This window comes from Streptomyces lanatus (genome assembly GCF_014655715.1).
GTDB lineage: Bacteria > Actinomycetota > Actinomycetes > Streptomycetales > Streptomycetaceae > Streptomyces > Streptomyces lanatus.
In genome coordinates, this window is sequence record NZ_BNBM01000006.1 from 339955 (window position 1) to 453913 (window position 113959).

Annotated in this window: 106 protein-coding genes, 12 tRNA genes, 1 other RNA gene and 1 pseudogene (2 of these 120 running past the window's edge); 65 read left to right on the forward strand and 55 right to left on the reverse strand. The window is 69.9% G+C overall.

The annotated features are described in order from the left end of the window. On the reverse strand, positions 1-490 hold the 5' portion of the coding sequence (locus IE325_RS18975; protein WP_190071125.1) for an SSI family serine proteinase inhibitor. Its footprint begins 20 nt before the window's first position; the window shows 490 of its 510 coding nt (coding positions 1-490); its start codon is at positions 488-490; its stop codon lies beyond the left edge, outside the window. 170 nt (positions 491-660) lie between these two features. Between IE325_RS18975 and IE325_RS18980 the strand changes: the two genes are divergently transcribed. From IE325_RS18980 to IE325_RS18990, 3 genes are all read left to right on the forward strand, one after another. Further along, positions 661-751: transfer RNA gene (locus IE325_RS18980), tRNA-Ser, on the forward strand. 205 nt (positions 752-956) lie between these two features. Beyond that, positions 957-1029 (forward strand) — tRNA-Arg (locus IE325_RS18985). 132 nt (positions 1030-1161) lie between these two features. Then, positions 1162-2400: a hypothetical protein gene (locus tag IE325_RS18990; protein ID WP_190071126.1), complete on the forward strand. Its 1239-nt coding sequence runs from the start codon at positions 1162-1164 to the stop codon at positions 2398-2400. Here the strand turns inward: IE325_RS18990 and IE325_RS18995 are convergent. The 5 genes from IE325_RS18995 to IE325_RS19015 all read right to left on the reverse strand — a co-directional run bounded on the left by IE325_RS18995 (position 2393) and on the right by IE325_RS19015 (position 9076). Next, positions 2393-3226: a serine/threonine protein kinase gene (locus IE325_RS18995; protein WP_190071127.1), complete on the reverse strand. Its 834-nt coding sequence runs from the start codon at positions 3224-3226 to the stop codon at positions 2393-2395. The two genes, IE325_RS18990 and IE325_RS18995, sit on opposite strands and share 8 nt — an antisense overlap. 124 nt (positions 3227-3350) lie before the next feature. After that, complete coding sequence (locus IE325_RS19000) at positions 3351-4034, reverse strand: HNH endonuclease family protein (RefSeq protein ID WP_190071256.1); 684 nt, start codon at positions 4032-4034, stop codon at positions 3351-3353. Between the two features lie 105 nt (positions 4035-4139). Then, the gene (locus IE325_RS19005) at positions 4140-5186 is read right to left on the reverse strand and encodes an MASE1 domain-containing protein (RefSeq protein WP_190071128.1); all 1047 of its coding nucleotides are present in this window, start codon (positions 5184-5186) and stop codon (positions 4140-4142) included. A gap of 5 nt (positions 5187-5191) precedes the next feature. Continuing rightward, positions 5192-6007: a PP2C family protein-serine/threonine phosphatase gene (locus IE325_RS19010; protein ID WP_190071129.1), complete on the reverse strand. Its 816-nt coding sequence runs from the start codon at positions 6005-6007 to the stop codon at positions 5192-5194. Positions 6008-6118: 111 nt separating this feature from the next. Beyond that, a complete protein-coding gene (locus IE325_RS19015) occupies positions 6119-9076 on the reverse strand; it encodes a SpoIIE family protein phosphatase (RefSeq protein WP_190071130.1) in 2958 nt (985 codons plus the stop codon). Between the two features lie 182 nt (positions 9077-9258). On the opposite strand from IE325_RS19015, the gene rutA reads away from it, so the two are divergent. From rutA to IE325_RS19030, 3 genes are read left to right on the forward strand one after another with little or no spacing between them, the layout of a single operon-like run. Beyond that, positions 9259-10326, forward strand: coding sequence for a pyrimidine utilization protein A (rutA, locus tag IE325_RS19020; protein WP_190071131.1), 1068 nt, complete (start codon positions 9259-9261; stop codon positions 10324-10326). Next, a complete protein-coding gene (locus IE325_RS19025) occupies positions 10323-10994 on the forward strand; it encodes an isochorismatase family protein (protein ID WP_190071132.1) in 672 nt (223 codons plus the stop codon). Before rutA ends, IE325_RS19025 begins: the two co-directional genes overlap by 4 nt. After that, positions 10991-11485 carry an NADPH-dependent FMN reductase gene (locus IE325_RS19030; protein WP_190071133.1) on the forward strand — a complete coding sequence of 165 codons (495 nt, stop codon included), beginning with the start codon at positions 10991-10993 and terminating at the stop codon, positions 11483-11485. Before IE325_RS19025 ends, IE325_RS19030 begins: the two co-directional genes overlap by 4 nt. On the opposite strand, the gene IE325_RS19035 is transcribed toward IE325_RS19030, so the two are convergent. Beyond that, positions 11410-11946, reverse strand: coding sequence for a GtrA family protein (locus IE325_RS19035; protein WP_190071134.1), 537 nt, complete (start codon positions 11944-11946; stop codon positions 11410-11412). The genes IE325_RS19030 and IE325_RS19035 overlap by 76 nt on opposite strands. Before the next feature lie 225 nt (positions 11947-12171). Then, the gene (locus IE325_RS19040) at positions 12172-13005 is read right to left on the reverse strand and encodes an NAD(P)H-binding protein (protein ID WP_190071135.1); all 834 of its coding nucleotides are present in this window, start codon (positions 13003-13005) and stop codon (positions 12172-12174) included. Between the two features lie 145 nt (positions 13006-13150). On the opposite strand from IE325_RS19040, the gene IE325_RS19045 reads away from it, so the two are divergent. Continuing rightward, positions 13151-13519: a winged helix-turn-helix transcriptional regulator gene (locus IE325_RS19045; RefSeq protein WP_190071136.1), complete on the forward strand. Its 369-nt coding sequence runs from the start codon at positions 13151-13153 to the stop codon at positions 13517-13519. 24 nt (positions 13520-13543) lie between these two features. On the opposite strand, the gene IE325_RS19050 is transcribed toward IE325_RS19045, so the two are convergent. Further along, positions 13544-14020 (reverse strand): MarR family transcriptional regulator, encoded by a 477-nt coding sequence (locus IE325_RS19050; RefSeq protein ID WP_190071137.1) that lies wholly within the window; start codon positions 14018-14020, stop codon positions 13544-13546. A 78-nt stretch (positions 14021-14098) separates the two neighbouring features. On the opposite strand from IE325_RS19050, the gene IE325_RS19055 reads away from it, so the two are divergent. The 3 genes from IE325_RS19055 to IE325_RS19065 all read left to right on the forward strand — a co-directional run bounded on the left by IE325_RS19055 (position 14099) and on the right by IE325_RS19065 (position 16282). Further along, positions 14099-14458, forward strand: coding sequence for an HGxxPAAW family protein (locus IE325_RS19055; protein ID WP_190071138.1), 360 nt, complete (start codon positions 14099-14101; stop codon positions 14456-14458). A gap of 38 nt (positions 14459-14496) precedes the next feature. Further along, on the forward strand, positions 14497-15378 hold the full coding sequence (locus IE325_RS19060; RefSeq protein ID WP_190071139.1) for a DUF2797 domain-containing protein: 882 nt from the start codon (positions 14497-14499) through the stop codon (positions 15376-15378). Positions 15379-15604: 226 nt separating this feature from the next. Further along, on the forward strand, positions 15605-16282 hold the full coding sequence (locus tag IE325_RS19065) for an RNA polymerase sigma factor (RefSeq protein ID WP_308437664.1): 678 nt from the start codon (positions 15605-15607) through the stop codon (positions 16280-16282). Positions 16283-16503: 221 nt separating this feature from the next. Here the strand turns inward: IE325_RS19065 and IE325_RS19070 are convergent, their stop codons facing one another. After that, a complete protein-coding gene (locus IE325_RS19070) occupies positions 16504-17157 on the reverse strand; it encodes a signal protein (RefSeq protein ID WP_190071140.1) in 654 nt (217 codons plus the stop codon). A 186-nt stretch (positions 17158-17343) separates the two neighbouring features. Between IE325_RS19070 and IE325_RS19075 the strand changes: the two genes are divergently transcribed. The 9 genes from IE325_RS19075 (at position 17344) to IE325_RS19115 (ending at position 27809) form a co-directional block, all read left to right on the forward strand. Next, the gene (locus IE325_RS19075; protein WP_190071141.1) at positions 17344-17685 is read left to right on the forward strand and encodes a hypothetical protein; all 342 of its coding nucleotides are present in this window, start codon (positions 17344-17346) and stop codon (positions 17683-17685) included. A 7-nt stretch (positions 17686-17692) separates the two neighbouring features. After that, positions 17693-19042 (forward strand): lysozyme family protein, encoded by a 1350-nt coding sequence (locus IE325_RS19080; RefSeq protein WP_190071142.1) that lies wholly within the window; start codon positions 17693-17695, stop codon positions 19040-19042. Next, a complete protein-coding gene (locus tag IE325_RS19085; RefSeq protein WP_190071143.1) occupies positions 19039-19347 on the forward strand; it encodes a hypothetical protein in 309 nt (102 codons plus the stop codon). Before IE325_RS19080 ends, IE325_RS19085 begins: the two co-directional genes overlap by 4 nt. Before the next feature lie 116 nt (positions 19348-19463). Continuing rightward, the gene (locus tag IE325_RS19090; protein WP_190071144.1) at positions 19464-20204 is read left to right on the forward strand and encodes a response regulator transcription factor; all 741 of its coding nucleotides are present in this window, start codon (positions 19464-19466) and stop codon (positions 20202-20204) included. Further along, the gene (locus IE325_RS19095) at positions 20201-21790 is read left to right on the forward strand and encodes a sensor histidine kinase (protein WP_190071145.1); all 1590 of its coding nucleotides are present in this window, start codon (positions 20201-20203) and stop codon (positions 21788-21790) included. Before IE325_RS19090 ends, IE325_RS19095 begins: the two co-directional genes overlap by 4 nt. A 14-nt stretch (positions 21791-21804) precedes the next feature. Further along, positions 21805-23235, forward strand: coding sequence for a bifunctional glycosyltransferase family 2/GtrA family protein (locus IE325_RS19100; RefSeq protein WP_190071146.1), 1431 nt, complete (start codon positions 21805-21807; stop codon positions 23233-23235). Continuing rightward, a complete protein-coding gene (locus IE325_RS19105) occupies positions 23232-25394 on the forward strand; it encodes an ArnT family glycosyltransferase (RefSeq protein WP_190071147.1) in 2163 nt (720 codons plus the stop codon). The genes IE325_RS19100 and IE325_RS19105 overlap by 4 nt, the downstream gene beginning before the upstream one ends. A 113-nt stretch (positions 25395-25507) precedes the next feature. Continuing rightward, positions 25508-27007 (forward strand): MFS transporter, encoded by a 1500-nt coding sequence (locus IE325_RS19110; protein ID WP_190071148.1) that lies wholly within the window; start codon positions 25508-25510, stop codon positions 27005-27007. A 46-nt stretch (positions 27008-27053) separates the two neighbouring features. Then, positions 27054-27809 (forward strand): TetR/AcrR family transcriptional regulator, encoded by a 756-nt coding sequence (locus IE325_RS19115; RefSeq protein WP_190071149.1) that lies wholly within the window; start codon positions 27054-27056, stop codon positions 27807-27809. Between the two features lie 157 nt (positions 27810-27966). Here IE325_RS19115 and IE325_RS19120 read toward each other — a convergent pair whose 3' ends face one another. The 4 genes from IE325_RS19120 to IE325_RS19135 all read right to left on the reverse strand — a co-directional run bounded on the left by IE325_RS19120 (position 27967) and on the right by IE325_RS19135 (position 32361). Next, positions 27967-28437 carry a PPOX class F420-dependent oxidoreductase gene (locus IE325_RS19120; protein WP_190071150.1) on the reverse strand — a complete coding sequence of 157 codons (471 nt, stop codon included), beginning with the start codon at positions 28435-28437 and terminating at the stop codon, positions 27967-27969. 48 nt (positions 28438-28485) lie between these two features. Continuing rightward, positions 28486-29310 carry a YceI family protein gene (locus IE325_RS19125; RefSeq protein WP_190071151.1) on the reverse strand — a complete coding sequence of 275 codons (825 nt, stop codon included), beginning with the start codon at positions 29308-29310 and terminating at the stop codon, positions 28486-28488. A gap of 98 nt (positions 29311-29408) precedes the next feature. Then, the gene (locus IE325_RS19130; RefSeq protein WP_491590969.1) at positions 29409-31826 is read right to left on the reverse strand and encodes an MFS transporter; all 2418 of its coding nucleotides are present in this window, start codon (positions 31824-31826) and stop codon (positions 29409-29411) included. A gap of 85 nt (positions 31827-31911) precedes the next feature. Further along, positions 31912-32361: a MarR family winged helix-turn-helix transcriptional regulator gene (locus tag IE325_RS19135; RefSeq protein ID WP_190071153.1), complete on the reverse strand. Its 450-nt coding sequence runs from the start codon at positions 32359-32361 to the stop codon at positions 31912-31914. Between the two features lie 207 nt (positions 32362-32568). Here IE325_RS19135 and IE325_RS19140 point away from each other — a divergent pair, with 207 nt between their 5' ends. Then, positions 32569-32766, forward strand: a complete 198-nt coding sequence (locus IE325_RS19140) for a hypothetical protein (protein WP_190071154.1) — start codon at positions 32569-32571, stop codon at positions 32764-32766. Between the two features lie 9 nt (positions 32767-32775). On the opposite strand, the gene IE325_RS19145 is transcribed toward IE325_RS19140, so the two are convergent. From IE325_RS19145 to IE325_RS19185, 9 genes are all read right to left on the reverse strand, one after another. Next, positions 32776-33546: a hypothetical protein gene (locus IE325_RS19145; RefSeq protein ID WP_190071155.1), complete on the reverse strand. Its 771-nt coding sequence runs from the start codon at positions 33544-33546 to the stop codon at positions 32776-32778. A 49-nt stretch (positions 33547-33595) separates the two neighbouring features. Beyond that, entirely contained in the window at positions 33596-34474 is an 879-nt protein-coding gene (locus IE325_RS19150; protein WP_190071156.1) for an RNA polymerase sigma factor SigF, read from the reverse strand. Positions 34475-34742: 268 nt separating this feature from the next. Next, positions 34743-35606, reverse strand: coding sequence for an RNA polymerase sigma factor SigF (locus IE325_RS19155; RefSeq protein ID WP_190071157.1), 864 nt, complete (start codon positions 35604-35606; stop codon positions 34743-34745). Positions 35607-35773: 167 nt separating this feature from the next. Further along, a complete protein-coding gene (locus IE325_RS19160; RefSeq protein WP_190071158.1) occupies positions 35774-36067 on the reverse strand; it encodes a Dabb family protein in 294 nt (97 codons plus the stop codon). A 9-nt stretch (positions 36068-36076) separates the two neighbouring features. Continuing rightward, positions 36077-36256, reverse strand: coding sequence for a hypothetical protein (locus IE325_RS19165; RefSeq protein WP_190071159.1), 180 nt, complete (start codon positions 36254-36256; stop codon positions 36077-36079). Between the two features lie 161 nt (positions 36257-36417). Continuing rightward, a tRNA-Ser gene (locus tag IE325_RS19170) sits at positions 36418-36502 on the reverse strand. A gap of 45 nt (positions 36503-36547) precedes the next feature. Next, positions 36548-36979: a tRNA adenosine(34) deaminase TadA gene (tadA, locus tag IE325_RS19175; protein ID WP_190071160.1), complete on the reverse strand. Its 432-nt coding sequence runs from the start codon at positions 36977-36979 to the stop codon at positions 36548-36550. Positions 36980-37038: 59 nt separating this feature from the next. After that, a complete protein-coding gene (locus IE325_RS19180; protein ID WP_190071258.1) occupies positions 37039-37566 on the reverse strand; it encodes a tRNA adenosine deaminase-associated protein in 528 nt (175 codons plus the stop codon). A 254-nt stretch (positions 37567-37820) separates the two neighbouring features. Next, positions 37821-38030, reverse strand: coding sequence for a hypothetical protein (locus tag IE325_RS19185; RefSeq protein ID WP_190071161.1), 210 nt, complete (start codon positions 38028-38030; stop codon positions 37821-37823). 95 nt (positions 38031-38125) lie between these two features. On the opposite strand from IE325_RS19185, the gene upp reads away from it, so the two are divergent. After that, positions 38126-38761, forward strand: coding sequence for a uracil phosphoribosyltransferase (gene upp / locus IE325_RS19190; protein WP_190071162.1), 636 nt, complete (start codon positions 38126-38128; stop codon positions 38759-38761). A gap of 126 nt (positions 38762-38887) precedes the next feature. Here upp and IE325_RS19195 read toward each other — a convergent pair whose 3' ends face one another. Continuing rightward, positions 38888-39526, reverse strand: coding sequence for a LytR C-terminal domain-containing protein (locus IE325_RS19195; protein ID WP_229911872.1), 639 nt, complete (start codon positions 39524-39526; stop codon positions 38888-38890). A 111-nt stretch (positions 39527-39637) separates the two neighbouring features. Continuing rightward, positions 39638-39934 (reverse strand): type II toxin-antitoxin system VapB family antitoxin, encoded by a 297-nt coding sequence (locus tag IE325_RS19200; protein ID WP_003999914.1) that lies wholly within the window; start codon positions 39932-39934, stop codon positions 39638-39640. A gap of 247 nt (positions 39935-40181) precedes the next feature. On the opposite strand from IE325_RS19200, the gene IE325_RS19205 reads away from it, so the two are divergent. Beyond that, the gene (locus tag IE325_RS19205; RefSeq protein WP_190071163.1) at positions 40182-41801 is read left to right on the forward strand and encodes a helicase HerA-like domain-containing protein; all 1620 of its coding nucleotides are present in this window, start codon (positions 40182-40184) and stop codon (positions 41799-41801) included. Positions 41802-41868: 67 nt separating this feature from the next. Here IE325_RS19205 and IE325_RS46660 read toward each other — a convergent pair whose 3' ends face one another. From IE325_RS46660 to IE325_RS19225, 5 genes are all read right to left on the reverse strand, one after another. Continuing rightward, positions 41869-41994 carry a hypothetical protein gene (locus tag IE325_RS46660; protein ID WP_268256359.1) on the reverse strand — a complete coding sequence of 42 codons (126 nt, stop codon included), beginning with the start codon at positions 41992-41994 and terminating at the stop codon, positions 41869-41871. A 54-nt stretch (positions 41995-42048) separates the two neighbouring features. Next, positions 42049-42363, reverse strand: a complete 315-nt coding sequence (locus IE325_RS19210; RefSeq protein ID WP_190071164.1) for a hypothetical protein — start codon at positions 42361-42363, stop codon at positions 42049-42051. Positions 42364-42449: 86 nt separating this feature from the next. Beyond that, the gene (locus tag IE325_RS19215) at positions 42450-43127 is read right to left on the reverse strand and encodes an HdeD family acid-resistance protein (RefSeq protein ID WP_190071165.1); all 678 of its coding nucleotides are present in this window, start codon (positions 43125-43127) and stop codon (positions 42450-42452) included. 145 nt (positions 43128-43272) lie between these two features. Next, the gene (locus tag IE325_RS19220) at positions 43273-43866 is read right to left on the reverse strand and encodes an HhH-GPD-type base excision DNA repair protein (protein WP_190071166.1); all 594 of its coding nucleotides are present in this window, start codon (positions 43864-43866) and stop codon (positions 43273-43275) included. A gap of 86 nt (positions 43867-43952) precedes the next feature. After that, positions 43953-44672 carry a siderophore-interacting protein gene (locus IE325_RS19225; protein WP_190071167.1) on the reverse strand — a complete coding sequence of 240 codons (720 nt, stop codon included), beginning with the start codon at positions 44670-44672 and terminating at the stop codon, positions 43953-43955. Positions 44673-44749: 77 nt separating this feature from the next. Between IE325_RS19225 and IE325_RS19230 the strand changes: the two genes are divergently transcribed. From IE325_RS19230 to IE325_RS19255, 6 genes are all read left to right on the forward strand, one after another. Then, positions 44750-46900 carry a penicillin acylase family protein gene (locus IE325_RS19230; protein ID WP_190071168.1) on the forward strand — a complete coding sequence of 717 codons (2151 nt, stop codon included), beginning with the start codon at positions 44750-44752 and terminating at the stop codon, positions 46898-46900. Beyond that, entirely contained in the window at positions 46893-47546 is a 654-nt protein-coding gene (locus IE325_RS19235) for a GNAT family N-acetyltransferase (RefSeq protein WP_190071169.1), read from the forward strand. The genes IE325_RS19230 and IE325_RS19235 overlap by 8 nt, the downstream gene beginning before the upstream one ends. A gap of 10 nt (positions 47547-47556) precedes the next feature. Further along, on the forward strand, positions 47557-48030 hold the full coding sequence (locus IE325_RS19240) for a cupin domain-containing protein (RefSeq protein WP_190071170.1): 474 nt from the start codon (positions 47557-47559) through the stop codon (positions 48028-48030). After that, entirely contained in the window at positions 48027-48794 is a 768-nt protein-coding gene (locus IE325_RS19245) for an SDR family NAD(P)-dependent oxidoreductase (RefSeq protein ID WP_190071171.1), read from the forward strand. The genes IE325_RS19240 and IE325_RS19245 overlap by 4 nt, the downstream gene beginning before the upstream one ends. 147 nt (positions 48795-48941) lie before the next feature. Beyond that, positions 48942-49691: a hypothetical protein gene (locus tag IE325_RS19250; RefSeq protein WP_190071172.1), complete on the forward strand. Its 750-nt coding sequence runs from the start codon at positions 48942-48944 to the stop codon at positions 49689-49691. Next, positions 49688-50071 carry a GntR family transcriptional regulator gene (locus IE325_RS19255; protein WP_190071173.1) on the forward strand — a complete coding sequence of 128 codons (384 nt, stop codon included), beginning with the start codon at positions 49688-49690 and terminating at the stop codon, positions 50069-50071. The genes IE325_RS19250 and IE325_RS19255 overlap by 4 nt, the downstream gene beginning before the upstream one ends. 42 nt (positions 50072-50113) lie before the next feature. Here the strand turns inward: IE325_RS19255 and IE325_RS19260 are convergent, their stop codons facing one another. Both IE325_RS19260 and IE325_RS19265 read right to left on the reverse strand, forming a co-directional pair. After that, on the reverse strand, positions 50114-50554 hold the full coding sequence (locus tag IE325_RS19260) for a DUF6069 family protein (RefSeq protein ID WP_229911873.1): 441 nt from the start codon (positions 50552-50554) through the stop codon (positions 50114-50116). After that, entirely contained in the window at positions 50551-51090 is a 540-nt protein-coding gene (locus tag IE325_RS19265; RefSeq protein WP_229911886.1) for a TetR/AcrR family transcriptional regulator, read from the reverse strand. The genes IE325_RS19260 and IE325_RS19265 overlap by 4 nt, the downstream gene beginning before the upstream one ends. Positions 51091-51368: 278 nt before the next feature. Here IE325_RS19265 and IE325_RS19270 point away from each other — a divergent pair, with 278 nt between their 5' ends. The 7 genes from IE325_RS19270 (at position 51369) to IE325_RS19300 (ending at position 61182) form a co-directional block, all read left to right on the forward strand. Continuing rightward, positions 51369-52580, forward strand: coding sequence for an MFS transporter (locus IE325_RS19270; protein ID WP_190071174.1), 1212 nt, complete (start codon positions 51369-51371; stop codon positions 52578-52580). A gap of 141 nt (positions 52581-52721) precedes the next feature. Continuing rightward, entirely contained in the window at positions 52722-54449 is a 1728-nt protein-coding gene (locus tag IE325_RS19275; RefSeq protein ID WP_190071175.1) for a copper resistance CopC/CopD family protein, read from the forward strand. 189 nt (positions 54450-54638) lie between these two features. Then, entirely contained in the window at positions 54639-55976 is a 1338-nt protein-coding gene (locus tag IE325_RS19280; protein WP_190071176.1) for an ABC transporter substrate-binding protein, read from the forward strand. Between the two features lie 5 nt (positions 55977-55981). Further along, on the forward strand, positions 55982-56962 hold the full coding sequence (locus tag IE325_RS19285; RefSeq protein ID WP_190071177.1) for a carbohydrate ABC transporter permease: 981 nt from the start codon (positions 55982-55984) through the stop codon (positions 56960-56962). Beyond that, complete coding sequence (locus IE325_RS19290) at positions 56959-57849, forward strand: carbohydrate ABC transporter permease (RefSeq protein ID WP_190071178.1); 891 nt, start codon at positions 56959-56961, stop codon at positions 57847-57849. The genes IE325_RS19285 and IE325_RS19290 overlap by 4 nt, the downstream gene beginning before the upstream one ends. Positions 57850-57877: 28 nt before the next feature. Beyond that, positions 57878-59191 carry a glycoside hydrolase family 36 protein gene (locus IE325_RS19295; protein WP_190071179.1) on the forward strand — a complete coding sequence of 438 codons (1314 nt, stop codon included), beginning with the start codon at positions 57878-57880 and terminating at the stop codon, positions 59189-59191. Then, positions 59191-61182, forward strand: a complete 1992-nt coding sequence (locus tag IE325_RS19300) for a beta-galactosidase (RefSeq protein ID WP_190071180.1) — start codon at positions 59191-59193, stop codon at positions 61180-61182. The genes IE325_RS19295 and IE325_RS19300 overlap by 1 nt, the downstream gene beginning before the upstream one ends. A 44-nt stretch (positions 61183-61226) precedes the next feature. On the opposite strand, the gene IE325_RS19305 is transcribed toward IE325_RS19300, so the two are convergent. Continuing rightward, on the reverse strand, positions 61227-62465 hold the full coding sequence (locus IE325_RS19305) for an RNA-guided endonuclease InsQ/TnpB family protein (protein ID WP_190071181.1): 1239 nt from the start codon (positions 62463-62465) through the stop codon (positions 61227-61229). Positions 62466-62643: 178 nt separating this feature from the next. Here IE325_RS19305 and cpt point away from each other — a divergent pair, with 178 nt between their 5' ends. Next, entirely contained in the window at positions 62644-63183 is a 540-nt protein-coding gene (gene cpt, locus IE325_RS19310; RefSeq protein WP_190071182.1) for a chloramphenicol phosphotransferase CPT, read from the forward strand. A 251-nt stretch (positions 63184-63434) separates the two neighbouring features. Beyond that, a complete protein-coding gene (locus IE325_RS19315) occupies positions 63435-64760 on the forward strand; it encodes a phosphatase PAP2 family protein (RefSeq protein ID WP_373315186.1) in 1326 nt (441 codons plus the stop codon). Positions 64761-65044: 284 nt separating this feature from the next. Here the strand turns inward: IE325_RS19315 and IE325_RS19320 are convergent, their stop codons facing one another. Both IE325_RS19320 and IE325_RS19325 read right to left on the reverse strand, forming a co-directional pair. Further along, positions 65045-65266 carry a hypothetical protein gene (locus IE325_RS19320; RefSeq protein WP_190071183.1) on the reverse strand — a complete coding sequence of 74 codons (222 nt, stop codon included), beginning with the start codon at positions 65264-65266 and terminating at the stop codon, positions 65045-65047. A 277-nt stretch (positions 65267-65543) separates the two neighbouring features. Beyond that, positions 65544-65631: transfer RNA gene (locus IE325_RS19325), tRNA-Ser, on the reverse strand. 73 nt (positions 65632-65704) lie between these two features. Here IE325_RS19325 and ffs point away from each other — a divergent pair. The 6 genes from ffs (at position 65705) to IE325_RS19355 (ending at position 74593) form a co-directional block, all read left to right on the forward strand. After that, positions 65705-65799: signal recognition particle sRNA small type (ffs, locus tag IE325_RS19330), an RNA gene on the forward strand. A 60-nt stretch (positions 65800-65859) separates the two neighbouring features. After that, the gene (locus IE325_RS19335) at positions 65860-68202 is read left to right on the forward strand and encodes a DNA polymerase III subunit gamma and tau (RefSeq protein WP_190071184.1); all 2343 of its coding nucleotides are present in this window, start codon (positions 65860-65862) and stop codon (positions 68200-68202) included. Positions 68203-68301: 99 nt separating this feature from the next. After that, a complete protein-coding gene (purD, locus tag IE325_RS19340; RefSeq protein WP_190071185.1) occupies positions 68302-69552 on the forward strand; it encodes a phosphoribosylamine--glycine ligase in 1251 nt (416 codons plus the stop codon). A 358-nt stretch (positions 69553-69910) separates the two neighbouring features. Continuing rightward, on the forward strand, positions 69911-71893 hold the full coding sequence (locus IE325_RS19345; RefSeq protein WP_190071186.1) for a hypothetical protein: 1983 nt from the start codon (positions 69911-69913) through the stop codon (positions 71891-71893). Between the two features lie 226 nt (positions 71894-72119). Next, positions 72120-73610, forward strand: coding sequence for a N,N-dimethylformamidase beta subunit family domain-containing protein (locus IE325_RS19350; protein ID WP_190071187.1), 1491 nt, complete (start codon positions 72120-72122; stop codon positions 73608-73610). Positions 73611-73693: 83 nt separating this feature from the next. Then, positions 73694-74593, forward strand: a complete 900-nt coding sequence (locus IE325_RS19355) for a phosphoribosylaminoimidazolesuccinocarboxamide synthase (protein WP_190071188.1) — start codon at positions 73694-73696, stop codon at positions 74591-74593. Between the two features lie 41 nt (positions 74594-74634). On the opposite strand, the gene IE325_RS19360 is transcribed toward IE325_RS19355, so the two are convergent. From IE325_RS19360 to IE325_RS19395, 8 genes are all read right to left on the reverse strand, one after another. Further along, positions 74635-74710, reverse strand: a tRNA-Gly gene (locus IE325_RS19360). 22 nt (positions 74711-74732) lie between these two features. After that, complete coding sequence (locus IE325_RS19365) at positions 74733-75347, reverse strand: response regulator transcription factor (RefSeq protein WP_190071189.1); 615 nt, start codon at positions 75345-75347, stop codon at positions 74733-74735. Next, on the reverse strand, positions 75344-76570 hold the full coding sequence (locus tag IE325_RS19370; RefSeq protein WP_190071190.1) for a sensor histidine kinase: 1227 nt from the start codon (positions 76568-76570) through the stop codon (positions 75344-75346). Before IE325_RS19370 ends, IE325_RS19365 begins: the two co-directional genes overlap by 4 nt. 19 nt (positions 76571-76589) lie before the next feature. Further along, complete coding sequence (locus IE325_RS19375) at positions 76590-77366, reverse strand: ABC transporter permease (protein WP_190071191.1); 777 nt, start codon at positions 77364-77366, stop codon at positions 76590-76592. Next, positions 77363-78325 carry an ABC transporter ATP-binding protein gene (locus tag IE325_RS19380; protein ID WP_190071192.1) on the reverse strand — a complete coding sequence of 321 codons (963 nt, stop codon included), beginning with the start codon at positions 78323-78325 and terminating at the stop codon, positions 77363-77365. Before IE325_RS19380 ends, IE325_RS19375 begins: the two co-directional genes overlap by 4 nt. 134 nt (positions 78326-78459) lie before the next feature. After that, positions 78460-78532, reverse strand: a tRNA-Gly gene (locus IE325_RS19385). Between the two features lie 80 nt (positions 78533-78612). Then, a tRNA-Gly gene (locus IE325_RS19390) sits at positions 78613-78684 on the reverse strand. A gap of 158 nt (positions 78685-78842) precedes the next feature. Further along, positions 78843-79160 (reverse strand): histone-like nucleoid-structuring protein Lsr2, encoded by a 318-nt coding sequence (locus IE325_RS19395; protein WP_030947653.1) that lies wholly within the window; start codon positions 79158-79160, stop codon positions 78843-78845. Positions 79161-79452: 292 nt separating this feature from the next. Between IE325_RS19395 and purS the strand changes: the two genes are divergently transcribed. From purS to purM, 8 genes are all read left to right on the forward strand, one after another. After that, positions 79453-79716, forward strand: a complete 264-nt coding sequence (gene purS / locus IE325_RS19400; RefSeq protein ID WP_015659417.1) for a phosphoribosylformylglycinamidine synthase subunit PurS — start codon at positions 79453-79455, stop codon at positions 79714-79716. Beyond that, positions 79713-80393, forward strand: coding sequence for a phosphoribosylformylglycinamidine synthase subunit PurQ (gene purQ, locus IE325_RS19405; protein WP_190071193.1), 681 nt, complete (start codon positions 79713-79715; stop codon positions 80391-80393). The genes purS and purQ overlap by 4 nt, the downstream gene beginning before the upstream one ends. After that, a complete protein-coding gene (gene purL, locus IE325_RS19410; RefSeq protein ID WP_190071194.1) occupies positions 80390-82648 on the forward strand; it encodes a phosphoribosylformylglycinamidine synthase subunit PurL in 2259 nt (752 codons plus the stop codon). The genes purQ and purL overlap by 4 nt, the downstream gene beginning before the upstream one ends. A gap of 209 nt (positions 82649-82857) precedes the next feature. Then, positions 82858-83358 (forward strand): ArsR/SmtB family transcription factor, encoded by a 501-nt coding sequence (locus IE325_RS19415; RefSeq protein ID WP_190071195.1) that lies wholly within the window; start codon positions 82858-82860, stop codon positions 83356-83358. A 52-nt stretch (positions 83359-83410) separates the two neighbouring features. After that, on the forward strand, positions 83411-84208 hold the full coding sequence (locus IE325_RS19420) for a maleylpyruvate isomerase family mycothiol-dependent enzyme (RefSeq protein WP_190071196.1): 798 nt from the start codon (positions 83411-83413) through the stop codon (positions 84206-84208). Positions 84209-84290: 82 nt separating this feature from the next. Beyond that, complete coding sequence (locus IE325_RS19425; RefSeq protein WP_229911874.1) at positions 84291-85061, forward strand: META domain-containing protein; 771 nt, start codon at positions 84291-84293, stop codon at positions 85059-85061. A 61-nt stretch (positions 85062-85122) separates the two neighbouring features. Continuing rightward, positions 85123-86652 (forward strand): amidophosphoribosyltransferase, encoded by a 1530-nt coding sequence (purF, locus tag IE325_RS19430; protein ID WP_190071198.1) that lies wholly within the window; start codon positions 85123-85125, stop codon positions 86650-86652. A gap of 34 nt (positions 86653-86686) precedes the next feature. Next, entirely contained in the window at positions 86687-87763 is a 1077-nt protein-coding gene (gene purM / locus IE325_RS19435; RefSeq protein WP_190071199.1) for a phosphoribosylformylglycinamidine cyclo-ligase, read from the forward strand. 72 nt (positions 87764-87835) lie between these two features. Here purM and IE325_RS19440 read toward each other — a convergent pair whose 3' ends face one another. Both IE325_RS19440 and IE325_RS19445 read right to left on the reverse strand, forming a co-directional pair. After that, positions 87836-88096: a DUF3073 domain-containing protein gene (locus IE325_RS19440; RefSeq protein WP_190071200.1), complete on the reverse strand. Its 261-nt coding sequence runs from the start codon at positions 88094-88096 to the stop codon at positions 87836-87838. Positions 88097-88381: 285 nt separating this feature from the next. Then, on the reverse strand, positions 88382-89470 hold the full coding sequence (locus IE325_RS19445; RefSeq protein ID WP_190071201.1) for a Leu/Phe/Val dehydrogenase: 1089 nt from the start codon (positions 89468-89470) through the stop codon (positions 88382-88384). A gap of 222 nt (positions 89471-89692) precedes the next feature. Here IE325_RS19445 and IE325_RS19450 point away from each other — a divergent pair, with 222 nt between their 5' ends. Next, complete coding sequence (locus tag IE325_RS19450; protein WP_190071202.1) at positions 89693-90535, forward strand: DUF8083 family protein; 843 nt, start codon at positions 89693-89695, stop codon at positions 90533-90535. A gap of 538 nt (positions 90536-91073) precedes the next feature. Then, entirely contained in the window at positions 91074-91280 is a 207-nt protein-coding gene (bldC, locus tag IE325_RS19455; RefSeq protein WP_003949541.1) for a developmental transcriptional regulator BldC, read from the forward strand. A gap of 556 nt (positions 91281-91836) precedes the next feature. Here the strand turns inward: bldC and IE325_RS46120 are convergent. The 7 genes from IE325_RS46120 to IE325_RS19485 form a co-directional block, all read right to left on the reverse strand. Further along, entirely contained in the window at positions 91837-92031 is a 195-nt protein-coding gene (locus IE325_RS46120; RefSeq protein WP_229911875.1) for a DUF6274 family protein, read from the reverse strand. A 202-nt stretch (positions 92032-92233) separates the two neighbouring features. Then, positions 92234-92308: transfer RNA gene (locus IE325_RS19460), tRNA-Asp, on the reverse strand. Between the two features lie 94 nt (positions 92309-92402). After that, complete coding sequence (hrpA, locus tag IE325_RS19465) at positions 92403-96347, reverse strand: ATP-dependent RNA helicase HrpA (RefSeq protein WP_190071203.1); 3945 nt, start codon at positions 96345-96347, stop codon at positions 92403-92405. Between the two features lie 109 nt (positions 96348-96456). Then, positions 96457-96530 (reverse strand) — tRNA-Phe (locus IE325_RS19470). Positions 96531-96554: 24 nt separating this feature from the next. Next, positions 96555-96629: transfer RNA gene (locus IE325_RS19475), tRNA-Asp, on the reverse strand. Positions 96630-96666: 37 nt separating this feature from the next. Then, a tRNA-Glu gene (locus IE325_RS19480) sits at positions 96667-96739 on the reverse strand. Positions 96740-96819: 80 nt separating this feature from the next. After that, complete coding sequence (locus tag IE325_RS19485) at positions 96820-98382, reverse strand: metallophosphoesterase family protein (protein ID WP_190071204.1); 1563 nt, start codon at positions 98380-98382, stop codon at positions 96820-96822. An 85-nt stretch (positions 98383-98467) separates the two neighbouring features. Here IE325_RS19485 and IE325_RS19490 point away from each other — a divergent pair, with 85 nt between their 5' ends. The 8 genes and pseudogenes from IE325_RS19490 to IE325_RS19520 all read left to right on the forward strand — a co-directional run bounded on the left by IE325_RS19490 (position 98468) and on the right by IE325_RS19520 (position 105668). Next, positions 98468-98818, forward strand: a complete 351-nt coding sequence (locus tag IE325_RS19490; protein WP_190071205.1) for a metallopeptidase family protein — start codon at positions 98468-98470, stop codon at positions 98816-98818. A 122-nt stretch (positions 98819-98940) separates the two neighbouring features. Then, positions 98941-99489, forward strand: a complete 549-nt coding sequence (locus IE325_RS19495; RefSeq protein WP_190071206.1) for a hypothetical protein — start codon at positions 98941-98943, stop codon at positions 99487-99489. A 228-nt stretch (positions 99490-99717) separates the two neighbouring features. After that, a complete protein-coding gene (locus IE325_RS19500) occupies positions 99718-101808 on the forward strand; it encodes a DEAD/DEAH box helicase (RefSeq protein WP_190071207.1) in 2091 nt (696 codons plus the stop codon). A gap of 143 nt (positions 101809-101951) precedes the next feature. Continuing rightward, entirely contained in the window at positions 101952-103493 is a 1542-nt protein-coding gene (locus IE325_RS19505) for an amino acid permease (protein WP_190071208.1), read from the forward strand. A 133-nt stretch (positions 103494-103626) separates the two neighbouring features. After that, positions 103627-103699, forward strand: a tRNA-Lys gene (locus IE325_RS19510). Positions 103700-103796: 97 nt separating this feature from the next. After that, positions 103797-103954: pseudogene (locus IE325_RS46125) on the forward strand (tetratricopeptide repeat protein); the annotation flags it as partial. A 29-nt stretch (positions 103955-103983) separates the two neighbouring features. Next, complete coding sequence (locus tag IE325_RS47050) at positions 103984-104382, forward strand: NUDIX domain-containing protein (RefSeq protein ID WP_350895063.1); 399 nt, start codon at positions 103984-103986, stop codon at positions 104380-104382. Positions 104383-104609: 227 nt separating this feature from the next. Further along, positions 104610-105668 carry an STAS domain-containing protein gene (locus IE325_RS19520; RefSeq protein ID WP_229911876.1) on the forward strand — a complete coding sequence of 353 codons (1059 nt, stop codon included), beginning with the start codon at positions 104610-104612 and terminating at the stop codon, positions 105666-105668. A gap of 792 nt (positions 105669-106460) precedes the next feature. On the opposite strand, the gene IE325_RS19525 is transcribed toward IE325_RS19520, so the two are convergent. Beyond that, positions 106461-106931, reverse strand: coding sequence for a DUF5994 family protein (locus IE325_RS19525; protein ID WP_190071210.1), 471 nt, complete (start codon positions 106929-106931; stop codon positions 106461-106463). Positions 106932-107106: 175 nt separating this feature from the next. Here IE325_RS19525 and IE325_RS19530 point away from each other — a divergent pair, with 175 nt between their 5' ends. Both IE325_RS19530 and IE325_RS19535 read left to right on the forward strand, forming a co-directional pair. After that, positions 107107-107358: a hypothetical protein gene (locus IE325_RS19530; protein WP_190071211.1), complete on the forward strand. Its 252-nt coding sequence runs from the start codon at positions 107107-107109 to the stop codon at positions 107356-107358. Positions 107359-107514: 156 nt separating this feature from the next. Further along, positions 107515-108063, forward strand: a complete 549-nt coding sequence (locus IE325_RS19535; protein ID WP_190071212.1) for a DUF5994 family protein — start codon at positions 107515-107517, stop codon at positions 108061-108063. Between the two features lie 136 nt (positions 108064-108199). Here the strand turns inward: IE325_RS19535 and IE325_RS19540 are convergent, their stop codons facing one another. Next, entirely contained in the window at positions 108200-108598 is a 399-nt protein-coding gene (locus IE325_RS19540) for a DUF5994 family protein (RefSeq protein ID WP_190071213.1), read from the reverse strand. Positions 108599-108916: 318 nt separating this feature from the next. Between IE325_RS19540 and IE325_RS19545 the strand changes: the two genes are divergently transcribed. Next, complete coding sequence (locus IE325_RS19545; protein WP_190071214.1) at positions 108917-109261, forward strand: hypothetical protein; 345 nt, start codon at positions 108917-108919, stop codon at positions 109259-109261. Positions 109262-109418: 157 nt separating this feature from the next. Here IE325_RS19545 and IE325_RS19550 read toward each other — a convergent pair whose 3' ends face one another. After that, positions 109419-110504, reverse strand: a complete 1086-nt coding sequence (locus IE325_RS19550) for a hypothetical protein (protein WP_308437667.1) — start codon at positions 110502-110504, stop codon at positions 109419-109421. A gap of 204 nt (positions 110505-110708) precedes the next feature. On the opposite strand from IE325_RS19550, the gene IE325_RS19555 reads away from it, so the two are divergent. Beyond that, positions 110709-113959, forward strand: partial view of a S8 family serine peptidase gene (locus IE325_RS19555; RefSeq protein WP_190071215.1) — the 5' portion only. Its footprint extends 31 nt past the window's final position; only the first 3251 of its 3282 coding nucleotides appear in the window; it begins with the start codon at positions 110709-110711; its stop codon lies beyond the right edge, outside the window.

The following is a 113959-nucleotide window of genomic DNA, read 5'->3' on the forward strand; positions in this document are numbered from 1 at the left end:
CCCGCACGTCGGGAAGGAGCGGCACCAGCCGGTCCCAGCGCTCGATCTCGCAGCCGTTGCTGCGGTCGTAGCGGGCGTCGACGGGCCGCCCGGCCCAGGCCCCGGTGACCCGCGCGGTGGCCGCGCCGCCGTACTGCATCGTGCAGAGGGTGTCCTGCGGTACGGGAGCGAAGGCGTCCTTGCCCCATCGGGTGCCGCGGTCCACTACGGCACAGGCGCCGGCGGGGTCGGGATGGTCGCCGCCGGCCGGATGGCAGGTCAGCTCGTACGTCCCGTCGGCGTCGCCGCCGGCCTTGCGGACGGTGACGGTGAGGCGGTCACCGGCGCGGTCCGGGCCCTGGAGGGAGGGGGCCGCGAGGGCGGGTGCGGCCTGGGGGGACGCGGAGGCGGGCGCGACGGCGGTGAGGCCGACGGCGACGAGGGAGCCGGTGGCGCCGAGGAGGACCCGGCGCAGGCGGCCGGTCCGTGCGGAACGGTTGACCTGCAACATGACCTGACTAACGTCGCACGGCGCCGTACGTTGCGGCCCCTTCGAGCACGCCGGTAAGGGCTTTGCCCTGCGACGTGTCCGCCTAGTACCGTGGGAGTCGATTGGTGACAGCGCGCTCGACTGTGTCATCATCTGCACGCACCACTCGCGCTCGCGCGAGCGGCTGTGCTGGAGGCGTCGCCTAGTCCGGTCTATGGCGCCGCACTGCTAATGCGGTTTGGGCCTTAAAGCCCATCGAGGGTTCAAATCCCTCCGCCTCCGCGCTCGATCACGAAGCCCCGGTCCCCGGACCGGGGCTTCGTCGTTCCCGAGCCGGGCCACACAGATCGCCGATCAGGCCGTTTTCGCAGGTCACAAGGGGTGCGGCCAATGGATTTCACATGGCGGCGGCAGTCATGTAATGTTCTTCCTGTCGCCGCGAGCGGGCCGGAAGGGCCGGGAGCGGCGGGAAAACAGAACAGAACACGCACTCGTAGCTTAACGGATAGAGCATCTGACTACGGATCAGAAGGTTGCAGGTTCGAATCCTGCCGAGTGCACTTTGATCGAAGCCCCCTCGGGATCATCCCGAGGGGGCTTCGTCGTGAACTCATGTCTCTCGCTAAGCAAGTGACGCGGGTCCCGCCGCGATGCGGAACTGTTCCAGTAGTTGTTCGGGCAGGACGGATCCGGTGACCCTCAGGGTGGCGTCCTCGACGAGCTTTCGGTGTTCCTGTTCGAAGAGGGGAATGCCTACGTTTCCCTTGTACTGCGGAGCCATCGCGCCGGAGAAGGCCGAAGGCCACGATGATTTCATTCGCGTGTTCCAGCGTGGCGAACAGAGAGTTGGCGTAGTAGGAGGAGCGGGACGCGAGGTAGCAGACGAGGGAGCTGCTCTCGGCGGTCATGCCGACCCTTGCGTCCGGGACCCAGATCTCGTCGACGGCGCCGGAGTTCATCATTATCTCGGCGGTGACGTGCTGGGACTGGTCGTAGTCGACGGAGCCGAGGACCACGGCGGTGCGGGCCCTGCCTTTGCAGGGCTCGGTGAGGGCTCGGAAGCTCTCCCAGACGAGTCGGCCGCGGGCCTCCAGATATTTGATCAGGGCGATCGCCTCGTCCCTCCAGTCCTCTTCCGCCGACAGGAACTGCCGGGCTCGGGCGAGGGAGAGGAGCCGGTCGTGATCCCTTGTCTGGAGGGTCTCGTGGGTGGGATCGATGTGGTCCGTTCCGGTCGCCGTGTTGTGCAGGACGATACGCATCCTGTTGCGGGGGCCCATGAAGTCGTTCCACTTGACGCGGAACCCGCGCTCGCGGAGGCCGCTCACACAGTGGTCGCAGAAGCAGGAGACGGATATCTCGTTGTCGTCGAGATAGTTCGAGCCGGCGCTCGGCAGGATGTTCACCGCGTCCAGGACGATGCCGTCGACGCCGCGGTCCAGTACCTCGGTGACCATCTGGGCGACGACCTTCTGCGAGATCCGGTTCGCGATGCAGATCTGGTCGCCGGGGGTGTCGTACTGGTCCCTGATGAACAGATACTCCGCGGCCGTGAAACCGAAGTGCAGCAGCACCCGCCCCCAGACCACTCCGTCGGGGCCGAGTTCGTTCCGTGCGTCGGCGACCCACTGGGACAGCGGGTCGCTGCCGCCGAGGGACGCCTGTGGGGGCTGGACCACGGACTCGAAGGCCGGTCCCGACCGCACGATGGCCGGGAGGCAGATCTCCGACGGGGACCTGCGGGCGTACTGACGGTATCGGTCGACCCAGTAGCTCACGTTCGAGTCCTGCAGCATCACCGTGGAGGGGATGTCGAGGATATTGCGTTCGCTGGATTCGGCGTGGTTGATTTCTTCCCCCGGGGTGCCCTCATTGGTTTCGTTGTTCATGTCCCGCCCCCTTGCTCGATACTGCTGATCCGGATCACCTGACGGGAATGCGGTACAGGTAATCCATGAAATCCGAGACGCTGTCGTTCTTGGAGTGTCCGTCAATGAATCGAGCGATCATTGCCCGGACCTGGGGTGGAGCGTCGACCTGGTCGCGCATGACGCGGATGACCGGAGGCGCGCAGTCCTCATGCCGTAGGGCCTGAGGGTCCAGCAGGGACCAGAAGGTCACGGCCAGTGCGAAGACGTCGCTCGCGTACGAGACGCGGCCGATGTCGCGACGGGCATAGGCGGGGAGGAAGGCCAGTCTCCCGCCCTGCAGCAGACTCCTGGACGGTGTGGAGATGAGATGGGACTCCACCACCCGGACGAGACCGAAATCGGCGAGCAGATATGCGTCGGTCGATTTCCGGTACACGATGTTCCAGGGTGCGATGGCACTGTGGACGATCCCGTCGGCATGGGCCGCACTCACCGCGTCGCACACCTGCAGAAGGATCTTCTTCGCGCTCGCCACGGATGCGCGGCCCATCAGATGCGATACGTCCGGGCTGGTCCCGTCACCTGATTCGATCCAGTCCATGACCAGATAGAGAACGCTGTCGATGCGTCCGAGGTCGCGAACGGGAACAATGTTCTGGCATTTACGGCTCAATCGAGCGGTGACAATGGCTTCCGTAGCGAAAGAGGCCTGTACTTTTCGCAGGGCCTGTGCCGTGAGATCGCTGCGGATCGTCTTGATGGCGACCGATTCGCCGAACAGGCGGTCGTGCGCCTTCCAGAGATGGCCGCAGCCGCCCGAATGGAGCGGGCCGGGATCTTCAATTGTGTAGCGAAATAATTCCGACAGGACTCGCTCGGTGGCCACCCGTGCCTCCCCCACCCGGTACGGCGACCGGCCAGGCGTACCGAATGGGGGGCGTATGTCTCTAGAAACGTGAATAGATCAACTCTGCCGGTATTTCCGGTCAGATTTTCGAACCTTTGGGATTCTAGAGGGGAGCCGGCTCGTAGGTGACCGTCGTGGCAGGGCAGGCCTCGGCGATCTGGGTGAGGGCCTCCGACTCGGTGGCGTCGACGGACAGGCCCCAGCGGAGCTTGGTCGCGATCCACTCCGAGGTGTAGCGGCAGGTGACCTCGACGACCGACGGCAGCCACTCGGCGGGGTCCTGGTCGGCCTTGCTGCGGTTCGAGGCCGCGGAGACGGCGACCAGGGAGGTCGGGGTGCCGAGGTCGTTGGCGTAGGCCTCACGGCGCTGGGCGGTCCACTGCGACGCCCCCGAGTCCCAGGCCTCGGCGAGGGGCACCATGTGGTCGACGTCCAGCGCGGAGGCCGAGGTCAGCCACTTGGAGTCGTAGTACGACCACCAGCGCCCGCCGGAGAGCTTGCAGCCGGGGAGGATCGCGGGCGCGTCGACCGCCTCGGCGAGGAGCACCTCGGCCCGGGTGTTGCAGCCGTCGCTCGGATTCCGCCCGGCGTTCCAGTGCTTGAAGCTGGTGCGCTCATAGCCGTCGCGCACCTCCGCGGCCAGCGGGAGCAGGGGGACCGCGGCCGTGATCGGGAGGGTGTAGGCGGCTGCGGCGGAACGATCCTGCGCGTGGGCCGGGGCGGGGGCGGTGAGGGAGAGGAGGACGAGGGCGGCCGTGAGGACGGTGCGGGTGAGGGCTTTGACCAGGAGGTTCTTGGCCAGGAGGTTTTTGATCACGCGTCGCAGGATTGGACGCTTATCACTCTTTCCGACTGTTCGACTCGGGCGAGTGGGCCGTCTGGAGGCGTGGGTTCACCGGGCAGGCGGGTGAGGGGTGGCCCGATCGGGGCGGGGGCGTACCTGCCGCTGGTCGAGGGTGTGGTCCGGCAGAAGGCGGGAGAGGGCTTCCGTCAGGCGTTCGCAGGACTCCTCCAGTACCCGGAGGGTCTGGTTGCGTTCGGTCACCGCGGCCGAGAGCAGCAGGGCCGTGAGCGCCACGGTGCCGTTGAAGGCCTGGAGGGTGACCATCTTGGCGAGGAGGTCCTGGCCGGAGAACGGGCCCGTGCCGTCCGCGCCGGCGGAGATCGCGACCAACGAGGTGAGCAGCGCGCAGGGCGCGGCGCCCGGGAGCTGGAAGCGGAAGGCCGCCCAGATCAGGAAGGGGACGACGAGGAAGAGCAGGCTGAGCGAGCTGCGGGTGCCGATCAGGGAGGCGACCGCCGTGCCGGCCAGCAGGACCGCCGCCTCGACCCAGCGCAGCACGGGCACGTCATGTGGCCGGCGCAGGGTGCGCGCGGCCAGCAGCAGGGGCGCGATGACGAGGACGCCCATCGCGTCGCCCGTCCACCACACCGACCAGGTCGGCCAGAAGTCGTGGGCCGTCAGCGCCTCGGAGGCCACCAGCACACCGGTGCCGATCGTCGCGCTGATCACCATGCCGGCCAGGGCCCCGAGGAAGACCAGGGCGAGGGCGTCCTGGAGCCGGTCCAGGGCGACGCGGAATCCGACGCGCCGCAGGAGGAGACAGGCGCAGACCGGGGCGATGGTGTTGCCGGCCACGATGGCGAGCACGGGGAGGATCGACGGCCCCAGCGGCACGTTCACGATGAGCGCCCCGATCGCGATGCCCGGCCACATCCGCAGCCCCCACAGCAGCAGCGCGACCAAGGCGATGCCGGTCGGCGGCCAGAACGGCGTGACCTGGCCCCGTACCAGTTGCTGTTCCAGGCCGAGCTTGGCGCTGCCGTAGTAGGCGGCGATCACCACGGCGAGGCGGAGGGTGTCGGTGGCCTGCTGCCGCAGGCGTAGGCGCCGGGCGTCCGTCTTGCGCGGGGTCTGCGGGCCCACCAGGGCGTGCATCCGGCTCAGCCTCCGTAGCGAAGGACGAGCACCGCGGCGTCGTCGTTGTGGCCGGTGAGGTCGGCGACCTTGATGACCCGGGCGGCCAGGTCGTCGGGGGCGGCGGCGCAGGAGTCGCCGACCAGGTCGGCCACCTTCTTCAGCCCGTCGTCGATGGGATACTCCGGGCCTTCCACGACGCCGTCGGTGAGCAGCACGAACGCGCCCACGCCGGTCAGCAGACGGTGGGAGGACGGGTAGCGCTCGCCGGCGTGGATGCCCAGCGGCAGTCCGCCGTCGCTCAGGACGATCTCGCAGCGGCCGTCGGTCGTCGCCCACACGGCCGGCACATGCCCGGCGCGGGCGTCGCACAGCTCCTTGGTGACCGGGTCGAAGCGCAGGAAGGAGCAGGTCACGAACAGTTCGGAGGCCATGGCGACCAGCAGGTCGTTGGTGCGCCGCAACACCTCCGCCGGGTCGGTGGTGGCCGTCGCGACGGCGCGCAGACAGGTGCGCACCTGCCCCATGTGGGCCGCGGCCTCGACGTCGTGGCCCTGGACGTCGCCGATGGCGAACCCCACCGAGCCGTCCGGCATCGGGAAGCCGTCGTACCAGTCGCCGCCGATGTCCAGACCGACCCGTGCGGGCGTGTACCGGCCGGCCACCCGCAGACCGGGCAGGGCAGGCAGCTCGGCGGCGAGGACCTGGCGCTGGAGCGCCCCGGCCAGTTCGACGCGGTCCTGGTGCAGCTTGATCTGGTCCAGGATCCGGCCGGTGAGATCCCCGAGCTCCTGGAGCAGCTCTCTGGTGGCACCGGCCGAATCGGTGCGGCGACGGGCCATGGCATCACACCCCGGGTCCTGCGGAGCGCCATAGGCGGCGATCGAAACGTCGCATATGTGGCGCTTTCACGGTACCCCGCGCCGACGGGAGGGTCCTGTCCCGGACCCGATTCAGTCCTGATCCCCGAACGCCAGCGCGTCCAGGTCCCCGTCGAAGTCCTCCCCCAGTCCGGGCAGGTTCAGGAACATCGCTTCCAGCGGGTCGGGCGCCGGATCGGCTCCCCTCGTGTCGCGGACCGCGTCCGGTGCCGTCTGGAGTGCCTGTTCCGTCCAGATGCACTTGCCGGTCGGCGTGTACCGGGTGCCCCAGCGCTGCGACAGCGCGGAGATCAGCTGCAGCCCCCGGCCGCCCTCGTCGTGCTCCGTCGCCCGGCGTATCCGCGGCATCGTCAGGCTGCCGTCGAAGACCTCGCAGATCAGGGCGGCGTCGTGCAGCAGCCGTAGCCGCAGCGGGCCCTTGGCGTGCCGGATGACATTGCCGACGAGTTCGCTGGCCAGGAGTTCGGTGGTGGGGGTGAGGTCGGCCAGGTCCCAGGCCGACAGCTGCTCCCGGATCAGGGCGCGGGCCTGGCCGGCCGCCCGGGGGTCCTTGGGCAGCGGCCAGGAGGCGATGCGGGAGTCGGGCAGTGCGTGCAGACGGGCCAGGAGGAAGGCCGCGTCGTCGGCCGCCTGGAAATGCGGGGGGAGCAGGGCCGAGGTGACCTGTTCGCAGAGGTGCTCCAGGTCGCTCGCCGTGCCCTCGGCGTGCGCGGTGCGCAGGACGTCGGCCAGGGCGGCCATGCCCTCGTCCATCTCGCGCTTCGACGACTCGACCAGGCCGTCGGTGTACAGCGCCAGCACGCTGCCCTCGGGGACCTGGATCTCCGTCGTCTCGAAGGGGGGCTCGGCCGCGCCCAGGGGCGGGTCGGCGGACAGGGGCGGGAAGACGACCGTGCCGTCGGGGTGCAGCAGGGCCGGTGGCGGGTGGCCCGCCCTCGCTATGGAACAGACGCGGGTCGTGGAGTCGTACAACGCGTACAGACACGTCACATACGACTCCTCGCCCATCGCGACGACGATGTCGTTCAGGTGGCACATGATCTCGTCGGGCGGCAGTTCCAGGTCGGCCAGGGTGTGCACGGCCGTGCGCAGCCGGCCCATCGTGGCCGCCTCCGGCAGGCCGTGGCCCATCACGTCGCCCACGACGAGGGCCACCTGGCCGCCCGACAGCGGGATGATGTCGTACCAGTCGCCGCCTACGTCCATGCCCTGGCCGGCCGGCAGATAGCGGGCGGCGGCCGTGCAGGCGGGGAGGGCGGGCAGGTCCCTCGGGAGCAGGCTGCGCTGGAGTTCGCGGGACCGGGTGTGCTCGGCGTCGAAGAGACGGGCCCGCTCCAGGGCCTGGGCGACCAGGGCGCTGGTCGCGGTCAGCAGGGTGCGCTCCTCGTCGTTGAGGCGGCGCGGGTGGTCGAAGGTGATCGCGCAGATGCCGAAGGTGTGGCCCGAGGCGGTCAGCGGGAGCAGCGCCCAGGCCCGCTTGCCGGCGCGCGAGGGCAGGTCGGCCAGCTCGGGATAGCGGACCGCGAACTCCCGCGGGGAGGACAGGAACAGCGGGGTGCCGGCCAGGATCGAGTCCCACAGCGGGCTGGGTTCGGTGCGCTCGCGGCCGTCGAGGAGGGTGAGGATGTCGTCGGGGTAGCCGACGGAGCCGACGGTGTGCAGCCGGTCGGCCTCCACGGTCTGCACCACCAGACCGGTCGCCTCGAACGGCGGCAGCACCCGGCGCGCGACCGAGTCCACCACGTCCGCCGAGGTCGTCGCCTTGGCCAACGCCGCCGTCAACTCCCCTATCCGGGCGGCCCGTTCGGCGGCGGCCCGCTCGGCGTTCCGGCGCTCCTCCTCCAGCCTCCGCTTCTCGGTGACATCGGTGAAGTAGATGGTGCGCCCGTCGGGACCCGGCACCAGCCGCAGATGGCACAGCCGCCCATTGGGCAGCCGTACGTCGAAGCTGACCGACTTCTCCGCGGCGGCGGCCTGCCGGCAGCGGATCTCCAGGCCCGGCACCTGCTCGGCGGCCGGCAGGTCCCACAGCAGACAGCCGAAGAGCTCCTCCTCGGAGAAGCCCAGGGTGCGCTCCGCCTCCAGGTTGGCGAAGGTGATCCGCCAGTCGTCGTCCATGGCGAGGAAGCCGTCGCTCATGTGCCGCAGGGCCCGGCCGAGCGCGTCACGGGCGGACCTGGGTTCGTTGCTGTCCCAGCCGACGCCGATCATGCGGTGCGGCTCGCCGTTCCCGTCGTACGTCGGCCTGCCGCGGGCCTGGGTCCAGCCCCAGGTGCCGTCCAGTTTGCGGACGCGGTACTCGGCCTCGAAGACGCCGTGCTCCCGGATCGCCCGGTCCACCAGGGCCAGGGTCGGCGGGAGGTCGTCGGGGTGGACGCATCTCATCCAGTTCTCGACCTGGCCGACGTAGTCCTCGGGCCGCGTGCCGTACAGCTCCAGGGCCGCCTCGTCCCAGAGCAGTTCGCCGGTCTGGATGTTCCAGTCCCAGGAGCCGACGCTGACCTCCTTCAGGGCCTGACGCCGGCGTTCGCCGTTCGGCTCCGGCTGGACGGGGCCGGTGGGCGGGGGTGCCTGGACCATGCGGTCCTCGGTCCACGCGACGACGGCGCGCAGGAACTTCCAGTGCTCGGGGGTCGGTTCGCCGCCGTCGCCCATGAGGACGGTGAGGGCGCCGATGCCGCGGCCCGCGTGGCTGCCGCTGTGCAGCGGTAACGCGGCGAGGCCGGTGCCCGGCCAGGTGGCGTCGAGGGCGTCGGCCGGGCCCAGCGGGACCCAGACGCCATTGCCCTCGCCCAGCGCGCGGGCCGGGGCCAGCGGCGCGTCCTGGTCGAGGATCTCCCAGGAGCGGGTGAGCGCGTCGGGGAGCCCGGCCGCGGACACCAGACGCAGCGCGGACATCGGACCCCGCAGATGGATCATGCCGCCCAGCGCGCCCAGTTCGCCCACCGCATGCTGCAGGGCCAGCCGGAAGACCTCGCTTTCCGCGACACCTGGGGCCACCGTGCTGAGCAGCGTCAGCCGAGCGTTCATGTTGCGGACCTTACCGGTCCACGCACGGCCGAATCCTTGGTTCGCAAGATCCTCACGCCCCTCACCCAGCCGGATCGCCGGAACCTCAACAGCCAAGAATTACCGTTGAGTTGAGTCGACTGGGCCCACGACCGAGTATCACCCGGCATCACCCCGGCACCCCCCGACCGCTGAGGAGCGGAATGGACATCGGCGTATTCATCCCCATCGGCAACAACGGCTGGCTCATTTCGAAGAGTTCGCCCCAGTACATGCCCACCTTCGAGCTGAACAAGGCCATCGTGCGCAAGGCCGAGGAGCACGGGCTCGACTTCGCGCTGTCGATGATCAAGCTCAAAGGCTTCGGCGGCGAGACCGAGTTCTGGGACCACTGCCTGGAGTCGTTCACCCTGATGGCGGGCCTGGCCGCGGTCACGGAACGAATAAAGCTGTACGCCTCCACCCCCATCCTCGTCCTGCCCCCCGCGATCGTCGCCCGCATGGCCACGACGGTCGACTCGATCGCCCCCGGCCGCTTCGGCATCAACATCGTCACCGGCTGGGCCCCCGGCGAGTACTCCCAGATGGGCCTGTGGCCCGGCGACCAGCACTTCGGCAACCGCTACGACCGGGCCGTCGAGTACGTCACCGTGATGAAGGAGCTGTGGCGCGAGGGCGTCAGCGACTTCAAGGGCGACTTCTACGAGATGGACGACTGCGTGCTGTCGCCGCGCCCGGCGAACGGCCACATAGACATCGTCGCCGCCGGCCAGAGCAACACCGGCATGCGGTTCGCCGCCGAGCACGCCGACTACAACTTCATCCTCGGCAGCGGCGTCAACACCCCGCTCGCCTTCGCCGACACCACGGCCACACTGGTGGACGCGGCACGCGAGACCGGCCGGGACGTCGGGGCGCTCTCCCTCTTCATGGTCATCGCCGACGAGACGGACGAGGCCGCACAGGCCAAGTGGCGCGACTACCACGACAACGCCGACCGCGCGGCGCTGGCGTACATGGCGGGCGAATCGGCCTCCGACACCACCGCCGACGACTCCTCCACCGCCCGCACCATCGTGCTGCCCGAGGGCGCGGTGAACTTCAACATGGGCACGCTGGTGGGGTCGTACGAGAGTGTCGCGAGGATGCTCGACGAGGTCGCCGGGGTCGACGGCACCAAGGGGATCATGCTGGTCTTCGACGACTTCCTGGCGGGCATCGAGGACTTCGGCACGCGCATCCAGCCGCTGATGAAGTGCCGGCGCGCATGACGGTGGACGACTACGAGCGGGCCGGCCTCGACGGCCACCTGGTCCCCGGGTCCGCCCCGGCCCTGCTCCTGGTTGACCCGGCTCGCGCGTACGTGGACCGTGCCTGCCCCCTCTACGCCGGGGTCGAACCGGCCGTCACGGTGATGCGGACGCTGCTGGCGGCGGCGCGCGGGGCGGGGATCCGGCGGGTGCTCACCCGGGTGCGGTTCCGGCCCGACGGGGCGGACGGCGGGGTGTTCTTCCGCAAGGTGCCGGCGTTACGGGCGTTCGCCGAGGGCAGCCCGTACGGCGACTTCATCGACGGACTGGCCCCCATGGCGGATGAGTTGACGGTGACGAAGCAGTACCCGAGCGCCTTCTTCGGTACGCCACTGGCGGCCCACCTCACCGCGAACGGAGTCGACACGCTACTCATCGGCGGCCTCACCACGAGCGGTTGCGTACGCGCCACCGCCCTGGACGCGATGCAGCACGGGTTCGTGCCGGTAGTGGTGGCGGAGGCGGTGGGCGACCGTGACCCGGAGGTGCACGCGGCGAATCTCTTCGACATACGGCACAAGATCGGCGAGGTGTGGTCGATGGGGCGGGTCATGGAGTACCTCGACGGAATGGATGGACGCTCATACCGAATGGATGGACCCTCATACGGAATGGATGGACGCTCATGAGGACGGCGGTCGTAGCCGGGAACCCGAAACCCGCCTCACGCACCCTCGACGCGGCGACCCGACTGGCGACGGAACTCGGCGGAGGGCCACCGGACCGGGTGCTCGACGTGATCACCCTGGGGGCGGGGCTGCTGGGCTGGGGTGACGAGGCGGTGTCCGACGCGGTGCGGTCCGTCGCGGCGACGGACCTGGTGGTCGTGGCCAGCCCGACCTTCAAGGCGACGTATTCCGGTGTGCTCAAGCTGTTCCTGGACCAGTTCGAGACGGGAGAGGGACTGCGGGACGTGGTGGCGGTCCCCCTGATGCTGGGCGCGGGACCGGCCCATGCCCTCGCTCCTGACCTGCTGCTCAAGCCGGTGCTGGTGGAACTGGGCGCGATCACGCCGGCGCCTGGGCTGTATCTGCGGGACGGCGGTTATGCGACGGACGGGAGTATTGGGGAGTACGTGGGGCGGTGGGGAGGGGTGTTGAAAGGGGCGGCAGGGGCCTGAGTCGAGGGCGTCTTCTTCTCCTCGTTCCGCCCGGCGAACACGAACAGCCGCAGGACCAGGAAGCGGCCGATGCCGGCCAGGCCCGAGGCCGTGAGGTAGACGGCCTGCTCCCAGGCCAGGGTGGGCGTCGGCCGCAGGGCGTGCAGTACGAGCATCGCGGCGGTCGTGGCGAGGTAGGCGGCGACGGCCGAACCCGAGGACTGCAGGTGCTGCCGCAAGCCCGGGCGTCGTCCGGTGCCGAAGGTGAACAGGGCGTGCAACTCGGTGCACAGAAGCGTGCCGACGACGGTGACCAGGGCGTTCGCGACCGCCCAGGGCATCGCCGCGGTGAGCATCGGCACGGCCGCGCTGGAGAGGAGGCCTATGCCGCCTCCGCACACTATGAAGCGGGCGAAGGAGGAGAGGGGGCCCGGGGTCGGGGTCGCCGCGGGGGACGGTGAGGTCGGGCGCTGCGACTCCATGGCGGGTTCCTTCCGGGCGGGCGGCATCCTCTACGGGATTCAGCTCATCCCGGCGCGGCTTCAGCGGGGCCTCAGGCGGGCTTCAGCCGGTTTCGACGGCCGGCTTCAGCCGGGATCAACCGAGAGCAACGATGCCGTTGTCCGCGTGGCCGGACGATGGAGTGGGCTCCCGGACCGAGGGTGGGGCAGGCTCCACCATCAGCTCTACGGAAAGCCAGTCGCGGCCTATTTGAAGGCGGCGAGACTCCGCCCCACCCACTCCCAGAACGCACGCCCCGGCCGCCCGAGGACGTCCTCCACATCCGGGCTCACCCTCCGCAGCGCGGCCGGCGGAGCGCCGAGCATGTCGAGGGTGCTGTCGACGACCGGCTCGGGCATGGTGCGCAGCATGTGGTCGCGGGCCTGGGCGCGGGTGAGTTCGACGAACCCGACCGGCTCACCGAGGGCGTGCTCGATGGCCGCCGTCTGCTCGCGGGGCGAGACGGGTGCCGGGCCGGTCAGTTCGTAGGTCTCGCCCGCGTGGCCCGGTCCGCGCAGGGCAGCCGCCGCGACGTCCGCGAGGTCGGCGGGGTCGACGGTGGGCAGGGCGACGTCACCGAAGGGGGCCGCCACCTCCCGTCGCGTACGGATCATGTCGGCCCACTGGAGGGCGTTGGAGTGGAAGCCGCCCGCGCGGAGCATCGTCCACTCCAGGCCGGATGCCTTGACGGCGTCCTCCAGCACCGACGGGTGGGCTCCTGTGCCGACACCTTGGGAGGACAGCAGGACCACGCGCCGGACGCCCGTTCCCCGTACGGCGTCCAGGACGGCGCCGAGGTCGCCGCCCGCGGCCATGAAGTCGCCGGAGGTCAGCAGGAAGAGGGCCTCGGCCCCGTCGAGCGCGGGCTTGAGGAGGTCGGGGTCGGGTTCGGCGAGGTCGGCCTGGTGGTGGAGGACTCCCGCAGGTACGTCCGACGCGGAGATCCGGCGGGAGACCGCCGTCACCCGCTCGCCCGCCGCCACGAGGGCCCGCACAAGTGGCCGTCCCACATTGCCGGTTGCTCCGGTCACCACGATCATCTTGGTTCTCCGTCCCGAGTTCGGATTGGGTGGTTCTGAGGATCTGAGGTTCTGATCTCGTACGGCGACGCTACTGTCGTGGAGGTAGTAGGTACCTAGAGGAAAGTATTGGCGGACAGGGGTAGTTGTGACCGAGGACACACGAATGTCAGTCCCGCGCGGCGCCGACCCGGAGACCGCCTGTCCGATCGCCCCCGTGGTCGACATCGTCTTCAGCCGCTGGACCACCCCGATTCTGTGGTCCCTCCACGAGTACGGCCGTCAGCGCTTCGTCGAGCTGGAGCGCCGTATCGCCACCATCACGCCGAAAGTGCTGACGCAGCGGCTGCGGCAGTTGGAGCGCGACGGCCTGGTCATACGGACGTATCACCCCGAGGTCCCGCCGCGCGTGGAGTACGAGATCAGCGAACTGGGCCGCAGCCTGGCGCCGTTGTTCGCCGCGCTGTCGGAGTGGTCGGTGCGTCTGGGCGAGGTGGAACGGGCGAGGGTGGAGTACGACGCGCGGGAGCGCTGAGCCGGGGGGCTGAGGGGCTGGGGGCTACTTGTCGCCGCGGAGGTCGTCCAGGTGGGCGGCCGCGAGGGTGCTCGCGCGGGTGAACCAGTCGGTCAGGACGGCGATCTCCGCGGCGGAGTAGTCACCGAAGAGTTCCGCGAGCTTGGCGTAGTACGGCTCGTAGATTTCGCGGATACGGCCCTCCGCGTCCGGCCGCGCGGCCACGCGCACCCGGCGCCGGTCCGTCGGGTCAGGACGGCGGGTGACGTAGCCCGCACGCTCCAGTCGGTTGAGGATGCCGGTCACCGCGCCCGTGGTGACGTGGGCGCGCACCGCCAGGTCACCGGCCGTGAGCAGGTTCTCGCCGGCTTCGAGGACGTAGCCGAAGCAGGTCAGGTCCGTGACGTTGAGGCCGACCTTCGCGGCGATCTCCTGCTGCCCGACCATCGCGGTCGCGATGAGGTGGTCCATCGCCATCAGGGCCTGGGCCGGGGAGGCGGAGGGGCGCGGCTTGGCTTGCATCTTCCTGATTACCTTAGCTTGTGAGAGATTTAGCGCCTAAACTTCTTACGAAGTGAGAGATTCTCGGGAGGTGGGCACGTGAGCCAGTATGACGAGGGGCACACGGTCGCGGGGTGGACCGGAACCGCGATCGCGACGGTGGGCTCCGCGGTGGCGGGGGCCGGGATATGCGTGGTCTCGGCCGTACTGATCTGGGGCGGCATCGGCATCCTGGCGGCGAGCGTCCTCGTCACCTGGGTCCTGCACCTCACCGGTTGGGGCAAGCCGCCGGGGATACGGCCGCGAGGCGAATGGGGCATGGGGACGCGGGACCTGACCGCGCGGGGCGGGCATGCGGAGTGCTGGGGGTGCCGGTTGGCGGGGCGGGGCCGGAGTACGGCGGTGGTGGCGCCCGGGATGGGGGAGGCCGAGCCGATCGCTGTGGAGGCCGGCCGCTGAACGGCCGTTGTCAGTGGCGGCCCCTACGCTCTTGAGCGATGGCACAGGCATGGAGATGCAAGGGGCTGCGGTGGTCCCCGGACGGCCCCGAGCTGGCGTGGGGCGGCGGGCGGCGTTCGCCGCTGACCTGGGGGAAACGGGTGGCGTTCGGGGTCGCGGAAGGGGGAGTGCGGACATGCGTGGGAGCGCGGGGGCATGCGTGTCCGGTGCGAGCGGTCGTGCCGGGGCGGAGCACGGGGGCGCGGTGCGAGGAGTGCGCGCGGCTGGACCGGGCGCACTCGGTGGCCGCGGACACGATCGCGGACGATCCTCGCCCGTACCACGTATATCTGGCCTGGTTCGGCCCCGGCATGACCAAGGTCGGCATCACCGCCCTTGAACGCGGCTCGGCCCGGCTGCTGGAACAGGGAGCCATCTCCTTCAGCTGGCTGGGCACCGGCCCACTGATGGCGGCCCGACGCACGGAGGAACTGCTACGGGCGGCCCTGCGGGTACCGGACCGTATTCCGTACGCCGATAAGCGGGCGGTCCGATCGGAGCTGCCGACGTCGGCGGCGGAACGCGCGGCCGAGGTGCAGGACCTGCACGCGCGCGCGGTTGCGCTGCCGGCCTGGCCGGAGTCCCTGACCCGCGAGCCCTGCCAACCGGTCGACCACGCCGCGGTGTTCGGACTCACGGACCTCCCTGCGGCGGTCGGCGAGGTGAGCGACCTGGTCGCGGGCGGGGTGGTGAGCGGGCGGTTGGTGGCGGCTGCGGGGCCGGATCTGCACCTGGCCGTCGAAGGCGGCGTCGTCGTGGTCGATACGCGGTTGATGACGGGGTGGGAGCTGGTGCCGGTGGGCGGGGAGGGTGGGGAACTGAGCGTGCCGGTGCGGGAGTTCAAACGGCGGGATGTGAGTGTGCAGGACGGGCTGTTCTGAGGAGAAGGGCTCCTCGGGACGGCATGATGCGTCGCCCGGAACCCGTAACATTTCCGGTGATCTTCTACTAACCTTGCCTTTGGCCGAGCAGCGGCCGCGGCCCAGCCAACCGGCCCGTGACCGGTGATGGCGATGACGGCCCGAAGGTGCCTCGCATCCTGATGACTTCGCCGCCCTGCAGGCGTGCCGGATCACGGGACTGCCACGCCGGAATCAGGACGACCACGTGGTCAAGCACCACCGCCGCAAGCTCGAAACCAAGCAGCGTCAGGCCCGGACCGGCGAGAGCTACCAAGCCGCACTCGAAGCGATCCGTAACAAGCCGGCCTTCCCCGGCGTTCCGGATCACCCAACGAACCTCGGGCAGATGAGCAAGCTGCCTCTGGACTTCGAGGCATTCCACCGTATGCACCGCGCAGCCTTTGTGACCTGGGCGACGACGTACCTGAACCACACGGCCGACGCCGAAGAAGCAGTTGATTCGGCCTTTGAGCAGGTGCTCATGGTCTGGCCCGAAGTGCTGGGAAAGGAGAGCCCGGCGGCCTATGCCTGGCAGGTGCTGAAGTACCGAACCATCGACATGGCCAGGGCTCGCGGCCGACGTGAAGTACCAGCCGATACTGCTGCCTTCGACTCCATCGCCCTGCACGAGCCGGCGGACCCCATCGGGCAGTTGGAGGAAAGCATCGACCTCTTCCAGGTCATCCGGGCCCTGCCCGCAAAGCAGCAGGACGTCATTGTGCTGCTCGCCGGCGGATACTCCACCCGCGAGATCGCTGACCACCTCGGCCTCGCTCCGGCGGTAGTGCACACCCTCGCCCGTGCCGCACGGCGAACCCTGCGTCTGACCGATGCCTACCCTGTGCTCGATGAGCGGGGGCACCGCGAGGAGGCCGGAGTATGACCCTCCTGCACGAGACCCTGCCCGAGTTCCTCGGAAGCCTGGGCGCCGCTGCCGTCCTGGCCGGCGCAGCATGGGGCGCACGCCGGACCAGCGACCTCCGATCCACCCGGAGCTCCGTGAACAGGTTCCGCCGCTACACACTGCTCGGAACGACGACGCCGAACCACTCGATCAGTACTTGTGACCGGGCAGCGGCGTCTCTCGCAGTCGGTTCGCGATGTCTACGCGCCGCCAACCGTCAGCGAGTACTCCACCCCCACCGCGAAATCCTCGGACTGCCCCCGAATTGTCAGCGTGTGCTTTCCAGGTCGCAGCGGAGACAACTGGACCCATAGCCCGCACCCTGTAGCGCTGACTCGCCCGTCCGTGCCTGTGAGGGGATTGTCGGCGACGCCCCGCACAGTGATTGTCTCTCCTCGGACGGTTTCCGAATCGACCGGCTTGCCGTCCAGGACCGCGGAGCCCTTGGCCGCGCTCATGAAGTCCGTGCAGTCTGCCGGGCTACCGATCAGGTTCACGAGGGGGAACGCGACAGGTACCCCGTCAGGGACGCTGCAAGTGCGCTTGGCCTGAGTGCCGAACGTGCCCGCCAGGAACCACACATCCTGCGGTTGGTTACGCGCGCACTCGCTTCCATCCTCGTCAGCGACCGGGTTGGTGCCTTCAGGCTCCGACGATGCCCATGTCCACCAACGGCTCTGCAACACCTCGGAAGAGAGGCGGACTTGGGTCGGCGACTGCGCTGCAGAAGCAGGAGCCGATGTCTGCTCGGTCTCTGTCGCGCCTTCCGATTCCGCGGATGCTCCGGCTCCACATCCGACCAGCGCAACGAGCGCTACGGCGATGAGTCCTGTTCTGCCGGTCTTGATCTTCATGAGTGTCCCTCCCGCGCCACACGAATCCTTCGACCCCTCCGGCCACGGTTGTAGCAGTCGGCAGGACCAACGGTCATCGCGCGGCTCCGGCGGACTCCACCGCGTTCGGACGACGGCATGACATGACAGGTTGCACCCGCAACTGGCATGCTCACGGTCGCGATCATTGTCTGCATCGGGGGAACGATGACTACAGGACCTGGTGGCTTCTCCGCGCGAGTCGAGTCCGTCGACGGCAGTTCACATCTCTTGAACGAACTGGCAGGGCTGCTGTACGCCGGGCGCATGGACGGGGACAACGCCACGCAGTGCCGGGTGCCGCGCTCGCATCCGCAAGTGGCCGACACCGTCGAGGACTTCGCTCGGTTCGCGCAGGATCAGTACGGGGATCTGGTCGGCTTGCTGTCGGCCCTGTCGACGAAGCTGCGGTCGACGGGCAACGCCTATGTGCAGGCCGACGCCGGCGCGCAGCGCGCCATGGACGATCTGCTCGACAACGGGCGTTACGTCGCGCCCGAGAATCGGTGAGAGCGCCATGGCTTACCGTGCGGACGTCGCGTTCCTCGACGCCTCGAACCCCCCGCTCATCGAACGGACCGCAGCCGAGTACGGCCGCCTCCACACCCTCCTCGCCTCGTGCGACGACGACTTCCGCAAGGCAGGCAAGGTCGAGTGGGAGAGCAGGCACCGGGAGCGCTACACCAAGCGGCTGAAGGAAGCCCTCGAACTGGCAGAGCATCTCTCGGCGGCGTTCAAGCGCGTACGTAAGGCGTTGGTCGACTACGCCACGGCAGTCGAGCGGGCCAAGGGGCACTTCGAGAACGGCCGGACCACGGAGGACCGTCTGGTCGAGGTGATGGCCCGTGAGGCGGACCCGATCACACCCACGGCACGGGCCGCGGAGCCCCTGCGCCAGTGGGAGGACCTGAGAGCGACGACCGGCTTCCTCGACTGGGCCGCCGAACTCACCGCCGACGTGGACGCGATCCGCGAAGAGGCCGAGAACTATTACAACGCCACCCAGGACCACTACGGCGACGCCCAGCGGGTGGAGGCCGCGGCCCGGGAGGACTGCGTGCACGAGATCCGGGCGGCCCTGCGGTCGCTGCCGGATTTCCGGGGCGGGGACGGCAGTTACCCTGCGCTGCTGGTCGGGGCCGTGGACGCGTTGCGGCACGAAGTCGGCGACGCGAGCCGCAACCCGAACACCCAGCTTCTCGGCACCGGCATGAAGGTCGACTCCTTCCCCGGAGTGACCAGTGACAGTGACACCACCGTCTCTCCCGCACTGCGACGCATACGGGACCGGCTCGCGCATCTGCCGGGCGCCCAGGACCACTACCTCTATCTGCCCTCCGACGACGACGCCGGCCGCCGTAAATACATCTCGGGGAACAAGGCCCTGATCAACGACGCCGCGGCCAACTCCGGTCTGCCCCCTGAGATGTTGGCGGGCATCGCCTGGCAGGAGGTCGAGGGCGATCCCTCCTGGATCGACGACGCCGCCTACGGCGTACGTCGCCACATCCCCGGCACGGGGGTGGCCGACCAGACCTCCATGGGCCCCATCGCCATCCAGGTGCGCCGATCCGCCGAAGTCCTCGGCTACGACCCGGAGAACCTCACCGACGCACAGCGCGAAGAGGTCGTCAACGCGTCCAAGGACCCCGGCCAGAACATCTACATCGCCTCTGAGTACCTCGCCCAGCTCAAGGCGGAGAGCGATTTCGCCGACGTACCGCCGGAGCGGATGACCAGGGAGCAGATGCGGGAACTCGCCACGCGCTACAACGGTGGGCCGTACTACCGCAGCGAGCACGCCCAGACCTACGGTCGCGGATTCGCCGCCCACGTCGACGAGGCGAAACGAGCACTCGGATCATGAGCGAGGCACGGGCTTCCTGGTTCAAGGGGGCGGTGTCCGGGGTTCTGCTGGTCATCGGCTACCTGCTGGCCGGCGCCGCAACCGCCATCGCCTACCTGTCGAACCCCCTCGGCCCCTGGGACCACCAGGCCTTCGACCACATCCGCCTCTTCGGACGGCTCGGGCTCACCTTCGCCCTGCTCACTGCCCCGGTCGTGATTCTGGCGGTCACTCGCCGCTGGCTGCGGCCGTGGTGGATCGTTCCGTGTGCGGTGATCATGTTGGCCGTATGGGGACGCCTGACCGTCTTCTTTCCGGCGCGCTGACCCAGGGCCCGTCCGTAGGTTTCCCAGGCACTCCCTGAGACTTTCCTGTGCGTTTCTTAGGAGATTCACAGGTTGCGGAAAGCGTGTTCTAAGAGGGCCCCGACATTGTTTCCAGCATGACCACGACCTCGCCCCAGGGGCGCACCGAACTGCTGAGGCCGGACGGGAGCCCCGTCCGAGTGCTTGTGGTGGACGACGAGATGTCGATCACCGAGCTGCTGTCCATGGCCCTTCGCTATGAGGGATGGCAGATCCGGAGTGCGGGAGATGGCACGGGCGCCATCCAGACCGCGCGTGACTTCCGGCCCGACGCCGTCGTCCTGGACATGATGCTGCCGGACATGGACGGGCTGACCGTCCTCGGCCGGCTGCGGCGTGAACTGCCGGATGTGCCGGTGCTCTTCCTCACCGCCAAGGACGCCGTCGAGGACCGTATCGCCGGGCTCACCGCCGGTGGCGACGACTACGTCACCAAGCCGTTCAGCCTCGAAGAGGTCGTGGCCCGGCTGCGTGGGCTCATCCGGCGGTCCGGTGCGGCCGATCGGCGGTCGGACTCCGTGCTCGTCGTCGGGGACCTCACGCTTGATGAGGACAGTCATGAGGTGTCTCGGGCCGGGGACAACATCCACCTCACCGCCACCGAGTTCGAGCTGCTGCGGTTCCTCATGCGCAATCCTCGGCGTGTGCTCAGCAAGGCGCAGATTCTTGATCGTGTGTGGTCCTACGACTTCGGCGGACAGGCCAATGTCGTCGAGCTCTACATCTCCTATCTGCGTCGGAAGATCGACGCCGGTCGCGAGCCCATGATTCACACCCGGCGTGGTGCCGGCTATCTGATCAAGCCCGCGGCGTCATGAGCGGGCGACGACGGACGCGTACGCAGAAGAGACGGGCGGGTCAGCCGCGTACCCTGCGGACGCGGCTCGTCGTCGCGTCGGTGGTGTTGATCGCCGTGGTGTGTGCGGTGATCGGTACGGTGACGACGCTTGCGTTGCGTTCGCACCTGTACGAGCAGTTGGACGGGCAGGTCAAGGACGCGGGCAAGCGTTTGTCGGGGCCGATGAAGCCCGGTGATGTGAACGACCCGGCCGTGCCGGAGGACCGGCTCGAAGGTTTTGTGACCAGAGGACCGACCCAGGCCGACACCGTCGCCGCCGAGGTCGCGGCCGACGGCACCGTCAGCAGGGCGGTCATCGCCGAGCGGTCGTCCACCAACACGGCCTTCAACCAGAACAAGGCCACCGAGCTCAGCGACGCCGTCAAGTCCGCGCTCGCCGAGGTGTCCACCACCGGATGGCACACCGTGGACCTCCCCGGCCTCGGCTCGTACCGTGTGCTGTACGTCATCGGGCTCGAGGGCAATTACTACGTTGCCCTGCCCACTGAGTCCGTCGGCAACACCCTCAACACCCTCATGCTCATCGAGGCCAGCGTCACCGCCGCCGCCCTCGTCGCCGCCGGTATCGCCGGCACCGTGATCGTCGGTGTCGCCACCCGCCCCCTCCGCCGAGTCGCCGCCACCGCCACCCGGGTCTCCGAACTCCCCCTCCACACCGGCGAGGTCAACCTCAGCGAACGCGTCCCCGAGTCCGAGACCGACCCCCACACCGAGGTCGGCCAGGTAGGCGCCGCCCTCAACCGCATGCTGGACCACGTCCACGGCGCCCTCCACTCCCGCCAGCAGAGCGAGATGCGCGTACGCCAATTCGTGGCCGACGCCAGCCATGAGCTGCGTACCCCCCTCGCCTCCATCCGGGGATACGCCGAACTCACCCGACGCGGAAGAGAAGACGTCGGCCCGGACACCAAACACGCCCTGGGCCGTATCGAGTCCGAGGCCGGCCGCATGACCCTCCTCGTCGAGGATCTGCTGCTGCTCGCCCGCCTCGACGCCGGCCGCCCGCTCCAGTTCGAGCAGACCGACCTCATCCCCCTCGTCGTCGACACCATCAGCGACGCCCGCGCCGCCGGCATGGACCACAACTGGCGGCTCGACCTGCCCGACGAACCCGCGCTCGTGTCGGCGGACGCGGCACGGCTGCAACAGGTGCTCGTCAATCTGCTCGGCAACGCCCGTAATCACACCCCACCGGGGACCACCGTCACTGCGCGTGTCCAAAAACGGGGCCCGTGGCTCTGCGTCGACGTCGAGGACAACGGCCAGGGCATCCCGGCCGATCTCCTCCCGCATGTCTTCGAACGCTTCGCCCGCGGCGACTCCGCCCGCTCCCGCGCCACCGGCTCCACCGGCCTCGGCCTGGCGATCGTGCAGGCCGTGGCCACCGCGCACGGCGGTGCCGTGACCGTCGACAGCCTGCCCGGACGTACCGTCTTCACGGTGCATCTGCCGGCGCTCCCCGCGCCGCCGAGTGCCGAAATGAGCTGGCAACAGCACTCACAGGCACAGCACAGCGTCACCACATGGGTGGAACAGGGCGCCTGACGAAAGTCGGTTCCATGCGAACCGACTCTTCTCCCGGCACCCTGCCGGCGCGGGAGCACCTCCCGGCCGGCGACGCCGGTACGCCTGTTCTGGACGTAGTGATCCCCGTCTACAACGAGGAGAAGGACCTCCAGCCGTGTGTGCTGAGACTGCATGATCACCTCAAGCGCACCTTCCCGTACGCGTTCCGCATCACGATCGCGGACAACGCGTCGACGGACACCACCCCCCAGGTGTCCGAGCGGCTGGAGGCGGAGCTCCCGGAGGTCAGGGCGTTCCGGCTGGAGCAGAAGGGCCGCGGCAGGGCGCTGCGGACCGTCTGGTCCGCCTCGGACGCCCCGATCCTCGCCTACATGGACGTGGACCTGTCCACCGACCTCAACGCACTCCTCCCCCTGGTCGCGCCCCTGATCTCCGGCCACTCGGACCTCGCCATCGGCTCCCGGCTCGCCCGTAGTTCGCGCGTGGTGCGCGGCCCCAAGCGGGAGTTCATCAGCCGCGCGTACAACCTCATCCTCCGCGGCTCGCTCCAGGCCCGTTTCTCGGACGCCCAGTGCGGGTTCAAGGCGATCCGCCGCGATGTCGCCCAGGTGCTGCTGCCATTGGTCGAGGACACGGGCTGGTTCTTCGACACGGAGATGCTGGTGCTCGCCGAGCGCGCCGGGCTCCGTATCCACGAGGTTCCCGTCGACTGGGTCGACGACCCCGACTCCACCGTCCACATCGTGAAGACGGCGACCGATGACCTCAAGGGCGTGTGGCGAGTCGGCAAGGCCCTCGCCACCGGTGCGCTCCCGCTGGACCGGCTGACTCGCCCCTTCGGCGACGACCCCCGCGACCGCGACGTCCAGGACGTCCCCCGCGGCCTCGCCCGTCAACTCGTCGGCTTCTGCGTCGTAGGCGGCCTGTCCACCCTCTTCTACCTGCTCCTCTACAGCGGCTTCCGCGTCTTCACCGGTTCGCAGATCGCCAACGCGCTCGCCCTCCTGGTCTCCGCCATCGCCAATACGGCCGCCAACCGGCGCCTCACCTTCGGAGTGCGCGGCCGCAGCGGAGCCGTACGGCATCAGGCGCAGGGCCTGGTCGTCTTCGGCATCGGACTCGCCCTGACCAGCGGTTCACTGGCCGCCCTGAACGCGGCCAGCAGCGACCCGGCCCACTCCACCGAACTCGCGGTCCTCATCGCCGCCAATCTCGCGGCGACGGTGCTGCGCTTCCTGCTCTTCCGGGCGTGGGTGTTCCCCGAGCAGCGCGACGAGTCCGCATCGACCGTCGTCGCCACTCATCTGCCGAACCCGTCCTCGCCGACCTACTCCCTACGGCAACCCACCTACGACACCACCCAGTTCCGCGCCGGTGAAGCCGCGGACGGCACCTGGCGGGACGCCACCCTGCAACTGCAGCCGGTGCGCCCGCACGACACCGACTCAAGGGACTACCGATGACCATCCATTACGACCAGACCGACACCAGCCACGACAGAGGGGCGAGCCCAGCCACCTGGGCCCCACCCCCGGCCCCCGAATCCGGCGAACCCAAGCAGCCCTTCGTACGACGTCTCTGGCGCGGCCGCCCCGAGGACCCCCGCTGGGCCCGCCCCGCCTTCCTCGGCCTCCTCCTCGCCACTCTCCTCCTCTACCTCTACAACCTCAGCGCCTCCGGCTACGCCAACTCCTTCTACTCGGCGGCCGTCCAGGCCGGCAGCCAGTCCTGGAAGGCGTTCTTCTTCGGTTCCCTGGACGCGGCCAACGCCATCACCGTCGACAAGCCCCCGGCCTCCCTCTGGCCGATGGCCCTCTCGGTCCGCCTCTTCGGCCTCCACTCCTGGGCGATCCTGCTCCCCGAGGTCCTCATGGGCGTCGGCACGGTGGCCGTGGTGTACGCGGCGGTACGGCGTCGCTTCAGCCCCGCCGCCGGTCTGATCTCGGGCGCGGTGCTCGCGCTCACCCCCGTCGCGGCGCTGATGTTCCGGTTCAACAACCCGGACGCGATGCTGGCCCTGCTGATGGCCGTGGCCTGCTACTTCGTCATCCGGGGTCTGGAGGACGGCCGTACCAAGTGGCTGGTCTGGGCCGGTGTCGCGATCGGCTTCGCGTTCCTCGCCAAGACCCTCCAGGCCTTCCTGATCCTGCCGCCGCTCGCGATCGTGTACGCGGTCTGCGCGCCGGTGTCGGTGAAGAAGCGCATCGGCCAACTGGTCGCGGGGCTGGTGGCGATCGTGGTGTCCGGCGGCTGGTGGGTCGCCATCGTCGAGCTGTGGCCCGCCTCCTCCCGGCCCTACATCGGCGGCTCCCAGAACAACTCCTTCCTTGAACTGACCTTCGGCTACAACGGTCTCGGCCGCCTCAACGGCGACGAGACCGGCAGCGTCGGCGGGGGCGGTGGCGGTGGCGGCACCGGCATGTGGGGTGAGACCGGCTGGGACCGGCTGTTCAGCTCCAGCATCGGCGGGCAGATCTCCTGGCTGATCCCGGCCGCGCTGATCCTGCTGGTCGCGGGGCTGGTCGCCACGCGCAAGGCCCGCCGGACGTCGGTGACGCGCGGTTCGTTCCTGGTCTGGGGCGGCGCGCTGGTCACGACCATGCTGGTCTTCAGCTATATGCAGGGCATCTTCCACGAGTACTACACCGTCGCCCTCGCCCCCTACATCGCCCCGCTGATCGGCATGGGCGCGGCGCTGCTGTGGGAGAAGCGGGAGAAGGTCTGGGCGTCCCTGACGCTCGCCGGTGCGATGACGGCCACGGCGGGCTGGGGGTACGTGCTCCTCAATCGCTCCTCCGACTATCTGCCGTGGCTGAAGTGGGTCGTGCTGGTGGGCGGCCTGGCCGCCGCGCTGGGTCTGGTCTTCTCCGGCCGACTCGGACGTCAACTCACCCTGGGTATCGTCGGGTTGGGGCTCGTGGCAGCGCTGGCCGGGCCGACCGCGTACACCCTCAGCACGGTGAACGAGGGGCACACCGGCTCGATCGTCACCGCCGGTCCCACGGTCGCGGGCGGCCGGGGTGGACCTGGCGGCGGTGGCGGCATGGGCGGTGGTCCCGGCGGGGGCGGCATGCCCGGCCAGAACCAGCAGGGCCAGCAGAACCAGCAGGGTGGCAACGGCTTCCCGGGCGGCGGCGGTATGCCGGGCCAGCGGAACGGCAACGGCAGCACCCAGAACCAGCAGGGCGGCATGCCCGGCGGCATGGGCGAGGGCGGCGGTGGTGGCGGCGTCGGCGGTCTGCTCAACGGCGCCAGCGTCAGCGACGAGGCCAAGGCGCTGCTGGAGAAGAACGCGAGCAGTTACACCTGGGTGGCCGCCGCCATCGGCGCCCAGAACGCCGCGAGCTACCAGCTCTCCACCGGCGACCCGGTCATGGCGATCGGCGGCTTCAACGGCACCGATCCGTCCCCGACGCTGGCCGAGTTCAAGAAGTACGTGGAGGAAGGAAAGATCCACTACTTCATCGCCGGCGGCAACGGCGGCAACGGCGGTGGCGGCATGGGCGGCAGCAGCAGCGGCAGCTCCTCGCAGATCAGTTCCTGGGTCCAGGAGAACTTCGAGACGGTGACCGTGGACGGCAGCACCTTCTACGACCTGACGCAGCCGAAGAGCGACAGCTGAGGGTCCGCAGGATCAAGGGGCATCAAGGGGCGGCGGCCTGGCTATCCGGGCCCGCCGCCCCTTCTCCGTATCATCGTTGTACACCGTATAGGAATTCCTCTACGGTGTATGGCATGACGACATCCCCCCAGGAACAGGCCTCGGCCCAGCCGCAGCCCCAGCCTCAGCTCTCACCTCCGGGCGGTCACCCGCAGCGCTGGCTGATCCTCGGTGTCCTCTGTCTCGCGGTGCTCACCGTGGTGCTCGACAACACCGTCCTGAACGTGGCCATCCCCTCGCTCACCCGCGAACTGGGCGCGTCCACCTCCGATATCCAGTGGATGATCAACGCCTACTCGCTGGTGCAGTCGGGCCTGCTGCTCACGGCGGGCAGTGCCGCCGACCGCTACGGCCGCAAGAAGATGCTGGCCGCGGGGCTGGCGCTGTTCGGTGTGGGCTCGCTGGTGGCCGGTCTCGCCGGGTCCACAGGGCAGTTGATCGCGGCGCGAGCCGGGATGGGCATCGGTGGCGCGCTGCTGATGACCACCGTCCTCGCCGTGGCGATCCAGATCTTCACGCCGGAGGAGCAGCCGAAGGCGATCGGCATCTGGGCCGCCGTGAACTCGCTGGGCTTCGCCACCGGACCGCTCCTCGGCGGCGTCATGCTCGACCACTTCTGGTGGGGCGCGATCTTCCTGATCAACATTCCGGTCGCGCTGCTCGCCCTGGTGGCCGTCCTGGCGCTCGTCCCCGAGTCGAAGAACCCGCAGGGCGACCGCCCCGACCTGCTGGGCGCCGTGCTCTCGACCATCGGCATGGCGTCCCTGGTGTACGCGATCATCTCCGGGCCGGAGCACGGCTGGGTGTCGGCCCGGGTCCTGGTGACGGTGGCCGTGGCGATCGTCGTGCTGGCCGCCTTCGCGTACTGGGAGAACCGGATCCCGTACCCCATGCTCGATATGCACTTCTTCCGGAACCGGCAGTTCATGGGCGCGGTCTCGGGTGCCGTGCTGATCGCCTTCGGGATGGGCGGATCGCTCTTCCTGCTCACCCAGCACATGCAGTTCGTGCTCGGTTACGAGCCCCTGGAGGCCGGGCTGCGCACCGCCCCGCTCGCCCTGATGATCGTGGCGCTGAACTTCACCGGCCTGGCGGCGAAGTTGTCGACCCGGCTCGGGACCCCGCTCGCCATCGGGCTCGGCATGACGGCCATGGCGGCCGGTCTGGCCTCCATCGCCCTGGTGGCCTCGGGCGGTTACACCGGCACGCTGCTGGGCCTGGTGCTCATCGGGGCCGGTGCGGCGATCGCCAGTCCGGCGATGTCACACGCGATCATGAGTGCGATTCCGCGGGAGAAGGCGGGGGTCGGCGGGGGGATCAACGGGACCGTGGCGGAGTTCGGTACGGGGTTGGGGGTCGCCGTGCTGGGGGCTCTGCTCAACTGGCGGTTCGCGGCCGCGTCCCTGCCGGCGGCGTTGGCGGCGGCGGGGTCGGCCGGGGAGCGGGCACGGGTGCTGGACGCGTTCTCCTCAGGTCTTGAGACCAGTTTGCTGGTGGGGGCGTTGGCCGTATTGCTGGGAGGATTGGTCGCTGGGACGTTGTTGCGGCGGGCCGAGCGGGGAGATGGCGCCTGAGAGTTCTCCCCTCAACCGGCATTTCACATCGTCAGGAAGGTGCGCCATGGCCAGGTCAGGCCAGCAGTCCGCTCGGACCAGTGTCTGGCTGGACGGCAAAGCTGAGCGGCGTGGTGGGCGGCAGCCCTCCGGGCTCGACCGGGACCGCATCACCGCCGCGACCGTACGGCTGCTGGACGCCGAGGGGCTGGCCAAGTTCTCCATGCGGAGGCTCGCCGGTGAGCTGAACGTCACCGCGATGTCCGTCTACTGGTACGTCGACACCAAGGACGACCTCCTCGAACTCGCCCTCGACGCCGCCTTCGGCGAACTGACCCTGCCCGACCCGGACGCCGACGAGGACTGGCGGGTCCCGCTGCGCACGCTGGCCCGGGCGTACCGCGGGCTGCTGGTCCGGCATCCATGGCTGTCACCGCTGATCGGCACATACGTCAACATCGGCCCGAACAGCCTCGCCTTCTCCCGGCTGGTCCAGCAGATCATCCGCAGGACCGGACTGCCCACCCACGGCCTGGTCGCCGCCATCTCCGCGGTCTTCCAGTTCGTGTACGGCTTCGGCACGATGGAGGGCCATTTCGTGGCCCGCAGCACGGCGTTCGGCATGAGCCCGGACGACTACTTCCATCACGCCATGAGCACGGTGACCCAGTCCCCGGAGGCCGCCGACATCGTCCACGACTCCGCGGAACTCATGGAGGCCCGGGGCGGCGACACGGTCGAGGAGATGTGGGAGCGGGACTTCGAGTTCGCCCTGGATCTGCTGGTCGCCGGTATCGAGGCGATGGTGGCGCGGGCGGGGTGAGTCGAGGCCCGGCCCGTGGTCAGTCCTGCGCGGCGAGCCGCGCCGGGAACCCACCCGTGGCCACCGGCCCCCTTCCTTCTGCTCTCCTCGCACTGCTTCGCAGGCTTCGGAGCGCTGCGCCGGACTCCGTCCGTCGAGCGGTGCTGAGTGGCGCTGACTAGTCCTCGGACACCAGCCGTGCCGGGAAGCCGCCGGTGGCCACCGGCCCCCACTTCTCCGGAGTGACCCGAATGATCGACTTCCCCTGCTTCAGCATCGCCGCCCGATACTCGTCCCAGTCCGGATGCTCCCCGGCGATGTTCCGGTAGTACTCCACGAGGGGCTCCACGGACTCGGGGGAGTCGATCACCTCGGCCGTGCCGTCGACCTGGACCCACGGGCCGTTCCAGTCGTCGCTCAGCACGACCAGGCTGACCCGCTGGTCGCGCTTGGCGTTGCGGGTCTTGGCCCGCTCGGGGTAGGTGGAGACCACGATCCGGCCCGAGTCGTCGACGCCGCAGGTCAGCGGCGAGGCCTGGGCGCTGCCGTCGGTCCGTCGCGTCAACAGGATCGCGCGATGACGGGGACGTACGAAGTCGAGCAACTCGTCGAGCGAGACGCGGGTGTTGGTCGCGATGTTCGGTGCCATGGGGTCAGCGTAGGCGCCGGCCGGCCCGCCCGCCTGTCCCCGCCGTGCTCACCCTTGCGGCAGCGTCTCCCCCTGCACCGCCTGGATGTCCAGCTCCACCTTCAGCGTCGTCCCGATGGCCGCGATCCCCGCCTGCACCACCTGGTTGTAGTTCATGGCGAAGTCGTCCCGGTGGAGTTCCGTCGTCGCCCGGAACGCCGCCCGTGTGCCGCCCCACGGGTCCGCGCCCGTGCCGAGGTAGGCCAGGTCCAGGTCGACGGGCCGTGCGACGCCGTGCATGGTCAGCTCGCCGTGCACGGTCCAGCGGTCGGTGCCGGTGGCGGCCGTGACCCCCGTCGAGCGGTAGGTGATCTCGGGGTACTTCTCCACGTCCAGGAAGTCCGGCGACTTCAGATGCCCGTCGCGCATGGCGTTCCCCGTGTCGATGGAGTCGGCCCGGATCACCGCCTCCACGCGGGACTTGGTGATGTCGTCCGGCGCGATCTCGATGCCGGCCGTGAAGTCGGTGAAACGCCCCCGCACACTGGAGATCCCCAGGTGCTGGGCGACGGCGGCCACACCGGAGTGCGCCGGGTCGACGGTCCACGGCCCCGGCGGCGGCAGTTCGGTGCCGCCCTGCCTGGCCAGTGTCACCGTGCCGACCTCGGCGCGACCGCTCGCGGTGACGATCGCACTCGCGGCGGCGGGGGCGTACCCGACGGCGGTGACGATGACGGTGTACGGCCCGGCGGGCAGCGGATTCGCGTCCCGCACCGCCCCTTCCGCGTCCGCCTCCAGCCGCAGCACCTGCGCCCCGCCCATGTCGGTCACTGTCACGACCGCATGCGACACGGCCCATCCGTCCCGGGTGCGGATCCTCGCGGTCAGTCCCATCTCACGTACTCCTCAGAAAGTCACAAAGAAAGCCGGCCCGTGGCGGGGCGCACACCTCCGCTCAGAGCGCGCGCCGCCCGCCACGGGCCGGGGTCCTGCTACTCGCCGGGGTGGGCGAGCTCGATGTCGTGGTCGTCGTTGCCGCGGCCGGTCAGCGTCAGGGCCGTCGCCACCGGCGGGTAACCCGTCGCGATGACCGTGTACTCGCCGCCGTCCAGGTCGGTGAAGGCGTACGCCCCGTCCGGACCGGTGGTGGCGGTGCCCACGACGTTGCCCGCCGCGTCGACCAGCGTGACGCGGGCGTCGGCCAGGGGGCCGTGCGGTGCTCGTACGACGCCCTGGAGCTGGGCGCCCGCCTCCAGGTCGACCTCGATCCGGGTGACCCCGGTGCCGCCGATCTCGACGGGCAGGGCGCGCGGCCGGTACCCGGCGGCGTTCACCGCGACGGTCACGGCACCCGGCACCAGCTCGGCGAAGCTGAACTCGCCCTGCTCACCGGTGGCCGCCGTGGCCAGCAGATCGCCGCGGACGTCGGTCACGATCACCATCGCGTCCTTCACCGGCAGCGCGCTCTGCGCCGTACGGACCACACCGCTCAGGCCGCTGGTGCCGCTGAGCAGGATGTCGTACGACAACGGGCCGTCGCCGTTCACCACGACCGTCGACGCCTGCGGCTGGAAGCCGTCCGCGGAGGCGATCAGGACGTACGATCCCGCGCCCGGCGCGTCGACCGCGTAGGAACCGTCGGCCTGCGCGACCGAGCGGCCCAGCTGGCGGCCGGCCAGCGAGATGAGGGTGACGGCGGCCTGTGGCACCGGTGCGCTCTCCGCGCCGCGGACGAATCCGCTGACCGGGACGCCACCGCCGGTGGATTCCTCGGGGCGGGCGACCGTAGCCACGGCGGCCAGCTTCTGCGTGCCCTCGGGGGCGATCTCCGTCTCGGCGGACGTGACCGCCCAGCTCGGCACCCGCTCCTCCGCGGCGGCCTCCACCGGCTCCGGCGTCTCCGCCTCCGCCGCCTGTGCCAGCGCCCCCTTCGTCTTCAACGGGACCTCCTTGATGAACAGGGCGAACAGGAGGGCGAGGAAGGCGATCGGCGCGGCGTACAGGAAGACGTCGGCGACGCCATGGCCGTACGCGCTCTCGATGACGGTGCGGACGGGCGACGGGAGTGCGTCGAGGTCCGGGATCTCGCCGTGGCCGGAGGAGCCGCCCTGGACGCCGAGCCTGGTCAGGCCCTCCTCGGCGTAGTGGGTGATGCGGTGGCTGAGGACCGCGCCGAGGGCCGAGACGCCCATGGCGCCGCCGAGGGAGCGGAAGAAGTTCACGACCGAGCTGGCGGCGCCGAGGTCGCTCGGGTCCACCTGGTTCTGGGTGGCGAGGACCAGGTTCTGCATCATCATGCCGACGCCGAGGCCCAGCAGCGCCATGAAGATCGCCACGTGCCAGTACTCGGTGTCGTAGCGGATCGTGCCGAGGAGTCCGAGGCCCGCAGTCACCAGGACACCGCCGGCCAGCAGCCAGGCCTTCCAGCGGCCGGTGCGGGTGATGACCTGGCCGGAGACGGTCGACGAGATGAACAGGCCGACGATCATCGGGATGGTCAGCACGCCGGACATGGTCGGCGACTCGTTGCGGGCCAGTTGGAAGTACTGGCTGAAGAAGATCGTGCCCGCGAACATCGCGATGCCGACGAAGAGCGAGGCCAGCGAGGCGAGGGTGATGGTGCGGTTGCGGAACAGGCGCAGCGGGACGATCGGCTCGCTCGCCTTGGTCTCGATGAGGATGAAGATCAGGAGGAGGGCGAGTGCGCCGCCTGTCATCGCGCCGGTCTGCCACGACATCCAGTCGTACTTGTCGCCCGCGAAGGTCACCCAGACCAGCAGCAGGCAGACCGCGGCGGTGATGAAGAAGGCGCCGGCCCAGTCGACCTTGACCTTCCGCTTCACGACCGGCAGGTGCAGGGTGCGCTGCAGCACGATCAGAGCGATCACGGCGAAGGGCACGCCGACGTAGAAGCACCAGCGCCAGCCCAGCCAGTCGGTGTCGGTGATGACACCGCCGATCAGCGGGCCGCCGACCATCGCGGTGGCGAAGGTGGCGCCGAGGTAGCCGTTGTAGCGGCCGCGCTCGCGCGGGGAGATCATCGCGGCCAGGATGATCTGCGCCAGCGACGACAGACCGCCCATGCCGATGCCCTGCACGGCGCGGAAGGTGATGAGCATGGCCGGGTTCTGGGAGAGACCGGCCGCCGCCGACCCGGCCACGAAGATGACCAGGGCCAGCTGTATCAGAAGCTTCTTGGAGAAGAGGTCGGCGAGCTTGCCCCACAGAGGGGTGGACGCCGTCATCGCCAGTAGCGACGCGGTGACCACCCAGGTGTAGGCGCTCTGGCCGCCGCCGAGGTCCTTGATGATGTCGGGCAGAGCGTTGGAGACGATCGTCGACGACAGGATCGCGACGAACATGCCGAGCAGCAGCCCGGTCAGCGCTTCCATGATCTGCCGGTGGTTCATGGGAGTGCCGTCCCCGGCTCCGCTCCCGTGCTTGGCGTGGGCCCGCACACCGGCTGGTGTGGTCGTTGCCATGGGGTTCCTTTTCCTACTGGGTGATCGCGGGTGTACGGCAGTCGTCGAAGCTGGCTCTCAGCCGGGCCATGAGCCGGGTGAGCGCCTCGACCTCGTCGTCGGTCCAGTCGCTCAGCCGCTCGGCCAGCAACTGCGTGGTCCGCCGGGACATCTCCCGTACGCGGTCCTCGCCGGCCGGAGTGAGGCGGAGGATGCGGCTTCGCTTGTCCGCCGGATCGGGGGAGCGCTCGATCCAGCCGCGCTCGGCGACGTGGGCGACATGGCGGCTGGTGACCGACATGTCCACGGCGAGCAGCTCGGCGAGCTTGCTCATGCGCATCTCTCCATGACCGGTCAGCAACGTCAGTACGGCGGCGGATCCGGCGGGACAGTCGGACGGCAGCGTCCGTCCCATCTCCCGTTTCACGGCGCCGAAGGCGCTGAACTGGCGGACCAGCTCCTCGTACTGCGCCTGCTCGGCCATCACACCTCCCGCTTGTTTGTTGCTTAGGGCAACCATAAATACGTTTGGTTGCTACAGGCAAACAAATAGGCGGGGGGCGCTGCAAAAACTTGGCAAAGGCAAGTATTGCGACCGTAAATGTGCAGGTGGGGTAGGTTCCATGACCCCCTGTGCAGGGTCCGGGCCCCCACTTGGGCCGAACGGACGGATTCGCTAGGGTCTCAGGCCATGGCTAACACCCAGGGCCCCCAGGGCAACCACGACCCCGCAGGCAGCACCCAGATGTTCCGCGCGTTCGTCGACGAGGGCCCGCAGGGCGGTCGTCGGCAGCAGCAGGCTTCTTCCGGTCCGCGCATCGGCATGATCATCGGCGTCGTCGCCGCGGTCGTGATCGTGGCGGCGGTGGCCTGGCTGGCGCTCAAGTAGCCGATACGGCTACTGCTCCCACCGGACGGTGACGTCCCGCGTCTCGATGTGCATGCCCAGCGGCACGCGCCAGGCGTCGACGCACACCGTCCAGGTCTTCTCCTTGTGCGCCCCCGCCCCGATCGGCGCCGGGAGTTTCTCCTTCGACTCGATCGTCGCCCAGTCGACGCCGAGCGCGCCGATGATGTGGGTGTCGAAGGTCACGGTGCCCGAACGCACGGCGGTGCCGCCCGAGTTGCGGAAGTCGAGCGTCACTTTCTCGCACCAGCGCTGGTCCGTGGGCTCCCGTTCGGGCTCGCTCACGGTGAGTTTCGCGGGGGACGGGGTTGTCGTCGCGGGCGATGCCGGGGGTGATGGGGCGGCGGGTGAACTGCTGGGCGGGGCCGTGGGTTCGGGGGTTCCGCTCGGGGGACGGGTGGAGGGTTCCGTCGCTGTCGGGTCGGCGGACGGCTCCTGACCTCCAGGCCCCTGACTTCCCTGGCCCTGACTTCCCTCCCGTGCAGGGGAGTTGCTCGAACCGCCCCTGTCACCGCCACTGCTGCCGCCGTGACCGCCCTCCGCCCCGTCGAGCGGCACCAGCGTCACCTCGCCCGTCGGCGCGGCAGCCGTACCGGTGACCCTCGGCGGACCACCGGCCGCCCCCGTCGCGACATATCCGTCACCATCCCCGCCGGCCCCGCACGCGGCGAGCAGCCCGCCCAGGCAGACGACGGCCGCCGACGCGCCCAGCAGGGCGCACCGACGGCCAGATGTCGAGGTCGTCCATGTCGAGCGAAGCATCGGGCCATGGTGGCTGACGCTCCGTCAATTATGAAGGGGCCGGGAGGGGTCAGTCGGAGATGAGGCCCTCGCGCAGCTGCGCCAGCGTCCGGGTCAGCAGTCGGGAGACATGCATCTGGGAGATGCCGACCTCCTCGCCGATCTGCGACTGGGTCATGTTGGCGAAGAAGCGCAGCATGATGATCCGCCGCTCGCGGGGCGGGAGTTTGGCGAGCAGGGGCTTCAGCGATTCCCGGTACTCGACGCCCTCCAGGGCGGTGTCCTCGTAGCCCAGCCGGTCGGCCAGGGAGCCCTCGCCGCCGTCGTCCTCCGGGGCCGGGGAGTCCAGCGAGGAGGCCGTGTAGGCGTTGCCGACCGCGAGGCCGTCGACGACGTCCTCCTCGGACACGCCGAGCACGGTGGCGAGTTCGGTGACCGTCGGGGAGCGGTCGAGCTTCTGGGAGAGCTCGTCGCTGGCCTTGGTGAGGGCCAGACGCAGCTCCTGGAGCCGGCGCGGGACGCGCACCGACCAGGACGTGTCGCGGAAGAACCGCTTGATCTCGCCCACGACCGTCGGCATCGCGAACGTCGGGAACTCCACGCCCCGTTCGCAGTCGAAGCGGTCGATCGCCTTGATCAGGCCGATGGTGCCGACCTGGACGATGTCCTCCATCGGTTCGTTGCGCGAGCGGAAGCGGGCTGCCGCGTAGCGCACGAGTGGGAGGTTGAGCTCGATCAGTGTGTCCCGGACGTAGGCACGCTCGGGGCTGTTCTCGTCCAGTGCGGCGAGCCGCAGGAACAGGGAGCGGGACAGGGTGCGGGTGTCGATGGATTCCGGAGCCGGGGCCGGAAGGGCCTCCAGGGCCGGGGCATCGTCGAGCGCGGCGTCGGGCGCGGACTCGCTCTTCGTGAGCGTGAGCACCTTCGAGCTGCCCTGATCTGCGGACATGCCACCCCCTTTGGGTCGCGGGACGGTCGTGGCGAACGCTCCGATCGAGGAACGCCAGCCTTCACCTGAATACCGGAGCCGAGGCCACGGCAAACGCGCTTCCCGAAGAATGTCACATGTCGGCAACACGCTGTAGTGACATGTCGACATGTGAGACTCGAATCCGCCCTGGATAAAGGGGGTCTGACGGTATTTCGGGCCACAACCGTCGGGATCCGCCCTGGTGAGCGATTCGCTCGCGACGGTGACCGGTCGCTCCTGTTTCCGGTTACGCGTCGATCCGGTTCGCCGAACGCAGTCGCTGGAAGCTACGCGCGAGTAGCCTCGAAACGTGCATCTGGGAGACCCCGAGTTCCGCACTGATTTGCGATTGGGTGAGGTTGCTGTAGTAGCGCAGGAGCAGGATTCTCTGTTCCCGTTCGGGGAGTTGCACCAACAGATGCCGTACGAGGTCCCGGTGCTCCACGCCGTCCAGGGCGGGGTCCTCGTAGCCGAGCCGGTCCAGCAGTCCGGGGAGCCCGTCGCCCTCCTGGGCGGCCTCCAGCGAGGTGGCGTGGTACGACCGCCCGGCCTCGATGCAGGACAGCACCTCGTCCTCGGTGATGCGCAGCCGCTCGGCGATCTCGGCGGTGGTGGGGGTGCGTCCGAAGGTCGTCGTCAGATCCTCGGTCGCGCTGTTCACCTGGACCCACAGCTCATGCAGCCGGCGCGGTACGTGGACCGTGCGGACGTTGTCCCGGAAGTACCGCTTGATCTCGCCGACGACGGTCGGCATGGCGAAGGTCGGGAACTGCACGCCACGGTCCGGGTCGAACCGGTCGATGGCGTTGATCAGCCCGATCGTGCCGACCTGGATCACGTCCTCCATCGGCTCGTTGCGGGAGCGGAATCGGGCGGCCGCGTAGCGCACGAGCGGGAGGTTCGCCTCGATGAGCGCCCCGCGTACGCGGTTGTGCTCCGGCGTGCCCGGCGTCAACTCCTTGAGCTCCCCGAAGAGGACCTGGGTGAGCGCCCGGGTGTCCGCGCCGCGGCTGCGGGGCGGCGGGGACGCGGGGGTGTCCTCTTGGGGTGAGTGGGTCGGGGCTTGAGGCGCAGTACTGGCCGGCACGGTCAACTCCACCTCGTGATCCATCAACTCATCCGTCAAAAGCGGTCATAGCATCACAAGACAGTTCATTGTGTTCAAGTACCGCATAATCCCGTGTTGGGGATGGAAGGGTGCGCAAGACACGCGAAAGCCCCCCGCCGTTGCGGCGGAGGGCTCCGGGAGGATTCGGGTCGACCGGGGGGTGGGGCGGCTCAGAATTCGTAGTCGGCGATCACCCAGGTGGCGAACTCCCGCCACAGGGCGACGCCCGCCTGGTGCTCGGGGTGCTCCACATAGGTGCGCAGGGCGGCCGGGTCCTCGAACGCGGAGTTGATGGCGAAGTCGTAGGCGATGGGGCGGTCGCTGATGTTCCAGCCCAGCTCCCAGTGACGCAGCTCGGGGATCTTGCCCTCCAGCGAGCGAAAGGCCTCGACGCCCTCCACGACGCGCGGGTCGTCGCGCTCGACTCCCTCGTTGAGCTTGAAGAGGACCAGGTGGCGGATCATGCGTACTCCCTAGCTGTCGCCTCCGTTGGCGATCCACGTCATGAAGTCGCCGATCGCCTTGGCGGCGTCCGAAATGCCCTCGAACCCTACCTGGACGTAGTCCGCCGCCTTGGCCGGGTCGGTGATGATCACGTAGAGCACGAAGACCGCGAGCACATAGATGGCGACCTTCTTCGAATTCACCGCCATCGCGGCCTCCCCTGTGGCTGGTGTGCCTGCCATGCCTGCTGAGCCGAATGAGTCGAAAGAGCCGAAAGAGCCCCGTGTTATCGGCGGTGAGTGTAACCTTCGCGCCTCTCGGGAGATCAACAGCACGAAGGGCCCCGTCTTTCGACGGGGCCCTTCTTCAGCGGTAGCGGAGGGATTTGAACCCTCGGTGACTTGCGCCACACTCGCTTTCGAGGCGAGCTCCTTCGGCCGCTCGGACACGCTACCGAGGGAGACCTTACAGCACGCCCGGCCAAGCTCTGAAATCGGTATTCATCGGTTCCGGAAGAACTCGGTGAGCAGCCCCGCGCACTCCTCGGCGAGCACGCCCTCGATCACCTCGGGCCGGTGATTGAGCCTGCGGTCGCGCACGACGTCCCAGAGGGAGCCGGCCGCGCCCGCCTTCTCGTCCCGCGCGCCGTACACCACCCGGTCCACCCGGGACTGCACGAGCGCGCCGGCGCACATGGTGCAGGGTTCCAGCGTGACGACGAGCGTGCAGCCGGTCAGCCGCCACTCACCGAGTGCCGCGGCCGCACGCCGGATCGCGAGGACCTCGGCGTGCGCGGTCGGATCGCCGGTCGCCTCACGCTCGTTGTGACCGGCGCCGAGCACGGTCGTACCGTCCGGGGACAGCACGATGGCGCCGACGGGTACGTCCCCGCCCGCGACGGCCAGCCCGGCCTCGTCGAGGGCGAGCCGCATCGCGGCCCGCCAGCGGTCACGTACGGGGTCGGCGGCCGACCCCTGCTTCTCCGGCGAGGTCAGCGGACGGTCTCCAGGACCTCCGAGGCGCCCAGGGCCTCGGCGATCGCGTTGAGCGCGTCCTCGGCATCCAGGGCCTTCAGCTCCTTCTCGCCGACACCGAGGTCGTCGAGGATCTGGCTGTCGCCCACCGGGCTGTGCGGGACCGCCTCGGCGGATCCGTCCTCGTCGTCCTCGGAGTCGCCGTCCGGCTCCTCCGTGCCGTCGAGGTCCAGGGAGTCCAGATCGGCGCCGTCGTCGCCGGGCTCCCTTCCGAGCAGTTCGTCGGTGAGCAGGATCTCGCCGTAACTGCTGCGGGCGGCTGCGGCGGCGTCCGACACATAGATACGAGGGTCGTCCTCGCCGTCGATCCGGACGACGCCGAACCAGGCGTCCTCCTGCTCGATGAGCACGAGCACCGTGTCGTCCTCCGGCGAGGCTTCACGGGCCAGCTCGGCCAGGTCCGACAAGGTCTCCACATCGTCGAGCTCCGTGTCGCTCGCTTCCCACCCGTCTTCGGTGCGCGCGAGCAGTGCGGCGAAGTACACCGTGACTCTCCCACTGGTCATAGGCGTGCCGGTTGGGGGTCCCCCCGGCGGAGGTTGGGGGTGGGGCGCTCGGTGTCCGAGCCCCACCCACTCGGAATCGTGGCAGAAACAAGGCGTTCAGGGGACGTCTTCGGCACCCTGTGTCCGGCAGTTCTGATCGCCACGTGCGGATCGTACGCGGCTTTTCCAGGTGTCCGCGCACGCCCGTCGCTCCAACGCCGCCGAAGGGAGCGGATCTTCCCCGCAGGCTCGCCCTACCAGCGGAACGTCCGCATGCGCATGGCGTGCCGCAGGCGGGCCGCCTTCGCACGGCGCGGCTGGACGCGGTCCCGCAGTTCGCGGGCCTCGGCGAGTTCCCGCAGGAACTGGGCGCGTCGCCGACGACGCGCGACGTCCGTCTCCTCCCGCGTGGGACCGGCCGACGGCTCCTGCGTGGGCTCGGCCGACGGCTCAGTACTCGGCATGGCTCACCACCCCCGGTGCGTCCCTCCCACTTTCCCTCCGATGGGCGGTTTGATGCCAGCGCCAGGGGGCTGCGGGCCCGGTTACTGTTGTGGACATGCGTCTCCACGTCGTCGACCACCCTCTGGTCGCCCACAAGCTCACCACCCTGCGCGACCAGCGCACCGACTCCGCGACCTTCCGCCGGCTCGCCGACGAACTGGTCACCCTGCTCGCCTACGAGGCCACGCGGGACGTGCGCACCGAAGCGGTCGACATCACGACCCCGGTCACCACCACCACCGGCGTCAAGCTCTCCCACCCGCGCCCCCTGGTGGTGCCGATCCTGCGCGCCGGGCTCGGCATGCTGGACGGCATGGTCCGGCTGCTGCCGACCGCCGAGGTGGGCTTCCTGGGCATGATCCGCAACGAGGAGACGCTCCAGGCGTCCACGTACGCCTCGCGGATGCCCGAGGACCTCTCCGGGCGGCAGGTGTACGTCCTGGACCCGATGCTGGCGACGGGCGGCACGCTGGTCGCGGCGATCCAGGAGCTCATCAAGCGGGGTGCGGACGATGTCACCGCCGTGGTGCTTCTCGCCGCGCCCGAAGGCGTTGAGCTGATGGAGCGGGAGCTGGCGGGGACGCCGGTGACGGTCGTTACGGCGGCGGTGGATGAGCGGCTCAATGAGCACGGGTACATCGTGCCGGGGCTTGGGGACGCGGGAGATCGCCTCTACGGGGCGGCTGAGTAGGCGTCGGTTTCGCCTGTTCGCCGTAGGGGCGCGGTTGTGTGGCGGGTGCGGGTTCGCCGTGGCTTGTCGCGCCCACGCGGCGGAGCCGCATATTGACACAGCCCCGCGCCCCTTTGGGGGCGCTTCTCAGCAACCCTTCTTGTCAGTAGCCGTCGGCTTGGGCTTTGCCAGGGCGGTCAAGGCCTTGTCGGCTGTCGGCTTCTTCGCCAGGTCCTTGAACGCGTTGCCGATGATGAAGTCCACCGATGCGCCCTTGCGGGTGGTCTCGGTGCGCCGTTCGGCCGTGGTGAGTTGGGTGGCCAGGACCGGGAGCGAGGTGTTCAGGGACGCCGTCGGGCCGAGCAGCAGGGCGGTGCCCTTGACCTTCTTGTCGTACTCCTTGGTCGCGTTGCCCACTTCGCCGATCTTGAAGCCGCGCTTCTTCAGTTCGTCCGCGGTCTTCTTGGCGAGGCCGCTGCGGGTCGTCGCGTTGAAGACGTTGACGGTGATGCCGGCGGGCTTGGGAAGGGGCGCGGTCGAGGTGGGAGAGGGCGTCGCCCTGGTCCCGCAGCCGGACTTGGGGCCGACCGCCGATGCCTCTCCGCCGCCGCCCGTGAAGACGTCGATGAGCTGCAGCGTGCCCCAGCCGGCCATGCCGAGGGCGACGAGGGACACGACTCCGAGCGCGGCGAACCTGCCGCGTCGCCGACGGCGCCGCATGCGCGGGTATTTGTTCCCCTTGATGCGGTACTGGCCGCCCATGCCTTGGGGAGTCAGCATGCTCATGGGCGCAGCGTAGTCCGCCTGGGCGGCAATGCCTACTAGATGATCAATCGAGGGTGAACGGACTGCTCCGAACGGGCGCAACGCCCCGACTTCGGCCGGGGCTGCCCGGGGTCAGTCCAGTTCCAGCACTCGCGCGTGCAGCACCTGGCGCTGCTGGAGTGCCGCGCGGACCGCGCGGTGCAGGCCGTCCTCCAGATACAGATCGCCCTGCCACTTCACGACATGCGCGAAGAGGTCGCCGTAGAACGTCGAGTCCTCGGCGAGCAGGGTTTCCAGATCGAGCTGGCCCTTGGTCGTCACGAGCTGATCGAGGCGGACCGGGCGCGGCGCGACGTCCGCCCACTGCCGGGTGCTTTCCCGGCCGTGGTCGGGGTACGGCCGGCCGTTTCCGATGCGCTTGAAGATCACACGGAAAGCCTACCGGTCGAGACGTTCCGGGCGCAGCCATGGCGGCGGAGTGCGACGCTGGAAAAGATGTGTCAAACCTGGATGAAACGGCGATCGTCGCGGGAATGACGGCCGGATCGGGATCAGGAACGGACGCCGGAACGGGCCCGAACGGACGCCGAGGTGTACGGCGGACGGCCGAATCGAACACGGATCGGACCGGATCTCGCCGGACACACGTCGGAGCACGAGCGTGCGGAGGTCTGACATGAGCGAGCGCAGGAGCAGGTCCGGCACGGCCGGGACCGTGGCGCCCGACGGACGGAGCGGTGCTCCCGCCCTTCCGCGGGAGGCGCTGGAGATCGCCGCGGGTTACGCCTTCACCGGGCCCGCCCTCGATCTGGGCGCCCTGCTCTGGGACGGGCAGTGCCTGCCGGACGCGCAGATCCGGGTGCCGTTGACCGTGCTGAACCGGCACGGGCTGGTCGCGGGGGCGACCGGCACCGGGAAGACGAAGACCCTCCAGTTGATCGCCGAGCAGTTGTCGGCCCAGGGCGTACCGGTGTTCCTGGCGGATGTGAAGGGGGATCTGTCCGGGATCGCGGCCCCGGGGCAGCCGGGTGAGCGGGTCGGTGCGCGGGCCGCCGAGGTCCATCAGGAGTGGGCGGCGACCGGGTTCCCCGCGGAGTTCTACGCCCTCGGCGGCATCGGCACCGGTATCCCCGTACGGGCCACGATCACCAGTTTCGGCCCGGTGCTGCTGTCCAAGGTCCTCGGGCTCAACCGGACCCAGGAGCAGTCCCTCGGGCTGATCTTCCACTACGCCGACACCAAGGGCCTGGAACTGGTCGACCTGAAGGATCTGCGGGCCGTGGTCGCCTTTCTGACCTCCGACGAGGGCAAGGCGGAGCTCAAGAACATCGGCGGGCTCTCCACCGCCACGGCCGGGGTGATCCTGCGGTCGCTGACCGCGTTCGAGGGGCAGGGGATGGGGGACTTCTTCGGGGAGCCGGAGTTCGACACGGCCGAGCTGCTGCGGGCCTCTGTGGCGGACGACGGGCGGGGCGTGGTGTCGGTCCTCGAACTGTCCGCCGTACAGGACCGGCCGCGGCTGTTCTCGACGTTCCTGATGTGGCTGCTGGCGGATCTCTTCCACGATCTGCCGGAGGTCGGTGACGTCGACCGGCCGAAGCTGGTGTTCTTCTTCGACGAGGCGCATCTGCTGTTCGACGACGCGTCCGAGGCGTTCCTGGACTCGATCACCCAGACCGTGCGGCTCATTCGCTCGAAAGGGGTCGGGGTCTTCTTCGTGACGCAGACGCCGAAGGACGTGCCCGCCGAGGTGCTCGGCCAGCTCGGCAACCGGATCCAGCACGCGCTGCGCGCCTTCACCCCGGACGATCAGAAGGCGCTCGGGGCGACGGTGAAGACGTTCCCCAATTCGGCGTACGACCTGGAGGAACTCCTCAGGGGCCTCGGCACGGGCGAGGCGGTGGTGACCGTCCTGAGCGAGCGGGGCGCCCCCACGCCGGTCGCCGCGACCCGGCTGCGGGCACCCGAGTCCCTGATGGGGCCGATCGAGGCGGGCGCGCTGGAGCGGGCGGTGACGTCGTCCGCGCTGTACGGCCGGTATGCACAGGCTGTGGACAGGGAGTCGGCGTACGAGAGGCTCCAGGGGGCGCGTGCGGAGACGCCGCGTGGAGCGAAGGGGCCGGACGAGATGCGCGAGGCCGGGGAGGACCACAGGGCCGCGCAGACGGAACAGCCCTCCGTCGTCGAGAAGGTCGTCGGGAGCGGCATGTTCAAGTCCCTGGCTCGGTCGATCGGTACGCAGATCGGGCGGGAGATCACGCGGTCGGTGTTCGGTACGGCGCGGCGTCGGCGATAGCGCCGCGGTCGGTGCGGGCGCGGCGGAGGCGGTGACCCGGAGAAAGTCCGCCTCCGCCGCGGCCGCGTCAGCCGCGGTCCCCGTCCTTCTGGGGGTGTCGCGGCTTGTCCTTCTTCACCTGTGGTTTCGGGGTGTTGCGTACGGCTTCCGCGCGCAGCAGGGCGCGCAGCACCGCGTAGGGGTCGGTGGGCATGACTGTGCTCCTCGTGTCCTTGTGCCGTACTGACGGACCTCGTCGCGGGGTCTGTCAGCAGCGCAGGACGACGGTGCGCAGGATGTGCGGGACGTACGGCGGCCCGGGCGGCGCACAGCGGGGCGGGCTCGCCGGTGTGCCGGGCGGCGCGGGCCTCGACCGCGGGACCGGAGCGGGCCGTACGTCGGTGTGCCGGGCGGTGCGGGCCGGTGGCCGCAGGGCCGTGTCCAGGGCGTCGTGCTCGGCGGCCTCGGCCACCACGGGCAGGGCATGCGCGTGGGCATGTGTGCCCGGGACCAGCAGGGCGAGCAGCAGCACGAGGACCCGCAGCCAGGTGCGGCTGCGCGCGCGGAATCGTGCGGTGCCCATGGAAGGGCTTCTCCCCGGCGGGTGTACGGAGTTCATCCGGTACGGCGTGAGATCCGCCCGCACGGCGTAGGGACGGCCGGCGCGTATCACAGCGTGTGCGGGACCTGGCGGGCCCGCCTCCGGATGCGCAGGGCGGTGACGATCTCGACGACACCGACGGCGACCAGCCAGCATCCGCCGAGCAGCATCAGGACGGTGACCGACTCGACCGGGGAGACGATCAGCACGATGCCGCCGGCGCAGGTGACCACGCCGAGGAGGATCTGCCAGCCGCGGGCCGGCATGGACTCGTCGGAGGCGGCGGCCAGGGTGTGGGTGATGCCGCGGATGAGCCAGCCGATGCCGATCCACAGGGCGAGCAGCAGGACCGACCGCATGGGTGCGCGGAAGCAGAACAGACCGAGCAGGACCGACAGCGTGCCGCTGACGAAGGCCAGTACGCGCAGGGAGGTCGTCCGGTGCGTACCGAAGGCGGCGACCAGCTGGAACACGCCGCTGATCAGCAGATAAAGCCCGAAGAGAACGCCGGAGGCGAGGAGCGTGGCACCGGGCCAGACCAGGACCAGTACACCCAGCGCCAGCGAGGCGACCCCGGTGACCAGCACGGCCTGCCAGGCGGCACGGGAGAGGGCGTGCAGCGGGCCTTCGAGGGGCGGCTCGGGTTCATGGGCCGCCCCCTGCCCCGGCCCGGGCGGGTGCCCGGCGTGGACCCGCCGATCGTCATAGTCCCGGCCCCACGGTGAGCCGCTCGGCGCCTCGGTCATGCTCCATGCTGGGAACGGGCGCGGGCGAGCCGCCATTTGGGGTGGGCCGGTTGGCTGACGTCCGGTGCGGGGGGCGTTTGCGTGGAGGCGGGTAGGTAGGGGCCGTCTCTGGTCTGTGCCAGGCCCGACCCGTAACCCCTCCCCGCTACTTGCGGGACGCCTTCGCCGCCTTCGCCGCTGCCTTCATCTCCTGTTTGTGGGCGCGTACCTTGAGCAGGGACTCGGGGCCGGTGATGTCGGCGACCGAGCGGTAGGACTCCTGCTCGCCGTAGGCGCCCGCGGCCTCGCGCCAGCCCGCGGGGGCCACGCCGAGCTGCTTGCCGAGCAGGGCGAGGAAGATCTGGGCCTTCTGCTTGCCGAAGCCGGGCAGGTCCTCCAGACGGCGGAGCAGTTCGCGGCCGTCCTCGACGCCCTTCCAGACGAGCTCGGCGTCACCGTCGTAGCGCTCGACGAGGTACTGGCACAGCTGCTGGATCCGCTTGGCCATGGACCCGGGGTAGCGGTGTACGGCCGGCTTCTCCGAGAGCAGGGCCACGAAGGCGTCCGGGTCCTGGGCGGCGATGTCGTGCGCGTCCAGGTCGTCCGCGCCGAGCCGGTCCGCGATCGTACGGGGCCCCTTGAACGCCCATTCCATCGGAACCTGCTGGTCCAGCAGCATGCCGACGAGCGCGGCGAGCGGGCTGCGGCCGAGGAGCGCGTCGGCCTCGGGGTCCTGGGCGAGATGCAGGGTGACGTCCATGCCCCCGATGATGCCGCGCGGGCCGTGTGCACGCGCGCGGGGGATGCCGGCACGGGCGTATCAAGGGGGGTACGCCCGTGCCGGGGTCAGGGGCGCCAGTACCCCAGCGCGTTCACCCGCTGCTTGGGCACACCCAGTTCCTTGCGGACGTACGAGATCAGGGCCCGGGTCGTCGCCGTGTCGCAGGCGATCCAGACGTACGGGTCGGGGGTGCCCTTGAGCAGATCCGGCAGGGCGTCCTTCACCTGGGCGACGAGGTGCGCCCCGGCGTCGCGCCTCGGCAGGGTCCGTACGTCGTGGCGGGAGTCGGCGGTGCGGAAGGGCAGGCCGTCCCGCTCGCCCTCGAACCACACCGTCGCCGGGGCGGAGTCCAGGGCGCCGAGGAGGGAGTTGAGGGCGGGGAGTGAGGCCGTGTCGGCGATGGCGAAGACGTGGGACGGAGCGGGCTCGGGGTCGGTGAAGCCGGTGCCGTGGATGGTCGCCTCGATGGTGTCGCCGGGCTCGGCCGTGCGGGCCCAGTCGCTCGCGATCCCCTCGTGCAGGGCGAACTCCAGGCTGAAGGTGCCGGCCTCCGGGTCCGGGTCGACCAGGGTGTAGGCGCGCTGGTGGGGCTTGCCCGCGTTGTCGAACCACAGCCGGACCCACATGGTGGGATGGACGCCGTTCGCCGCGAGCATGCCGCCGTCGGTGAGGTGGACGCGGCGGTAGTGCTCGGTGACGTCCTCGGCGCCCGTCACCGTGAACACGAAGTCCTTCGCGCGCAGCAGCTTCAGGACCGCGCCCTCCCAGCCGTGCCCCTGCCCCATGGCTTCTTCACCTTTCGCGTACGATTCCTGCCCGGATTGCTTAGGGAAGGCTAACCTAAAGAAAAGGAGGGGCACAGGTGACCGGCGAGATCTTCCGCGATGCCTGGGGCATACCGCATCTCCGCGCCGACAGGGCGAGAGAACTCGCCCGCGCACAGGGCCGGGTCACCGCCCTCGACCGGGCCTGGCAGCTGGAGGTGGAGCGGCACCGGGCCCAGGGGACGTCGGCGTCCTTCCTCGGCGCCGAGGCCCTGCCCTGGGACCGGTTCATCAGACGGACCCGCCTCGACGACACGGCCAGACGCTGCTTCGCCGAGCTGGAGACGCGGGACGCGGAGACGGCGGCGTGGGTGCGGTCGTACGTCGACGGGGTCAACGAGGGCCTGGCCGAGGGCGCCCGACGTACGCCGGAGTTCGCGCGGACCGGCCTCGCTCCCGGCCGCTGGGAGCCCTGGACCCCGCTCGGCGTCTGGCTCGGCATCCACATCCTGTTCGCGGGCTTCCCGGCCAAGCTCTGGCGCGAGCAGGTCGTCCGGCATCTCGGCGCCGACGCGGTCGGGCTGTTCGCCACCGACGGGCCGGGCACCTCCGGCAGCAACGGCTGGCTTGTGAGCGGGGAGCGGACCGTCACGGGTCGGGCGGTCATCGCCGGGGACCCGCACCGCTTCATCGAGGAACCCGGTGTCTATCAGCAGATCCACCTCTCCTGCCCCGAGTTCGACGTCATCGGCCTCGCCGTCCCCGGCATCCCCGGCATCGCCCACTTCGGCCACACCGGCACGGTCGCCTGGGCCATCACCAACGCCATGGCGGACTATCAGGACCTGTACCGGGAGCGGCTGCGGCGTACGGGGGCGGGGGTGGAGGCCCTGGACCCGGACGGGGTCTGGCGACGGGCGGCCCGGCACACCGAGGTCGTGGAGGTCGCGGGGGAGGAGCCGGTCGAGGTTGAGGTGATCGAGACGGCTCGGGGGCCGGTGATCATCGGGGGGCCGGAGGGGTTGCCGGACGGCTTGCAGATGGGCGTGCAAACGGGCTTGCAGGAAGGTTTCGCCATCGAGTCCCCCTCCGATGCCCCGCCCCCGCCCCTCGCCATAGCCCTCCGCTACCCGCCCCGCGTCACCGCCGACCTCGGCTTCAGCGCCCTCCTACCCCTCCTGCGCGCCCGCAGCGTGGCCGACGTCGACCGTGCCGTGGACCTCTGGGCCGAGCCCGTCAACGTCGTCCAGGCGGCCGACACCGAGGGCGGCCTGCTGCACCGTGTCGCCGGCAAGGTGCCGATGCGCTCCGAGGCCAACGGCGTCCGGCTGGTGCCCGCCTGGGAGCCCGGCCACGAGTGGCGCGGCTGGCACGAGACGCCCCGCGGCGGACTCGTCGACGGCGTCGCGGCCATGGCCAACCAGCGCGGGGTCGCCGCGCCGCTCGGCGTCGAGTTCGCCCCGCCGCATCGCGCCGATCGCATCACGGCCCTGCTGGCGGAGAAGCCCCGCTGGTCGGCCGCCGACATGCCGGCGATCCACATGGACACCCGACTGGCCTCCGCAGAGCCCCTCCTGGACCTCCTGCGCTCCCTCGACTCCCTCACCCCCGAGGCCGACCGCATCCGCCGGACCCTCCTGTCCTGGGACCGCCGGATGGACGCGGACAGCGAGGCCGCCGCCGTGTACGCGACGGTGCGCGGGGCGGTCGTACGGCGACTCGCCGCGCACCCCGCCTTCGCCGCACTGTCCGCCCCGCCCGCCTACCCCGAGGTCCTCCTCCCCTGGCTGGCCCTGCTCCCGCGTATCGGCTTCGCGCTCGAACATCTGCTGCGCGCCGAGGAGTTGTACGGCATCGACCGCGCCGAGGCAGTCCGCGCGGCGGTCGAGGAGGTCGCGGCCCTGCCCTCGGGAGCCCGACCCGGCACCTGGGGCGACACCCACCGCCTCGCCCCCTGGCGGGCGTTGCCCGACCCGGCGTACTCCGGGCCCCGCCTCTCCGGCGACCACGACTGCGTGCTGTGCACCTCGGCGGTCCCCGGCCTCACCGACCTGAGCGCACGCGGCCCCGCCGCCCGCTACGTCTGGGACCTGGCCGACCGCGAGGCCAGCCTCTGGGTGGTCCCGCTGGGCGCCTCCGGCATCCCCGGCTCACCCCACCACCGCGACCAACTCCCCCTGTGGCTGCGGGGAGACCTGGCCCCGGTCGTCACCGACTTCACCGAGTTCGAGAAGGAATCCGATGCCTGAGCTGCCCCCGATACCGGCGTCCGCCGTCCCGGTCTCCGCCTCACCGGCCCCCGCCCACAGAACCCCCGCCCACGAACCCCCCGTTCACCACCAGACCATCCCCGGCCTCGGCACGATCACCATCCGCCCCCTCGACCCGTGGGCCGACGCCGAGGTCGTCCATGGCTGGGTCGGTGAGGAACGGGCCTCCTTCTGGGGCATGAACGGCCTGACCAGGGACCAGGTGGCCGAGATCTATGCCCATATGGCCACCCTGGACACCCACCACGCGTTCGTCGTCGTACGGGACACGGACCCGGTCGCGCTCCTCCAGACGTACGAGCCGGAGGCGGACCGTGTGAGCGAGGTCTATGACCCCCTCCCCGGCGACATCGGCGTCCACCTGCTCCTCGCGCCCGCCGGACCCGGGGGAGGGCGGCCCGGCTGGACGGCCGCGCTGCTGACGGTCGTGGCGTCGTACGTCTTCGGGACCCTGGACCGCCGACGCGTGGTCGTCGACCCGGACATACGCAACGAGAAGGCCATCGCACGCTTCCTCAAGCAGGGCTTCACAGCCGGCCCGATGGTCGTGCTGCCGGAGGTGGACCTGCCGGATGTGTACATCCCGGAGAAGAAGGCCCAACTCGCCTTCCTGAGCCGGGGGTAGCCTTCGAGGCGTGACCCCGGAGGAACTCGTAGCGCACTACTCGCTGGAGCCGATCCCGTTGGAGGGCGGCCTGTTCCGCCAGACCTGGGCGGGGCCGGAGCGCTCCGACGGCCGCCCGCAGGGCACGGCGATAGTCGTCCTCCTCACCTCCGACGACTACTCGGCCCTGCACCGCCTGCCGTCCGACGAGGTGTGGCACTTCTACCTCGGCGACCCCCTGGAGATGCTGCTCCTCGCCCCGGACGGCACGTCCCGCACCACCGTGCTGGGCCCCGACATAACGCGCGGCCAGCACATCCAGTTCACCGTCCCGGCCGGAACCTGGATGGGGGCGAGGGTCGCGGCGGGCGGGTCCTGGACCTTCTTCGGCTGCACGATGGCGCCCGGTTTCACCTACGAGAGCTATGAGCACGGCGACTTGGCGGAACTGACGGCGCGCTATCCCGCCGAGGCCGCCCGGATCGCGGGACTGTGCCGCCCATGAGCGGACTCCTGGAGGGCCAGGTCGCCCTCGTCACGGGCGCGGGCGGCAGCATCGGACGGGGAATCGCGACACGGTTCGCCGAGGAGGGCGCGGCGGTCGCGCTGCATTGCCGTACGGCGATGGAGGCGGCGGACGAAGTGGCGTCCCGTATCCGGGAGACGGGCGGGCGGGCCGTCGTACTGCGTGCGGACCTGACCGATGAGGACGCGTGCCGGCGGGTGGTGGGGGAGGCCGCCGAGTGGGGCGGCGGGCGGCTGACGGCGCTGGTGAACAACGCGGGGGTGCAGCCGGTACGGGCCCTCCCCGGGATGTCGGCGGCGGAGTGGCGGGCGGTCGTGGACACCAACCTGACCAGCGTCTTCGCCTGCACGCAGGCCGCGGCCGACATCATGCGGGAGCAGGGCGGGGGCGGTTCGGTGACCCACATCGCGTCGATCGAGGCGAGCAGCCCGGCGCCCCTCCACGCCCACTACTCCGCCTCCAAGGCGGCGGTGGTGATGCACGCCCGTTCCGCGGCCCTGGAATACGGCCCCTTCGCCATCCGCGTGAACTCGGTCTCCCCCGGCCTGATCCACCGCGACGGCCTGGAGGAAGCCTGGCCGGAGGGAGTGCGGCGCTGGGAACAGGCGGTACCGGCCGGGAGGCTGGGGCGCCCGGAGGACGTGGGCGACGCGTGCGTGTTCCTCGCGTCGGGGCTCGCGTCGTGGGTCACGGGGCACGACCTGGTGGTGGACGGCGGGGTGTCGGCGCGTCCGACGTGGTGACGGGCGGGCGGGTGCTCGGATCGCTCGGGCGGCCGTGGTCCGATCCTCTTGTACCGAGCATTTGACACAAGTCTCGCGATGAGTCATCTTGTACCGCCTGCTTGTATCCATGAATTGATACAAGTGCCACTCACCGGGGGTTTCTTCATGCTCGACAGCACCGCGCCACCCGCATCCCACACCCGCGCCGACCGCTACGCACGTCTCGGAGGTCTGGCCGCCGGAGTCCTCCTCTCCCTCGACTTGATCGACGCCCCCGGCGGGCTCGGGAGCGGAATCCTGGCCGCCATACCCGTGTTCGGCCTCGGTGCCGTCGCCGGTGTGCTGCTCGGCGAATACCTCACGGCCCGCCCCCGAGGCACCGTCCGCACCGCCGGGCTCGCCCCCCGCCGGATCCGCGACCACGTTCCGCCCCGGCTGACGGTACTGCTGCTCATCGAGATGTCCCTGCTCATCGCACTCCTCGTCACCGCGATCGCGATCGGCTCCCCCGACGACACGGGCCGGGCGGGGCGCGCCCTGACGATGACCTGCTCCGGCGTGACCGAGTCCCATGGCCCCTGGCCCGGTACCTTCTACGCGGTCCCCGCCCTCGCCTCACTGGTCAGCAGTACCGCCGCCTGCGGCCATGCCCTACGGCACATCACCCGCCGCCCCGGCCAGGAACAGGACCGCCGGAACCGGGCGCTGGCGATCACCGCCGCGTGGGGCCTGCTGACCTCCGCACCCCTGGCCGGCGCCGCCTGGACTGCCGCCGGGTCGCTGCGCGGGCTGAGCTGCGACGGCACGCTCGGCAGCGTGGCCGTATGGATCCTCCTTCCCGTCTGTCTGCTCGCCCTGGGCACCGCGATCTGGTGCCTGTTCACGGTCGTGGCGCCGAAGGCCTTCCAGCGGTGACCGGCCCGACCGTACGGGTGGACACCGCCAGCCCGGTCCCTCCCTACGAGCAGATCCGCGCCCAGCTCGCGACCCTGATCTCCTCCGGACGACTGCCGGAAGGCGAACGCCTGCCGACCATCCGGCAGTTGGCCTCCGACCTGGGGCTGGCCGCCGGCACGGTCGCCCGTGCCTACCGTGAGCTGGAGAACGCCGCGCTCATCCGCACCCGACGCGGCGCGGGGACCCGGGTGGCACCCCCGCCGCCGTCGGCCATGCGCCCCTCCCCGGAGGAACTGGCCTCCCTGGCCCGGCGATTCAGGGACGAGGCCCGTGCGCTCGGTGCGGACGACTCGGCGATCGTGGGAGCGCTGCGTTCCGTGTTGGCGGACGCGGACTGAGAGGCTCGGTCGGGAAGCGCGCGGGGCGGTCCGTGCCGGCGGTCACCGGCCGACGGCACCGGCTCCCGCCCCAAGGGACCTGCCGCCCGGCCCCAGCCCCAGCCCAGGGATCAGCACAGCCGCCACCGCCAGATGCATCAGGGCGAGCGAGGCCCGGGTGCCGCCGTCCATGCCGTCTCCGACGAACGGCAGGAAGGACACGGCCAGTACGACGCCTGCCACCCCGGTCCAGATGGCGCGGGCGCGCCGCGCCGCGAACCGCTCCAGGGCGGCCAGCAGTCCCCAGCCGGAGAGCGACGAGAGCAGGGCGACGACCGCCACGGGCACGGCGCCGATGTCGAGCGTCTGCTCGCCGTCGACTATCCGCAGCCGGTGCCCGAGCAGCGGGTCCGCGACCAGCCACACCAGGACGGGAGCAAGGACGGCCAGGCCGGTGACCCCCAGGCGCCTTCTCCTTTCCCTTCCCCTTCTCCGCACGCTCACTTGGCGTCCCCCGAGAACGCCCCGTGCAGGAAGACCTCCACCAGCTCCCGCGGGGTCAGGTCGGGCTCGTCCTCCGTGCGCGGCTGGGTGAAGAGCAGCCCGAAGAAGAGGGCCGCGATCTGCTCCGGCGGCCGGCGCAGGGCGGCCCTGTCGGGCTCCAGCAGATCCGCGAGGGCCACGCGGATACGGGTCATCGACTCGTTGCGGCCCGCGCCGCGCACCGTACCGGGGTGCTTGCCGCCGCGATGCCCCAGCGAGCCGAGGACCGCGCCCATCCTGTCCATGTGCGCCTGCAGCGCCTCGGCCGCCTCCGCGAGCCGGTCGGGCAGCGGCTGGGACACGTCGATCGCGTCGAGCTCACGCACCGCGTGCTCGGGGGAGAGCGCCTCGGCCATACAGGCCTGCAGCAACTCGTCCTTGTCGGCGAAGACCCGGAAGATCGTGCCCTCGCCGATGCCGGCGGCACGGGCGATCTTCGCGGTCGTCACCGCGGCGCCGTACTCGGCGATCAGCGGGATCGCCGTCTGGATGATCATTTCGCGACGCCGCTCCGGCGACATGGCGGGGGCGCGGCGTCGGGTGGCGGCCGCCTGGGTCTCCTTGGGTGCTGTCATGACCCCGAGAGTACGGAGTGAGTCCTCACTCCGTCAATGAGTGAGGACTCACTCCGCACTCACTCCGATGGCTTCCCGGCAGGAACGCGACGTCACCCATGACCGACGAGGATCCGGTCGCAGATCTGCCAGCCACCCCTCACCAAGCCCTGCTGCACTGATCGTGCAACGCACAGCCTCCCGCCCCAGGACGGATCACCATGCCGCCAACCCCCGTCGTCGAGACCGACGGCCAAGTCCTGCCCTCCCGCTCCCCTCTCCGGGGATGGACGGCCGTGGTCTCGGTAACCCTGGGAATCTTCGCCATCGTCACCACCGAGATCCTGCCCATCGGTCTGCTGACCTCGATCGGATCGAGCTTCACGGTCTCGGACGGCATGGCCGGACTGATGATGACCATGCCCGGCTTCCTCGCGGCGATCGCCGCTCCCCTGGTCACCGTGGCCACGGCACGCCTCGACCGCCGCCTGATGCTCTGCGCCTTCACGCTCCTGCTGGCGCTGGCGAACTTCCTCGCCGCCGCGGCCCCCGACTACTGGCTCGTACTCATATCCCGGGTCATGGTCGGGATCACGATCGGCGGCTTCTGGTCGATCGGGGCGGGGCTGGCGGAGCGACTGGTGCCGCCCGCCTCGGCCGGCCGGGCAACTGCCGTGATCTTCTCGGCCGTTCCGCTGGGTTCCGTCCTCGGCGTGCCGGCGGGCACCCTCGTCGGAGACCTCGCGGGATGGCGAACGGCCTTCACCGTCATGGGAGTTCTGACGATCGCCGTCCTGATCATGCTGTTCGCGTTCCTGCCCCCACTACCACCGGTCCGCGCCACCCGCCTGAGCGTCCTCACGGGCATGCTCCGCAACACCGGCACCCGCTTCGCCCTCCTGCTGACCTTCCTCGTCGTGCTGGCCCACTTCGGCACCTACACCTACGTCACACCGTTCCTGGAACAGATCACCCAAGCCGACGACACCCTGATCACGACATTCCTGCTCCTCTACGGCGCCGCCGGCATCCTCGGCAACTTCCTGGCCGGCACCTGGGCGCCCCGCCGCCCCCGCACCGTCTCCGCCCTCGCGGCCGGCCTCATCGCGACGGCGACCCTGCTCCTCCCGGCGCTGGGCCACGGGCCGACGGGCGCGCTGATCCTGCTGCTCCTATGGGGCATCGCCTACGGCGCCGTCCCCGTCGCGTCCCAGACCACCTTCTCCAAGGCGGCACCCCGCACCCCGGAAGCAGCATCGATCCTCTTCACCGCCTCCTTCCAGGCAACGATCTCCCTCGGCGCCCTCACGGGAGGAGCCGTACTGGACCTCACCTCCCCGTCGCTGGTCATGCTGCTGGGCGGCTGCACCGCGGCACTTGGGGTCCTGGTGGTGGGAGCATGCTCTGTCGGGAAGCCCTCTGGTTCGAGCTGACCCGCTGAGCGCAGCCCCCTCCCCATCCGTACCTACCCCCGAGGCCTCAAATCCGACGACGGAGAAGTGACACACGTGGGGTGCGATGACCGACGACGAACGCCGCGCCGATCTGGCGGCCGGCGGCGACTTCAACGGCTGGTGCTGCTGGGCACCCTGCTGGTCCTGTTCGTCCTCGGCGGCACGGGACCGGCGTCCGCGCACGCGGCCCTCCGCGCCAGCGACCCCGAGGACGGAACCGTCCTCAAGTCGGCCCCCCGTGACATCACCCTGACCTTCACGGAGTCCGTCGGTCTGCTGGAGGACTCCTTCCGGGTACTGGACCCCGAGGGGCGCCGTCTGCGCACGGGTGAGCCGGAGCACGCCAAGGGCAGCGGTGAGACGGCCCGCGTGAGTCTGCCGGGGAAGCTGGGCGAGGGGACGTACACCGTCGCCTGGCGGGTGGTGTCGGCCGACAGCCATCCGGTGTCCGGCGCGTTCACGTTCTCCGTCGGCAAACCCTCCGTCACGACCGCCGTCGTCGACACCGGTCCGACCGAGGACCCGGCGACCAAGAGCCTCTACAACATCGCCCGCTATCTGGCCTACCTCGCCGTCGCCCTCCTCATCGGCACGGCGGCCTTCCTCGCCGTCTGCCGCCCACCGGACGCCCCCGTCCTGCACAGGCTGCTCAGGACGAGCTGGTGGGCCCTCCTCGCCGCCACCCTCGCCCTGCTGGTGCTGCGCGCCCCGTACGAGACCGGCGAGGGGCCGCTCGGGGCTCTCAGCGCCGACTCCCTCACCCGTACGCTCAGCAGCCGACCAGGGCTCGTCATGCTCGCCCGGCTGGTCCTCCTCGGGGTGGCCGCCGGATATCTCCTACGGCTGACCAAGGGCCGCAAGCCCTACCGCTGGGCCGGTGCCGCCATCGCCGTCGGCCTCGCCCTGACCTGGGCCGCCGGTGAGCATGCCTCCGCCGGTATCCAGGTGCCCGTCGCGATGACCTCCTCGGCGCTGCATCTGCTCGCCACGGCGGTCTGGCTGGGCGGCCTCACCGCCCTGCTCGTCACGCTGTACCGCGCGCACCTGACCCCGGCCGCCGTCACCCGCTTCTCGCGCCTCGCCTTCGCATCCGTGACCGTCCTGGTCGTCACCGGCGTCTACCAGTCCTGGCGCGGCCTGGGCTCCTGGGACGCGATCACCGGCACGACGTACGGCAGGCTCCTGACCCTCAAGCTGGCCGCGGTGGTGCTGCTGCTCGGTGCGGCGGCCGTGTCGCGTCGCTGGACGGCCCGGCTGGCGACAGCCGACGTGGACGCTGAGGTGGGTGTGCGGGAGAAGGTTCCGCAGGCCGTCGGCGGGCCCTCCCTGCCCGAGCCGCCGCCGAACGACGTACCGCCTCCCACCGACCGGCAACGGCACGCCCTCCGCCGCTCCGTCCTCGCCGAAGTCGCCGTGGGCGCCGTGGTGCTGGCGATCACCACCCTTCTCACCAGCAGCCTCCCGGGGCGCGCGGAGGCCGAGGCGGCCGCCGGTGCGCCCGCCGTGGTCGGGGCCTCCGTCACCAATGTGCCCTTCGACGTCGGCACCCCCGGCGGTCACGGCAAGGTGCAGATCACCATCGATCCGGCCCGGGTCGGCGACAACTCCATCGAGGCCCTCGTCTACGGCCCCGACGGCGGCGTGTCCATCGTCCCGGAGCTGCGCGTCTCCTTCACGCTCCCGGCCAAGGACATCGGCCCCATCGACGCCGAGCTCGCCGACAAGGGCGGCTACTGGGGCAACAGCTTCCTCAATCTGCCCATCGCCGGGGAGTGGGAGATGAAGGTGACCGTCCGGACGTCGGACGTGGACCAGGTGAGCGAGACCCGATCCGTGCTGGTGCGCTAGCTCTCGCCCATTCGATCGGGTTCGAGATGTCGGTCACGTTTCCGAAACAGCGATCGTCATCTCTTGACGCATGACCTGACATAAGGCTGTTATTGCGCCACCGTGTTCGGTCAAGTTGATTTCTGATCGGTTACGACGGACTTCGACACGTCCACCCTCATGATCGAACCCTGCCATCAGGAGCCGTAGATGCAGCACTTCTCCCCCTCCGGTCTCTCAGTGCCGTCGCCGAGCACGTTCACGGGCACGAGCCCGAGCCGCCGCACCCTGCTGCGCGGCATAGGCGGCGCCGCCGTCCTCGGCGCGGGCATCCCGCTGCTGAGCGCCTGCGGCGGCAGCGGTACGGCGAGCGACCCGAAGACCGTCACCCTCGGCTCCAAGGCGTCCGACGCCGTGCCGAAGAAGGCGTTCGCGGACATCTACGCGGCCTACAAGAAGAAGTCCGGCATCACGGTCGACGTGAACACCAAGGACTCGAACACGTTCCAGGAGCAGATCAACTCCTACCTCCAGGGCACGCCGGACGACGTGTTCACCTGGTTCGCCGGCTACCGGATGCAGTTCTTCGCGGCCAAGGGGCTCGCGACGCCCATCGATGACGTGTGGAAGACCATCGGGGGGAACTTCCCCGAGGCGATGCACAAGCTCAGCAAGGGCGAGGACGGCAAGTACTACTTCGTGCCGCTGTACACCTACCCGTGGGCGATCTTCTACCGGAAGAGCGTCTTCAAGGAGAACGGGTACGAAGTCCCCACCACCTGGGACGACTTCGTCGCGCTGTGCAAGCAGATGCAGAAGGACAAGCTGGTCCCCATCGCCTTCGGCGACAAGGACGCCTGGCCCGCGCTCGGCACCTTCGACCAGATCAACTTCCGCCAGAACGGCTACGACTTCCACGTCGAGCTGATGGCGGGCAAGGCCTCCTGGACCGACGCCAAGGTGCGCAAGGTCTTCGACCTGTGGACCGAGATCCTCCCGTACCACCAGGAGGGCTCCATGGGCCGCACCTGGCAGGACGCGGCGCAGACGCTGGCCTCCAAGAAGGCCGGCATGTATCTGCTCGGCACCTTCGTCGCCCAGCAGTTCACCGACAAGGCCGCCCTCGACGACCTCGACTTCTTCGCCTTCCCGGAGATCGACCCGCAGTTCGGCCAGGACACGGTCGAGGCGCCCACCGACGGCTTCATGATGAGTAAGAGCCCGAAGAACAAGACCGAGGCCGTCAAGCTGCTCAAGTACCTCGGCACCACCGACGCCGAGGACATCTACCTCAAGTCCGACCCGAGCGTCGTGCACGCCGCCACCGGCGCCGACACCTCCTCGTACACCGCCCTGCAGAAGAAGGCGTACGACATGATCGCCGGGGCCAAGTCCCTGACCCAGTTCATGGACCGTGACAGCCGCCCCGACTTCACCTCCACGGTCATGCAGCCCGCGCTGCAGAAGTTCATCCGGGACCCCAAGGGCGTCGACAGTCTGCTGTCCTCGATCGAGCGCCAGAAGAAGACGATCTTCGCGTCCGGCTGATCCAGATGACGACCAACACCCCCACGAAGTCCCCGGAGGCGGCCGCCGTGCCGCCTTCGGGCGCTGCCCCCGCCGGCACCAACAAGCCCTCCGGGCACCGACGTCTGCTGACCCGCCGTGACCGGATCACCCTCGGTTTCATGGCCGGTCTGCCGACCCTCCTGCACATCGCCCTCGTCTGGGTGACCGCCCTCGCCTCCGTCGCGCTGGCCTTCACCACCTGGGACGGCATCGGCTTCGACTCCATCAAGTGGGTCGGACTCGACAACTTCAAGCAACTCTTCAACGACAACCCGCAGTTCTGGCCCGCCGTCGAGCACAACGTCATCTGGTTCGTCGTGCTGATCGTGATCCCGACGCCGCTCGGTCTGTTCCTGGCCGTGCAGCTGGACAAGAAGATCCGCTTCAGCAGGGTGTACCAGACCGCGTTCTTCCTGCCCGTCGTGCTGTCCATGGCGGTCATCGGGTTCGTCTGGCAGCTCATCTACAACCCCGACACCGGGCTGATCAACAGCCTCATCGGGGCCAACGAGCCCGGCAAGTACATCGACTGGATCGGTGACCCGGACCTCAACCTCTGGGCGATCCTCGTCGCCGCGTCCTGGCGGCACACCGGCTACATGATGATCCTGTACCTGGCCGGCCTGAAGGGCGTCGACCCCTCGCTGCGGGAGGCCTCCGCGCTCGACGGGGCCAATGAGTGGCAGACGTTCAAGAACGTCATCTTCCCGACCCTGCGGCCCACCAACACCGTCGTCCTGGTCGTCACCATCATCGAGGCCCTGCGCGCCTTCGACCTGGTCTTCGTCTTCAACAAGGGCGCCCAGGGCACCGAGCTGCTCTCGATCCTGGTCACCAACAACATCATCGGCGAGTCCAGTCGGATCGGATACGGCTCCGCGATCGCGGTCGTGCTGCTGCTGATCTCCCTCGTCGTGATCATCCCTTACCTGGTGGCCACCTTCCGGAAGGAGCGGCGCGCATGAGCACGACCACCGCCACCCTTGGCAAAAAGAGCGCCCCCATCCGCCCCGCCCGGATCCTCCTCCACCTCTTCCTGGCCGGCGCGGCCCTCGCCTGGATCGCCCCGCTCGCCTGGGCCATCTACGCGGCGCTACGCCCGTACAGCGAGACCAGCGAGAAGGGATACGTGTCCTGGCCGGACTCGCTGAGCTTCGACAACTTCACGAACGCGTTCACGCAGTCGGACATGAGCCACTACTTCGTCAACACCATGATCATCGCCGTCCCGGCGGTGCTGTTGACGCTGTTCCTGTCCTCGATGGTCGCCTTCTACGTCAGCCGCTTCGACTTCCGCCTCAACCTGGCGCTGCTGCTGGTCTTCACGGCAGGCAACCTGCTCCCGCAGCAGGTCATCATCACCCCGCTGTACCGGCTGTACCTGCTGATCGACCTGCCCGGCATCACCATGTCCGGCAAGCTGTACGACTCGGCCCTGGGCCTGGTGTTGATCCATGTCGCGTTCCAGTCGGGCTTCTGCGCCTTCGTGCTCAGCAACTACATGCGCACCCTGCCGCATGAGCTGACCGAGGCCGCGCTGGTCGACGGCGCCTCCGTCTGGCGGCAGTACTGGCAGATCGTGCTGCCCCTGTGCAAGCCGGCGATGGCGGCCCTGGCCACCCTGCTCTCGATCTGGATCTACAACGACTTCTTCTGGGCCCTGGTCCTGATCTCCACCGGCGAGAACATGCCGATCACCTCGGCGCTGAACAACCTCTCCGGCGCGTACTTCACCGACCCCAACCTGGTCGCCGCGGGCGCCCTCCTCACCGCCATCCCCACCCTGATCGTGTACTTCGTGCTCCAGCGCCAGTTCGTGAGCGGCCTCACGCTGGGCGCCAACAAGGGCTGATCCACACCCCCTTCGAAAGAGAACCACCGTGCCTCACCCCTTCACCCCGGTCGCCTCCGTCCCCGTGGACCCGGCTCACGCCCGTGTCCACGAGGAGGGCTGGCAGTCCTGGAGCCCCAGCGGCGCCTACGCCCTCACCGACCGCCCGTACCGCCCGACGAACGACAACTGGGCGACGGTCTGCTACCGCCCCGGCGTCACCGCCCCCGAGGGCACCTTCCAGGGCGAGGGCCTGCTGGCGCTCGACCCGGGCGACGGATCACCGGTCCGCCTGTGGGCGGCGGTGGACCCCTTCACCGAGGTCCCGTCGATCCGCCTGACCGTGATGGACGGCGATGTCGCGGAGATCAGCACCGACGGCCTGGTGAAGGAGTGGACGGGGACCACCATCCATTCAGCCCTGGCCGCCTGGGCCGACAGCCTCCAACTTCCCACGCCTCGCCCGGCCCCCACGGTCTGGTGCTCCTGGTACGAGTACTTCACCGCCGTCACCGAGGACGACATCCACGAGAACCTCCGTGCGATGGACACCCTTGACCTGCCCATCGACGTCGTCCAGATCGACGACGGCTACCAGAAGGCCCTCGGCGACTGGCTCACCCTCTCCGGCCGCTTCCGCTCCCGCGAGGGAATCGCCGACGCCATCCGCGCACGGGGCCGCCGAGCGGGCATCTGGACGGCCCCCTTCCTGGTCGACCCGGCCAGCGACCTGGCCGCCGAACACCCGGAGTGGCTGGTCCGCGACGAGGACGGCGGCTTCACCCACGCCGGCCGCAACTGGGGCCACGACCTGCGCGTCCTGGACACCACCCACCCCGAGGCGGCGGCCTATCTGACGGATGTCTTCCGCACCCTGCGCGCCGAGGGTTACGACTACTTCAAGGTCGACTTCCTCTACGCGGGCGCGCTGGAAGGCGTACGACACGCTTCCAAGGACGCTCTCCAGGCGTACCGCGCCGGGATCGGGCTGATCCGCGAGGCGATCGGCGACGACGCCTATCTGCTGGGCTGCGGTGCCCCGATCCTGCCCTCCCTCGGCCTGTTCGACGCGATGCGCGTCAGCCCCGACACGGCCCCGCACCGCCGCCCCGAGGCCGACGACTACAGCCAACCCGGCCAGGACCCGGCCGAGTTCACCGGCGCGGGCCGCCAGTGGCAGCACGGCCGCCTCTGGATCAACGACCCCGACTGCCTGATGGCCCGCCCGGCCGTGGAGACGCGGGAACAGTGGGCCGCGCATGTCGAGGCGACCGGCGGCCTGATGGCGTCCAGTGACCGCCTGCTCTCGCTCGACGAGTGGGGCGTGGCGACGACCCGCCGCCTCCTCGGGGGAGCCGCCTGATGCTGAAGATCGACGGCATCGCGTACGGCGGTGACTACAACCCCGAGCAGTGGCCCGAGGAGGTCTGGGCCGAGGACATGCGCCTGATGCGCGAGGCCGGGGTCACCATGGTCAGCGTCGGCATCTTCTCCTGGGCCCTGCTGGAGCCCAGCGAGGGCGCCTACGACTTCACCCTCCTGGACCGCGTCCTCGACCTGCTGCACGCCAACGGCATCGCGGCCGACCTCGCGACCCCGACGGCCGCACCCCCGGCGTGGTTCTTCCGCGCCCACCCCGAGGCGCTGCCGGTCGACAAGGACGGCCGCGGACTGTCGTACGGCAGCCGTCAGACGTTCTGCCCGTCGAGCCCGGCGTACCGGGAGGCGGCGCTGCGGATGGCGCGGGCACTCGCCGGGCGTTACGCCGACCACCCGGCGCTGGCGATGTGGCACGTCCACAACGAGTACGGCTGTCACAACGCCGAGTGCTACTGCGACGAGAGCGCGGCTGCCTTCCGGCGCTGGCTGCGGGCGCGGTACGCCGACGACCTGACCGCCCTCAACGACGCCTGGGGCACCCGCTTCTGGAGCCAGTGGTACTACGACTGGGACGAGATCCTCCCGCCCCGCCCCACCGGCGCCGTCCCGAACCCCACCCACCAGCTGGACTGGCGCCGCTTCTGCAGCGACGAACTGCTCTCGCTGTACGAGGCGGAGCGCGAGGTGCTGCGGGAAGCCGCCCCGGCGATCCCCGCCACCACCAACTTCATGGTGATGTACAACTTCGACGCCCTCGACTACTGGCGCTGGGCCCCGAAGCTGGACGTCGTCTCCAACGACCACTACCTCCAGTCCGCCGACCCCGAGTCCGAGATCGACATCGCGCTCAGCGGCGACCTGGTGCGCTCGCTGGCGGGCGGCCCCTGGCTGCTGATGGAGCACTCGACGGGCGCGGTGAACTGGCAGCCGGTGAACCGGGCGAAGGGGCCGGGGGAGCTGCGGCGCAATGCCCTCGCCCATGTGGCGCGCGGCGCCGACGGCATCGCCTACTTCCAGTGGCGGGCGGCCAAGGCGGGCGCCGAGCAGTGGCACTCGGCGATGCTGCCGCACGCGGGCACGGACAGCCAGATCTGGCGAGACGTGGTCCGGCTCGGCGCCGACCTGAAGGCGCTCGCGGAGGTGCGGGGCAGCGTCGGCACGGCCGAGGTCGCGATCGTCTGGGACTGGAACTCCCGCTGGGCGATGGAGCTCCCGTCCCAGCCGAGCGAGGCGCTGCGCTTCCAGGACCTGGTGCGTGCCTGGTACGAGCCGCTGTGGCGGTCGGGCGTGGCGGTGGACTTCGTACGGCCGGACGCGGATCTGTCGGGGTATCGGCTGGTGTTGGCGCCGAGCCTGTATCTGGTGGATGACGCGGGGGCGGCGAATCTGACTCGGTTCGCTGAGGGGGGTGGTGTCATCGCCATCGGCTTCCACAGCGGTGCGGTGGATGAGAACTGCCATGTGCGGCTGGGGGGTTACCCGGGCGCGTTCCGGGAGGCGCTCGGGGTGCGGACGGACGAGCTGTTCCCGCTGCTGCCGGGCGAGTCGGTGGGCCTGAGCGGCGGCGGCACGGGGACGCTGTGGTCGGAGCGGGTGCGGTTGGCCGGTGCCGAGGCGGTGTCGTCGTACACGACTGGGCCGTTGAGCGGGAGCCCGGCGGTGACGCGCAACAGCCTCGGCTCCGGGACGAGTTGGTACCTGGCCACCCTCCCCGATCCGACGAGCTTGGCCGGACTCCTGGACCGTCTCCGCACGGAGGCCGGGGTGGAGTCGGTGCGCTCGACCGCGCCCGGTGTGGAGGCGGTGCTGCGGCGCGGGGCCGACGCCGACTATCTCTTCCTGATCAACCACACGGATCGTCCCGCCGAGGTCGCGGTGGCGCCGGACGCGACGGAACTGCTGACGGGCAAGCCGGTCGTGGGGTCGGTGGGCGTCCCGGCGGGGGATGTGGCGGTGGTGCGGGAGCCGCGCTGAGGGCAGGGCACGGTGGAGTTCAAGCGCCGGTCAACGACCTGGGACTAAAGTCCCGGGCTTGCACAACGGGCGCCGCTGGCTGTGGCGCTGCGTTTGCGTCCTGTCCCACGCCCCGGTTCCGGAGGTGGGTCTGGGGCAGTTGACTGCGCCCCGCGTCGCCACAACTCCCATGCTCTCGCGCGGATGTTGTGGGAGCTGTTCCGGTCTGCGTGATCAACGAATCCGCACTTCCGGCATGCGAACCAGGCCTGGGAGACCCTGTTCGCTTTGTCGATGTGCCCGCATTCGGCGCAGGTGCGCGAGGTGTACGCCGGATCGACGTGCACCACCGGCACCCCCGCCTTGCGGGCCTTGTACGCGATGAACTGCCCCAGCTGGGCGAACGACCAGCTGGAGTGGGTGGCCCGTTGGGGCTTTCGAAGCCGTACCCGCTCGCGGATGCCCGTCAGATCCTCCAGGGCGATCCCACGACCGGTGCGTTCAGCCTCGGCCACCACATGTTTCGCGATCTTGTGGTTGATGTCCTTGGCTCGCCGCGCCTCCTTGCGCCTGCGCTTCTTCAGACGACGCTTGGCCGACGGAGTGTTCTTCTTCTGCAGCTTGGTGCGGAGCGTGCGCTCCCGCACCCGGATCCGGTTGAGCTCACGCCCGGCCATGATCTCGCCGTCGGACGTGGTGGCGATGTTCACGATGCCCAGGTCGATCCCGAGGAAGTCCACCGGATTCGTGTTCAGCGGCGCCTCGGGCACCTCGCACGTGGCCAGCAGGAACCACATGCCGTCCCGGCACACGAGATCGGACTCGCCGCGCCGGTACAGGGCCAAAGTGGCCAGCTGCTCCGGCGAGGCGGTGAAGGCCACGTCCTTGACCCGCCCGGCAGTCGTCCAGATCGAGACCCGGCGCCGGTCGATCTGCCAGGACAGCATCCGGTCGTCGTAGGGCTGCGCGCCCTCCGGACGGAAGGCGACCGGCTTCTCCACCGCCCTGCGGTAGCGCTTCGATCCGGGCCTGCCGAGGTTCCCGGCCTTCAGGTTGGCCTTGAGCGTGGCGTACGCGTCGCACGTCTTCTTCACGACGTGTTGGGCGGCCTGCGCCCCCAGCCCCCAGCGGGCCTTGATCTCGCAGTAGGTGTGCTCGCGCAGCGCGAAGTTCCTCTTCACATCCTTCTCGAAGGCGATCTCGCTGGCCCACGTGGCGGCCTCGTTGCAGGCACGCAGGGTCGCCTCAAGTGCCGCCGCCTGCTCGGGCGTCGGCAGCAGCCTGACCTGTACCACCAGCTTCACGATCACGAAATCTACATGCGTGTACGACTGTCCATCACGCGTTCACCACGCATCACCCGACCGAGTGAACCCGCCACCGCGTGGACTCGTACCAGCTCCGCCGCTCACGACGCTCGGCCGCGTCGCGGTCGCTGAAATTCGCTGCGTGCGGCACCTGTGGGCGCCCTACTGTGACCCGATGGCGACTCGCGTGATCATCCTCAACGGCGGTTCCAGCTCGGGGAAGTCCGGGATCGTACGGTGCCTGCAAGCCGTGCTGCCGGATCCGTGGCTGGCGTTCGGGGTCGACTCGTTCGTGGAGGCGCTGCCCGCGAGGATGCGGGAGTCGGACGCGGGGATCGTCTTCGAGCCGGACGGCACGGTGCGCGTCGGACCGGAGTTCGCGGCTCTGGACAGGGCCTGGACCCGGGGCATCGCCGCGATGGCCCACGCGGGCGCCAGGATCATCGTGGACGACGTCTTCCTGGGCGGCGCGGCATCCCGGCGACGCTGGCTCACGGTGCTCGGTGATCTGCCCGTGCTGTGGGTCGGGGTGAGATGCGAGCGCACGGTCGCGGCGGGGCGTGAGATGGCACGGGGCGACCGGGTCCGGGGGATGGCCGCGGCACAGGCGGACATGGTGCACGAGGGCGTCACCTACGACCTGGAGGTGGACACGACCCACACCGAGTCCGTGGAGTGCGCCCGAACGATCGCGGCCAGGACCGGCTGTCGGTGATTTCAAGAGGGAGTTTCCGGCCAGCAACCACAAAGACCATTTCGCGCTCTACGTCTTCATGCTCAACGACTGGACGATGCCGGTATGGCAGGACACGGAGCGCCGCACCGCCCAGCTCACACAGCACGGACCCTGAATATTCACTGCCAACCACTTGTGCCATTCAGATAGCATGATCGAACTGATTCACGATCATTATCCTAATCTATCTGACAAATCGGCCAAAATCATTGATATCTACAAATTCGGGATTGTCTTCGCGAATAAGACGAATAAGACCCAGGTCGCTGCTCTGGGCGGCGGCCGCCGCCGTGGGCCTCGGCTTCCTCATAGCCCTGGAGATAGCCGCGCGCGGCTACGGCGTGCCCGGACCGATCACCAACCAGGCGCGGGAGGTGATGTTCCCGCCGAAGTCGGGGTTCCTCCTGTACGCCGGCATGGCACTGATGATGGTGGTGCTGACCTGGCGGCAACGCCTGATCGCGCTGGGCTCCGCGCTGGGCATCGACGTCGTCGTCCTGCTGGTGCGCTGGGCGGCCGGCATCAGGGTGACCGAGAGCCAGGGCCACCCCTTCGGCAACGGCGCGCTGTGCGTGGTCCTGGCCTGCGCGGTCATCGCCCTCACCCGCCGCACCGGCCGTGAACGCGTCCTGCTCCTGAAGGGCGTCGGCCTGGCCCTGCTCCTGGTGGCCGGCCGCAAGACCGGCGACACCTGGCTGCTGATCACCTCCAAGAGCCGCCCGACGGTCCTCGACCCGTACGTGGCGACCGCCGACCACGCCCTGGGCAACCCGTCCTGGCTGGTGGGCCGACTGGTCAGGGCGACCGGCCCGGTGGGCGCCCACATCCTCGACTACGTCTACGTACAACTGGCAGTGGCGGCGGTCGTGTTCGCCCTCTACCAACTGCGCCATGTGTCGAGGGACCGCCGCTTCCCGGCCCACCACCTGGTGCGCACGTTCCTGACGATCGGCCTCCTGGGCCCGGGGATCTATATGATCTTCCCGGTCGTGGGCCCGATCTTTGCGTACGGCGCCGACGGCGGCGTCTGGGCCACGGCCGCGATATGGCCGGAGACGGCACCCCCGCTCCTCGCCCCGCACGCGATCCCGTTCGACGAGATCACCCCGCGCAACTGCATGCCCAGCCTTCATACCGCCTGGGCCACCGCGATCTTCATCCACTCCCGCAAGGGCCCGCGCATCCTGCGCTACGCAGGCACGTTCTGGCTCCTCGCCACCCTCGGCGCGACCCTGGGCTTCGGCTACCACTACGGCGTCGACCTGGTGGCCGGCGTGGTCTTCACCCTCACCATCGAGGCGGGCCTGCGCGCACAGGCCCACGGCTGGGACCGCGCGGGAATCCAACTGGTGGCATACGGCACGACGATCTTCGCGGCCCTGCTGGCGTCGTACCGCTTCCTCCCCCTCCAGATGGCCCAGCACGCCTGGCTCGCCGGCCCGCTCCTCATCCTGGCGATGGTCTCGGTGATCTACGGCTATATACGCACTACCGGCCAGTGGGACCCCAAACCCACGACAGCCCAACAGCCCGAACCCCAACCCGAATTGGTGTGAGCCGTCAGATCTCCACCCGAGTCGAAGGGCCCCACCGCGAACGGTGGGGCCCTTCGACATCACGCCACTCCTCGGTGGAGCTAAGCCGCCTCCGCCTCGGACCGCGCGGTACGCACGCCCGTGACGGGCTCCTGTGCGCCATCGAGCGGCAAAGTCTCATCCAGCCCGAAGTCGGGGGCCTGGAAAGGGTTCGTGGCCGGGGGCGGCGATGCCGCGCCGGAGCGGTGGGGCTGTTCTTCCAGCGCGGAGAACAGCGAAGTCGGTTCGATGAGAGGTCTCTCTTTCTACAGCTTGGTCATCTTGGAGTACGGGCTCAGGATCCGCATCTGCGCGGAGCCGAAATCGACGAGCGCCGCGACTCCGTCCTCGACGCCGATCACGCGGCCGAGGCCGTACACGTCATGGGTGACCTGATCACCCAGGGCGAAGTGCTTGGGGGCCGGTGCGACCGGCGCCTTGAAGGGGCTGGTAGGCAGGTGACGCTTCGGTACCGCGGGCTTGGTCATGGCTCAGTATGAGCGCACGCCGACCCCGCCCGCTGTGGCCATCGGCACAGAACCTGACTCCGACGACCGAGCAGCTCCTTGACCTGGGGTTTCGAGATACAGACTCGTGGCCGGCACAGCACAGGCACCGGCACCATGCACCATGCCCGCCTAGAGGCGTCCACCTCTCAGCCACCTGCCACCGCTGACCGTGGCATGCCAGTGAACCGCAACCAGAAACGTCGAAGGGCCCCACCGCGAACGGTGGGGCCCTTCGACATCGTGCCCGGTGAGGCACTGGCGGAGGATACGAGATTCGAACTCGTGAGGGGTTGCCCCCAACACGCTTTCCAAGCGTGCGCCCTAGGCCTCTAGGCGAATCCTCCGCCGGAAACATTACATGACCGAGAGGAGTGCTCGCGAACTCGTTCCTACCCGCTGACGTCGGGTACTCTTTGCGCAGCCCCTCACGCGGCGCTATCTGACTGAACTCCCCCAGGGCCGGAAGGCAGCAAGGGTAGGTCGGCTCTGGCGGGTGCGTGGGGGGCGTCTGCGTTGCCGGGGTGGCTCAGGCGCGGGGCTGGTTGTCAGTGGGCGCCTATAACCTCGTATGCGTGTCGTCTCTCGCGCTGTACCGCCGCTATCGCCCGGAGTCGTTCGCCGAGGTCATCGGGCAGGAGCATGTCACCGACCCGTTGCAGCAGGCGCTGCGGAACAACCGGGTCAATCACGCGTACCTGTTCAGCGGTCCGCGCGGATGCGGCAAGACGACCAGCGCGCGGATCCTGGCCCGCTGTCTGAACTGTGAGCAAGGTCCCACGCCCACCCCGTGCGGGGAGTGCCAGTCCTGCCAGGACCTGGCCAGGAACGGGCCGGGTTCCATCGACGTCATCGAGATCGACGCCGCTTCGCACGGTGGTGTCGATGATGCTCGTGAGCTGCGCGAGAAGGCCTTCTTCGGGCCCGCGAGCAGCCGGTACAAGATCTACATCATCGACGAGGCCCACATGGTCACGTCGGCCGGTTTCAACGCCCTGCTCAAGGTCGTCGAGGAGCCGCCCGAGCATCTGAAGTTCATCTTCGCCACCACCGAGCCCGAGAAGGTCATCGGGACGATCCGGTCGCGGACCCATCACTACCCCTTCCGGCTCGTGCCGCCCGGCACACTGCGGGACTACCTCGGCGAGGTGTGCGGCCGCGAGAACATGGCCGTCGAGGAAGGCGTGCTCCCGCTCGTCGTGCGCGCCGGCGCCGGGTCCGTGCGTGACTCCATGTCCGTCATGGACCAGCTCCTCGCCGGCGCGAAGGACGAGGGCGTGACGTATGCCATGGCCACCTCGCTGCTCGGGTACACCGACGGGTCCCTCCTCGACTCCGTCGTCGAGGCCTTCGCCACCGGGGACGGGGCCGCCGCCTTCGAGGTCGTCGACCGTGTCATCGAGGGCGGCAACGACCCGCGTCGCTTCGTCACCGACCTGCTCGAGCGGCTGCGGGACCTCGTCATCCTCGCCGCCGTGCCGGACGCCACCGAGAAGGGGCTCATCGACGCCCCCGCAGATGTCCTGGAGCGCATGCAGGCCCAGGCAGGCACCTTCGGCGCCGCCGAGCTCAGCCGCGCCGCCGACCTCGTCAACGAGGGCCTGACCGAGATGCGGGGCGCCAACTCGCCCCGACTCCAGCTCGAGCTGATCTGCGCCCGCGTGCTGCTGCCGGCCGCGTACGGGGACCAGCGCTCGGTCATGGCCCGGCTGGACCGCCTGGAGCGAGGCGTCAATCTCTCCGGCGGGGGTGGTGCGGGTGGCGGCATGCCTGCCGCGCCCGCCATGCCTGCGATGGGGTACGTGCCCGGGCCCGAGGGGCACGGCTATCCGTCGACTCCGGATGCCCAGGGGGGCGCCTCCGCCGCGCCCGTTCCGCCGGGTGGCGGGCCTGCCGCGGCTCGGGCCGCCGTACGGGGCGGGGGTGCTCCGGCGGGTGCCGCCCCGGTGGCGGGGGCGGCTCCGTCGGAGAGCGGTCAGCCACCGCAGCAGCCCCAGCAGCCCCAGCCCCAGCAGCCGTCGCAACAGCCCCAGCAGCCTCAGTCCCCCCAGGAACCCTCAGCCCCAGCCCCCGCCCCCGCCCCCGGCGCCTGGCCCACCGCCGCGCCCACGGGTGGCGGCCGACGCCCCGGCGGCTGGCCCACCGCGGCCCCGGCCGGGTCCGGCGGCGGCACCCCCGCCCCCGCACCCCCGCAGCCCGCGGCACCCGCTCCCGCCACGGGAGCCGCCCCCGCCCCCGGAGCAGCCCCCGCCTACGCACCCCCGACCGGCGGCCTCGACCCCCGCATGCTCTGGCCGAACATCCTGGAGGCGGTCAAGAACCGCCGCCGCTTCACCTGGATCCTGCTCAGCCAGAACGCCCAGGTGGCCGGCTTCGACGGCACCACCCTCCAACTCGGCTTCGTCAACGCCGGAGCGCGCGACAACTTCGCGAGCAGCGGCAGCGAGGACGTGCTGAAGCAGGCGCTGGCCGAGCAGTTCAATGTCCAATGGAAGATCGAGGCGATCATCGACCCGTCGGGCGGCGGCTCGGCTCCTCCGCCGGGCGGCGGCTCCTCCGGCTTCGGTGGAGGCGGCGGAGGCGGTGGCTACGGCGGCGGAGGCACCGGCGGCCAAGCGGGCCAAGGCGGTGGCGGCCACGGCGGTGGCGGTACGGCCGCCCCACGCCCGTCCGCCCCCCAGTCGACGCCCGCGACACCCACCCCACCCCCGGCAGTCCCGTCGGCTCCCTCCACCAGCCCCACACCGGCCCCCCAGCCCCCCACCTCGTCCGCCCCGGAGTCCCACGCCCCGGTCGCCCCCGAGGACGACATCCCCGAGGACGACGACCCGGACCTCAACGAGTCGGCCCTCTCCGGGTACGACCTGATCGTGCGGGAGCTGGGGGCGACGGTGGTGGAGGAGTTCACGAACGAGTAGCCCTCGCAGCCGGTACCGGCCGTCACTTGGAGGAACGCACAGGTCACCAACCCCCGACCCCTCGGCACCTCGCACAAGAACCCCGTTAGGCTGACCCCCGTGAAGGTCCTCGTCATCGGTAGCGGCGCCCGCGAACACGCCCTGTGCCACTCCCTGTCCCTCGACCCCGACGTCACCGCGCTGCACTGCGCCCCTGGCAACGCAGGCATCGCCGACGTCGCCGAACTGCATCAGGTCGACGCCCTGGACGGCGCGGCCGTGACCGCGCTCGCCGAACGGCTCGGCGCCGACCTCGTGGTCGTGGGGCCGGAGGCGCCGCTCGTCGCCGGGGTCGCCGACGCCGTGCGCGAGGCGGGGATCCCGGTGTTCGGCCCGTCCGGGGAGGCCGCGCAGATCGAGGGCTCCAAGGCGTTCGCGAAGGACGTGATGGCCGGGGCCGGTGTCCCGACCGCCCGCTCCTACGTCTGCACCACGCCCGAGGAGGTCGACGAGGCCCTCGACGCCTTCGGCGCCCCGTACGTGGTCAAGGACGACGGTCTCGCCGCCGGCAAGGGCGTCGTCGTCACCGCCGACATCGAGGCGGCCAGGGCGCACGCCAACGCCTGCGAGCGCGTCGTCATCGAGGACTATCTCGACGGCCCCGAGGTCTCCCTCTTCGCCATCACCGACGGCGAGACGGTCGTCCCGCTCCAGCCCGCCCAGGACTTCAAGCGCGCGCTCGACGGCGACGAGGGCCCCAACACCGGCGGCATGGGCGCGTACTCCCCGCTCCCGTGGGCCGACCCGAAGCTGGTCCAGGAGGTCCTCGACACCGTCCTCCAGCCGACCGTCGACGAGATGCGCCGCCGGGGCACCCCGTTCTCCGGGCTGCTGTACGCCGGTCTCGCGATCACCTCGCGGGGCGTACGGGTCATCGAGTTCAACGCCCGCTTCGGCGACCCCGAGACACAGGTCGTCCTGGCCCGCCTGAAGACCCCGCTGGCCGGTGTCCTGCTGGCCGCCGCCAAGGGCGACCTCGCCGACCTGGAGCCCCTGCGCTGGAGCGAGGACGCCGCGGTCACCGTCGTCGTCGCCTCGCACAACTACCCCGGCACCCCGCGCACCGGCGACCCGATCACCGGCCTCGACGAGGTGGCCGCCGAGGACGCCCCGCACGCCTATGTCCTGCACGCCGGCACCAAGCGCGACGGCGACGCGATCGTCAGCGCCGGCGGCCGCGTCCTGTCCGTCACGGCGACCGGCAAGGACCTCACCCAGGCCCGCGACCGCGCCTACCGGGCGGTGGCCCGTATCAAGCTCGACGGCTCCCAGCACCGCACGGACATCGCGGCGAAGGCGTCGGGCGAATAACCCGCACTCCCGATAAACCGGACAGGCCCCGAATCCGTCTCAGGAGTCGGGGCCTGACCCTTTTCAAAGCCCGAAGCCCGAAGCCCCGCACTCTGAGCTCGGCGACTGGACTTTGTTCAGGATCAGGGGCCTGATCCTCGCTGTACGTCATCCACCTCTCCCCAAAGCCATTCCATCGAGTGACCGATGCCCCATCCGGCTGACGTGGGTCGACGCCCCAACTAGGGTGCGGCGCAAAGCGTTCCGGCACTTGGCCCACCGGCATTGCGATGTCAGTGGTGGGTGCCACAGTGGGGGAGTGAGCAAAGCCAGGACAGTTCGGACAGCCAGGGCAGCGCGGAGGGGGTGAGGTCCGGCCGTGACCGGTATGGGTGTGGAGATGGGTGCGCAGGCCGCGCGTGCCCGGGCCCTCGCGGTGCTGCGCATCCGCAGCCGCGCGCTGGCCATCGCCCTGCTTCCCGCAGCGGTCTCCGTGGTGCTGCTCACCGGCGCCTCCACCGGCCATCTCGTGGGACCCGGCTGGCATGTCATGCGCTGGGTCGTCACCCCGATCGCCGTGCTCGTCCTGCTCGCCGCCGCCGTCATCGCCTTGGTGGTCGCCCGCGCCCGCCCCGCCGTCACTCCGACGGTCCCGATCGCCGAGGAGCAGGCCCCGGATCTGTACCGGCTGGTGCGCGACCTCGCCGACCGCCTCGACGTCCCCGCCCCGTCCGCGATAGCGCTCACCCCGGACTGCGACAGCTGGCTGGAGGACCGCACCCACCCGGCCCATGGCCCGCCCCCGGCCGAGCACCGCGACGACCACGGGCTCGACGGCCGCCAGGGCAATGGCCGGCAGAGCAACGGCCTGCACGGCGGAAGCACCCGCGGCGCCCATCGCCGTACGCCGGCCGCCCCGGTCCTCGTCATCGGCTCCCCGTTCCTGTGGTGGATGCGCGTCGGCGAGCTGCGCGCGGTGCTCGCCCCGGTCGTCGCCGGTACGGGACCTTCGGCGCACCCGGACATAGCCCTGGCCCGGCGCTTCGTCCGGGGCCTGGACGCCGCCGTGGCCGTCGGCTCCACGCGCGGCCGCTGCCCGGGTTCGCGCGCGGTGTGCGCGGGCCTCGGCTGGGTCGCGCGGGTGCTGCTGCGCAGCTGCCGGGAGCACGCCACCGAGATGGAGCGGGGCGTGGCCGCCGCGGCCGCCGAGCGTGCACAGGCTGTGGATTACGGACTGCGGATCGTCGCCCAGGAACAGGTCGGGCTGGCGTACGCGGGCTGGGACCGGCTGCTGACGCGGGTCGCGCTGCCGGCCTGGCGGATGGGCCGCTGGCCCTCCCGGCTGGACGCGGGCGTCGTCGCCGCCCTCACCGAGCTGTCCCGCCGGGACCGGCTGGCCGAGGGCTTCGCCTCCCGGCTCGGCGAGCGCCCCGCCTGCGATCTGCTCGAAGAGCCCGGCGTGGTCGACGAGGCCACCTCGCTCCTCGCCGCCCGGCTCTTCCACGGCGGCCCGGCCGAGTCCGGCCCGGACTGGTCCCCGGTGGACTGGCAGGCGTATCCGGAGGAGGTCGTCGACCGCAAGTGGCGCACCGACGCGGCCCGCCTCCACCGTGTCCTCGACGCCCTCGGCGTCCGCCGCACCACCGACACCTCCCCGGAGACCGACGGCCCGACCCTGGCCCGCGTCCTGGACCACCTGGCGACCCCACGGGGCACCACCACCGACCCCGCCTCGACCGACCGGCCTGCCGACACCGACCCCGCCTCCGCCGACGGGCCTGTCGACACCACCTCCGCCCACCGCCCCGCCGGAGACCAGCAAGCGATTGCCACGTCCGACCCGTCCAACCCGTCCACGGCGGACACCCAGCCTCCGCCGCCCGCCGCCCGGGAACCCAAACCCTCCAAGGCCCCCAAACTCCCCTACGCCGCCATGGCGGAAGACCACCCCACCGACGACCAGGAAACCGAGCGCAGCTCCGCCCTCGCCGCCGGTCTGACCGCGGAGCTGGCCCGCGAGGAGGCCGCGACCCCCGGGAAGCGCAGCGACTCCCCGGCCGTCGACGCCACCTTCCTGGACATCGGCGCGCTCCCGCTCTTCCCGCTCCAACCACCGCGCACCTCACGGGAGTTGCTCACCGACCATGTGACGGCGATGGTCTGCTGCGCCGCGATGGACACCGCGGGCGCCGCCCCCGGTCTGGACTGGCTCGACGGCCCCACCCTCCTCATCGACGGCGTACGGGCCGCCGACCTGACCCCCCGGGTCCTGAGCCTCATCGAGGAGGGCGACGCGGTGCCTCTGCGGGCCTGGCTCGTGGAGTCGGGGATACGCCCGGAGAAGCCGGTACGGCTGGTCTGAAGCCGGAGTCCCCGGTTCCACTTTCGGCCAATTCGCAACGAATAGTGACAGGATGCGTGCGCAATGTGATGTGCTGGGATCGATAGCGCATATGGCAAGGGCTTACGACATACGACAGACACACAAAAGCCCAGGCCCGCACCAGCCACACCGCGCCAGACGCACGCACCGCATCAAGGACACCGCTCGGCGCACCACCACGGGGGAACGAGGGAGGGGTACGGCCATGGGCTCGGAGCAGATCCGCCGCTGGGAGTCGGGAGCACTCGCGCACGCCGTCACGGACCCCTTCGGCCAGGGCCCGGTCCCCTGGCTGCGCGGCAACGTCACCTACTTCGACGACACCGGCCAGGTCGTCCCCTGGTACGTCGACGGCCAGGCCCACCCCCCGACGCCCGGCACCCACAGCATCCCCGCCCCACGCAGCGCGGGCCCGCGTTCCGCCGACGACGTCCACCGTCAGATCAAGGGCTTCATCTCCACCGGCGCGGTCGCCCCCGGCGAGGCGGTCGACTTCCACATCACCGTGGACCCGCCGCAGGAGTTCGCCGTCGACATCTACCGCATCGGCCACTACGGCGGCCACGGCGCGGCCAAGATCACCACCAGCCCGCGTCTCTCCGGCATCGTGCAGCCCCCGCCGCTGACGGCCGACCGCACCGTCTCCTGCCACCACTGGTGGCTGTCCTGGCGCCTGCAGATCCCGAGCTTCTGGAGCATCGGGGCGTATGTCGCCGTCCTCACCACCGCCGACGGCTACCGCTCCCACATCCCCTTCACCGTCCGCGACAACCACCCCGCGGATCTGCTCCTGCTCCTCCCCGACGTCACCTGGCAGGCCTACAACCTCTACCCCGAGGACGGCCACACCGGCGCCAGCCTCTACCACGCCTGGGACGACGACGGCCGGCTGCTCGGCGAGGCCGACGCCGCCACGACCGTCTCGTTCGACCGCCCGTACGCGGGCGCGGGCCTCCCCCTGCACGTGGGCCACGCCTACGACTTCATCCGCTGGGCCGAGCGCTACGGCTACGACATCGCCTACGCCGACGCCCGCGACCTGCACGGCGGCCACATCGACCCCACCCGTTACCGCGGCCTGGTCTTCCCCGGCCACGACGAGTACTGGTCGAGCAATATGCGCCGCACCGTGGAGCTGGCCCGCGAGAACGGCACCTCGCTCGTCTTCCTCTCCGCCAACTCCATGTACTGGCAGGTCGAGTTGGCCCCCTCCCCGTCCGGCGTCCCCGACCGCCTGCTCACCTGCCGCAAGCGCAAGGGCCCCGGCCGCCCGGTCCTGTGGCGCGAGATCGACCGGCCCGAGCAGGAGGTGATCGGCATCCAGTACGCGGGTCAGGTCCCCGAGCCGCGGCCCCTGATCGTCCGCAATGCCGACCACTGGCTGTGGGAGGCCACCGGCGCGCATGAGGGCGACGGCATCGACGGCCTGGTCGCGGGCGAGGCCGACCGCTACTTCCCGCGCGCCCCGCTGCCCGAGCACGAGGAGCGCATCCTGCTCGCCCACTCCCCGTACACCGACAAGGAGGGCGCCCTCCGCCACCAGGAGACGTCCCTCTACCGCGCCCCCTCCGGCGCCCTGGTCTTCGCCTCCGGCACCTTCGCCTGGTCCCCGGCGCTGGACCGCCCGGGCCATGTCGACGCCCGCATCCAGCGCGCCACCGCGAACCTCCTGGACCGCATCTGCAAACGTGACTGAGCCCACCCAGCACACCCCCAAGTCCAAGGTCAGAGCCTCATACGGGACAATCAACCCGTTGGACAGAACCACGGGGAGGAACCGTGTCCGGATTCGTAGAAAAGCCCGAGCCGATCCAGGTTCCGGGCTTGGTGCATCTGCACACCGGCAAGGTGCGCGAGCTGTACCAGAACGAGGCGGGCGACCTCGTGATGGTCGCCAGTGACCGTATGTCCGCCTACGACTGGGTGCTGCCGACCGAGATCCCCGACAAGGGCCGCATCCTCACCCAGCTCTCGCTGTGGTGGTTCGACCAGCTCGTCGACCTGGTGCCCAACCACGTCATCAGCACCGACGTCCCGGCCGGCGCCCCCGCCGACTGGGCGGGCCGCACCCTGGTCTGCAAGTCGCTGAAGATGATCCCGGTCGAGGCCGTGGCCCGCGGCTATCTCACCGGCTCGGGTCTCGCCGAGTACAACGACTCCCGCACCGTCTGCGGCCTCGCCCTCCCCGAGGGCCTGGTCGACGGCAGCGAGCTGCCCGCCCCGATCTTCACGCCGGCCACCAAGGCCGCCGTCGGCGAGCACGACGAGAACGTCTCCTACGAGGAGGTCGCCCGCCAGGTCGGCGCCGAGACCGCCGCGCAGCTGCGGCAGGCCACCCTCGCCGTGTACGCCCGGGGCCGGGACATCGCCCGTGAGCGCGGCATCATCCTCGCCGACACCAAGTTCGAGTTCGGCTTCGACGGGGAGACGCTGGTCATCGCCGACGAGGTGCTCACCCCGGACTCCTCCCGCTTCTGGCCGGCCGACGAATGGGAGCCGGGCCATGCGCAGCCGTCGTACGACAAGCAGTTCGTGCGCGACTGGCTGACCTCGCCGGCCTCCGGCTGGGACCGCAAGAGCGAGCAGCCCCCGCCGCCGCTGCCGCAGGAGGTCGTGGAAGCGACCCGTGCGAAGTACGTGGAGGCGTACGAGCGCCTGACGGGTACGAGCTGGAGCTGACCCAAGAAAAAGGCCCCGGTCGATGACCGGGGCCTTTGATCTGGAGCGAACGACGAGGTTCGAACTCGCGACCTCAACCTTGGCAAGGTTGCGCTCTACCAACTGAGCTACGTTCGCATGCGCCGAAGCGCGAGACCCACTATACCCAACCTCGCTCCCGCGCGAGCCGCACCGCCGCGTGGCGGTTCTCCGCCCCGAGCTTGGAGACGGCGGACGACAGATAGTTCCGTACGGTCCCCTGCGACAGCGCAGCCCGCTCCGCGATCTCCGCGACGGGCGCCCCGTCGGCGGCGAGTTCCAGCACCTCGGCCTCCCGCGCGGTCAGCGGCGAGTCCCCGGCGGCGATGGCGTCGGCGGCCAACTCGGGGTCGACGTAACGGTTTCCGGCGTGCACGGTACGGATGATCTCGGCGAGCCGCTGAGCGCTCACGGTCTTCGGGACGAACCCCCGCACACCCGCCGCAAGGGCCCGCTTCAGATGCCCGGGCCGCCCGTGACTGGTCACGATCAACACCCGGCAGCCCGGCAGCTCCGCCCGCAGGGATGTGGCCACCTTCACACCATCGGCGCCCGGCATCTGAAGATCCAGCACGGCGACATCGGGCTCGTGCGCCCGCGCCATCGCCAGCGCCTCGGGCCCGCTGGCCGCCTCGGCGACGATCAGCAGGTCGTCCTCCAGCGAGAGCAGCGTGGCGAGCGCCCCCCGGATCAGATGCTCGTCATCGGCGAGCAGTAGCCGCACGGCCCTACTCATACGGCCCCCTCCCGCACGCCCGCCCCCACCAACGGCACCTCCACCACCAGTCGGAACACCCCCTCACCGACACGACAGGCCTCCAGCGTCCCGTCCACCGCGGCGAGCCGCTCCCGCAGCCCGGCGAGCCCGGAGCCCCCACCCCCGTCGGAGGCCCCGGCAGCCCCGTCGTTCTCCACCTTCAGCACCACACGTCCCTCACGCACCCCCACGCTCACCGCACACCGCTCGGCATTCCCGTGTCGCAGCACATTGGTGGTCGCCTCCCGCACCACCCACGCCAGTGCCGACTGCACCTCCACCGGCAGCCCGGCCGCCTCCCCGGTCACCTCGCAGTCGATCCCGGCCGCCGTCAACACCCCCTGCGCACCGGCGAGTTCGACCCCCAGATCGGCCTCCCGGTACCCCCGTACGACATCCCGTACCTCCCGCTGCGACTCCTGCGCGATCCGCTGGACCTCGATCATCTGCTCCACGGCCTCGGACCGCCCGCGCCGGGCGAGCTGTACGGCGAGTTCGCTCTTGAGGGCGATGACCGCGAGGTTCCGGCCCATCACGTCATGCAGGTCCCGCCCGAACCGCAGCCGTTCCTCCGCGACGGCGAGCCGGGCGCGGGTCTCGCGGGCCTCGTCGAGTTCGTAGACGGATTTGAGCAGCCAGACGGAGAAGACGGCCGTGAAGGCGACGAATCCACAGCTGAGCAGCATGGCCACCGCAATGATCAGCGCGGCGAGAGCGGACCCGGAGATCGTGAGCACGACGGCCCCGGCACCCGTCGCGAAGCCCGTGACGAGGGCGTACACGCGCCTGCGCCCGTGTACACCGAGGGCCATGATGCCCACCCCGAAGACCATGACGAAGCTGAAGACGCTGCCCGCCGCGGAGTCGACGCCGTCGCCCTTCGGCCCGTACTCGACGACGCCGAGAGCCGTGACGGCGACCACCCCGGTGGCGGCGCCGAGCGCCCACAGCATCCGTATGGGCTGCTCACGCCGGCCGCACACCCAGTCCACCGCCCGCGACACGGTCAGGGCGCCGATCGCCGCGTGCGCGCACACCAGGAGCATCAGCCATGCCCCCAGCCCGCTCCCGGCCCCTCCGGCGACCGACACCCCGGACCCGCCGACCTCGATCACCGCGAAGAAGTGGAACGACCCCCGCGTGTACGTCTCGACCTTCGCCGGTGTGCTCTTGCCCCGCCACCATGTGCCCGGCCCGCGCATGTCCCCGTGCTCCCCTACGTCAGCGCCTGGGTTCCCAGCGGAACCACCGTCGTACAGCAAACACGCCGATGACGATCCAGGCCAGCGCGGTCACGAGGGGGCCCAGAGTCTCGTACGCCGACAGATCGCCGCTCCAGCCGCCCCGGACCAGGGTGATCACGGGGGTGAGGGGCAGCAGTTCGCACACCGACGCGAGGCGGTCGGGCAGCAGCTCCAGGGGCACGATGACGCCGGAGCCGAGCATCGTGATCATCATCATCGGCAGCGTGGTGACCTGGGCGCTCTCCACGGTCCGGGTGAAGCTCGCGGTGAGCGCCGCCAGGGACACACACGCGGCCAGCCCCAACAGCAGCCCGATGACGGCCAGATGGGGCGCCGACGGCGCGCCGACGTCCAGCAGCGCCATACAGCCCACCGCCAGCAGCACACACTGCACGAGCCCCATGACGACGGCCGGCAGCGCAGCCCCGGCCAGGATCTCGGCGTCCCGCAGCTCACCGGTGCGCAGCCGCTTGAGGACGAGTTCCTCACGCCGTGCGGTGAAGACGCCCACCAGCGAGGAGTACACCGCGAACAGCAGCGAGAACCCGATGGACGCGGGCAGCATGACCAGTCCGACGCTGAGTCCGACGTCCTTGACGTCCATCTCCTCCACGGCGGACCGCATGGCGAACGGCAGCGTCAGCGGTACGAACAGGGCCGCGACCAGCGTGCCCCTGCTCCGCCCGAACAGCGTCAACTCGGCCCGTGCCAGGGCTGCCATGCGCCCGGCGGGGGTGGTGATCGCAGTGCTCATGCCACACGCTCCTCGACAGCCGACGCCTTCTCGGACACATCCCGCGCGATCCCCAGGAACGCCTCTTCCAGCGAGGCCGAGCGCACATCCAGCCGCCGCAGCTCCACGCCGGCCCGCTCGGCCCACACCAGCAGCCCGGTGGCCGCCCGCTGGAGCTCACGGGTGCGCAGCTTCACGAGCCGTCCCTCGACCTCGTGCCCGCTGACGCCCAACCGGTCCAGCGGCGGCAGGTCGCCCGGGAAGTAGCCCTCGGGCAGCTCGAAGGAGATCCGGGAGGGCTGGGCGGCCGTCACCTCGGCCGGGGTCCCGGTGGCCGCGATGCGCCCCTCGTGCAGGATGGCCAGCCGGTCGGCCAGCGACTCGGCCTCTTCCAGATAGTGCGTGGTCAGCAGCACCGTCGTACCGCCGTCGCGCAGCGCCCGCACCAGGTTCCAGGTGTCCCGGCGCCCTTCGGCGTCCAGTCCGGTCGTGGGCTCGTCCAGGAACAGCACCTCGGGGTTGCCGAGCAGCGCGAGCGCCAGGTCCAGGCGCCGCCGCTCACCGCCGGAGAGCTGCTTGACCCGTACGCCGGCCTTCCCGGTCAGCCCGACGAGCGCCAGCGCCTCCTGCTCGGGCCGCGCACCACTGACGCAGCCGGCCCACATCCGGGTGGTCTCCCCGACGGTCAACTCCGAGGGGAAGCCCCCTTCCTGGAGCATCACGCCGGTCCGGGGGCGTACGGCGGCCCGCTCGGCGTAGGGATCACGACCGAGGATGCGTACCTGCCCGGAGGTCGGCGGCGCGAGCCCCTCCAGCAATTCGACGGTCGATGTCTTGCCCGCGCCGTTGGTGCCCAGCAGCGCGAAGATCTCGCCGCGCCGGACGGAGAAGCCGATCCCGCACACGGCCTCGAATCCCCCGCCGTACACCCGACGCAGGTCAGTGACCTCAATCACGTGTTCCTGCCCGTTTGTTTCCATGCCTTCAGCGTCCCGGCATCCCGGGCCCGGCAGCAGTGCGCGCTGTCACCACTCGCCATGACAAATGTCAGACGAGCGCACGCCGGGGGCACGAAAAAGACCCCGATCCATCAGGATCAGGGTCTTCATCAAAGAGCGGACGACGAGGCTCGAACTCGCGACCTCAACCTTGGCAAGGTTGCGCTCTACCAACTGAGCTACGTCCGCATTGCCTCCGACCGGCTCTCACCGATCGGCGCGAGCACCAGCCTACCTGATCCACAAGAGTGGTCCGGACGGCGATGCAGAGCGGGTGACAGGAATTGCACACTGCGCCTTCCCCCTGGAAGGGGGATGTTCTACTACTGAACTACACCCGCATGCTCGGCGAGCTGGGCTTTTCTGCCCCGCCCGGCGGCGTGCTCCAGACATTAGCTGATCAGCAGGGGGGTAGCGCAAGTCGGTTGTCGCACCGGCCCAAGTCGGCCGCCCTCAGGGCCCGCTGACGGCCCCTGAGGACATGGCCATGCCGGTCCCCTCACTGTGCCGAGGCGAACGCCTCGTAGACCTTCTTGGGGATGCGGCCGCGGGCCGGCACCTCCATCTTGTTGGCCTGCGCCCAGGCGCGGACGGCCGCCGGGTCGGGGGCGACCTCCGTCTGCTTGTACGCCTTGCCTGACTTCGACCGCTTGCGGCCGGCTTCCACGTAGGGCGCGAGCGCCTTACGCAGTTTCTTGGCATTGGCTTCATTCAGGTCGATCTCGTACGACTTGCCGTCGAGTCCGAAGGCGATCGTTTCCGCCGCTTCTGAGCCGTCGATGTCGTCAAAGAGAGTGACCACGACCTTCTGCGCCACGAATATCGGTCCCTTCGTACGGCACGCTGACAATTCATTTGTACCGTGCCGGGCAATGTAATGTGAAGCTCGACTAAATCCTTCCGCGTGTCCGATGCGCAATAGGTATCAGGTGTCGATCCGGGATCTTTTCCGGAACTTTTCATCGACAGACACCCTCCTGTCCGCCCGTGACAGCCATCACGTAGATTCCTACAAGTCGACGCGCGTAGAAATTTTGTGCAGGTAGTCTGAAACCACTGCGAGAACCTGCTGCAGGAACCTGCTCAGCACCACACCACCGGGAGTGCACGTGGCACGCGTCGTAGTCGACGTCATGCTCAAGCCGGAGATCCTCGACCCCCAGGGCCAGGCGGTGCAGCGCGCACTGCCGCGGCTGGGATTCGAAGGCATCTCCGACGTACGTCAGGGAAAGCGTTTCGAACTGGAAGTTGACGGGCCGGTCGACGAGGCCGCGCTCGCCCGCATCCACGATCTTGCGGAATCCTTCCTCGCCAACACCGTGATCGAGGACTTCACCGTCAAGGTCGAGGAAGTCGCGGAGGCCGCGAAGTGACCGCTCGTATTGGCGTCGTCACTTTCCCGGGAAGTCTCGATGACCGGGACACCCAGCGCGCGATCCGCCTCGCGGGGGCCGAACCGGTCGCCCTGTGGCACAAGGACAAGGACCTCAAGCAGGTCGACGCCGTGGTGCTGCCCGGCGGTTTCTCCTACGGCGACTATCTGCGGGCCGGCGCCATCTCCCGCTTCTCGCCGGTGATGGAGACGGTCATCGAGCAGGCGAAGGCGGGCCTTCCCGTCCTCGGTATCTGCAATGGCTTCCAGGTCCTCACCGAGGCCCATCTCCTCCCGGGCGGGATGCTCGGCAATGACCACCTGCACTTCATCTGCCGCGACCAGAAGCTGCGGGTGGAGAACGCGGACACCGCCTGGACCGCCGACTACACGGCCGGCCAGGAGATCCACATCCCGCTGAAGAACATGGACGGCCGCTATGTGGCCGACCAGTACACGCTGGACAAGCTGGAGGGAGAGGGCCGGGTCGCGTTCCGGTACCTCGACTTCAATCCGAACGGCTCGCTCAACGACATCGCCGGCATCACCAACGAGGCCGGGAACGTCGTAGGCCTCATGCCGCACCCGGAGCACGCCGTGGAGCCCCTCATCGGGTCCGGCCGCACCGACGGCCTTCCCTTCTTCACCTCGATCCTCAAGAAGCTGGTCAACGCATGAGCCGGACGCCTCTGGACACGGTCGAGCACGCGGCCGCGACCCCCGACGTCGAGCTGCCCTGGGCCGAACTCGGCCTGAAGAAGGACGAGTACGAGCGGGTCGTGGAGATCCTCGGCCGCCGCCCGACCGGCGCTGAGCTCGCCATGTACTCGGTCATGTGGTCCGAGCACTGCTCGTACAAGTCCTCGAAGGTCCACCTCCGCCAGTTCGGCGAGAAGGCCCCGCAGAGCGACGCGCTGCTCGTGGGCATCGGTGAGAACGCCGGTGTGGTGGACGTCGGCCAGGGTTACGCGGTCACCTTCAAGGTCGAGTCGCACAACCACCCGTCGTACGTGGAGCCCTACCAGGGCGCTGCCACGGGCGTCGGCGGCATCGTGCGCGACATCATCGCGATGGGGGCCAGGCCGGTCGCCGTCGTGGACCCGCTGCGCTTCGGCGCGGCCGACCACCCCGACACCAAGCGGGTGCTCCCCGGTGTCGTCGCCGGCATCGGCGGCTACGGCAACTGCCTGGGCCTGCCCAACATCGGCGGCGAGGTCGTCTTCGACGCCTGCTACCAGGGCAACCCGCTGGTCAACGCCGGTGCCATCGGCGTCATGCGGCACGAGGACATCCACCTCGCGAAGGCGTCCGGCGCGGGCAACAAGGTCATCCTGTACGGGGCCCGTACGGGTGGTGACGGCATCGGTGGTGCCTCCATCCTCGCCTCCGAGACCTTCGACGACGCCAAGCCCTCCAAGCGCCCCGCCGTCCAGGTCGGCGACCCCTTCCAGGAGAAGCTGCTCATCGAGTGCACCCTGGAGGCGTTCGCCGAGAAGCTGGTCGTCGGCATCCAGGACCTGGGCGCGGCGGGCCTGTCGTGCGCCACGTCCGAGCTGGCCTCGAACGGCTCCGGCGGCATGCGCGTGACCCTGGACGACGTCCCGCTGCGCGACTCGACCCTCTCTCCCGAGGAAATCCTCATGAGTGAGTCGCAGGAGCGCATGTGCGCGGTCGTCGAGCCGGAGAAGGTCGGCCGGTTCCTGGAGATCTGCGAGAAGTGGGACGTCATCGCCACCGTCATCGGTGAGGTGACCGACGGCGACCGCCTGGAGATCTACTGGCACGGCGGCAAGATCGTCGACGTCGACCCGCGCACGGTGGCGCACGAGGGCCCGGTCTACGAGCGCCCGTACGCGCGCCCGGCATGGCAGGACGCCCTCCAGGCGGACGACGGCAACAAGCTGCCGCGCCCCGCGACGTCCGACGAGCTCAAGGACCAGGTCCGCAAGCTGGTCGGCTCCCCGAACCAGGCCTCCAAGAAGTGGATCACGTCCCAGTACGACCACTTCGTGCAGGGCAACACGGTGCTGGCCCAGCCCGAGGACTCGGGCATGATCCGCATCGACGAGGAGACCGGCCTCGGCGTCGCCATCGCGACGGACGGCAATGGCCGGTACGCCAAGCTGGACCCGTACACGGGCGCCCAGCTGGCCCTCGCCGAGGCCTACCGCAATGTCGCCACGACCGGCGCCAAGCCGCTCGCGGTCTCCGACTGCCTGAACTTCGGCTCCCCCGAGGACCCGGCGGTGATGTGGCAGTTCGCGGAGGCGGTACGCGGTCTCGCGGACGCCTGCCAGCAGCTCGGCACCCCGGTGACCGGCGGCAATGTCTCCCTCTACAACCAGACGGGCGAGGCGGCCATCCACCCGACGCCGGTCGTGGCAGTGCTGGGCGTCATCGACGACGTCGCGCGCCGCACGCCGGTCGCCTTCCAGGAGGAGGGCCAGCTGCTCTACCTCCTCGGCGACACGCGTGAGGAGTTCAGCGGCTCGGCCTGGTCCCAGGTGATCCACGATCACCTCGGCGGACTGCCCCCGGCCGTGGACCTGGAGCGTGAGCGCCTGCTCGCCGAGATCCTGATCTCCGCCTCCCGCGACGGCATGATCGACTCCGCGCACGACCTGTCCGACGGCGGCCTCGTCCAGGCGGTCGTCGAGTCGGCGCTGCTCGGCGGCAAGGGCGCGCGTCTGGTCGTACCGGACGGGCTCGACGCGTTCACCTTCCTCTTCTCCGAGTCGGCGGGCCGCGCGGTCGTCGCCGTCCCGCGCTCCGAGGAACTCCGTTTCAACGACATGTGCGGTGCCCGGGGCCTGCCGGCCACCCGCATCGGCGTCGTCGACGGCGACTCGGTGGAACTGCAGGGCGAGTTCGCACTGCCCCTGGAGGAACTGCGCGAACTGCACGAGGCACCGATCCCGGCACTGCTGGCCTGACGCGAGCAGGGGCCCCGCTCATCCGGAAGTCGCCGGGTGAGCGGGGTTCTTCGTTTCCGGATTCCCGGGTATTTGCTGCGCATGCCGACGGAGGTGCGGATCGAGCACGCCACGGCCGAGCCCTCGTCCGGGACGCGGCGCAGACCCGCGCCTCGATCGTCCGCATGGAGTGCGTCGCCGAACATCCGCAGAACCGTAGAGTCAGGCCCGTGAGCCTCGAACAACGTGTCGCCGACCTTGAGCGACGGCTGGCAGTGCTGGAGAGCGTCCAGCAGACCGCGCCCCGCCTGGGTGAGGGGGACTTCTGGGCCCTGCAAGGGTTCAAGGAGCAGCTCGCCGAGCTGGGCGCGGCCGACGGCGGGGTGCTGTTCACCGGCGCGGTGCGGCTGCCGACCGGGGAACGGTACGAGTGGCAGCACGGCGCGCTGGCCGAGGGCCTGCTGGACGCCGACTGGACCGAGTCCGCCGAGTCGTTCGCGGCGCTCGGGCACCCGGTCCGGATGCGGCTGCTCCGCGAGATCATCGGCGGCCGGCGCACCGCGGCCGAACTCGCCGACCTGGACGAGGTCGGCACGACCGGCCAGATCTACCACCATCTGCGCCAACTGACCGGCGCGGGCTGGCTGCACACGACCGGCCGGGGACGCTACGAGGTGCCGCCGGGGCGGGTCGTACCCCTGCTGGTGGCCCTGTCGACGGCCCGCCCCTGAGCACGGTGAGTGCGGAATCCGTACGATCACCGACCTCGCATACGCTGCCCCTATGCCGCCGGCCAAGAAGCGCCCCCGCACCTATGACCCCGCCAAGATCCGCACCGCGATCCTCGCCCAGTTCGGGAACGTACGACAGGCCGTACGCACCCTGACCCCCGGGCAACTCGCGCTGCCCACCCGCCTCGGGGACTGGACCGTACGGGAGCTGGCGGCGCACCTGACCATGGCCGTGGAGACCGTCAGCCGCAATCTCGACCGCGACGAGCCGGCCAAGCCCGAACTCGCCCTCCTGGACTGGCCGTCCGCCACCGCCGCCCGCGCCGCCGACATCGCGGACGGCACCCGCGACCTGGCAGCGGCCAACCCCGATCTCGACGCCCTGTACGCCCGCACCGAGGATCGCTTCACCCAATACCTCGCGGACGCACCCGGCGACCGTCTCCTCGCCACCCGCACCGGCGCCATGCCCCTCGCCGACTACCTGGTCACCCGTACCGTCGAACTCGTCGTCCACACCGACGACCTGAACGCCGCCGTCCCCGGCCTAGACATCCCGTACGACCGCCAGGCCCTCGCCGCCTGCACCCGCCTCCTCGCCGACGCCCTCGCCGCGAAGGCACCCGGCGGCTCGACCGAGGTGCGGATCCCGCCGTACGCCGTCGTGCAGTGCGTGGAGGGGCCGAGGCACACCCGGGGCACCCCGCCCAATGTCGTCGAGACCGACCCGCTGACCTGGATCCGGCTCGCGACCGGGCGCGTGACCTGGCGGGACGCCCTCGCCGAGGCCAGGGTGAGCGCGAGCGGGGAGCGGGCGGACCTGGGCGGACTGCTGCCGCTCATGGGCTGACACGCAGCGAGCGACCGGTTAGCACCCGTAAGCGGAACCGGTCCCGCGCCCCTCCCGTCCCACCGGCATGGACACACTCGGCATGGACACAAAGCGCCTGGCAGCCCTCGCCGTGCTCACCCTCCTCCCGCTCGCCGCCGCCTGCGGCAGCGAGGACTCGGGAAGCGGATCGGTCGGTCCCGGGGCCGCGGCCTCCGTCACCGGCGCCTACTGGACCGTGGACGACATCACCGTCGACGGCAAGAAGAGCGCCGCCCCGGACAGCGCCTATCTGCGCGTCGCCGACGGCGGCAAGGTCAAGGGCAACCTCGGCTGCAACAACTTCGGCGCCGACGCCGCCTTCGCCGACAGCCACGTCACCTTCGATCAGATGCAGTCGACCGAGATGGCCTGCGAGGGCGTCCCGGGCAGCTTCGAGCAGACCCTCGCCCGCACCCTCGTCGACGGCGACCTCTCCGCCGAGGTCGACGGCGACAAGCTCACCCTCACCACCGCGGACGGCGACCGCATCGCGCTGAGCAAGCAGGAGGCCGCCCCGCTCAAGGGCACGAAGTGGACCATCACCAGCCCCGACACCGGCGGCAAGGCCCACCTCACCATCGACGCGAAGACCGGAGCCGTCAGCGGCAGCCTCGGCTGCAACAAGGTGAAGGCCGATGCGACGATCCGCGACGGCAGTATCACCCTCGGCACCGCGTCCACCACGCGAATGATGTGCGACACCTCACTCATGAAGACGGAGAAGACCCTCCTGGGCCTCTTCGACAGCACGGTGAAATACACGATCGATCACCGCAACATCACTCTGACCAGCGAAAACGGCGAGCATGTGAACGCGACCGCCACGGAGTGATCGTTTACGGTCGCGTATCCCCAATTCGGACCAGTGGTCGATCTCGCCTACACTCGGTGGCGTGCCACGTGGTGACGGTCGACTCAATCACGATCTGCTCCCCGCCGAGAAAGGCCCCCAGGACGCGTGTGGCGTCTTCGGTGTCTGGGCTCCGGGTGAAGAGGTCGCAAAGCTCACGTACTTCGGGCTCTACGCCCTCCAGCATCGGGGCCAGGAATCCGCGGGTATCGCGGTCAGCAACGGCTCCCAGATCCTCGTCTTCAAGGACATGGGCCTCGTCTCCCAGGTCTTCGACGAGACCTCCCTCGGTTCGCTCCAGGGTCATATCGCGGTGGGCCACGCCCGCTACTCGACGACCGGCGCCTCCGTCTGGGAGAACGCGCAGCCGACGTTCCGTGCCACCGCGCACGGCTCCATCGCGCTCGGCCACAACGGCAACCTGGTCAACACCGCCCAGCTCGCCGAGATGGTCGCCGACCTGCCCAAGCAGGAGGGCGGCCGCACCCCGCGCGTCGCGGCCACCAACGACACCGACCTGCTGACCGCGCTGCTCGCGGCCCAGGTCGACGAGGACGGCAAGCCGCTGACCATCGAGGACGCGGCCCACCAGGTCCTCCCGCAGGTCAAGGGCGCCTTCTCCCTCGTCTTCATGGACGAGAACACCCTCTACGCGGCCCGTGACCCGCAGGGCATCCGCCCGCTGGTTCTCGGCCGCCTGGAGCGCGGCTGGGTCGTGGCCTCCGAGTCCGCCGCCCTCGACATCTGCGGCGCCAGCTTCGTCCGCGAGGTCGAGCCGGGCGAGTTCGTCGCCATCGACGAGAACGGCCTGCGCACCTCCCGATTCGCGGAAGCGAAGCCCAAGGGCTGTGTCTTCGAGTACGTGTATCTGGCCCGCCCCGACACCGACATCGCCGGCCGGAACGTCTACCTCTCCCGCGTGGAGATGGGCCGCAAGCTCGCCAAGGAAGCCCCGGTCGACGCCGACCTGGTCATAGCGACCCCGGAATCCGGCACTCCGGCCGCGATCGGTTACGCGGAGGCGTCCGGCATCCCCTTCGGTGCCGGTCTGGTGAAGAACGCGTATGTCGGCCGTACGTTCATCCAGCCCTCGCAGACCATCCGCCAGCTCGGCATCCGTCTGAAGCTGAACCCGCTGAAGGAAGTCATCAAGGGCAAGCGGCTGGTCGTCGTCGACGACTCGATCGTGCGCGGCAACACCCAGCGAGCGCTCGTGCGGATGCTCCGCGAGGCCGGGGCCGCCGAGGTCCACATCCGGATCTCCTCGCCGCCCGTGAAGTGGCCCTGCTTCTTCGGCATCGACTTCGCCACCCGCGCCGAGCTCATCGCCAACGGCATGTCGATCGAGGAGATCGGCACCTCGCTGGGCGCCGACTCGCTCTCGTACATCTCCATCGACGGCATGATCGAGGCGACCACCATCGCCAAGCCGAACCTCTGCCGCGCCTGCTTCGACGGCGAGTACCCGATGGACCTCCCGGACCCCGAGCTGCTCGGCAAGCAGCTCCTGGAGACCGAGCTGGCCGCCGGTCCGGCAGCCACGGCCGCGGCCGACGCGATCCGTCGCCCGTAAGCCCCGTAGAAACCAACCCGAAAGATCCCAGGCAATGTCTGAGACCACCCCTGCCACAGGTGCTTCCTACGCGGCTGCCGGCGTCGACATCGAGGCGGGCGACCGCGCGGTCGAGCTGATGAAGGAGTGGGTGAAGAAGACGCAGCGCCCCGAGGTCCTCGGCGGCCTCGGCGGTTTCGCCGGCCTCTTCGACGCCTCCGCCCTCAAGCGCTACGAGCGTCCGCTCCTCGCCTCCGCCACCGACGGTGTCGGCACCAAGGTCGATGTCGCCCGCCAGCTGGGCGTGTACGACACCATCGGCCACGACCTGGTCGCCATGGTCATGGACGACATCGTGGTGTGCGGCGCCGAGCCGCTGTTCATGACCGACTACATCTGCGTCGGCAAGGTCCACCCCGAGCGGGTCGCCGCCATCGTCAAGGGCATCGCCGAGGGCTGTGTCCTCGCCGGCTGCGCTCTGGTCGGCGGCGAGACGGCCGAGCACCCGGGCCTGCTGGGCGCGGACGACTTCGACGTCGCCGGCGCCGGTACGGGCGTCGTGGAGGCCGACCGGCTGCTGGGCCCGGATCGCATCCGTACGGGTGACACCGTGATCGCCATGGCGGCATCCGGCCTTCACTCGAACGGGTACTCGCTGGTCCGCCACGTGCTGCTCAACCAGGCCGGACTCGCCCTGGACGCGCGGATCGAGGAACTCGGCCGCACCCTCGGCGAGGAGCTGCTGGAGCCGACGAAGATCTACTCCCTGGACTGCCTGGCCCTCACCCGCACCACCGATGTGCACGCCTTCTCGCACATCACCGGCGGCGGTCTGGCCGCCAACCTGGCCCGGGTGATCCCGGACGGCCTGCACGCGACCGTCGACCGCTCCACCTGGACCCCGGCCCCGATCTTCGACCTCGTCGGCAGGACGGGTCAGGTCGAGCGCCTGGAGCTGGAGAAGACCCTGAACATGGGCGTCGGCATGATCGCGATCGTCCCGGAGGAGTCCACCGACGCGGCCCTGGCGACACTGGCCGACCGGGGTGTGGACGCATGGGTCGCCGGCGAGATCACCGACCGGGGCGAGCACACCACTGGTGCCGCCCTTGTCGGGGATTACGCAGGCTGAGACCGCGAGAGCAGCGCAAAACCCGGTCCGGCGGGGTAACCGCTCAGGACCGGGTCAGGCACTGCTGGGTAGTCAAGCGCCGCGGCGTTGTTGCGATGCGGGACCGGACTCGTCGTCCTCGTCGTCCTCGTCATCGTCGTTATAGAGATCCGCGTACTGGGCGTACGGGTCGTCTTCTTCGTCGTCGTCCTCGAACGGCTCGCCGTTCGGCGGCTGGCTCGAAGTCGAAGCGCCCAGCTCGTTGGCCAGACGCGACAGGTCAGTCCCGCCGCTGTTGTACTTCAGCTGGCGGGCGACCTTCGTCTGCTTGGCCTTGGCCCGGCCGCGCCCCATGGCTCGACCCCCTCGGTGACGGGGCTCGACGGCCCCAGAGTCTTGACACGCGTTCATGATCTAGAACGGGCTCTCCTCGGAGAGACCGGTCCGTAGGGCTTCCACGGTACCTGAGCCCGCGCCCATACGGTACGTCGCCCGCAGCACGCGCGTCTGCCCAAGACCCTCGAGGTGCCCTGTCCTCGCTGGTCAACCGCGATTTTAACCACTTCTTGGCAGCCGACCCGCCGACGAGAGTGAGAGTTCTCTCTAAGAGCCCGTCGACGGGTCCCTGCCAAACCCGGGTCAGTGACCTCCGCGTGCCTCCGCCATCCGCTGCTCGGCGATCCGGTCGGCCGCGGCGGCCGGCGGAATGCCATCCGTCTTCGCACGTGCGAATATGGCGAGCGTGGTGTCGTAGATCTTCGCGGCCTTCGCCTTGCACCGGTCGAAGTCGAAGCCGTGCAGTTCGTCGGCGACCTGGATGACACCGCCGGCGTTCACCACGTAGTCGGGCGCGTAGAGGATCCCGCGGTCGGCGAGGTCCTTCTCGACGCCGGGGTGTTCCAGCTGGTTGTTGGCGGCGCCGCAGACGATCTTCGCGGTCAGCGCGGGCACGGTGTCGTCGTTCAGGGCGCCGCCGAGCGCGCAGGGGGCGTAGATGTCGAGGCCCTCGACGCGGATCAGGGTCGCGGTGTCGGCGACGGCCGTGACGCCGTCCGGGTGCGCGGCGAGGATGCGGCCGACGGCCTCCTCGCGGACGTCCGTGATGACGACCTCGGCGCCCTCCGCGCGCAGGTGCTCCACCAGGTGGTGGCCGACCTTGCCGACGCCCGCGATGCCGACCTTGCGGCCGCGCAGCGACGGGTCGCCCCACAGGTGCTGGGCGGAGGCGCGCATGCCCTGGTAGACGCCGAAGGCGGTGAGCACGGAGGAGTCGCCGGCGCCGCCGTTCTCGGGGGAGCGCCCGGTCGTCCAGCGGCACTCGCGGGCCACGACGTCCATGTCGGCGACGTACGTACCGACGTCGCAGGCGGTGACGTAGCGGCCGCCCAGCGAGGCCACGAAGCGGCCGTAGGCGAGCAGCAGCTCCTCGCTCTTGATCTTCTCCGGGTCGCCGATGATCACGGCCTTGCCGCCGCCGTGGTCGAGCCCGGCCATGGCGTTCTTGTAGGACATCCCGCGCGCGAGGTTCAGGGCGTCGGCGACGGCCTCTTCCTCGGTGGCGTACGGATAGAAGCGCGTGCCGCCGAGGGCGGGGCCCAGGGCGGTGGAGTGGATGGCGATGACGGCCTTGAGGCCGCTGGCGCGGTCCTGGCAGAGCACGACCTGCTCATGACCCCCCTGGTCCGAGTGGAACAGGGTGTGCAGGACGCCGTGTGTTACGTCGGTCACTGTGGTGACTCCTGAGTACGGTGCGGCGGTTGGAGCGAGCTCCCATACGGGTGGTGGGGGCTGTTGGGGATGAGATTAGACCCGTGGGCGCCCGTCCCACCCGCAGTGCTCAGGATCATCCACCGCCGGGGTACGTCCGTGCGACGATTTGCATAGTTTTCCCGCCGGTTTGTCATCCGGTTTCGCAGGTTTCCCTGGCAGACGGCGGGGGAGGGAGCAGGCGTGCCCAAGGTGTCCTCGGTGATCGTCCCGTACGCGACCTATCTGCGGGTGTACGAACCACTGGCGGCCTTCCCGGAGCCGGAGCGGGGCCACTGGGCCCGTTACGCCCGCCGCTCCGACCGCCCCTCGTACCAGGACGAACTGCGCCGTTCCCTGGCGGACTTGCTGCCCACCCCGCCTGTCCCGGTGCCGGTACACGAGAGCGGCGACGCCTTTGTGCTGGAGATCGACGGGGTGCTGTGCGTGTGCCCGTGGCGCACCCGGCTGCGCGGCTGGCAGGCGCTCGGGGAGCTGCCCGGTGAGCTGCCGAGGCCGGTCCTGGAGGCGGTGCTGCCGGAGGTCGTACGGCGCCAGGCGGCCCAGGACTACGAGCGCTGGCTGGCCCGCAACCCGGACGCCCGGCCGTGGATCCGCACCTCGACCTGGCAGGTGCCGCTGCACTGGTTCGTGCTGGTGTCGGACGAGGAGCGGTGGTTCGACAAGGGCTCGGGCGAGGCCGCGCCGACGCTGCGCTACCGCACGCCCATGGTGCAGGCCCGGCGGCGGGTGGCGCGGGCCCTGCGGACGCTGAAGGACGCCATCGACGAAGGGCCCCTCATCGACGGCCTGGTGGACGTCGGGCGCTGGCTGGAGGAGTTCCACCCGCGCTCACAGGTCGAGCTGGACTACGGCGGTCTCGTGCACACCCTGCCGGCCGGTGAGCTGGAGGACGACCACTCGGCGGCCGATGTGGCCGACGGCATCGAGGCGCTGCGGCAGGGCGACGGCGTGGGGGCCGGGGAGGCCTACGCGCGGCTCGTGGAGCGGTGGCGGTCGGTACGGGACCGGCGTTCGGCGAACTGAGCGAGCCGAGTTCGCGCCGGGCGAACTGGCGTTTGACGGGGCGCCCGTTTTGGGGTTTCGTGCTCGTTCTGGGGTTCTTGATGTCTCGTCAACATGGGACGTAGGACCCGATCCGGGCGTAAGTATCAAGGGTGTGTCAACAACCGCAAGCGTGACGGAATGCACGTACGCGGCCCTTGCATCCCTAACCCCCCCTCGTGCCAAAATAGGACAAGGAGTCCGGGGAGGACTCCATCTCGACATTGCACGCTTTGGGGGGTCTTGAGACTCCTGCACGCCACTGTGACTGATCGTCACAGTGGCGTGACTGTCCGCTATGGCATGGTCCATCGGCTTCCGTCGCTGATGGACACCTGGGAGGGCAATTCCATCGGTTTGGCCGACGCGGCTGGACAGATGGTGTAGTTGTAGTGCCGAGGACAAGCCGTTCGTCCTATAACCGACTCGACCCGCGTCGACCATTTCGGGCAACGCGGGTCAAGGTGCAGAATTTAGAGGAAAGAACCGAGAAGGTTCGGTTCTCCCGAGGAGGCCGCTCATGACCGCTCGCACCCCTGATGCCGAGCCGCTGCTGACCCCGGCTGAGGTCGCCACGATGTTCCGCGTCGACCCCAAGACGGTCACGCGGTGGGCGAAGGCCGGGAAGCTTACTTCCATCCGTACGCTCGGCGGTCATCGCCGTTACCGCGAGGCTGAGGTCCGCGCTCTGCTCGCGGGCATCCCGCAGCAGCGCAGCGAAGCCTGAACAACTCCATAACCGGGCAAAACGGCAGTTCCCCCAACTCGCCGTGGCGCCCGGACCCTAGCTCCAAGCGACGCGGGTTCTGCCCCAACGGAACCCCCGCCCGAGCCGAACAGAGCTCTTCAGGCACGCAACAAGGGTGCGTCGTGGATCGCGCTGGACTCCGCCGAGTCCAGCGCGATCTTTTTTGTGCGCGGAGTGTGCGCCGGCGGGGGACCTGTGAGCGCCCTTGTCGGACTCTGGGGAGGGCTGTCGGATCTCCTGTGGGCTCACTCTGTGTGTTCGATGCGTGTGAGCTGCGTGCGTGCCCGGTGTGTGCCGGAAGTGTGCCGGATGGGGCCCGCAACCCGCCCGGAAGGTGGTGCAATTGCACATATTAAATTGACCAGTTGTAGGAGAGGGGTAAGTGCTACTCAGCCGGAAACTTATACGGTGACACCCGTCACATGCCGGGGTGCTTGTTGCCTCTGGCCTATGTACGCTAATGAGCCGCGAGTGATCCATTGGCCCACGGTGGGGCGGGAGTTGGCGCCGAGCCCACGCTCGTGATCCACATGGCTCACGCGATCGACGCCGCCTCGTCCTCGACGACCTCGTCCGGGACAGGCCGGTAGCTGCGCGTGCCCGGGTCCATCGCGAGCCTCAGCAGCCGGTGGCATATCGGGCAGTGCCGCGTGAGATGTCGGTAGGGAGCGGCAGCCGACAGATGCGCACGAAGCAGAGCTCGCGTCTCATGCCTAGCCGATGCCGCCATACGCCACCTCCAGGGGTCACACGGAGAAGTGCCCTGATTTCTGGGTACCGAGCGAATGTGACGCCGTCAAGGCGGCCTGCGGGCGACGGGGCGTGAAAAGGCGCGTATCCCTTGAGGTGCGAGCCTGCGGTGGTGGGTGGGGCGAAGCGCGGGCATGAAGAAGGGCCCGCACCCTCTCGGATGCGAGCCCCAACCTTCACTGCGGTCCTGACGGGATTTGAACCCGCGGCCTCCACCTTGACAGGGTGGCGAGCACTCCAAACTGCTCCACAGGACCAGGTTTCGCGGCGCTATTCGTGCGTTGCGCTGCGAGAAGAGACTGTACAGGAGGGTGAGCCCCGGGGTCGAACTCACCCAGCGTGCAGGGGCCGTTACGGCGCCAGCGCGTCGATCGCCTTCACGATCCGCTTGTCGGAGATCGGGTACGCGGTGCCGAGCGCGTGGGCGAAATAGCTGACGCGGAGCTCCTCCAGCATCCAGCGGACGTCCAGCACCTGCTGCGGCACCGGACGCCCCTGCGGCATCTGCTCCAGCAGCCAGGCGTACTCGTCCCGCATCTCGTGGACCTTCTCCATACGCGTCGTGTCCCGCTGGACGTTCGTCGGCATCTGCTGCAGCCGACGGTCCACCGCGATCAGGTACCGCATCAGATCGGGCAGCCGCCGCAGCCCCGCCTCCGTCACGAAACCGGGCTTCACAAGGCCGTCCAGCTGCCCCCGTACATCCGCCAGGTTCGCCAGCAGCACAGCGCTGCGTACGCCCTTCAGACGGCGCTCCGCGGCCTGCCACGCGGACAGCACCTGCTGCACCTGGCCCACCGCACGGACCGTCGTGTCGACGATCTCGGCGCGCACCTTCTCATACAGCTTGCGATACGACTCCTCGTCCCACGCCGGCCCCCCGAAGTCCCCGATCAGCTTGTCCGCCGCCGCCATCGCGCAGTCGTCGAACAGGCCCTGGATCGAACCGTGGGGGTTGGCGGACAGGGCGAGCTTCTGGGCGTTCGTCAGGTGGTCGCTCGCGAATTTCGCCGGGTTGACCGGGATGTTGCGCAGGATGAGACGACGCGTGCCCTTCCACATCGCCTGCGCCTGCTCCGCCTCCGTGTCGAAGAGCCGTACGGACACCGTGTCGCCGTCGTCCACCAGCGCCGGATACGCCTTCACCGGCTGACCGGCCCGGCGGGTCTCGAAGACACGGGTGAGCGAACCGATGGTCCAGTCGGTCAGACCCTTGCGCTCCAGGGACTCCCCGCCCTCACGGGAGGCGGTGGCCGCCGCGGCCTGGGAGAGAGCCTTGCGCGCTTTCGGCTTCAGCTGGAGCTTCAGGGCCTCCAGATCCTTGTCCTCGGCCAGCTTGCGGCGCCGCTCGTCGACGATACGGAACGTGATCCGCAGATGGTCGGGGACCTTCGGCCACTCGAAGTCGTCCGCCTCGAACGGCACGCCCACCATGCGCTTCAGCTCACGGGCCATCGTCACCGTCAGCGGCTCCTGCAAAGGGACCGCCGTGTCCAGGAAACGCTTCGCGAAATTCGGCGCCGGCACGTAATGCCGGCGGATCGGCTTCGGGAGGGAACGGATCAGCTCCGTCACCAACTCCTCCCGTAGACCCGGGATCTGCCAGTCGAAGCCCTCGTCCGTGACCTGGTTGAGAACCTGGAGCGGGATGTGGACGGTGACCCCGTCGGCATCCGCACCCGGCTCGAACTGGTACGTCACCCGGAACTTGAGCTGCCCCTGCCGCCACGAGTCCGGATAGTCGGCCTTCGTCACCGCCTCCGCCGACTCCCGGATGAGCATCTCGCGCTCGAAGTCCAGGAACTCCGGCTCCTCGTGCCGCTTGCGCTTCCACCACGAGTCGAAGTGCGCGCCGGAGACGACATGCTCCGGCACCCGGGCGTCGTAGAAGTCGAACAGCGTCTCGTCGTCGACGACGATGTCCCGGCGCCGCGCCCGGTGTTCGAGCTCCTCCACCTCGCTCAGCAGCTTGCGGTTGTCCGCGAAGAACTTGTGGTGCGTGCGCCAGTCGCCCTCCACCAGCGCGTTACGGATGAACAGCTCGCGACTGACCTCGGCATCGATCCGCCCGTAGTTCACCTTCCGCTGGGCGACGATCGGAACGCCGTACAGCGTGACCTTCTCGTACGCCATCACCGCCGCCTGGTCCTTCTCCCAGTGCGGTTCGCTGTACGTCCGCTTCAGGAGGTGTCCGGCGAGGGGTTCCACCCACTCGGGTTCGATCTTCGCGTTGACGCGAGCCCAGAGACGCGAGGTCTCGACGAGCTCCGCGGACATCACGAACCGCGGGGGCTTCTTGAAGAGGGCCGAGCCCGGGAAGATCGCGAACTTGGCGTTCCGCGCGCCCAGATACTCGTTCTTCGCCCCGTCCTTCACATCCTTCATCCCGATGTGGGAGAGCAGGCCCGCCAGGAGGGACACATGCACACGGTCGGCGGGGGCATCGTCCTCGCCGAGATGGATACCCATCTGCTTGGCGACCGTACGCAACTGCGTGTAGATGTCCTGCCATTCGCGAATGCGCAGGAAATTCAGATACTCCTGCTTGCACATCCGGCGGAAGGAAGAAGACCCCCGCTCACGCTGCTGCTCCCGGACATAACGCCACAGGTTCAGATACGCGAGGAAGTCACTCGTCTCGTCCTTGAACCGGGCGTGCTGCTGATCCGCCTGCGCCTGCTTGTCGGCCGGCCGCTCCCGCGGATCCTGGATCGACAGCGCCGCCGCTATGACCATGACCTCACGGACACAGCCGTTCTTGTCGGCCTCCAGCACCATGCGCGCCAGCCGCGGGTCGACGGGCAGCTGGGCCAGCTTGCGGCCGGTGTCCGTGAGCCGCTTGCGAACGTCCTTCTCGGCCGGGTTCAGCGCACCGAGCTCCTGCAGCAGCTGCACACCGTCACGGATATTGCGATGGTCCGGCGGATCGATGAACGGGAACTTCTCGATGTCGCCCAGCCCGGCCGCGGTCATCTGGAGGATGACGGAGGCGAGATTCGTACGAAGGATCTCGGCGTCCGTGAACTCGGACCGCCCGACGAAGTCGTCCTCGGAGTAAAGCCGAATACAGATGCCGTCACTCGTACGGCCACAGCGGCCCTTGCGCTGGTTGGCACTGGCCTGCGAGACCGGCTCGATGGGGAGCCGCTGCACCTTGGTGCGATGGCTGTACCGGCTGATCCGGGCGAAGCCGGGGTCGATGACGTACTTGATACCGGGGACCGTCAGGGACGTCTCGGCGACATTGGTCGCCAGAACGATCCTGCGACCGGTGTGGGGCTGGAAGACGCGATGCTGCTCGGCATGGGAGAGACGCGCGTAAAGAGGCAGCACCTCGGTGAACCGGTAATTCCTCTTCACCAGCGCGTCAGCGGTGTCCCGGATCTCCCGCTCACCGGAGAGAAAGACAAGGATGTCGCCCTTGCCCTCACCCTGAAGCTCCTCGACGGCATCACAGATCGCGGTGATCTGATCGCGGTCGGCGTCATCACCGTCCTCCTCCAGAAGCGGGCGATACCGCACCTCCACCGGATACGTCCGCCCACTGACCTCGACGATCGGCGCGTCCCCGAAATGCCGCGAGAAACGCTCGGGATCAATGGTCGCCGAAGTGATGACCACCTTCAGATCCGGCCGCTTCGGCAGCAACTGCGCCAGATACCCGAGCAGGAAGTCGATGTTGAGAGACCGCTCATGCGCCTCGTCGATGATGATCGTGTCGTAGGCGCGCAGCTCACGGTCGGTCTGGATCTCGGCCAGCAGGATGCCGTCCGTCATCAACTTGATGAAGGTGCCGTCGGGATTCACCTGGTCGGTGAACCGCACCTTCCAGCCCACCGACTCACCGAGCGGCGTATCCAACTCCTCAGCCACCCGCTCGGCGACCGTACGCGCGGCGATACGCCGAGGCTGCGTATGCCCGATCATCCCCCGGACCCCGCGCCCCAGCTCCAGACAGATCTTCGGAATCTGCGTGGTCTTACCGGACCCCGTCTCACCAGCGACGATCACCACCTGGTGATCACGGATGGCCGCCGCGATCTCGTCCTTCTTCTGGCTGACCGGCAACTGCTCGGGATACGACACGACCGGAAGCCGCGTACGCCGGGCAGCGATCCGCTCCTCCCCCTTGGCGACCTCCACCTCGATCTCCGCGAGCACAGCGGCCCGCGCCTCCGGCTTACGGATCTTGCGAGCACCCTCAAGCCGCCGACCGAGCCGGTGCGCATCACGCAACGACAGCTCGTTCAGACGGGGGGCCAGAGGACCGAGGGCGGGGGCGGAGTGCGTAGACATACGGACCCCAGGATCTCATCCCGACGAAATCCATGGCGAACGCTTTTGCAGCGCCCGGCTCTCCGGACACACGAGAACCCCCGTCGATCACCCGACGGGGGTTCACCTGTGGCTGGGGCCGGGGTCGAACCGGCGACCTATCGCTTTTCAGGCGATCGCTCGTACCAACTGAGCTACCCAGCCGCGAGGCTTCTCTCGAAGCCTCAGCGGTCCTGACGGGATTTGAACCCGCGGCCTCCACCTTGACAGGGTGGCGAGCACTCCAAACTGCTCCACAGGACCATGCGATGCGTACGACAGTGTCGCACACCGTACTGCGTGCCCCCAACGGGATTCGAACCCGTGCTACCGCCTTGAAAGGGCGGCGTCCTAGGCCGCTAGACGATGAGGGCTATCGGCCCGCCTGGGCGCCTCTCAGCGCGTCGGGGACGTGAGAAGCATATGGGATGGCGGGAGGTATCGCCAAAACGGTTTACGGGGAGGGGCTGGGTGGGGGAGTCGGGGAGCCGGTGGCGCCTGGCTGGTTCTCCTCGACCAGGTGGCGGCGTACCTCTGCCGTGGTCAGGCCCAGGCCGCCGAGTTCGATCTCGTCCCAGGCCTGGAGGCGGTGGGTGGCTCGGTCGAAGTAGAGGACCGAGGTCTGGATGGGGTCGGGGTGTTCGCCCTCTACGGCGCGTAGGCCGCTGCCGCCCGTGGAGCCTTCGATGCGGAGCCTGGTGCCGTAGGGCATGACTTCCATCTCCTGGTGGTGGATGTGGCCGGCGAGGGCGAGGGGGACTTCGCCGTCCGTCTGGCGGGCCGCTACCGGTTCGTGGGCCACGGCGACGTCGACCGGGGTGTCGGCGGCGTGCTGGTCGCGCAGGGAGGTGGCGAGGCGGGCGCCCGCGAGTTCGTTGGCCGCGTCGCCGCCGGGGATCGTCGTGCGGTCGGGGGTGAACTGGGGGTCGCCGATGCCGGCGAAGCGGAGGCCGGCGATGGTGGCCGCCTTGCCGTTGTCCAGGACGTGGACGTTCTTCAGGCCCTCCATGTAGCGCTGGGTGAGTTTGGAGTCGTGGTTGCCTCGGACCCAGACGTAGGGCGCGCCCAGGTCCTCGATCGGGTCCAGGAAGCCGTTCTCCGCCGCCGTGCCGTGGTCCATCGTGTCGCCGGAGTCGACGATGACGTTGACCTTGTACTGGTCGACGAGCGAGGCGATGATCTTCCAGCTCGCCGGGTTGAGGTGGATGTCGGAGACGTGCAGGACGCGGATCGTCGACGGGTCGGGTGTGTAGGCGGGGAGTGTGGAGGTGGCGTCGTAGAGCTTGGTCACGTTGGTGACGAGGCGGGCCAACTCCTTTTGGTAGACGTCGAATTCGGTGACGATGCTGCGGGCGTTGCCGACGAGGGACGGGGCGGAGGAGAGCAGGCCGGAGAACTTTGGTTCCAGGACCGACTCCGGGTTCCAGGTGGCGTATGCCGTGCCGCCTGACGCTGCCAGGAGGGTCAGGGCCAGGCCGCCTGCGGCCAGTGCGCGGCGGGGGCGGCGGTAGATCGCGAGGCCGAGGGCCGCGGCGCCGGTGACGACGGCGACGCAGCTGCGTACGGCGAGGTCCTGGGTGCCGTGGGCGACGTCGTGGGCGACTTCGTCCTGGAGGCCGGAGAGGCGTTCGGGGTGGTCGACCAGGGCTTGGGCGCGTGCGGGGTCGAGTTGGTCGACGTTGACGTCCAGGCGGACGGGCGCGATGTGGCTGTCCAGGGTGAGGGCGCCCAGCGGGGAGACGTTGATCTTGGTGCCGCCGGTGAGGGAGGGGCGCAGGGTCATGGTGGTGTTCATGGGGCCGACCGGGGCGCGTACGTTGCCGACGATGAGGAGGCCGAGCCAGGCGCCGAGGAGGACGACGGTGAGCAGGCCGAGGGCGCGTGTCCAGGGGTGGGGCTGGGTGACCAGTTCCAGCGTGGGGAGCGGGCGGCGGGTGGTGTAGCGGCGGGCCAGGGCGCGTGGTGCCCTGGGCAGGTGGCCCAGAAGCTTCATGACTGCGGCGCGGACGCGGGTCATTGATCCCGTATGCCCAAGTGCGGCGGTGGGTATGCGGGGCTGTTCGCGGCTCCTTGCGGGGTGTGTCGTACCCGACAATGGGGCTGTGCTGGAGATGACGCGCGAGGAGTTCGAGGAACTGGTCGCCGAGGCGCTGGACCGGATTCCGCAGGAGTTGACGCGGTTGATGGACAACGTCGCGGTGTTCGTCGAGGACGAGCCGCCGGCGGACGATCCGGAGCTGCTCGGGTTGTACGAGGGGACTCCGCTGACGGATCGCGGTGAGTGGTACGCGGGGGTGCTGCCGGATCGGATCACGATCTACCGGGGGCCGACGCTGCGGATGTGCGAGTCGCGGGAGGAGGTCGTCGAGGAGACCGAGGTGACGGTGGTGCATGAGATCGCGCATCACTTCGGGATCGATGACGAGCGGTTGCACGCGCTCGGTTACGGGTGAGTCGGGCGCTGTTACGGCTGTTACGCGCCTGCGGCCGGGCTGTGTCATGGGGCGCGTGTCCTCTTGTGGGCGGCGGGAGTTGGGCAGGTTGACTTCTTCGCCCGCCACTGGAGGTGGCCACCGTGCGCCCCTTGTACGTACCCGTCCGTCTGGCCGCCACGGTCATGGCCGTCGCCGCTGCCGCCGGTTGTATGAGCGTGGGTGAGGACGGTGGTGACGGGAGCGTGAAGCCGTCGCATTCCTCCGGGCAGCGGGGTGGTGAGGCGCCCGATGGAGGGTCGGCGGTGTCGGGTGGCGGTTCCGGGTACGGGGCGCACGCGGATGACGGTGGGCGGGGCAAGGCGAAGGGGAAGGGCGCGGAGAAGGACGGGAAGGGGGGCGGGGGGTCGGCGTCTCCTTCGGTTCCCGCTTCCTCGGACGTGAGTGCGTCCGCTCCGGCGGGGGGTGGGCGGCCGCAGAAGCCGGGGAGTACGGGGAAGCCGGGGCCCACTCCTACGGCCGAGCCGACTCCGACGCGTACGGTGGAGCCGGAGCCGACGCTCACCGAGGAGCCGCCGTCGTCCGCCACGCCGACGCCCACGGAGGCCGAGCCGTCGTCGTCCGCGCATGAGGAGACGGGGCCGCAGCTGGGGCAGCGGGAGCCGGCGCCGGCCGCGGGGGCACCGGCGTGACCAGGGGCGAGTGACGTTGCCTACACCGGCTTCGGTCGATTTGCCTTGGGGGGCCGGGGGTGCGTATGGTGGTAGATCGTTTGATCCCATTTGCCCGGCGCCACTGCAGAGCGCGCCGTGTGGCGCGTTCTCTCCCTTGCCGTGGCTGACCGCATTGAGGCGGTCGTATTGCGAATCACGGAGTTGACGGGCGCGTGCCGACGAGACTCCGGAAGGTTTCGCTTACGCATGTCCATTTCCAGTCCTGACCAGGTCGTCGTGCCCGAGAACGAGGGTGCCGAAGAGACCGCTCCCGAGATCACCTTCGCCGATCTCGGTCTCCCCGAAGGCGTTGTGCGCAAGCTCGCGCAGAACGGTGTGACGACCCCCTTCCCGATCCAGGCCGCGACCATCCCGGACGCCCTGGCCGGCAAGGACATCCTGGGCCGTGGCCGTACCGGCTCCGGCAAGACGCTGTCGTTCGGTCTGCCGACGCTGGCGCGTCTGTCCGGCGGCCGTACCGAGAAGCACAAGCCGCGCGCCGTCATCCTCACCCCGACCCGTGAGCTCGCGATGCAGGTCGCGGACGCGCTCCAGCCCTACGGCGACCAGCTCGGCCTGAAGATGAAGGTCGTGTGCGGCGGTACGTCCATGGGGAACCAGATCTACGCCCTCGAGCGGGGTGTGGATGTGCTGGTGGCGACCCCGGGTCGGCTCCGCGACATCATCAACCGCGGCGCCTGCTCCCTGGAGGACGTCGAGGTCGCCGTGCTCGACGAGGCCGACCAGATGTCCGACCTGGGCTTCCTGCCCGAGGTCACCGAGCTGCTTGACCAGGTTCCGGCGGGCGGTCAGCGGATGCTCTTCTCGGCCACGATGGAGAACGAGATCTCCACGCTGGTCAAGCGCTACCTGGTCGACCCGGTCTCGCACGAGGTCGACGCCGCGCAGGGCGCCGTGACGACCATGTCGCACCACATCCTGATCGTGAAGCCCAAGGACAAGGCGCCGGTCACCGCCGCGATCGCCTCCCGCAAGGGCCGCACCATCATCTTCGTCCGCACCCAGCTGGGCGCCGACCGTGTCGCCGAGCAGCTGCGTGACGCCGGTGCCAAGGCGGACGCGCTGCACGGCGGTATGACGCAGGGGGCCCGGACCCGGACCCTCGCGGACTTCAAGGACGGGTACGTCAATGTCCTCGTCGCCACCGATGTCGCCGCGCGCGGTATCCACGTCGACGGCATCGACCTCGTCCTGAACGTGGACCCGGCCGGTGACCACAAGGACTACCTGCACCGGGCGGGCCGTACGGCTCGTGCGGGCCGCACCGGCACGGTCGTGTCGCTGTCGCTTCCGCATCAGCGCCGGCAGATCTTCCGGCTGATGGAGGACGCGGGCGTCGACGCCTCGCGCCACATCATCCAGGGCGGCAACGCCTTCGACCCGGAGGTCGCCGAGATCACCGGCGCCCGTTCGATGACCGAGGTGCAGGCCGAGTCGGCGGGCAACGCCGCGCAGCAGGCCGAGCGTGAGGTCGCCCAGCTGACCAAGCAGCTGGAGCGGGCGCAGCGGCGTGCCGTGGAGCTGCGTGAGGAGTCCGACCGGCTCGTCGCGCGTGCGGCGCGTGAGCGGGGCGATGACCCGGAGGCGGCGGTTGCCGAGGCGCAGGCCGCGGCGGTCGAGGCCGTCGAGGTGGCCGTGCCCGAGCAGCCGGTGGCGCAGGACGTGGACCGGGCCGAGGCTCCGGCGTCGTACGAGCGTCGTGAGCGTCGGGACAACGACCGTGGTGGCTTCCGTCGTGACGAGCGTCGTGATGACCGTGGTGGGCGTTCGTTCGATCGTGATCGCGGTGGGTTCAACCGTGACCGTGGTGGCGACCGTGGGTTCGAGCGTCGTGACAACGACCGTGGTGGCTTCCGTCGCGATGAGCGTCGTGATGACCGTGGTGGGCGTTCGTTCGATCGTGATCGCGGTGGGTTCAACCGTGACCGTGGTGGCGACCGTGGGTTCGAGCGTCGCGACAACGACCGTGGCGGCTTCCGTCGTGACGAGCGTCGTGATGACCGTGGTGGCCGTTCCTTCGAGCGTCGCGACAACGACCGTGGCGGCTTCCGTCGTGACGACCGTCCGGCGGGCCGTTCCTTCGAGCGGCGTGACGAGCGTGGCGGTCACCGTGGCAGCGACCGTCCCTTCAACCGCGACCGCCGTGACGACCGTCCCGGCTTCCGCGCCGGTGGCCACGACCGCCCGTACGGCCGTCGTGACGACCACCGCGGCACCGGCGGCTCGTCCTCCTTCGGTCGCCGTGACGACAAGCCGCGCTGGAAGCGCAACGGCTGACGTCTGCTGAGCTGAATCGGAAGGGCCCGTACGACTCGGTCGTACGGGCCCTTTTTCGTGCAGGTTCCAACAGGTTGCAGCAGGGGCATTTTTAGCCATGCTGTGATGTGTGTCACGTCCCCGGGGAGGGAATCGCTGGGGACATGACAGATGACGCCATAGCGAGTGGGCTGTCTGATGAGCAACGGCTGGCCCAGCTCGGCTACACGCAGGTTCTCGCCCGCCGCATGTCGGCGTTCTCCAACTACGCGGTCTCCTTCACGATCATCTCGGTCCTGTCGGGCTGTCTGACGCTCTATCTGTTCGGCATGAACACGGGCGGCCCGGCGGTGATCATGTGGGGCTGGGTGGCGGTGGGTTTGATGACCCTGTTCGTCGGGCTCTCCATGGCCGAGATCTGCTCGGCGTACCCGACCTCCGCCGGCCTGTACTTCTGGGCCCACCGCTTGGCGCCACCCCGTACGGCCGCCGCCTGGGCGTGGTTCACGGGTTGGTTCAACGTGCTGGGCCAGGTGGCGGTGACGGCGGGCATCGACTTCGGCGCCGCGTCGTTCCTGGGCGCGTATCTGAACCTGCAGTTCGACTTCGAGGTGACGCCGGGGCGGACGATCCTGCTCTTCGCGGGCATCCTGCTGCTGCACGGCCTGCTGAACACCTTCGGCGTGCGCATCGTCGCGCTGCTCAACAGCATCAGCGTGTGGTGGCACGTGCTGGGCGTCGCCGTGATCGTCGGCGCGCTGGCCTTCGTACCGGACCGCCATCAGTCCGCGTCCTTCGTCTTCGGCGAGTTCGTGAACAACACGGGCTGGGGCAGCGGGGTGTACGTCGTCCTGATCGGGCTCCTGATGGCCCAGTACACCTTCACCGGCTACGACGCCTCGGCCCATATGACGGAGGAGACCCACGACGCGTCGACGGCGGGCCCGAAGGGCATCGTGCGGTCGATCTGGACGTCATGGATAGCGGGCTTCGTGCTCCTCCTCGGCTTCACCTTCGCCATCCAGTCGTACGAGGGTGCGCGGACGTCCCCGACGGGCGCGCCGCCGGCCCAGATCCTCCTCGACGCACTGGGCGCGACGGCGGGCAAGCTGCTCCTGCTGGTCGTCATCGGGGCGCAGCTGTTCTGCGGGATGGCGTCGGTGACGGCCAACAGCCGCATGATCTACGCCTTTTCACGCGACGGCGCCCTGCCCTTCTCACGGGTGTGGCACACGGTCAGCCCACGCACCCGCACCCCGGTCGCCGCGGTGTGGCTGGCGGCGGGCGGGGCGCTCGTACTCGGCCTGCCCTACCTGATCAACGTCACCGCGTACGCGGCGGTGACGTCGATCGCCGTCATCGGCCTGTACATCGCGTACGTCATTCCGACGCTGCTGCGGGTGCGGAAGGGGGACGCGTTCGAGCGGGGGCCGTGGCATCTGGGCCGCTGGTCGGGGGTGGTGGGCGTCGTCGCCGTGGCGTGGGTCGGCGTGATCACGGTGCTGTTCATGCTGCCGCAGGTCTCCCCGGTGACCTGGGAGACCTTCAACTACGCGCCCATCGCCGTCCTGGTCGTCCTCGGCTTCGCCTGGACCTGGTGGCTGGCTTCGGCTCGGCATTGGTTCCTCAATCCTGAGCATGAGCGGACGCTGGCTCGGGAGGCGGCGCGGGCGGGGGCGGGGGCGGCTGAGCCTGTGGATCCGTAGTGGTGGCTCGGCGCGCGGGCCGGGCCTTTCCGCCCCTGTCCGCCCCCACCGCCACCGCTGACGTGGCCGTGACCCCGATACCCGATCGGAGACTCGGCCACGTCCGGCTATGCTCGGGGAGGCAACATCGCTTGGGCCCTTAGCTCAATTGGCAGAGCAGTGGACTTTTAATCCATTGGTTGTGGGTTCGAGTCCCACAGGGCCTACCGGTGGTAGGCGGGGGATATGCTCTCTGACCTGCTACGCAGCGTCCGGGTCGGCTTCAGTCGGCTCGGGCGCTGATTCGTAGTCGCGGTGTCAGAGGAGCCCGATCCGCTTCTGGCCGCCGCCGACCTGGGCCGTGCTGATGTCGAGCGCCGTGCTGGTTCGCCGCCGTGGCCCTCTTCACCACAGCCGGCGTGGCCATACCACTCCTCTACGACCACGAAGCCACCACCCGCATGCTGCGCCCGACGACCGGTCCAAGGCCTGGCCGCCCGCCCTTGACTCCATGACCCTGCTGGTCGCCGCCATCATCGTCCACGACCAGGCCACCAACCGCGTCGTCCTCCTCCAGCGCAGCAAGAACGCCAGGTTCGCCCAGGGCATGTGGGACCTTCCCGTCGGCAAGAGCGAACCCGGCGAGCCCATCACGGAAATGGCAGTGCGCGAGCTGTGCGAGGAGACCTCCTCACCGTCGTCCTCACCGCCCGCGATGGGACCGGCGAACTCGAGAACCGCGAGCCGCGCAAGGCACGAGCGGGAAACACATAGAGCCGCGGCAGCTTGCGGAAGCGGTCGGTGGAAACCCGGTGAGCGTGGGGTTCGGCAGTGTGCCCCTCGGGTGGACCGTCTGCCCGGATGTCGTCTCCATGAGCCGCTCGGCAGGCGGTGCGCTCGTTTCGGGTGAGCCCGTTCGGCGCTGTGGGTCGGGGCGGCCGGCGACGTACGGTGAAGAGACCGAGGGCATCACGCACTCCGGTACTCGTGCCGGAGTCGTCCTCGGCGAGAGACGAACCCCGGACCGCTCGACCGGGCGGTGCGGAGACGGGCCGGCATCATGTCCGCCGCGATCGGAGCACGTCCGCTGTCCGCCCTGGGCGATGAGCTTCCCGGCCGGGGGGCGGTGTGAGGGCTGTGCAGCGACTGGACATCCACCGCCGTGACCGGGGGGAGCGGGCCCTCGTCACGCTCACCGGTGAGATCGGGCCGGGGACGGTGCCCCTGCTCCGGGCCGCACTGGAGCAGTGCCTGCGCGACGGGGTGACCGTCATCGACGTCGACCTCACCACCGTCGGCTCCTGCGACGCCAAGGGCCTGGATGTCTTCCTGACGACGTCGAGGCGGGCCGACCGGGTGCATGCCTCTTTGTGGCTGCACCACCCGTGCGTGCAGATCAGCCGTCTCCTCGACGTCACGGGAGCCGCGTCCCGGCTCCTCGCAGACCCGGCACATCCCGTGCCCCCCGCCGTGCTGCGCGAACTGCTGGACGTGGCTGCGGCGGGTCCTGCGGCCGGCGGCACGCGGACGACGGGCGACCAGGCCCGTGCGCCGGCCGTCAAGGACGGGATCCGCCTGCGTCGGCTGACTCGTCAGCAGGCGGAGGGGATGACCGAGGAGATCGCCGACCTGGTGGTGACGTCAGGTGTGGGCTCTTCCGGGAAGGCGTGCCACGAGCGGGGTGACTTCCTGTGGCGGCTGGCTGCCAGCGCCCGGCGGCCCGGCTTCGCGTTGCTGGTCGCCGAGACGACGGTGCTGGTGGGCTGTTCCTTCGGTTTTCCGGTGGGCCCTGGTGCTGGGTCCGAGCAGAGTTTGCAGGAGAGCGTCCAACGGATCACCGGCTGTGCCCGGTTCCTGCTCCTCACCCAGGTCGTGGCGCCTCAGCACCCCCAGCACCGCGACATTGCCCGGCGCCTGCAACAGCGCCTGCTGGCCGATCGGCACGTTGCACTCGGAGTCGCCCTGCTCCGTCCGGCCGACGATGCCGGACAAGCCGTTTACGAGTCCTGGGACTGGCTGAACCAAGGAGACATGGTCGGGTTGCCGGGTGGGGGCACTCCCTGCCTGCTGACCCTGTCCCGGGAAAGCGAACTCCGGTTACCCGGGCCTCGGACCGCCGTGCCCGGCGTTGCCTCCGAGCCACCGAGACCACGCCGGACGCCCGGGCAGCGTGACGGAGCCGTTCTCGGCGAGTGACGCCCGAGGGCAGTACTGGGCTGCCGTGGACGGACTCACGTCCCGTCGGCGAACCGGCTGCCGAGACCGGGGCGCCGACGTTGCTGATCACCACCGGACGTCCCAGGGCGGGTGCCTGGGCGAGTGCGATGTCGTCGCCGAGGCGGAGGGGCGTGGTCTGGAACAGGTCGAGCGCGCCGACCACGCGGTGGCGCAGCCGTTGTGGGGTGGCGTGTGTCACGTACCCGCCTCGCGGGCCCGCGGCGAAGTGCGGCCGGCCCGCGGTCGCGTCCGGGCACGTCAGGTCGATGTCGGTCCGCGCGGCGCCGGTGCGGTAGCACTCCACGCACGGGCCCCGGTCGGGATGGAGCGCGAACAGCTCCAGCAACCGGGTGTGTTCGTCCAAGGCGGCGATGATCCGCAGGTCCCCGCGCCCGTCCGCGAGCCCGCAGCCGCAGCAGGGCGACCTCCACGGACACGACCAGTCAGATACTGACCATCCCCGTGGCCTGATGGACGGCCGCGCGGCGCAACTCCGACGACCACTGCGGGAACAGCCCGAACCCGGGCATGTTCCTGTTCCGGCCCTCGCGGGGAGCCCTGTTCAGGATGGCGCCGGTCAGCGCGTCCGGCGGAGCGGCGGAGCACCTCCGTCGACAACGCCTTCGTCGCGTTCCGGTCGTACGCCCGCGCCCGCCACCTGCGCCCGGCGGACCCGCCACAGGGATCATCCCGGGCGGCTTCGACACCACGGCCACGGACATCCCCGCACCGGCGCCGGACCGGCCCGAGGACCGCCGCGGCTGACCCCTCTCACGTCCCGCTACCGGTATCGACGAGGATCTGCGCGGCCTGCGTGACGTTGTCGGCGCGGACCGCCTCGGCCATGGCGGCGCGGGCGGCGTCGGGCGTCGCGTGCGGCGGGACCACGAGGAGGGAGAAGAGATCCCGCTCGTTCCGTGTGATGAGGACGGTGTCGTCGCCGACCGGAGACGAATCGATGTGGACGACACGGCCGTCGACGGTCATCCGCGTCGGTAGTTCCTCCCAGGCGTCGGCGTCCAGGCCGACGCGCGTGATGGGCCCGAGGTATCCGGTGAGCGCGGTGATCAGGGCGGGAAGTTCGGCGGAGATGTCACGGGAGCGCGGCCACCACGCCCCGTCCAGCACTCCCTGGCGGTCGTGTGTCGTCTCCAGTCGTACGACGGCCGTGCCGGGCCGCACAGCCTGGTGGACGGCGTCCGGCAGGAGCCTGGTCACCTGCGGGGAGTGGGAGTCGGGCATCGCTCTCGCCTGCCTGCCGGGGACGGAGGAACGGCGTGGCTTCCTCGTTTCACGGTACTCCCCGGCGGACGGCGGAAGGGAAGCCCGAGGGGCATCCGCGAGGGCTGTGGGACACACCGGGGTAGAGTGAGAGAACCGGTCCCTCTCTGCCGGGCCATCGAGTTCCGAGGTCGCCATGCAGCCCATGGAAGCGCCCCGGGGCGGGTACGCCGAGGTCCGTATCGTCGCCGACTCGCCCGAGGCCGCACGTCGGGTCGCGGAGGCTCTCCGACGCTGCTTCGCCGCCACCGAGCAGCGCAGCTATCCCGCCGGTGTCGACGGGGGAACGCGCCTCGACCTCACTGTGGACACCTCCCGCCCGGCAGAACCGGCACGGTCGTGGCTGGAGAGCAGCCGGCCCGAAGAGAGCACCCGTCGGCGGAACTGAGCCGGGGGCAGGGAACGGTCCACCCGACCCCTTCGGGGAGTAGCGTGAAGGCATCGGGAGCACTCCGCACACCGGCTCCGATGCCGGTGCCGTTCCTGGTGAGCGACGACACCGGACGGCTGTGCTGACGCAGGGTCCGGAGACGGGTCTTGCGTAATGTGCGCGACCATCCCTCTTCCTCCGCCGCGGGCCGTTCCCTTCAGGGCCCCGACCGCGCGCCTCGCGCTGAAGTCCGAGAGCCCTTCCGGTGGGCCCGCCGACCTGGACGGCGCCTGGTGGCCCCGCTCACGCGACCTGCCGGCCGAACTCTCCGCGCTGGCGGACGTGCTGGATCCGCTGTGGGGACGGATCACCCGAGTGGCCGTCAGCACCCGGCACTGGCCGATCCTCCCGTCCAGGGTCGTCGTCAACGGCCATGTGGTGAGGGTCGGTTGGTTCACGGCGGAGCTGGATCCGCACGCGATCCTTCTGCAGTCCTCCACGGCGGGCCGCTGGAACCTCCTGGTGATCCCTCCGGAGAGCGGTGCCCCCTCGGCCGCCCGGCTGCTGGCGGCCGCGAGTGCGGACACCGGCCGGCCGACGACCGCGACCACGCTCATGACGGCGGAACGGGCCCGTGGTGCAGGCCCGGAGGCCGGAAAGAGCGGGAGTGGCAGGGCTTTCTCGTCGCCCGGCGTGAACCAGCAGCACGCCGTGGGGGTGTGAACGCCGTGTTCGCCGCCCTGACCGTCAGCGCTCCGCTGATCCTGGTGGTCGTCGCGACCCGCCTGGTTCTCCGGTTCGAAGCACAACGCGCGGAACTCACCGACCGCCAGGGCCGCGAGGTACGCGGCGGGTCGCGTCACACATCACCGTCGGCCGCGGCCGCCATGAGCGGTCCCGCGGCCTCCTCGGTCGTGTCGGGGGCCACGACCACCAGATCCCAGCGCCCCTGGCCGGGAGTGAGTAGGACGATGGTGTGAGGGGCGGATGGCGCGAGGTTCCTGCGCAGTCGTAGGACCTGGTTGGCGACGAGCATCCGGCCGGGTCCGGCGGGCCAGGTCGCCCCGTTGACGGTGACGCTGGTGATGTGGCCCCACGTACGCGGCAACCCGGCGAGCAGCCGGGGAAGTTCGGCGAGCAGGTCGTACGACCGGGGCCACCATGCTCCGTCGATGGGCCTCGGCAGGTTGCCGCGGGGTGCCAGTCGAAGGCGCAGGAGAGGATGAGAGGGAGGCGGCGGTTGCAGTGCGGTGGCCATGGGGGCTCCTGCCGGCGAAAGGTACACGGATGAGTGGGAGGCGGATGCCGACGGCCACAGGTCGGGGCCCCGGGCTGTCCCTGAGGACGGGTGGCGTGCGGTGGAAGGAGCGTGGTCTGGTGGACTCACCGGAACACGAGGACCGGAACACGAGAGGGCGTTCCTGAGCCGGTCCGGGTTTCGGCGTACGAAAGGTCCTCGTCTCCTTCACCGTACTCCCGCCTGTGCAACAACCGCGGCTGCTCGCAAGCGGCATCGTGCTGATCGCACTGACACAGGCCGATGTCCGCACGACGCAAAGGAAAGTGGTACTCGACGATGTACGACCAGACACGCGCCCAACAGCCCGCGGACCAGCCCCGCGACGTCACGGGACACCGTGCCCCCGGCCAGGCACCGCTGATCCCTTCGGACGCGAGGGCCAAGATCGTCCGGCGCCTCGGGCGGGCCGTCAACACGTTCCCCGACGCCCCGCGTGAGTCACTGGAGGAAGCCGAGGGCGCCTTCGACGACGCCACCGCCCAGCTCATGGACGTCCTCGCCGAACAGCGACGTACCCTCCGCGAGGGCTGGCAGGACCAGGACCCCGAAACGCGGGCCGCCGAACTCCACCAGGCGTTGAGGCAGTACCGGGAGATCACCCAGCGCCTGCTGCACCTCTGAACGACGACGTCGACAGTGCTGTTCAGTCGGCCTTCCTGCGTGAGCGCATCGGTTGTGGGTTCGAGTCCCACAGGGCCTACCGGTGCGGGGAAGGGGAAACCCCTTCTGACCTGCTACGCAGCGCCTGATTCGGCTTCGGTCGGGTCGGGCGCTGCTTCTAACTCCTCCACCGCACCCCGTGCCGCCGCCGCAACCGGTGAACCTCCCACCAGGCCACCGCCGTCACCGACACCGGGCCGCCCAGGAACGCGCAGAGGGCGAGGGGCACCGGGCCGGGTGGGAGGCCGCCCGTCGACAGGCCGAGGAAGGCGAACGTCCAGACCAGGACCGAGGTGACCAGCGCGGGCAGCGCCGTATGCAGGGCGGACAGGTTGAAGGCGTGGCGCAGCGCCGGGCCGGAGGCGAAGCTGAGGAAGAAGATCACCCACCAGAACGGCGCCCAGCACACGAACATCACGGACGCCCAGAGCAGCACGTCGGCGCCGTTGGGCAGCAGACCCATCCCCTCGGCCGCCGCCGTGAACAGCAACGGCACCAGCGTCCAGGCACCGAAGTACCACAGGGCCGACCGGCCGGCAGGCCACAGCCGCGCCCGCATGGCCCGCCGCGCCGCGGACCCGGCCGCGCAGAACAGCAGCGCCACCACCACCGCCGCGGTCAGCAGCGCCAACCAGGGCGCGTACAACAGCCGTAGCAGGAACTGCCCCGGTGCCTCCGCCAGGTCGTCCCAGCCACCGAACACGGCCAGCAACAGCCCCGACATGGCGAGGGCCAGCCAGGCCCGCACCCGCTGGACCCGGAGCACCACGGGATCCTCGACGCGCCCTTCCGGGTGTACGGGGAAGACCCGGCGCGCCATACGGCGGGCCGTACGGGCCAGTTGGTAGCCGACCAGCAGTGGCACGGTCAGCGGCCACAGGCACGGGAGGAACAGCGCCAGCACCACGCCGGGGCGGCGCACCTGCTCCCGGCGCCCCCGCAACACCTCACCCAGCGGCGGCCATTCGTCCTCACGCAGCCGTCGCCACAGCGGCGTGTACGGCCGCGGCCCGCCGTACGTACGGCGCCAGCCCGGGCGGGCGAGGGCGTCGATTCGAAGGGCGTCCCTTCCACGGTCCCGGTAAGGGGCGTGGCCCGGCTCGGACGCGTATCCCGGCGAGTGCGGGCGCTGCTGGCCGAGTTGGGGATCGAGCCTCCCCGGAGGACCTGACGAGCGGAGCCATTCACCCCTCGGGATTGTCACACCCCACCCCGATAAGTCCCCCATGGCACATGGCGAGTTCCCGCCACTCGTCGATCTCCCCGCCGCGAACTATCCGCAGAAATCGGTCCCTTGAGGAAAGCTGGCGATCATCCGGGATCGCATTCCGGACCGCGGCGGTCGAAGGTGCTCTCCCGGCCGGATCCGGCCGCCGACGCCCACGTTCCTTCAGAACCAGGGATCACCATGCCCACCACCCCCCACCCGGCCGCGATATCGGGCGCGAGAACCGCCGCCCGTATCGCCGTGGCCGCAGGACTCGTCGCCGCGCTCGCCGCGGCCGGTCCCCTGCCCCTCGCCCTCGCCGCGGACGGTCCCACCGCCCCCGCGGCCGACCCCGGCGTCAAGTCCGCCCACGACAAGCTCGGTTCGGACGACGCCGACCTCCTGTCCCAGGCCAAGGCGCAGCGCGCCAAGACCGTCACGATGATGATCGCCACCCTCCCGGGGCAGACCGAGAAGGTCGCCCAGGAGCTCGACGCGGTCAAGGGCGGCTCGGTCGGCCGTACCTACGACAAGCTCGGCTATGTACGGGCCACCGTGCCGACCGGCAGGGCCGACTCGGCCATCGCCGAGGCCGCGAAGCTCTCCTCCGTGCAGGCCATCGACCTGCGTGAGGAGATACCCCTGGAGCAGCCGGGCCTCGGCACCGGCGGCAAGTCGAAGACGGCCGCGGTCACTTACCCCGGCCCCGACAAGAACACCCCCGCGAAGAACCCGTACAACCCGTCCTTCGAGACGGGCGCCGTCGATTTCGTGAAGAAGAACCCGAAGGCGGACGGGCGCGGCGTCACCATCGGTGTCCTGGACACCGGCGTCGACCTCGCGAACCCCGCGCTGCAGAAGACCACGACCGGCGAGCGCAAGATCACCGACTGGGTGACCGCCACCGACCCGATCGTGGACGGGGACGGCACCTGGCGGGCGATGACCACCTCGGTCACCGGGCCCTCCTTCACCTACGGCGGCAAGAGCTGGAAGGCCCCCGCGGGCAACCACCTCATCAGCACCTTCCGCGAGGCCGTCACCGCCCAGGGCAAGGTCACGGACGGCGACGCCGACGGCGACGTCAACCGCGACGGCGACACCACCGACGACTGGGGCGTGCTCTACGACCCGGCCACCGGCACGGTCACCGTCGACGTCGATGACGACGGTGACTTCACCGACGACAGCCCCATGAAGCCGTACAAGGACGGCCACCAAGTCGGCCACTTCGGCACCGACAACCCCGCCACCGACATCCCGGAGAGCCAGGACTTCGTGGTGGAGGTCCGCAAGGACGTCCCGATGGACCCGCTGGGCGGCGACTGGGTCGGCAAGAAGGCCGACTTCGTCAACATCGGCCTCACCGCAGGAGCCCACGGCACCCACGTCGCCGGCATCACCGCGGCCCACGGCATGTTCGGCGGCAAGAACATGAACGGCGCCGCCCCCGGCGCCAACGTCGTGTCGTCCCGCGCCTGCATCTTCGGCCCCGGCTGCTCCAGCGTCGCGCTCACCGAGGGCATGATCGACCTCGTCGTCAACCACGGCGTCGACATCGTCAACATGTCCATCGGCGGCCTGCCCCCGCTGAACGACGGCAACAACGCGCGCGCCGAGCTCTACACACGGCTCATCGACACGTACGGCGTGCAGCTCGTGATCTCGGCGGGCAACTCCGGGCCCGGCGCCAACACCATCGGCGACCCGGGTCTCGCCGACAAGGTGATCTCCGTCGGCGCGGGCGTCTCCAAGGAGACCTTCGCCGCCAACTACGGCACCGGTGTGGAGAACAAGTACCAGCTGTTCAACTTCTCCTCGCGCGGGCCTCGTGAGGACGGCGGCTTCACCCCGACCATCGTCGCGCCCGGCTCCGCGGTCAGCACCATCCCGGCCTGGATGCCCGGCGCGCCGATCGCCGAGGCGGGCTGGAAGCTGCCGGCCGGCTACGCCATGTACAACGGCACCTCGATGGCCTCCCCGCAGGCGGCGGGCGCTTCGGCGCTGCTCCTGTCCGCCGCGAAGCAGAAGGGCATCGACCTCACCCCGGCCAAGCTCCGCACCGCGCTGACCTCGACCGCCCATCACATCGAGGGACTCCAGGCGTACGAGGAGGGCTCCGGCCGCATCGACGTCGTCGACGCCTGGAAGGCGATCCGCGCGGGGGCCGACTCCCACGAGTACGCCGTCAAGGCCCCCGTCGACACCGCCCTCGACCAGGCGCTTAAGACACCCGGCTTCGGCACCGGCCTCTACGACCGCGAGGGCGGTCTGAAGGCGGGGCAGAAGAAGTCGTACGACGTCACCGTCACCCGCACCTCCGGCCCCGCCGGTTCGCTCCCGCACACCCTGCGGCTGGCGAACAACAAGGCCCGCACCTTCTCCATCGCGGGCCCGAAGGTGGTCGACCTGCCGCTGAACAAGCCGGTGACGGTCAAGGTGCAGGCCGCGCCCAAGCACGCGGGCATCAAGAGCGCGATCCTCGAGGCGGACGACCCGCGCACGGTCGGCGTCGACGCGCAGATCCTGACGACCGTCGTGGTCTCCACGCCGATCGCGCACACCTTCACCGCCTCCGGCTCGGTGCAGCGCAACAACGTCAAGTCCTACTTCGTCACCGTCCCCGAGGGCACCAAGTCGCTCCAGGTCACGCTCGGCGGCCTGAAGGACGGCAGCAAGACCGCCTTCAGCGCGATCAGCCCGTACGGCGTCCCGGCCGCGGACAACGACCCGAAGACGACGGACATCGCCGCCTACCAGGACCCGCAGCCCGGCGTCTGGGAGATCGAGGTCGACGCGCGCCGTACGTCGGCGCTGCTGGACAACCCCTACAAGCTGGACGCCACCGTGTTCGGCGCCGCCTTCGACCCGGCCGCCGTGAAGGTGCCGGAGGCCAAGGTCGGCAGCCCGATCGCCGCCTCCTGGACGGTGACCAACAAGCTGGCGGCCGTCGAGGGCACACTCAAGGGCGGTGCGCTCGGCTCGTCGAAGACCGCGCGGCCGACGATCGCCGGCGGTGAGACGCACACCAGCAAGGTCGAGGTGCCCGAGGGCACGACCTCGCTGGACGTCGCCATCGGCAACACCGCCGACAAGGGCGCCGACCTCGACCTGTCGGTGTACGACGCCCAGGGCAAGCTCGTCGGCCAGTCCGCCGACGGCGACGCCGAGGAGTCCGTCTCCATCGCCAACCCGGCCGCCGGTACCTACACCGTCGAGGTGGCCGGTTTCGAGGTGCCGTCCGGCTCGACCGCCTACGACTACCGGGACGCGTTCTTCTCCTCCGCGCTCGGCTCGGTCAAGGTCGACGAGTCCACGCCGGTGAAGCTCGGCACCGGCGACTCGGCGAAGGTGTCGGCCGACGTCACCGTGGCACGGGCCGTACCCGAGGGCCGGCAGCTCTTCGGTGAGGTGCGGCTGCTGAACACGCGCGGCACGACCGCGGGTGTGGG

Coding starts and splice junctions, on each gene's coding strand:
- IE325_RS19005 (WP_190071128.1), bottom strand. CDS start 5,186: ATGCACGCCCTGGTGGGCCCGCAGACCCCGCGCAAGACGGACGCCCGG.
- IE325_RS19010 (WP_190071129.1), bottom strand. CDS start 6,007: ATGGCCCGTCGCCGCACCGATTCGGCCGGTGCCACCAGAGAGCTGCTC.
- IE325_RS19015 (WP_190071130.1), bottom strand. CDS start 9,076: ATGAACGCTCGGCTGACGCTGCTCAGCACGGTGGCCCCAGGTGTCGCG.
- rutA (WP_190071131.1), top strand. CDS start 9,259: ATGGACATCGGCGTATTCATCCCCATCGGCAACAACGGCTGGCTCATT.
- IE325_RS19025 (WP_190071132.1), top strand. CDS start 10,323: ATGACGGTGGACGACTACGAGCGGGCCGGCCTCGACGGCCACCTGGTC.
- IE325_RS19030 (WP_190071133.1), top strand. CDS start 10,991: ATGAGGACGGCGGTCGTAGCCGGGAACCCGAAACCCGCCTCACGCACC.
- IE325_RS19035 (WP_190071134.1), bottom strand. CDS start 11,946: ATGGAGTCGCAGCGCCCGACCTCACCGTCCCCCGCGGCGACCCCGACC.
- IE325_RS19040 (WP_190071135.1), bottom strand. CDS start 13,005: ATGATCGTGGTGACCGGAGCAACCGGCAATGTGGGACGGCCACTTGTG.
- IE325_RS19045 (WP_190071136.1), top strand. CDS start 13,151: ATGTCAGTCCCGCGCGGCGCCGACCCGGAGACCGCCTGTCCGATCGCC.
- IE325_RS19050 (WP_190071137.1), bottom strand. CDS start 14,020: ATGCAAGCCAAGCCGCGCCCCTCCGCCTCCCCGGCCCAGGCCCTGATG.
- IE325_RS19060 (WP_190071139.1), top strand. CDS start 14,497: ATGGCACAGGCATGGAGATGCAAGGGGCTGCGGTGGTCCCCGGACGGC.
- IE325_RS19070 (WP_190071140.1), bottom strand. CDS start 17,157: ATGAAGATCAAGACCGGCAGAACAGGACTCATCGCCGTAGCGCTCGTT.
- IE325_RS19075 (WP_190071141.1), top strand. CDS start 17,344: ATGACTACAGGACCTGGTGGCTTCTCCGCGCGAGTCGAGTCCGTCGAC.
- IE325_RS19080 (WP_190071142.1), top strand. CDS start 17,693: ATGGCTTACCGTGCGGACGTCGCGTTCCTCGACGCCTCGAACCCCCCG.
- IE325_RS19085 (WP_190071143.1), top strand. CDS start 19,039: ATGAGCGAGGCACGGGCTTCCTGGTTCAAGGGGGCGGTGTCCGGGGTT.
- IE325_RS19090 (WP_190071144.1), top strand. CDS start 19,464: ATGACCACGACCTCGCCCCAGGGGCGCACCGAACTGCTGAGGCCGGAC.
- IE325_RS19095 (WP_190071145.1), top strand. CDS start 20,201: ATGAGCGGGCGACGACGGACGCGTACGCAGAAGAGACGGGCGGGTCAG.
- IE325_RS19100 (WP_190071146.1), top strand. CDS start 21,805: ATGCGAACCGACTCTTCTCCCGGCACCCTGCCGGCGCGGGAGCACCTC.
- IE325_RS19105 (WP_190071147.1), top strand. CDS start 23,232: ATGACCATCCATTACGACCAGACCGACACCAGCCACGACAGAGGGGCG.
- IE325_RS19110 (WP_190071148.1), top strand. CDS start 25,508: ATGACGACATCCCCCCAGGAACAGGCCTCGGCCCAGCCGCAGCCCCAG.
- IE325_RS19115 (WP_190071149.1), top strand. CDS start 27,054: ATGGCCAGGTCAGGCCAGCAGTCCGCTCGGACCAGTGTCTGGCTGGAC.
- IE325_RS19120 (WP_190071150.1), bottom strand. CDS start 28,437: ATGGCACCGAACATCGCGACCAACACCCGCGTCTCGCTCGACGAGTTG.
- IE325_RS19125 (WP_190071151.1), bottom strand. CDS start 29,310: ATGGGACTGACCGCGAGGATCCGCACCCGGGACGGATGGGCCGTGTCG.
- IE325_RS19130 (WP_491590969.1), bottom strand. CDS start 31,826: ATGAACCACCGGCAGATCATGGAAGCGCTGACCGGGCTGCTGCTCGGC.
- IE325_RS19135 (WP_190071153.1), bottom strand. CDS start 32,361: ATGGCCGAGCAGGCGCAGTACGAGGAGCTGGTCCGCCAGTTCAGCGCC.
- IE325_RS19140 (WP_190071154.1), top strand. CDS start 32,569: ATGGCTAACACCCAGGGCCCCCAGGGCAACCACGACCCCGCAGGCAGC.
- IE325_RS19145 (WP_190071155.1), bottom strand. CDS start 33,546: ATGCTTCGCTCGACATGGACGACCTCGACATCTGGCCGTCGGTGCGCC.
- IE325_RS19150 (WP_190071156.1), bottom strand. CDS start 34,474: ATGTCCGCAGATCAGGGCAGCTCGAAGGTGCTCACGCTCACGAAGAGC.
- IE325_RS19155 (WP_190071157.1), bottom strand. CDS start 35,606: ATGGATCACGAGGTGGAGTTGACCGTGCCGGCCAGTACTGCGCCTCAA.
- IE325_RS19160 (WP_190071158.1), bottom strand. CDS start 36,067: ATGATCCGCCACCTGGTCCTCTTCAAGCTCAACGAGGGAGTCGAGCGC.
- IE325_RS19165 (WP_190071159.1), bottom strand. CDS start 36,256: ATGGCGGTGAATTCGAAGAAGGTCGCCATCTATGTGCTCGCGGTCTTC.
- tadA (WP_190071160.1), bottom strand. CDS start 36,979: ATGCGGCTCGCCCTCGACGAGGCCGGGCTGGCCGTCGCGGGCGGGGAC.
- IE325_RS19185 (WP_190071161.1), bottom strand. CDS start 38,030: ATGCCGAGTACTGAGCCGTCGGCCGAGCCCACGCAGGAGCCGTCGGCC.
- upp (WP_190071162.1), top strand. CDS start 38,126: ATGCGTCTCCACGTCGTCGACCACCCTCTGGTCGCCCACAAGCTCACC.
- IE325_RS19195 (WP_229911872.1), bottom strand. CDS start 39,526: ATGAGCATGCTGACTCCCCAAGGCATGGGCGGCCAGTACCGCATCAAG.
- IE325_RS19205 (WP_190071163.1), top strand. CDS start 40,182: ATGAGCGAGCGCAGGAGCAGGTCCGGCACGGCCGGGACCGTGGCGCCC.
- IE325_RS46660 (WP_268256359.1), bottom strand. CDS start 41,994: ATGCCCACCGACCCCTACGCGGTGCTGCGCGCCCTGCTGCGCGCGGAA.
- IE325_RS19210 (WP_190071164.1), bottom strand. CDS start 42,363: ATGGGCACCGCACGATTCCGCGCGCGCAGCCGCACCTGGCTGCGGGTC.
- IE325_RS19215 (WP_190071165.1), bottom strand. CDS start 43,127: ATGACCGAGGCGCCGAGCGGCTCACCGTGGGGCCGGGACTATGACGAT.
- IE325_RS19220 (WP_190071166.1), bottom strand. CDS start 43,866: ATGGACGTCACCCTGCATCTCGCCCAGGACCCCGAGGCCGACGCGCTC.
- IE325_RS19225 (WP_190071167.1), bottom strand. CDS start 44,672: ATGGGGCAGGGGCACGGCTGGGAGGGCGCGGTCCTGAAGCTGCTGCGC.
- IE325_RS19235 (WP_190071169.1), top strand. CDS start 46,893: ATGCCTGAGCTGCCCCCGATACCGGCGTCCGCCGTCCCGGTCTCCGCC.
- IE325_RS19245 (WP_190071171.1), top strand. CDS start 48,027: ATGAGCGGACTCCTGGAGGGCCAGGTCGCCCTCGTCACGGGCGCGGGC.
- IE325_RS19250 (WP_190071172.1), top strand. CDS start 48,942: ATGCTCGACAGCACCGCGCCACCCGCATCCCACACCCGCGCCGACCGC.
- IE325_RS19265 (WP_229911886.1), bottom strand. CDS start 51,090: ATGATCATCCAGACGGCGATCCCGCTGATCGCCGAGTACGGCGCCGCG.
- IE325_RS19270 (WP_190071174.1), top strand. CDS start 51,369: ATGCCGCCAACCCCCGTCGTCGAGACCGACGGCCAAGTCCTGCCCTCC.
- IE325_RS19280 (WP_190071176.1), top strand. CDS start 54,639: ATGCAGCACTTCTCCCCCTCCGGTCTCTCAGTGCCGTCGCCGAGCACG.
- IE325_RS19285 (WP_190071177.1), top strand. CDS start 55,982: ATGACGACCAACACCCCCACGAAGTCCCCGGAGGCGGCCGCCGTGCCG.
- IE325_RS19290 (WP_190071178.1), top strand. CDS start 56,959: ATGAGCACGACCACCGCCACCCTTGGCAAAAAGAGCGCCCCCATCCGC.
- IE325_RS19300 (WP_190071180.1), top strand. CDS start 59,191: ATGCTGAAGATCGACGGCATCGCGTACGGCGGTGACTACAACCCCGAG.
- cpt (WP_190071182.1), top strand. CDS start 62,644: ATGGCGACTCGCGTGATCATCCTCAACGGCGGTTCCAGCTCGGGGAAG.
- IE325_RS19320 (WP_190071183.1), bottom strand. CDS start 65,266: ATGACCAAGCCCGCGGTACCGAAGCGTCACCTGCCTACCAGCCCCTTC.
- IE325_RS19350 (WP_190071187.1), top strand. CDS start 72,120: ATGGGCTCGGAGCAGATCCGCCGCTGGGAGTCGGGAGCACTCGCGCAC.
- IE325_RS19365 (WP_190071189.1), bottom strand. CDS start 75,347: ATGAGTAGGGCCGTGCGGCTACTGCTCGCCGATGACGAGCATCTGATC.
- IE325_RS19370 (WP_190071190.1), bottom strand. CDS start 76,570: ATGCGCGGGCCGGGCACATGGTGGCGGGGCAAGAGCACACCGGCGAAG.
- IE325_RS19375 (WP_190071191.1), bottom strand. CDS start 77,366: ATGAGCACTGCGATCACCACCCCCGCCGGGCGCATGGCAGCCCTGGCA.
- IE325_RS19380 (WP_190071192.1), bottom strand. CDS start 78,325: ATGGAAACAAACGGGCAGGAACACGTGATTGAGGTCACTGACCTGCGT.
- purL (WP_190071194.1), top strand. CDS start 80,390: ATGAGCCGGACGCCTCTGGACACGGTCGAGCACGCGGCCGCGACCCCC.
- IE325_RS19420 (WP_190071196.1), top strand. CDS start 83,411: ATGCCGCCGGCCAAGAAGCGCCCCCGCACCTATGACCCCGCCAAGATC.
- IE325_RS19425 (WP_229911874.1), top strand. CDS start 84,291: ATGGACACAAAGCGCCTGGCAGCCCTCGCCGTGCTCACCCTCCTCCCG.
- purM (WP_190071199.1), top strand. CDS start 86,687: ATGTCTGAGACCACCCCTGCCACAGGTGCTTCCTACGCGGCTGCCGGC.
- IE325_RS19440 (WP_190071200.1), bottom strand. CDS start 88,096: ATGGGGCGCGGCCGGGCCAAGGCCAAGCAGACGAAGGTCGCCCGCCAG.
- bldC (WP_003949541.1), top strand. CDS start 91,074: ATGACCGCTCGCACCCCTGATGCCGAGCCGCTGCTGACCCCGGCTGAG.
- IE325_RS46120 (WP_229911875.1), bottom strand. CDS start 92,031: ATGGCGGCATCGGCTAGGCATGAGACGCGAGCTCTGCTTCGTGCGCAT.
- hrpA (WP_190071203.1), bottom strand. CDS start 96,347: ATGTCTACGCACTCCGCCCCCGCCCTCGGTCCTCTGGCCCCCCGTCTG.
- IE325_RS19485 (WP_190071204.1), bottom strand. CDS start 98,382: ATGACCCGCGTCCGCGCCGCAGTCATGAAGCTTCTGGGCCACCTGCCC.
- IE325_RS19500 (WP_190071207.1), top strand. CDS start 99,718: ATGTCCATTTCCAGTCCTGACCAGGTCGTCGTGCCCGAGAACGAGGGT.
- IE325_RS19505 (WP_190071208.1), top strand. CDS start 101,952: ATGACAGATGACGCCATAGCGAGTGGGCTGTCTGATGAGCAACGGCTG.
- IE325_RS47050 (WP_350895063.1), top strand. CDS start 103,984: ATGACCCTGCTGGTCGCCGCCATCATCGTCCACGACCAGGCCACCAAC.
- IE325_RS19525 (WP_190071210.1), bottom strand. CDS start 106,931: ATGCCCGACTCCCACTCCCCGCAGGTGACCAGGCTCCTGCCGGACGCC.
- IE325_RS19530 (WP_190071211.1), top strand. CDS start 107,107: ATGCAGCCCATGGAAGCGCCCCGGGGCGGGTACGCCGAGGTCCGTATC.
- IE325_RS19535 (WP_190071212.1), top strand. CDS start 107,515: ATGTGCGCGACCATCCCTCTTCCTCCGCCGCGGGCCGTTCCCTTCAGG.
- IE325_RS19540 (WP_190071213.1), bottom strand. CDS start 108,598: ATGGCCACCGCACTGCAACCGCCGCCTCCCTCTCATCCTCTCCTGCGC.
- IE325_RS19545 (WP_190071214.1), top strand. CDS start 108,917: ATGTACGACCAGACACGCGCCCAACAGCCCGCGGACCAGCCCCGCGAC.